General features: G+C 67.1%; 121 protein-coding genes, 1 tRNA gene, 1 pseudogene and 2 riboswitches (2 of these 125 cut by a window edge). Of the genes and pseudogenes, 65 read left to right on the top strand and 58 right to left on the bottom strand.

Annotated features, from left to right (window positions below; genetic code table 11):
* Positions 1-826, top strand: the 3' portion of a protein-coding gene (locus tag ASE75_RS16150; protein ID WP_082445424.1) for a helix-turn-helix domain-containing protein. 20 nt of this gene lie to the left of the window's left edge; the window shows 826 of its 846 coding nt (coding positions 21-846); its start codon lies off the left edge, out of view; it ends in the stop codon at positions 824-826.
* Between the two features lie 95 nt (positions 827-921).
* Here the strand turns inward: ASE75_RS16150 and ASE75_RS12065 are convergent.
* A pseudogene (locus ASE75_RS12065) lies at positions 922-1,782 on the bottom strand (YifB family Mg chelatase-like AAA ATPase); the annotation flags it as partial.
* 223 nt (positions 1,783-2,005) lie between these two features.
* On the opposite strand from ASE75_RS12065, the gene ASE75_RS12060 reads away from it, so the two are divergent.
* The 8 genes from ASE75_RS12060 (at position 2,006) to dapE (ending at position 7,414) form a co-directional block, all read left to right on the top strand.
* A complete protein-coding gene (locus ASE75_RS12060; protein ID WP_156340431.1) occupies positions 2,006-2,305 on the top strand; it encodes a hypothetical protein in 300 nt (99 codons plus the stop codon).
* A gap of 87 nt (positions 2,306-2,392) precedes the next feature.
* Entirely contained in the window at positions 2,393-2,527 is a 135-nt protein-coding gene (rpmH, locus tag ASE75_RS12055) for a 50S ribosomal protein L34 (RefSeq protein ID WP_031393806.1), read from the top strand.
* 23 nt (positions 2,528-2,550) lie between these two features.
* Entirely contained in the window at positions 2,551-2,931 is a 381-nt protein-coding gene (gene rnpA, locus ASE75_RS12050) for a ribonuclease P protein component (RefSeq protein ID WP_200922357.1), read from the top strand.
* Positions 2,932-2,963: 32 nt separating this feature from the next.
* The gene (gene yidD, locus ASE75_RS12045) at positions 2,964-3,176 is read left to right on the top strand and encodes a membrane protein insertion efficiency factor YidD (RefSeq protein WP_055933920.1); all 213 of its coding nucleotides are present in this window, start codon (positions 2,964-2,966) and stop codon (positions 3,174-3,176) included.
* A 24-nt stretch (positions 3,177-3,200) separates the two neighbouring features.
* Entirely contained in the window at positions 3,201-4,904 is a 1,704-nt protein-coding gene (gene yidC, locus ASE75_RS12040) for a membrane protein insertase YidC (RefSeq protein ID WP_055933848.1), read from the top strand.
* Entirely contained in the window at positions 4,901-5,572 is a 672-nt protein-coding gene (gene yihA, locus ASE75_RS12035; protein ID WP_055933846.1) for a ribosome biogenesis GTP-binding protein YihA/YsxC, read from the top strand. Before yidC ends, yihA begins: the two co-directional genes overlap by 4 nt.
* A 55-nt stretch (positions 5,573-5,627) precedes the next feature.
* The gene (locus ASE75_RS12030; protein WP_055933844.1) at positions 5,628-6,290 is read left to right on the top strand and encodes a glutathione S-transferase family protein; all 663 of its coding nucleotides are present in this window, start codon (positions 5,628-5,630) and stop codon (positions 6,288-6,290) included.
* Entirely contained in the window at positions 6,254-7,414 is a 1,161-nt protein-coding gene (gene dapE / locus ASE75_RS12025) for a succinyl-diaminopimelate desuccinylase (protein ID WP_055933841.1), read from the top strand. Before ASE75_RS12030 ends, dapE begins: the two co-directional genes overlap by 37 nt.
* 9 nt (positions 7,415-7,423) lie before the next feature.
* On the opposite strand, the gene ASE75_RS12020 is transcribed toward dapE, so the two are convergent.
* On the bottom strand, positions 7,424-8,038 hold the full coding sequence (locus ASE75_RS12020) for a Smr/MutS family protein (protein ID WP_055933840.1): 615 nt from the start codon (positions 8,036-8,038) through the stop codon (positions 7,424-7,426).
* A complete protein-coding gene (gene mltA / locus ASE75_RS12015) occupies positions 8,013-9,083 on the bottom strand; it encodes a murein transglycosylase A (protein WP_235512707.1) in 1,071 nt (356 codons plus the stop codon). The genes ASE75_RS12020 and mltA overlap by 26 nt, the downstream gene beginning before the upstream one ends.
* Here mltA and ASE75_RS16055 point away from each other — a divergent pair.
* A complete protein-coding gene (locus ASE75_RS16055) occupies positions 9,082-9,207 on the top strand; it encodes a hypothetical protein (protein ID WP_268796044.1) in 126 nt (41 codons plus the stop codon). The two genes, mltA and ASE75_RS16055, sit on opposite strands and share 2 nt — an antisense overlap.
* Positions 9,208-9,328: 121 nt before the next feature.
* On the opposite strand, the gene ASE75_RS12010 is transcribed toward ASE75_RS16055, so the two are convergent.
* Complete coding sequence (locus ASE75_RS12010; RefSeq protein WP_156340429.1) at positions 9,329-9,976, bottom strand: Tim44/TimA family putative adaptor protein; 648 nt, start codon at positions 9,974-9,976, stop codon at positions 9,329-9,331.
* A gap of 175 nt (positions 9,977-10,151) precedes the next feature.
* Here ASE75_RS12010 and secB point away from each other — a divergent pair, with 175 nt between their 5' ends.
* Genes secB through trpS form a run of 3 tightly spaced genes read left to right on the top strand, consistent with a single transcriptional unit; the run spans position 10,152 to position 13,268 of the window.
* Complete coding sequence (secB, locus tag ASE75_RS12005; RefSeq protein ID WP_055933917.1) at positions 10,152-10,661, top strand: protein-export chaperone SecB; 510 nt, start codon at positions 10,152-10,154, stop codon at positions 10,659-10,661.
* A gap of 28 nt (positions 10,662-10,689) precedes the next feature.
* On the top strand, positions 10,690-12,255 hold the full coding sequence (gene murJ / locus ASE75_RS12000; RefSeq protein WP_055933836.1) for a murein biosynthesis integral membrane protein MurJ: 1,566 nt from the start codon (positions 10,690-10,692) through the stop codon (positions 12,253-12,255).
* 8 nt (positions 12,256-12,263) lie between these two features.
* A complete protein-coding gene (gene trpS / locus ASE75_RS11995; RefSeq protein WP_055933833.1) occupies positions 12,264-13,268 on the top strand; it encodes a tryptophan--tRNA ligase in 1,005 nt (334 codons plus the stop codon).
* Positions 13,269-13,307: 39 nt separating this feature from the next.
* On the opposite strand, the gene dnaA is transcribed toward trpS, so the two are convergent.
* The 3 genes from dnaA to mutM all read right to left on the bottom strand — a co-directional run bounded on the left by dnaA (position 13,308) and on the right by mutM (position 16,330).
* Positions 13,308-14,717: a chromosomal replication initiator protein DnaA gene (gene dnaA / locus ASE75_RS11990; protein ID WP_055933831.1), complete on the bottom strand. Its 1,410-nt coding sequence runs from the start codon at positions 14,715-14,717 to the stop codon at positions 13,308-13,310.
* A 437-nt stretch (positions 14,718-15,154) separates the two neighbouring features.
* A complete protein-coding gene (rpsT, locus tag ASE75_RS11985) occupies positions 15,155-15,418 on the bottom strand; it encodes a 30S ribosomal protein S20 (protein WP_055933829.1) in 264 nt (87 codons plus the stop codon).
* A gap of 96 nt (positions 15,419-15,514) precedes the next feature.
* Positions 15,515-16,330 (bottom strand): bifunctional DNA-formamidopyrimidine glycosylase/DNA-(apurinic or apyrimidinic site) lyase, encoded by an 816-nt coding sequence (gene mutM, locus ASE75_RS11980; RefSeq protein ID WP_055933827.1) that lies wholly within the window; start codon positions 16,328-16,330, stop codon positions 15,515-15,517.
* A 55-nt stretch (positions 16,331-16,385) separates the two neighbouring features.
* On the opposite strand from mutM, the gene ASE75_RS11975 reads away from it, so the two are divergent.
* The 8 genes from ASE75_RS11975 to ASE75_RS11940 all read left to right on the top strand — a co-directional run bounded on the left by ASE75_RS11975 (position 16,386) and on the right by ASE75_RS11940 (position 23,075).
* A complete protein-coding gene (locus tag ASE75_RS11975) occupies positions 16,386-17,153 on the top strand; it encodes a class I SAM-dependent methyltransferase (protein ID WP_055933825.1) in 768 nt (255 codons plus the stop codon).
* Positions 17,154-17,160: 7 nt separating this feature from the next.
* Positions 17,161-18,696 carry a 2-polyprenylphenol 6-hydroxylase gene (gene ubiB, locus ASE75_RS11970; protein ID WP_055933823.1) on the top strand — a complete coding sequence of 512 codons (1,536 nt, stop codon included), beginning with the start codon at positions 17,161-17,163 and terminating at the stop codon, positions 18,694-18,696.
* Between the two features lie 22 nt (positions 18,697-18,718).
* A complete protein-coding gene (locus ASE75_RS11965; RefSeq protein WP_055933820.1) occupies positions 18,719-19,825 on the top strand; it encodes a hypothetical protein in 1,107 nt (368 codons plus the stop codon).
* A complete protein-coding gene (coaBC, locus tag ASE75_RS11960; protein WP_055933819.1) occupies positions 19,822-20,997 on the top strand; it encodes a bifunctional phosphopantothenoylcysteine decarboxylase/phosphopantothenate--cysteine ligase CoaBC in 1,176 nt (391 codons plus the stop codon). Before ASE75_RS11965 ends, coaBC begins: the two co-directional genes overlap by 4 nt.
* Position 20,998: 1 nt before the next feature.
* Positions 20,999-21,442, top strand: a complete 444-nt coding sequence (dut, locus tag ASE75_RS11955; RefSeq protein ID WP_055933817.1) for a dUTP diphosphatase — start codon at positions 20,999-21,001, stop codon at positions 21,440-21,442.
* Positions 21,442-21,864, top strand: a complete 423-nt coding sequence (locus ASE75_RS11950) for a hypothetical protein (RefSeq protein WP_055933815.1) — start codon at positions 21,442-21,444, stop codon at positions 21,862-21,864. Before dut ends, ASE75_RS11950 begins: the two co-directional genes overlap by 1 nt.
* Positions 21,861-22,637 carry a HesA/MoeB/ThiF family protein gene (locus ASE75_RS11945; protein WP_235512700.1) on the top strand — a complete coding sequence of 259 codons (777 nt, stop codon included), beginning with the start codon at positions 21,861-21,863 and terminating at the stop codon, positions 22,635-22,637. The genes ASE75_RS11950 and ASE75_RS11945 overlap by 4 nt, the downstream gene beginning before the upstream one ends.
* Positions 22,638-22,727: 90 nt before the next feature.
* A complete protein-coding gene (locus ASE75_RS11940; protein WP_055933811.1) occupies positions 22,728-23,075 on the top strand; it encodes a hypothetical protein in 348 nt (115 codons plus the stop codon).
* On the opposite strand, the gene ASE75_RS11935 is transcribed toward ASE75_RS11940, so the two are convergent.
* Positions 23,060-24,058, bottom strand: a complete 999-nt coding sequence (locus ASE75_RS11935) for an SDR family NAD(P)-dependent oxidoreductase (RefSeq protein ID WP_055933809.1) — start codon at positions 24,056-24,058, stop codon at positions 23,060-23,062. The two genes, ASE75_RS11940 and ASE75_RS11935, sit on opposite strands and share 16 nt — an antisense overlap.
* A gap of 28 nt (positions 24,059-24,086) precedes the next feature.
* A complete protein-coding gene (gene galU / locus ASE75_RS11930) occupies positions 24,087-24,959 on the bottom strand; it encodes a UTP--glucose-1-phosphate uridylyltransferase GalU (RefSeq protein ID WP_055933806.1) in 873 nt (290 codons plus the stop codon).
* Between the two features lie 115 nt (positions 24,960-25,074).
* Between galU and wecB the strand changes: the two genes are divergently transcribed.
* From wecB to ASE75_RS11905, 6 genes are all read left to right on the top strand, one after another.
* A complete protein-coding gene (wecB, locus tag ASE75_RS11925; RefSeq protein WP_055933804.1) occupies positions 25,075-26,232 on the top strand; it encodes a non-hydrolyzing UDP-N-acetylglucosamine 2-epimerase in 1,158 nt (385 codons plus the stop codon).
* Positions 26,216-27,514 carry a UDP-N-acetyl-D-mannosamine dehydrogenase gene (gene wecC, locus ASE75_RS11920; RefSeq protein ID WP_055933802.1) on the top strand — a complete coding sequence of 433 codons (1,299 nt, stop codon included), beginning with the start codon at positions 26,216-26,218 and terminating at the stop codon, positions 27,512-27,514. Before wecB ends, wecC begins: the two co-directional genes overlap by 17 nt.
* A gap of 75 nt (positions 27,515-27,589) precedes the next feature.
* Positions 27,590-28,348, top strand: a complete 759-nt coding sequence (locus tag ASE75_RS11915) for a metallophosphoesterase family protein (protein ID WP_055933801.1) — start codon at positions 27,590-27,592, stop codon at positions 28,346-28,348.
* Between the two features lie 190 nt (positions 28,349-28,538).
* Positions 28,539-28,784, top strand: coding sequence for a hypothetical protein (locus tag ASE75_RS11910; protein WP_055933799.1), 246 nt, complete (start codon positions 28,539-28,541; stop codon positions 28,782-28,784).
* Between the two features lie 346 nt (positions 28,785-29,130).
* Positions 29,131-29,445 carry a hypothetical protein gene (locus ASE75_RS15540; RefSeq protein ID WP_156340427.1) on the top strand — a complete coding sequence of 105 codons (315 nt, stop codon included), beginning with the start codon at positions 29,131-29,133 and terminating at the stop codon, positions 29,443-29,445.
* A gap of 14 nt (positions 29,446-29,459) precedes the next feature.
* A complete protein-coding gene (locus ASE75_RS11905; protein ID WP_156340425.1) occupies positions 29,460-29,825 on the top strand; it encodes a hypothetical protein in 366 nt (121 codons plus the stop codon).
* Positions 29,826-30,126: 301 nt separating this feature from the next.
* On the opposite strand, the gene ASE75_RS11900 is transcribed toward ASE75_RS11905, so the two are convergent.
* The gene (locus ASE75_RS11900) at positions 30,127-30,693 is read right to left on the bottom strand and encodes an FKBP-type peptidyl-prolyl cis-trans isomerase (RefSeq protein ID WP_055933795.1); all 567 of its coding nucleotides are present in this window, start codon (positions 30,691-30,693) and stop codon (positions 30,127-30,129) included.
* Between the two features lie 112 nt (positions 30,694-30,805).
* Positions 30,806-31,012, bottom strand: coding sequence for a 30S ribosomal protein S21 (gene rpsU, locus ASE75_RS11895; protein WP_017978269.1), 207 nt, complete (start codon positions 31,010-31,012; stop codon positions 30,806-30,808).
* A 245-nt stretch (positions 31,013-31,257) separates the two neighbouring features.
* On the opposite strand from rpsU, the gene cysS reads away from it, so the two are divergent.
* Positions 31,258-32,688, top strand: a complete 1,431-nt coding sequence (gene cysS, locus ASE75_RS11890) for a cysteine--tRNA ligase (protein WP_235512698.1) — start codon at positions 31,258-31,260, stop codon at positions 32,686-32,688.
* Entirely contained in the window at positions 32,685-33,623 is a 939-nt protein-coding gene (locus tag ASE75_RS11885) for a D-2-hydroxyacid dehydrogenase (RefSeq protein ID WP_055933789.1), read from the top strand. The genes cysS and ASE75_RS11885 overlap by 4 nt, the downstream gene beginning before the upstream one ends.
* Positions 33,624-33,637: 14 nt before the next feature.
* Here the strand turns inward: ASE75_RS11885 and ASE75_RS11880 are convergent, their stop codons facing one another.
* On the bottom strand, positions 33,638-34,648 hold the full coding sequence (locus tag ASE75_RS11880; RefSeq protein WP_055933787.1) for a M48 family metallopeptidase: 1,011 nt from the start codon (positions 34,646-34,648) through the stop codon (positions 33,638-33,640).
* Positions 34,649-34,775: 127 nt separating this feature from the next.
* On the opposite strand from ASE75_RS11880, the gene rfbC reads away from it, so the two are divergent.
* The 4 genes from rfbC to rfbA are packed head-to-tail and all read left to right on the top strand — an operon-like array spanning position 34,776 to position 38,210.
* Positions 34,776-35,369, top strand: coding sequence for a dTDP-4-dehydrorhamnose 3,5-epimerase (gene rfbC / locus ASE75_RS11875; protein ID WP_055933785.1), 594 nt, complete (start codon positions 34,776-34,778; stop codon positions 35,367-35,369).
* A gap of 20 nt (positions 35,370-35,389) precedes the next feature.
* Positions 35,390-36,445, top strand: a complete 1,056-nt coding sequence (rfbB, locus tag ASE75_RS11870; protein ID WP_055933783.1) for a dTDP-glucose 4,6-dehydratase — start codon at positions 35,390-35,392, stop codon at positions 36,443-36,445.
* Entirely contained in the window at positions 36,442-37,344 is a 903-nt protein-coding gene (gene rfbD / locus ASE75_RS11865; protein ID WP_055933780.1) for a dTDP-4-dehydrorhamnose reductase, read from the top strand. Before rfbB ends, rfbD begins: the two co-directional genes overlap by 4 nt.
* Positions 37,341-38,210 (top strand): glucose-1-phosphate thymidylyltransferase RfbA, encoded by an 870-nt coding sequence (gene rfbA, locus ASE75_RS11860; protein ID WP_055933778.1) that lies wholly within the window; start codon positions 37,341-37,343, stop codon positions 38,208-38,210. The genes rfbD and rfbA overlap by 4 nt, the downstream gene beginning before the upstream one ends.
* Positions 38,211-38,293: 83 nt before the next feature.
* Here the strand turns inward: rfbA and ASE75_RS15535 are convergent, their stop codons facing one another.
* Positions 38,294-38,578 carry a hypothetical protein gene (locus tag ASE75_RS15535; protein ID WP_162233732.1) on the bottom strand — a complete coding sequence of 95 codons (285 nt, stop codon included), beginning with the start codon at positions 38,576-38,578 and terminating at the stop codon, positions 38,294-38,296.
* Between the two features lie 35 nt (positions 38,579-38,613).
* Between ASE75_RS15535 and ASE75_RS11855 the strand changes: the two genes are divergently transcribed.
* The gene (locus tag ASE75_RS11855; RefSeq protein WP_055933776.1) at positions 38,614-39,984 is read left to right on the top strand and encodes a class II 3-deoxy-7-phosphoheptulonate synthase; all 1,371 of its coding nucleotides are present in this window, start codon (positions 38,614-38,616) and stop codon (positions 39,982-39,984) included.
* A gap of 49 nt (positions 39,985-40,033) precedes the next feature.
* On the opposite strand, the gene ASE75_RS11850 is transcribed toward ASE75_RS11855, so the two are convergent.
* Entirely contained in the window at positions 40,034-41,122 is a 1,089-nt protein-coding gene (locus tag ASE75_RS11850) for a mechanosensitive ion channel family protein (protein ID WP_055933774.1), read from the bottom strand.
* A gap of 111 nt (positions 41,123-41,233) precedes the next feature.
* On the opposite strand from ASE75_RS11850, the gene ASE75_RS11845 reads away from it, so the two are divergent.
* Positions 41,234-41,308, top strand: a tRNA-Glu gene (locus ASE75_RS11845).
* 105 nt (positions 41,309-41,413) lie between these two features.
* Here the strand turns inward: ASE75_RS11845 and ASE75_RS11840 are convergent.
* Genes ASE75_RS11840 through ASE75_RS11830 form a run of 3 tightly spaced genes read right to left on the bottom strand, consistent with a single transcriptional unit; the run spans position 41,414 to position 44,873 of the window.
* Positions 41,414-42,961 carry a methyl-accepting chemotaxis protein gene (locus ASE75_RS11840; RefSeq protein ID WP_055933772.1) on the bottom strand — a complete coding sequence of 516 codons (1,548 nt, stop codon included), beginning with the start codon at positions 42,959-42,961 and terminating at the stop codon, positions 41,414-41,416.
* On the bottom strand, positions 42,961-43,281 hold the full coding sequence (locus ASE75_RS11835) for a hypothetical protein (protein WP_162233731.1): 321 nt from the start codon (positions 43,279-43,281) through the stop codon (positions 42,961-42,963). The genes ASE75_RS11840 and ASE75_RS11835 overlap by 1 nt, the downstream gene beginning before the upstream one ends.
* A 59-nt stretch (positions 43,282-43,340) precedes the next feature.
* Complete coding sequence (locus ASE75_RS11830) at positions 43,341-44,873, bottom strand: aminoacyl--tRNA ligase-related protein (RefSeq protein ID WP_055933768.1); 1,533 nt, start codon at positions 44,871-44,873, stop codon at positions 43,341-43,343.
* A 92-nt stretch (positions 44,874-44,965) separates the two neighbouring features.
* Here ASE75_RS11830 and ASE75_RS11825 point away from each other — a divergent pair, with 92 nt between their 5' ends.
* Entirely contained in the window at positions 44,966-45,877 is a 912-nt protein-coding gene (locus ASE75_RS11825; protein WP_055933766.1) for a DMT family transporter, read from the top strand.
* Position 45,878: 1 nt separating this feature from the next.
* On the opposite strand, the gene ASE75_RS11820 is transcribed toward ASE75_RS11825, so the two are convergent.
* The 6 genes from ASE75_RS11820 to ASE75_RS11795 all read right to left on the bottom strand — a co-directional run bounded on the left by ASE75_RS11820 (position 45,879) and on the right by ASE75_RS11795 (position 52,080).
* Positions 45,879-46,397 carry a CcdC protein domain-containing protein gene (locus ASE75_RS11820; RefSeq protein ID WP_055933764.1) on the bottom strand — a complete coding sequence of 173 codons (519 nt, stop codon included), beginning with the start codon at positions 46,395-46,397 and terminating at the stop codon, positions 45,879-45,881.
* A gap of 54 nt (positions 46,398-46,451) precedes the next feature.
* A complete protein-coding gene (gene gcvPB, locus ASE75_RS11815) occupies positions 46,452-48,026 on the bottom strand; it encodes an aminomethyl-transferring glycine dehydrogenase subunit GcvPB (RefSeq protein WP_055933762.1) in 1,575 nt (524 codons plus the stop codon).
* Positions 48,023-49,378 carry an aminomethyl-transferring glycine dehydrogenase subunit GcvPA gene (gene gcvPA, locus ASE75_RS11810; RefSeq protein ID WP_055933915.1) on the bottom strand — a complete coding sequence of 452 codons (1,356 nt, stop codon included), beginning with the start codon at positions 49,376-49,378 and terminating at the stop codon, positions 48,023-48,025. The genes gcvPB and gcvPA overlap by 4 nt, the downstream gene beginning before the upstream one ends.
* A 91-nt stretch (positions 49,379-49,469) precedes the next feature.
* Positions 49,470-49,841, bottom strand: coding sequence for a glycine cleavage system protein GcvH (gene gcvH, locus ASE75_RS11805; RefSeq protein WP_055933759.1), 372 nt, complete (start codon positions 49,839-49,841; stop codon positions 49,470-49,472).
* Positions 49,841-51,079 (bottom strand): glycine cleavage system aminomethyltransferase GcvT, encoded by a 1,239-nt coding sequence (gene gcvT, locus ASE75_RS11800; protein ID WP_055933757.1) that lies wholly within the window; start codon positions 51,077-51,079, stop codon positions 49,841-49,843. The genes gcvH and gcvT overlap by 1 nt, the downstream gene beginning before the upstream one ends.
* A gap of 60 nt (positions 51,080-51,139) precedes the next feature.
* Positions 51,140-51,252: riboswitch (glycine riboswitch) on the bottom strand.
* Positions 51,253-51,340: riboswitch (glycine riboswitch) on the bottom strand.
* Positions 51,341-51,480: 140 nt separating this feature from the next.
* Positions 51,481-52,080: a hypothetical protein gene (locus ASE75_RS11795; protein ID WP_055933755.1), complete on the bottom strand. Its 600-nt coding sequence runs from the start codon at positions 52,078-52,080 to the stop codon at positions 51,481-51,483.
* A gap of 173 nt (positions 52,081-52,253) precedes the next feature.
* Between ASE75_RS11795 and ispH the strand changes: the two genes are divergently transcribed.
* Genes ispH through rnhA form a run of 3 tightly spaced genes read left to right on the top strand, consistent with a single transcriptional unit; the run spans position 52,254 to position 54,609 of the window.
* Positions 52,254-53,210 (top strand): 4-hydroxy-3-methylbut-2-enyl diphosphate reductase, encoded by a 957-nt coding sequence (gene ispH / locus ASE75_RS11790; RefSeq protein ID WP_082463950.1) that lies wholly within the window; start codon positions 52,254-52,256, stop codon positions 53,208-53,210.
* Complete coding sequence (gene thrB / locus ASE75_RS11785; protein WP_055933751.1) at positions 53,210-54,160, top strand: homoserine kinase; 951 nt, start codon at positions 53,210-53,212, stop codon at positions 54,158-54,160. Before ispH ends, thrB begins: the two co-directional genes overlap by 1 nt.
* Before the next feature lie 8 nt (positions 54,161-54,168).
* Complete coding sequence (rnhA, locus tag ASE75_RS11780) at positions 54,169-54,609, top strand: ribonuclease HI (RefSeq protein ID WP_443025339.1); 441 nt, start codon at positions 54,169-54,171, stop codon at positions 54,607-54,609.
* 134 nt (positions 54,610-54,743) lie between these two features.
* Here rnhA and ASE75_RS11775 read toward each other — a convergent pair whose 3' ends face one another.
* Genes ASE75_RS11775 through ASE75_RS11765 form a run of 3 tightly spaced genes read right to left on the bottom strand, consistent with a single transcriptional unit; the run spans position 54,744 to position 56,983 of the window.
* Entirely contained in the window at positions 54,744-54,923 is a 180-nt protein-coding gene (locus ASE75_RS11775; protein WP_055933747.1) for a YegP family protein, read from the bottom strand.
* 21 nt (positions 54,924-54,944) lie between these two features.
* Positions 54,945-56,030: an NAD(P)/FAD-dependent oxidoreductase gene (locus ASE75_RS11770; protein ID WP_055933744.1), complete on the bottom strand. Its 1,086-nt coding sequence runs from the start codon at positions 56,028-56,030 to the stop codon at positions 54,945-54,947.
* The gene (locus ASE75_RS11765; protein WP_055933742.1) at positions 56,027-56,983 is read right to left on the bottom strand and encodes an alpha/beta fold hydrolase; all 957 of its coding nucleotides are present in this window, start codon (positions 56,981-56,983) and stop codon (positions 56,027-56,029) included. Before ASE75_RS11765 ends, ASE75_RS11770 begins: the two co-directional genes overlap by 4 nt.
* A gap of 50 nt (positions 56,984-57,033) precedes the next feature.
* Here ASE75_RS11765 and ASE75_RS11760 point away from each other — a divergent pair, with 50 nt between their 5' ends.
* Genes ASE75_RS11760 through ASE75_RS15775 form a run of 8 tightly spaced genes read left to right on the top strand, consistent with a single transcriptional unit; the run spans position 57,034 to position 64,624 of the window.
* Positions 57,034-57,504 (top strand): A24 family peptidase, encoded by a 471-nt coding sequence (locus ASE75_RS11760; protein WP_055933739.1) that lies wholly within the window; start codon positions 57,034-57,036, stop codon positions 57,502-57,504.
* Between the two features lie 48 nt (positions 57,505-57,552).
* Complete coding sequence (gene cpaB / locus ASE75_RS11755) at positions 57,553-58,617, top strand: Flp pilus assembly protein CpaB (RefSeq protein ID WP_055933737.1); 1,065 nt, start codon at positions 57,553-57,555, stop codon at positions 58,615-58,617.
* A 1-nt stretch (position 58,618) separates the two neighbouring features.
* Positions 58,619-60,175 carry a type II and III secretion system protein family protein gene (locus ASE75_RS11750; RefSeq protein WP_055933735.1) on the top strand — a complete coding sequence of 519 codons (1,557 nt, stop codon included), beginning with the start codon at positions 58,619-58,621 and terminating at the stop codon, positions 60,173-60,175.
* A 34-nt stretch (positions 60,176-60,209) separates the two neighbouring features.
* Positions 60,210-60,869 (top strand): CpaD family pilus assembly protein, encoded by a 660-nt coding sequence (locus ASE75_RS11745; RefSeq protein WP_200922356.1) that lies wholly within the window; start codon positions 60,210-60,212, stop codon positions 60,867-60,869.
* Positions 60,869-62,158 (top strand): AAA family ATPase, encoded by a 1,290-nt coding sequence (locus ASE75_RS11740; RefSeq protein ID WP_055933733.1) that lies wholly within the window; start codon positions 60,869-60,871, stop codon positions 62,156-62,158. The genes ASE75_RS11745 and ASE75_RS11740 overlap by 1 nt, the downstream gene beginning before the upstream one ends.
* A 39-nt stretch (positions 62,159-62,197) precedes the next feature.
* Positions 62,198-63,169: a type II secretion system F family protein gene (locus ASE75_RS11735; RefSeq protein WP_055933730.1), complete on the top strand. Its 972-nt coding sequence runs from the start codon at positions 62,198-62,200 to the stop codon at positions 63,167-63,169.
* Between the two features lie 16 nt (positions 63,170-63,185).
* Complete coding sequence (locus ASE75_RS11730) at positions 63,186-64,184, top strand: type II secretion system F family protein (protein ID WP_055933727.1); 999 nt, start codon at positions 63,186-63,188, stop codon at positions 64,182-64,184.
* A 53-nt stretch (positions 64,185-64,237) separates the two neighbouring features.
* Positions 64,238-64,624 (top strand): hypothetical protein, encoded by a 387-nt coding sequence (locus ASE75_RS15775; protein WP_055933725.1) that lies wholly within the window; start codon positions 64,238-64,240, stop codon positions 64,622-64,624.
* Positions 64,625-64,663: 39 nt separating this feature from the next.
* Here ASE75_RS15775 and ppdK read toward each other — a convergent pair whose 3' ends face one another.
* The 3 genes from ppdK to ASE75_RS11710 form a co-directional block, all read right to left on the bottom strand.
* Positions 64,664-67,330 carry a pyruvate, phosphate dikinase gene (gene ppdK / locus ASE75_RS11720; protein ID WP_055933723.1) on the bottom strand — a complete coding sequence of 889 codons (2,667 nt, stop codon included), beginning with the start codon at positions 67,328-67,330 and terminating at the stop codon, positions 64,664-64,666.
* Between the two features lie 84 nt (positions 67,331-67,414).
* Positions 67,415-69,538 (bottom strand): glycine--tRNA ligase subunit beta, encoded by a 2,124-nt coding sequence (gene glyS, locus ASE75_RS11715; protein WP_055933910.1) that lies wholly within the window; start codon positions 69,536-69,538, stop codon positions 67,415-67,417.
* Positions 69,535-70,401, bottom strand: a complete 867-nt coding sequence (locus tag ASE75_RS11710; RefSeq protein WP_055933721.1) for a glycine--tRNA ligase subunit alpha — start codon at positions 70,399-70,401, stop codon at positions 69,535-69,537. The genes glyS and ASE75_RS11710 overlap by 4 nt, the downstream gene beginning before the upstream one ends.
* A gap of 230 nt (positions 70,402-70,631) precedes the next feature.
* On the opposite strand from ASE75_RS11710, the gene ASE75_RS11705 reads away from it, so the two are divergent.
* From ASE75_RS11705 to ASE75_RS11670, 8 genes are all read left to right on the top strand, one after another.
* The gene (locus ASE75_RS11705) at positions 70,632-70,835 is read left to right on the top strand and encodes a helix-turn-helix transcriptional regulator (protein WP_055933719.1); all 204 of its coding nucleotides are present in this window, start codon (positions 70,632-70,634) and stop codon (positions 70,833-70,835) included.
* Positions 70,813-71,268, top strand: coding sequence for a hypothetical protein (locus ASE75_RS11700; RefSeq protein WP_156340421.1), 456 nt, complete (start codon positions 70,813-70,815; stop codon positions 71,266-71,268). Before ASE75_RS11705 ends, ASE75_RS11700 begins: the two co-directional genes overlap by 23 nt.
* On the top strand, positions 71,265-71,453 hold the full coding sequence (locus ASE75_RS11695; protein WP_055933715.1) for a hypothetical protein: 189 nt from the start codon (positions 71,265-71,267) through the stop codon (positions 71,451-71,453). Before ASE75_RS11700 ends, ASE75_RS11695 begins: the two co-directional genes overlap by 4 nt.
* A complete protein-coding gene (locus ASE75_RS11690) occupies positions 71,450-71,893 on the top strand; it encodes a hypothetical protein (RefSeq protein ID WP_055933712.1) in 444 nt (147 codons plus the stop codon). The genes ASE75_RS11695 and ASE75_RS11690 overlap by 4 nt, the downstream gene beginning before the upstream one ends.
* A gap of 26 nt (positions 71,894-71,919) precedes the next feature.
* On the top strand, positions 71,920-72,843 hold the full coding sequence (locus ASE75_RS11685) for a TraB/GumN family protein (protein WP_055933711.1): 924 nt from the start codon (positions 71,920-71,922) through the stop codon (positions 72,841-72,843).
* A 145-nt stretch (positions 72,844-72,988) separates the two neighbouring features.
* A complete protein-coding gene (locus ASE75_RS11680) occupies positions 72,989-73,696 on the top strand; it encodes a 50S ribosomal protein L25/general stress protein Ctc (protein WP_055933709.1) in 708 nt (235 codons plus the stop codon).
* 299 nt (positions 73,697-73,995) lie between these two features.
* On the top strand, positions 73,996-74,571 hold the full coding sequence (pth, locus tag ASE75_RS11675; protein ID WP_055933907.1) for an aminoacyl-tRNA hydrolase: 576 nt from the start codon (positions 73,996-73,998) through the stop codon (positions 74,569-74,571).
* Positions 74,568-75,173: a TIGR02466 family protein gene (locus tag ASE75_RS11670; protein WP_055933707.1), complete on the top strand. Its 606-nt coding sequence runs from the start codon at positions 74,568-74,570 to the stop codon at positions 75,171-75,173. Before pth ends, ASE75_RS11670 begins: the two co-directional genes overlap by 4 nt.
* Here the strand turns inward: ASE75_RS11670 and ASE75_RS11665 are convergent.
* The gene (locus ASE75_RS11665) at positions 75,157-75,570 is read right to left on the bottom strand and encodes a hypothetical protein (protein ID WP_055933705.1); all 414 of its coding nucleotides are present in this window, start codon (positions 75,568-75,570) and stop codon (positions 75,157-75,159) included. The genes ASE75_RS11670 and ASE75_RS11665 overlap by 17 nt on opposite strands.
* 60 nt (positions 75,571-75,630) lie before the next feature.
* A complete protein-coding gene (locus ASE75_RS11660; RefSeq protein ID WP_156340419.1) occupies positions 75,631-76,245 on the bottom strand; it encodes a phosphatase PAP2 family protein in 615 nt (204 codons plus the stop codon).
* 178 nt (positions 76,246-76,423) lie between these two features.
* On the opposite strand from ASE75_RS11660, the gene ychF reads away from it, so the two are divergent.
* The 3 genes from ychF (at position 76,424) to ASE75_RS11645 (ending at position 79,402) form a co-directional block, all read left to right on the top strand.
* A complete protein-coding gene (ychF, locus tag ASE75_RS11655) occupies positions 76,424-77,524 on the top strand; it encodes a redox-regulated ATPase YchF (protein ID WP_055933702.1) in 1,101 nt (366 codons plus the stop codon).
* Between the two features lie 155 nt (positions 77,525-77,679).
* Positions 77,680-78,942, top strand: coding sequence for an alkaline phosphatase family protein (locus tag ASE75_RS11650; protein WP_055933700.1), 1,263 nt, complete (start codon positions 77,680-77,682; stop codon positions 78,940-78,942).
* A gap of 13 nt (positions 78,943-78,955) precedes the next feature.
* On the top strand, positions 78,956-79,402 hold the full coding sequence (locus ASE75_RS11645; RefSeq protein WP_055933699.1) for a MaoC family dehydratase: 447 nt from the start codon (positions 78,956-78,958) through the stop codon (positions 79,400-79,402).
* 57 nt (positions 79,403-79,459) lie between these two features.
* On the opposite strand, the gene ASE75_RS11640 is transcribed toward ASE75_RS11645, so the two are convergent.
* The 5 genes from ASE75_RS11640 to petA form a co-directional block, all read right to left on the bottom strand.
* Positions 79,460-80,014, bottom strand: a complete 555-nt coding sequence (locus tag ASE75_RS11640) for a hypothetical protein (RefSeq protein ID WP_055933697.1) — start codon at positions 80,012-80,014, stop codon at positions 79,460-79,462.
* 120 nt (positions 80,015-80,134) lie between these two features.
* Positions 80,135-80,671: an adenine phosphoribosyltransferase gene (locus tag ASE75_RS11635; protein ID WP_055933695.1), complete on the bottom strand. Its 537-nt coding sequence runs from the start codon at positions 80,669-80,671 to the stop codon at positions 80,135-80,137.
* Between the two features lie 381 nt (positions 80,672-81,052).
* On the bottom strand, positions 81,053-81,895 hold the full coding sequence (locus ASE75_RS11630) for a cytochrome c1 (protein ID WP_055933692.1): 843 nt from the start codon (positions 81,893-81,895) through the stop codon (positions 81,053-81,055).
* Positions 81,896-81,923: 28 nt separating this feature from the next.
* A complete protein-coding gene (locus tag ASE75_RS11625) occupies positions 81,924-83,207 on the bottom strand; it encodes a cytochrome b (protein ID WP_055933690.1) in 1,284 nt (427 codons plus the stop codon).
* A 10-nt stretch (positions 83,208-83,217) separates the two neighbouring features.
* Complete coding sequence (gene petA / locus ASE75_RS11620; protein ID WP_443025343.1) at positions 83,218-83,796, bottom strand: ubiquinol-cytochrome c reductase iron-sulfur subunit; 579 nt, start codon at positions 83,794-83,796, stop codon at positions 83,218-83,220.
* Between the two features lie 187 nt (positions 83,797-83,983).
* Between petA and ASE75_RS11615 the strand changes: the two genes are divergently transcribed.
* Genes ASE75_RS11615 through ASE75_RS11605 form a run of 3 tightly spaced genes read left to right on the top strand, consistent with a single transcriptional unit; the run spans position 83,984 to position 85,909 of the window.
* Complete coding sequence (locus ASE75_RS11615) at positions 83,984-84,451, top strand: tRNA (cytidine(34)-2'-O)-methyltransferase (protein ID WP_055933686.1); 468 nt, start codon at positions 83,984-83,986, stop codon at positions 84,449-84,451.
* 11 nt (positions 84,452-84,462) lie between these two features.
* Positions 84,463-85,308, top strand: coding sequence for an oxygen-dependent coproporphyrinogen oxidase (gene hemF / locus ASE75_RS11610; RefSeq protein ID WP_055933684.1), 846 nt, complete (start codon positions 84,463-84,465; stop codon positions 85,306-85,308).
* Between the two features lie 4 nt (positions 85,309-85,312).
* Positions 85,313-85,909: a GNAT family N-acetyltransferase gene (locus ASE75_RS11605; protein WP_055933681.1), complete on the top strand. Its 597-nt coding sequence runs from the start codon at positions 85,313-85,315 to the stop codon at positions 85,907-85,909.
* On the opposite strand, the gene ASE75_RS15525 is transcribed toward ASE75_RS11605, so the two are convergent.
* Positions 85,885-86,619: a hypothetical protein gene (locus tag ASE75_RS15525; RefSeq protein WP_055933678.1), complete on the bottom strand. Its 735-nt coding sequence runs from the start codon at positions 86,617-86,619 to the stop codon at positions 85,885-85,887. The two genes, ASE75_RS11605 and ASE75_RS15525, sit on opposite strands and share 25 nt — an antisense overlap.
* Complete coding sequence (locus ASE75_RS15520; protein WP_055933675.1) at positions 86,616-87,458, bottom strand: hypothetical protein; 843 nt, start codon at positions 87,456-87,458, stop codon at positions 86,616-86,618. The genes ASE75_RS15525 and ASE75_RS15520 overlap by 4 nt, the downstream gene beginning before the upstream one ends.
* A gap of 119 nt (positions 87,459-87,577) precedes the next feature.
* On the opposite strand from ASE75_RS15520, the gene lipB reads away from it, so the two are divergent.
* The 3 genes from lipB to ASE75_RS11580 all read left to right on the top strand — a co-directional run bounded on the left by lipB (position 87,578) and on the right by ASE75_RS11580 (position 89,601).
* Complete coding sequence (gene lipB / locus ASE75_RS11590) at positions 87,578-88,240, top strand: lipoyl(octanoyl) transferase LipB (protein WP_055933905.1); 663 nt, start codon at positions 87,578-87,580, stop codon at positions 88,238-88,240.
* Positions 88,241-88,331: 91 nt separating this feature from the next.
* Positions 88,332-88,598, top strand: a complete 267-nt coding sequence (locus tag ASE75_RS11585; protein WP_055933672.1) for a hypothetical protein — start codon at positions 88,332-88,334, stop codon at positions 88,596-88,598.
* Positions 88,599-88,893: 295 nt separating this feature from the next.
* Positions 88,894-89,601: a hypothetical protein gene (locus ASE75_RS11580; protein ID WP_055933670.1), complete on the top strand. Its 708-nt coding sequence runs from the start codon at positions 88,894-88,896 to the stop codon at positions 89,599-89,601.
* A gap of 45 nt (positions 89,602-89,646) precedes the next feature.
* Here the strand turns inward: ASE75_RS11580 and queE are convergent, their stop codons facing one another.
* The 7 genes from queE to parE all read right to left on the bottom strand — a co-directional run bounded on the left by queE (position 89,647) and on the right by parE (position 97,730).
* Positions 89,647-90,279: a 7-carboxy-7-deazaguanine synthase gene (queE, locus tag ASE75_RS11575; protein WP_055933667.1), complete on the bottom strand. Its 633-nt coding sequence runs from the start codon at positions 90,277-90,279 to the stop codon at positions 89,647-89,649.
* 8 nt (positions 90,280-90,287) lie between these two features.
* A complete protein-coding gene (gene queC, locus ASE75_RS11570) occupies positions 90,288-90,983 on the bottom strand; it encodes a 7-cyano-7-deazaguanine synthase QueC (protein WP_082463946.1) in 696 nt (231 codons plus the stop codon).
* Between the two features lie 174 nt (positions 90,984-91,157).
* Complete coding sequence (gene hslO, locus ASE75_RS11565; RefSeq protein WP_055933664.1) at positions 91,158-92,075, bottom strand: Hsp33 family molecular chaperone HslO; 918 nt, start codon at positions 92,073-92,075, stop codon at positions 91,158-91,160.
* 31 nt (positions 92,076-92,106) lie between these two features.
* Positions 92,107-93,024, bottom strand: a complete 918-nt coding sequence (gene argF / locus ASE75_RS11560) for an ornithine carbamoyltransferase (RefSeq protein WP_055933661.1) — start codon at positions 93,022-93,024, stop codon at positions 92,107-92,109.
* Positions 93,025-93,215: 191 nt separating this feature from the next.
* Positions 93,216-94,406, bottom strand: a complete 1,191-nt coding sequence (locus tag ASE75_RS11555; RefSeq protein ID WP_055933658.1) for an aspartate aminotransferase family protein — start codon at positions 94,404-94,406, stop codon at positions 93,216-93,218.
* A gap of 82 nt (positions 94,407-94,488) precedes the next feature.
* Complete coding sequence (locus tag ASE75_RS11550; protein ID WP_055933656.1) at positions 94,489-95,655, bottom strand: hypothetical protein; 1,167 nt, start codon at positions 95,653-95,655, stop codon at positions 94,489-94,491.
* Between the two features lie 80 nt (positions 95,656-95,735).
* Entirely contained in the window at positions 95,736-97,730 is a 1,995-nt protein-coding gene (gene parE / locus ASE75_RS11545) for a DNA topoisomerase IV subunit B (RefSeq protein ID WP_055933654.1), read from the bottom strand.
* Positions 97,731-97,934: 204 nt separating this feature from the next.
* Here parE and ASE75_RS11540 point away from each other — a divergent pair, with 204 nt between their 5' ends.
* The gene (locus ASE75_RS11540) at positions 97,935-98,777 is read left to right on the top strand and encodes an outer membrane protein (protein WP_055933651.1); all 843 of its coding nucleotides are present in this window, start codon (positions 97,935-97,937) and stop codon (positions 98,775-98,777) included.
* Positions 98,778-98,815: 38 nt separating this feature from the next.
* Here ASE75_RS11540 and ASE75_RS11535 read toward each other — a convergent pair whose 3' ends face one another.
* From ASE75_RS11535 to gspD, 13 genes are all read right to left on the bottom strand, one after another.
* Entirely contained in the window at positions 98,816-100,474 is a 1,659-nt protein-coding gene (locus ASE75_RS11535) for a pilus assembly protein TadG-related protein (RefSeq protein ID WP_055933648.1), read from the bottom strand.
* Positions 100,471-100,890, bottom strand: coding sequence for a TadE/TadG family type IV pilus assembly protein (locus tag ASE75_RS11530; protein ID WP_162233730.1), 420 nt, complete (start codon positions 100,888-100,890; stop codon positions 100,471-100,473). Before ASE75_RS11530 ends, ASE75_RS11535 begins: the two co-directional genes overlap by 4 nt.
* Positions 100,891-101,310: 420 nt before the next feature.
* Positions 101,311-102,027 carry a type II secretion system protein N gene (gspN, locus tag ASE75_RS11525; protein ID WP_055933642.1) on the bottom strand — a complete coding sequence of 239 codons (717 nt, stop codon included), beginning with the start codon at positions 102,025-102,027 and terminating at the stop codon, positions 101,311-101,313.
* Positions 102,024-102,500, bottom strand: coding sequence for a type II secretion system protein GspM (gene gspM, locus ASE75_RS11520; RefSeq protein WP_055933639.1), 477 nt, complete (start codon positions 102,498-102,500; stop codon positions 102,024-102,026). The genes gspN and gspM overlap by 4 nt, the downstream gene beginning before the upstream one ends.
* Positions 102,497-103,579 carry a type II secretion system protein GspL gene (gene gspL, locus ASE75_RS11515; RefSeq protein WP_055933901.1) on the bottom strand — a complete coding sequence of 361 codons (1,083 nt, stop codon included), beginning with the start codon at positions 103,577-103,579 and terminating at the stop codon, positions 102,497-102,499. The genes gspM and gspL overlap by 4 nt, the downstream gene beginning before the upstream one ends.
* Positions 103,576-104,562 (bottom strand): type II secretion system minor pseudopilin GspK, encoded by a 987-nt coding sequence (gspK, locus tag ASE75_RS11510; protein WP_055933636.1) that lies wholly within the window; start codon positions 104,560-104,562, stop codon positions 103,576-103,578. The genes gspL and gspK overlap by 4 nt, the downstream gene beginning before the upstream one ends.
* Positions 104,552-105,295, bottom strand: a complete 744-nt coding sequence (gene gspJ, locus ASE75_RS11505; protein WP_235512690.1) for a type II secretion system minor pseudopilin GspJ — start codon at positions 105,293-105,295, stop codon at positions 104,552-104,554. The genes gspK and gspJ overlap by 11 nt, the downstream gene beginning before the upstream one ends.
* A gap of 110 nt (positions 105,296-105,405) precedes the next feature.
* Positions 105,406-105,783 carry a type II secretion system minor pseudopilin GspI gene (gene gspI, locus ASE75_RS11500; RefSeq protein WP_055933630.1) on the bottom strand — a complete coding sequence of 126 codons (378 nt, stop codon included), beginning with the start codon at positions 105,781-105,783 and terminating at the stop codon, positions 105,406-105,408.
* Entirely contained in the window at positions 105,776-106,228 is a 453-nt protein-coding gene (locus ASE75_RS15945) for a GspH/FimT family pseudopilin (protein WP_268796043.1), read from the bottom strand. The genes gspI and ASE75_RS15945 overlap by 8 nt, the downstream gene beginning before the upstream one ends.
* 172 nt (positions 106,229-106,400) lie before the next feature.
* A complete protein-coding gene (gspG, locus tag ASE75_RS11490) occupies positions 106,401-106,844 on the bottom strand; it encodes a type II secretion system major pseudopilin GspG (protein ID WP_082463941.1) in 444 nt (147 codons plus the stop codon).
* A gap of 8 nt (positions 106,845-106,852) precedes the next feature.
* Entirely contained in the window at positions 106,853-108,076 is a 1,224-nt protein-coding gene (gene gspF, locus ASE75_RS11485; RefSeq protein ID WP_055933627.1) for a type II secretion system inner membrane protein GspF, read from the bottom strand.
* Positions 108,077-108,330: 254 nt separating this feature from the next.
* Positions 108,331-109,824 (bottom strand): type II secretion system ATPase GspE, encoded by a 1,494-nt coding sequence (gene gspE / locus ASE75_RS11480; RefSeq protein ID WP_200922363.1) that lies wholly within the window; start codon positions 109,822-109,824, stop codon positions 108,331-108,333.
* 143 nt (positions 109,825-109,967) lie between these two features.
* On the bottom strand, positions 109,968-110,223 hold the final stretch of the coding sequence (gene gspD / locus ASE75_RS11475; protein ID WP_055933624.1) for a type II secretion system secretin GspD. The gene runs 1,958 nt beyond the window's last position; the window shows 256 of its 2,214 coding nt (coding positions 1,959-2,214); its start codon lies off the right edge, out of view — the gene reads right to left on this strand; the stop codon is at positions 109,968-109,970.

Here is a 110,223-nt window from a genome sequence, read left to right as displayed (position 1 = left end):
TAATCCACATGCCTGGGAATCTCTAGGCCAATGGGTTAAACGGATTGGCCAGCAATACGGATACCCCTCCGTCGAGAGTTTTATGGAACAGTACGGTTTTCATAACCTTACTAGTGCCGATCTTTTCTACAGCCCCTCAGAAGACGCATTGAACGTTATATCTCGCAATACTGGTTACACCCCCCTTCTACTATCGCGTCGAACGTGTACTTTTTTCGGTAATCTGCGGAATTTAGATACAGTTCATAGTTGTAAATTGGAGTACGTGCGTCGTCACGTAGTGACTGACTTAGACGCCCCTTCACTTTTTAAGCGACGTGACATGCCACTGGTCTTTACCAAGCCGCATTTGCACAAAAAGACTGCTATCCGATTTGGAAAAGGCGCGGCTCGCGAGCTGACTAAGCTCTGCGCCAGTCGGCCCGCCACGAGCATTGTCTTTAGCAATTTACCACAACTAGTCTTTTCGAAACGAGAGACCATAGATATTTGCGCGATTATAATTGATAGCGGTTGCGAGTTGTTCGATATGCAGAGCCTGCTCAGAGTATCCAATAGGTTAGAACTAGACTTTATCTGCATTTTTGAGATGTTGAGATGGCACATTCATCAAAGAGCAAGCCGTGCAGCAAAACCGTCAAGATTGCGGGGGCGTCAACCAAGCCTATCATTTTCCGAAGCAGCCGATGCCTGTCGACGATTCGAAAACGGCGAGAAGGTCATCGATATAGCGGACAGGTACGGCGTAGCTCGATCGACCGTCTATCAATACCTAAAAGCTCGCTCGATTGTGAACCTTCACGCTAAACTGCATCCTCTCATCTGAACCAGAAACGACCGCTAGCTCTCCCACATCGAATGGTTTATTGCCCGAGTGCAATTGCTTGATCCCCACTGCAACCGGCAGTGCATCAGTGCAAATCCCAGCGCCGGGTGTACACCGCCGCCGGTCAGCGCGGCCATCGACGCCGAATGATGCGGCGACCGGAACGGGCGCGTCCGGGTCAGCCGACCGTTTGCCAGCGTCCCCGCCACCGACTGCACCATCGACACCTCCAGCGCCTCGGCCGCGTCGAGCGGCGGCAGGATGCCGGGCAGGCACGACGCCATCAGCGACTTGCCCGACCCCGGTGGCCCGACCATCAGCAGATTGTGACCGCCAGCGGCTGCGATCTCCAGCGCGCGCTTGGCGACCTCCTGCCCGCGCACCTGGCGCAGGTCGGGGCCGTGGACCGGATCTTCGGCCTGGCCCGGCGCGGGCGGCGACAACAGCCCCTGCCCCTTGAAATGGCTGATGAGCGCCAGCAGGTCGGGCGCGGCCAGCACCTCGACCGATCCGGCCCAGGCGGCCTCCGACCCCTGCGCCGCCGGGCAGACCAATCCCTTGCCCACCTCCGACGCATGCAGCGCGGCCAGCAGGACGCCCGGCGACGGCGCGATCCGCGCGTCCAGCCCCAGTTCGCCGACGACGACATAATCGGCCAGCGCCTCGACATCGACGACCCCCATCGCGCCAAGCAGGGCGAGTGCAATCGGCAGGTCGAAATGCGATCCCTCCTTGGGCAGGTCGGCGGGCGACAGGTTCACCGCGATTCGCTTGGGCGGCAGCGACAGGCCCATCGCGGCGATCGCGCCGCGCACCCGTTCGCGGCTTTCGCCCACTGCCTTGTCACCCAGCCCGACGACGTTGAACGCCGGCAGGCCCGGTATCAGCTGCACCTGCACCTCGACGGCGCGCGCCTCCAGCCCGAGATACGCCACCGTCGACACGATCGTCGCCATTCATCTGCCCCCTGGCGTGCCCAGCCGTCATTCCGGCGTCACGACCTGTTCATACCGGCTTTCGCATGCCAGGGAACGGCCAAGCAGGGGGTGCCTTGCAATAACAATACACCGGAGCCACATCCGCCTCATGGCCCCCGCCCCAGCGACAGTCCCCGCAGCAGTCCCCGCCCCGCTCCGGCAGCGGGGTCGACACCCCGCTGCGCGACACCCGGCGAAGCGCGTGGCCATGCTGGCCAGCGGCGTGGTCCTCATCATCGCGGCGGGGCTTGCCCTGCCATTGCCGGTGCCGGCCGGCGCATTCCTGTTCGCCGGCGGCATGGTGCTGATCCTGCGCAACTCGGTCCGGGCGCGCATCCGCTGGGCGCGGGCGAAGCGACGTTGGCCGCGCGCCGGCAACCTGGTCGACCGGACGATGCGCCGGCAAAGCGCGCTGCGCCGTCAGCAGCGCGGCAAGGCCCGGCGCATCGACACGGGGCGCACCGACGCCACGGCGCGCACCGACGAAAGGTCCATGCGTTGACTTGTGTGACCGATTTGCGTAAGCGCCCACCCATCAAGGCCGTCCCCGTGGCGGCCCTTTTCAATTCAGACGACCAGGGAATAAACGATGAAGCGGACCTTTCAGCCGAGCAATCTGGTGCGTGCGCGCCGTCACGGCTTCCGCGCGCGGATGGCAACGGTCGGCGGTCGCGCCGTGATCCACGCCCGCCGTGCACGCGGTCGCAAGAAGCTGTCGGCCTAATCGCGTCCGGCGGCAACGCCGGCATGGCGACCGATATCGACGGTGCCGACACCTCGGCACCGTCATCCAAAGCCCGCATCGTCACACTGACCCGTCGCCCCGATTTTCTCGCGGCGAATGCGGGAAAGCGTGCGCCGATGCCGGGCTTCGTGCTGTTGATGCGTCGCCGCGAGGACAGTGATCCGACGATTCGCGTCGGCTACACGGTCACCAAGAAGGTCGGCAATTCGGTCGTGCGCAACCGGATGAAACGCCGGCTGCGCGAGCTGGCGCGCGAATTTTTGCCGATCCAGGGCCTGCACGGTGCCGATTACGTGCTGATCGGGCGCAACGGCGGCATCGAGCGCGACTATGCGTTGCTGCGCACCGAAATCGGCAAGGCGCTGGCCAAGGTGGCCCGATGACGGTCGACGGCCCGCAGGACGCGCCAAAAGGCGTGGCATCGCGGGTCCTTATCCTCGTCGCCAGGGGTTGGCAGCGGGGTCCGTCGGCGATCCTGCCACCCACCTGTCGCTATCATCCTTCGTGTTCCGCCTATGCAATCGAGGCGCTGGGGCGCTATGGCGCGATCAAAGGGGGCTGGCTGTCGCTCAAACGGATCGCGCGCTGCGGTCCGTGGGGCGGCTATGGCTGCGATCCCGTGCCGTGAGGCCAAACCAACTGGGGCATTACCGTGACTGATGATCGTCGCAATTTCGTGCTGTTCGCGGTCGTCGCGGCGCTGATCCTGTTCGGCTGGCCGCTGATCCAGAATCGATTCTTCCCGACCGCCAACGCGCCGGTCACCAAGATCGAGGGCGGCCAGACCAAGGTCGTGCCAAAGCCCGGTGCCGATCCCACCGCCGACAGCCCGTCGGCGATCCGCGACCGCAAGGTCGTGCTGGCCGAATCGCCGCGCATCCGCATCCAGACCCCGACGCTGCAGGGTTCGATCAACCTGAAGGGTGCGCGGATCGACGATCTGGTGCTGGTCAAATATGACGAGACGATCGCAAAAAACTCCGCCCCGATCCGCCTGCTGTCGCCGGCCGGTGCCGAGGGCGCGTATTTCGCCGGCTTCGGCTGGCGTGCCGAGGGGCTGGCCCCGCCCGCCGCCGACGCGGTCTGGACCGCGTCCGCCCCCGTGCTGTCGCCCGGCAAGCCGGTGACGCTGGACGCCGCCAACGCGTCCGGCCAGCGGTTCCGGATCGAACTGGCGATCGACGACGGCTACATGTTCTCGGTCAAGCAGACCGTGCTGAACGCCGGCACCGGTCCGGTCGCCGTCGCGCCGTACGGCTATGTCAGCCGCAACGGCGTGTCGAAGGATCCGGACAGCTGGACGATCCACACCGGGCCGATGTCGGTCAACAACGGTGCCGCGCATTACGGCCCCAACTTCAAGGACGTGGCGACCAGCCCGGAGACGTTCACGACGACCGGCGGCTGGCTCGGCTTCACCGACAAATACTGGCTGACCGCGCTGATCCCGGACCAGAAGGCGACCTTTGCCGGTCAGTTCCGCAATGGCGCGAACGACCTGTATCAGGCCGACTACACCGTCAATCCGCGCATGTTGCCGCAAGGGCGCAGCCTGTCGCAGACGACGCGCTTCTTCGCCGGGGCCAAGGAAGTGTCGCTGCTCGACCGCTATACCGACAAGGAGGGCGTGTCGAAGCTCGACTATGCGATCGACTGGGGCTGGTTCCGGATCGTCGAAAAGCCGATCTTCTACTATCTCGACTGGCTGTTCCGCCTCGTCAGCAACTTCGGCGTCGCGATCATCCTGCTGACGCTGACCATCCGCCTCATCATGTTTCCGATCGCGCAGCGCCAGTTCGCGTCGATGGCGGCGATGCGCGCGGTGCAGCCCAAGATGAAGGCGTTGCAGGAACGCTACAAGGACGACAAGGTCCGGATGCAGCAGGAAGTGATGGCGCTGTACAAGGCGGAGAAGGTCAACCCGCTGGCCGGTTGCGCGCCGACGCTGTTGCAGGTGCCGATCTTCTACGCGCTGTACAAGGTGCTGATGCTGACGATCGAAATGCGCCACCAGCCGTTCGTCGCGTGGATCAAGGATCTGTCCGCGCCCGATCCGCTGACGCCGCTGAACCTGTTCGGGCTGCTCGCCTTCACGCCGCCGCACTTCATCGCGATCGGTGTCGTGCCGATCATCCTGGGCATCAGCATGTACTTCCAGTTCAAGCTGAACCCGCAGCCGATGGACGACACGCAGAAGCAGGTCTTCGCCCTGCTGCCGTGGGTGCTGATGTTCGTGATGGCCCCGTTCGCGGTCGGCCTTCAGGTCTACTGGATCACCACCAACTGCGTGACGATCCTCCAGCAGAAGCTGTTGTATGCGCGGCATCCCCAACTCAAGACGGCCGCACCCAAATGACCGACGACTATATCCCTGAGGATGACGGCCTGATCGGCTTCACGCCCGAGGCGATCGAACTGGCGCGCAAGACGTTCGCGGGGCCGGTCGCCTTCCTGAAGTCCGCGCCGGCGCTGGAGCATATTCCCGAGGCGATCGTGCCGGAGGTGGCGTTCGCCGGCCGGTCGAACGTCGGCAAGTCGTCGTTGCTGAACGCGCTGACCAACCGCAACGGCCTTGCCCGCACGTCGAACACGCCGGGCCGGACGCAGGAGCTGAACTTCTTCGACGTCGGCAATCCGCTGGCCTTCCGGCTGGTCGACATGCCGGGCTATGGCTTTGCGAAAGCGCCCAAGGACATGGTCCGCAAGTGGAAGTTCCTGGTGAACGACTTCCTGCGCGGCCGCGACACGCTGAAGCGCGCACTGGTGCTCATCGATTCGCGGCACGGCATCAAGGATGTCGACCGCGAGATCCTGGAGATGCTCGACAAGGCGGCGGTCAGCTATCGCATCGTCCTGACCAAGGCCGACAAGATCAAGGCCAGCGAGTTGGCCGCCGTGACCGAGGCCACCGAGAACGAGGCCCGCAAGCGCCCCGCCGCGCATCCGCACATCCTGGCGACGTCGAGCGAGGGCGGCCTGGGCATCCCCGAACTGCGCGCGGCGGTGATCGAGGCGATCGGCTGATTCCGTCTGCGTAGGGCGGTTGCGAGGGCGTCATGCCCTCGCTACGCAGGCGGCCATGAAACTCATCATCGGCAACAAGGCCTATTCGTCCTGGTCGCTTCGCGGCTGGCTGGCCGCCAAGCAATCCGGCCTGCCCTTCGAGGAAGTCGTCGTGCCGATGTACGACGCCGACTGGGACAAGCGCCGGCAGGGCGACGAGTTCGCACCGTCGTCGGGCAAGGTGCCGATCCTGTGGGACGGTGAGGCGGTCGTCTGGGACAGCCTGGCCATCGTCGAATACCTGGCCGACAAGGTTGGTCGCGATCGCTTCTGGCCCAAGGACGAGGCCGCGCGGGCGATGGCCCGGTCAATGGCCGCCGAAATGCATTCCAGCTTCGCCGCGCTGCGCCGCAAGCACAGCATGAACGTCCGCCAGATCTTTCCCGCCGTCACGCCCGACGACGACGTGGTCGCCGACCTTAACCGCGTCATGGAATTGTGGGCGCAGGCGCGCGCGCGGTTCGGCGGCAGCGGTGATTTCCTGTTTGGTCGGTTCGGCGCGGCGGACATCATGTTCGCCCCCGTCGTGACCCGGCTCGTCACCTATCAGCTGCCGGTCGCGCGCTTTGCCACCGGCTATATGCAGGCGGTCCTGCATCACCCCTTCATGCAGGACTGGATCGCCGCCGCACAGGAAGAGGAATGGGTGATCGAACGATTCGAGCTGCCGGCCCAGTGACCGTCCCGCTCGATCCCGTTGCCCTGACCGCCGCGCTGATCGGCGCGGACAGCGTGACGCCCGCGCGCGGTATGGTGTTCGACGTGCTGGAATCCGCGCTCGCGCCCCACGGTTTTGCGATCGACCGGTTCGTCGTCGGCGACGCGCCTGACGGGCCGGTCGAGAACATGATCGCGCTGCGCGGGCGTGGCGGCCCGCATTTCGCCTTTGCCGGCCATCTCGACGTCGTGCCGCCGGGAGACGGCTGGACCGGCGGTCCGTGGGACGGCGCGGTCCGGGGCGGTCTGCTCTACGGGCGCGGCGCGGTCGACATGAAGGGGGCGATCGCCGCCTTTGCCGCCGCCGCGTCGCGCGTATCTTCTGTCGGTACGGTCAGCCTGCTCATCACCGGTGATGAGGAGGGTCCGGCGACCTATGGCACGGTCGCGCTGATCGAACGGATGCGCGCACGCGGCCTGACGCCCGACCTCTGCCTGGTCGGCGAGCCGACCTCGGCGCAGCGGCTGGGCGATACGATCAAGATCGGCCGGCGCGGGTCGGTCAATATCTGGATCACGGTGCCGGGGCGGCAAGGCCATGTCGCCTATCCGCATCTGGCCGACAATCCGATCCCCAAGCTCGTCGCCGTTCTGGCCGCGATCGACGCCGTGGTGCTCGACACCGGCAACGCCTGGTTCCAGCCGTCGAACATCGAGGTGACCGATATCAGCGTCGGCAACCCCGCGACCAACGTCATCCCGGCGCAGGCCTCGGCGCGGCTGAGCATCCGCTTCAACGACGAGCATGGCGGCGACGGGCTGATCGCGCGGATCACCGATCTGGTCCACGCCCATGCGCCCGCCGCCACCATCACCGCGCGCGTGTCGGGCGAGGCGTTCCTGACACAGCCCGGGCCTTTGTCGACGCTGGTGGCAGAGGCAATCACACGGCGCACGGGCCTCGTCCCCGACCTGTCGACCACCGGCGGCACATCAGACGCACGGTTCCTGTCGAAATTGTGCCCCGTGGTCGAATTCGGCCTGCTCAACGCGACGATGCACAAGATCGACGAGGCCGTGGCGGTCGACGACCTGACAACGCTGACCGATATCTACGCCGACATCATCACCCGAGCGACGGCCTAAGTCCGAAGCCTATCCGCGCGGCCGCCGCAGGACGATGTACAACGCCCCTGCCCCGCCGTGGCGCGGATGCGCCCCGCGCACCGCCGCGATCTGATCGGCGTGGCGGGACGACCCGATCCAGTCGGCGATCGCCGCGCGGATCGCCCCGCGCGCATGCGGGCGCTCACTTTCGGGCCGTGGCGGCTTGCCCGTCACCAGCAGCAGGACGCGGGCACCGGACTGGATCGCCCGCGCCAGCCCAACGTCCAGCAGGGCATGCGCCGACACCAGCGTATGCCCGTGCAGGTCGAGCGTCGCGTCCGGCTGCACCGCCCCGCGCACGATCCGCCGGTCCCATCCGCCATCCAGCGTCGTTCCAGGCCCCACAGGACGCGATTTGGCGGGCGGCGGCACCGATGCGGGTCCCAGCGGCACAACGACGCCCTTGGGCATCCTGGCGGCCTTGGCGGCCTTTGCCGTCCTGACCGGCGGCACGACCGGCCCCGGCGAGGGCGTCGCCCGGACCGCGGCCGGCGTCACTCGCACGGCGACCGGCTTCACGGGCACCGGGCGCATCGGCCGGACGCTGGCCTTGACCCGCGCCCACAATGCCGCTTCTTCAGGGTGAAGGGATCGTCCCGCCAACGCCGCGCTCCCCGTTCAGACGCGCTACGGTCCCCACCGGCAGCAGCAGGAACGCGGTACCGCGCGCGGCCATGCCGCCCGCCGTTGCCCGCGCCAGATCCCCTGCTCCCCAGAAGGTATCGAAGCGATTGGCCCCCTTGATCGCGCCGCCGGTATCCTGAACCACCCACAGGCCGGTCGCGTCGGACCGGTCGAGCGAGAGATAAACAGGCACGCCCAGCGGCAGGAACTTCGGATCGGCCGCCGCGGTGACCCGCCCGGTCACCGGCTGGCCCAGCGCACCCAGCGCCCCGCCGTCCAGCTCGCGGAAGAACACGAAGCTCTTGTTCTCACGCATGATCGCCTGCCCCTCGGTCGGGTGGGCACGCAGCCAGGCCACGATCCCCTGCATCGACGACTGGCCGGGTGCCAGCAGCCCGCGCGTCTTCATCAGTGCGCCGATACCGGTATAGGCGCGGCCGTTCTGCGTGTCGTAGCCGATCCGCATGATCCCGCCGTCGGGCAACCGCAGTCGGCCCGATCCCTGGATCTGCAGGAAGAACACCTCGATCGGGTCGGCCGCCCAGGCGATGATCGGCGCGCGTTCCGCCAGTTGGCCGTCCTCGATCGCGGTACGGTCGTAATAGGGAACGAAATTACGCCCCTCGACCCGGCCGCGAATCTTCTTGCCCTTCAGATCGTCCGAAAACGCGCCGAGGTCGACATCGACCAGGTCGCGCGGACGGCCGTAGATCGGCACGTCATAACCGGGCCGGCGCGTGCGCGAGCCGAGGATTTCCGGTTCGTAATAGCCGGTCGCGAACGCCCGCCCATCGCCGACCTGAACCGCCTCGAACCACTGGCTCAGGAAACGCCGGGCTTCCGCCGGACGCGCACGGGCCGCGTCGCACGACGGCTGCCAGTCGCTGCCCTGCGTCAGGCCCGACTGATCGGTCCGGCGGATCAGTGCGGGACAGGTCAGCGCGAAAGCCCGAACGGCCGCCTCCGCCTGCGCATCCGTGATCGGCAGCGATGCGACCGGTGGCCCCGGACGGACGCCCGCCATGGCCGCTGTCACGGCCCCTGGCACGACCAGCGCCGGGGCCGGCGCGATGGGGACGGACGGAACGATCCGCACCGGGGCCGGTTCGCCCGGAACCGGCCTGTCCGTGCCGACCGAGGGCCGATAGGCGGAGGTCGGTACGGGCTGGTTACCCGCATAACCTTGTGGCACGCCGGGGCGATCCCCGCCACCAACACAGGCGCTCAGGGCCAGCGAAGCCGCGACGACGCCCGCAATCCGCCGCCCGCTCACGCTTCGTCGGTATCCGCGAGCGTCCAGTTGGGATCGTTGCTCTTCAACGTCCGTGCAAAGGTCCAGACGTCATGGGTTTCGACCGCATCGGTCATCGACCCGGCAATGACCGTTCCTTCGGCATCGCGCGTGATCGCCGCGATGTCCGCATCGAACCGCATCGTGATCCGCGCCTCACGACCCGAAACCGTCGCATCGACGATCGTCGCCTTCTCGATCGTGACCAGCCGGTTGTCGAGGACATGGCCAGCGTCACGGCGAGCGGCGATCGCCTCACCGAAGGCCCGGGCGACGTCCGGCGTGGCCAGTTCGGCCAGTCCCGCTTCGTCATCGCGCCAATACGCCTCCAGCGTCATGCGATACGCCGCCTTGGCACCCTCGACAAACTGACCGACATCGAAGCCGGGTTCGCCGGCGACGATCGCCCGCAGGCCCTGTTCGGCGCGTGCCTCGATCGGGCGCGCCGCAATCTCGCGCGGCTCCACGGCCGCCGCATCGGACGGGCGTTTTGCAAGAACCACCGCCGGACGATCCTCGGCCGGCTTTGGCAGGGGCTGTTCATGCCCGGTGCGCTTGCCGAGGACGGCGTACAATCTGAGTGCAAGAAACCCTGCAACCATCGCGAGAAGAATGACGTAGAACACCGGGCCTCCGATCCAGATACGTTACATAGGCCCGATACGCCGCCGATTCAAATGGTCGGGTTGCTGACCCCGCGACGTTGAAACGGTGCGCCCGCGCTGCTAGGCGCGTCGCCAATCTCCATCAACGCACGAACCCGCTGCCGGTTCTGCGGCCACGCACATGAAGGATCCGACCATGGACGAGCAGGACAATCTGTCGATCACCGGTAACGCCCCCCTGGAAAACGGCGAGGACACGATGCCCGCCGCCGGCCTGATCTCGCAGTACATCAAGGATCTGTCATTCGAGAATCCGAACGCCCCGGCGATTTTCCAGAACCCGGCAGCGCCCGCGATCGACGTGCAGTTCAACATCGGCGCGGCACAGGTCGGCGAGGAGGTGCACGAAGTAACCCTGAAGATCGAGGTCCGCGCCGATGCCGAGGGGCAGACCGCGTTCATCGTCGATCTGGCCTATGCCGGCCTGTTCGGCCTGCGCAATATTCCCGGCGAGCATGTCCAGCCGTTCCTGCTGGGCGAGGCCCCCCGCCTGCTGTTCCCGTTCGCCCGCCGCGTGCTGGCCGACGCGGTTCGCGACGGCGGCTTCCCGCCGCTGATGCTGGAGCCGATTGATTTCGCCGCGCTGTACCTGCAGCAGTCGGAGAACCAGCCGCAGCCGACCGTCAGCGGCTTCGGCCAGGCCTGATCGCCCTTTAGCCTGATCGTCCTTTAGAATGAATCTTGCCAAGGCCCTGGGATCGGTCGGCGGGCTGACGCTCGCCAGCCGCATCCTGGGGCTGGTGCGCGACTCGCTGTTCGCGCGCTATGTCGGCGCAGGGTTCGCATCGGACGCGTACCAGATCGCGTTCCGCCTCCCCAACATGTTCCGCGCGCTGTTTGCGGAAGGCGCGTTTTCCGCCGCGTTCATCCCGATGTTCAACAAGAAGGTCGGCGACAAGGACGGGCGCGGCCTGAGCGACGGCATCGCCTTTGCCGAGGACGCGCTGTCGGTCCTGCTGCCGGTGCTGATCGGCATGACGGTCCTGCTGGAACTGGCGGCGTGGCCGGCGACATGGCTGCTGACCGGCGGGTTTCGCGAAGCGACCAGCGAACAGTTCGACTTCGCGGTCGGCCTTGCCCGGCTCACCTTCCCTTATCTGCTGCTCATCAGCCTTGTCTCGCTGCTGGGTGGCATCCTCAATTCGCTGCACCGGTTCTGGATCGCGGCGGCGGCCCCCATTCTGCTGAACGCGACGCTCATCGCCGCGCTGCTGCTGTTCCACGACCACGAACCCCTGTTCACCGCGCGTAACCAGGCGATCGCGGTGACGGTTTCGGGCGCGTTGCAACTGCTCTGGCTGTGGGCGGCCTGTCGGCGGGCCGGCGTCCATCTGCGGTTGAAGCGACCGACACTGAACCCGGATGTGAGGCGGCTGGTGAAGCTGATCCTGCCCGCCGCCGCCGGCGCGGGCGCGGTGCAGATCAACCTCGTCATTTCGACGGCGCTGGCCGCCAAGCTGCTGCCGACGGGGTCGGTGTCGTACATCTATTACGCCGACCGGCTGAACCAGTTGCCGCTCGGGCTGATCGGCATCGGTCTCGGCACCGTCCTGCTTCCCACCATCTCGCGCCACCTTGGCCGCGGCGAGGAAGCGGAGGCGATGGCGACGCAGAATCGGGGTATGGAGCTGGCGTTGTTCCTGACCCTGCCCGCCACGGTCGCGCTGATCGTCTGCGGCGTGCCGATCGTCGCCGCGCTGTTCCAATATGGCAAGTTCACCGACGCAGCCGGCCTCTACACCGCGCAGGCGCTTGCCGCCTTCTCGGTCGGCCTGCCCGCCTATATCCTGGTCAAGGTGCTGACGCCGGGCTTCTACGCGCGGTCCGACACAAGGACGCCGATGCGGTTCGCGACGATCGCGATCGTCGTCAATCTGGTGCTCAACCTCGCGCTGATCGTGCCCCTGCGGCATATGGGGCCGCCGCTGGCGACCGCACTGGCCAGTTGCGTCAACGTCACGTTGCTCTACCGAACGCTGCGCCGGCGCGGCCAGTTCGTGCCCGATGCACAGCTGAAACGCCGCGCGTGGCGGTTGCTGGTCGCGGCGCTGGCGATGGGTGTGGTCATGTATTTCGTCAACGATCTCGTCCAGCCCTATGTCGCGGGGCCGGCGCTTACCCGTTGGCTGGCGATGCTGGTGCTGGTCGCCACCGGCGGCTTCGTCTACGCGGTCGCCTGTTTCCTCATCGGCGCGGTTCGTATCGCCGACATCAAGCTGCTCGTCCGTCGGGCCCGTTAGGATCTATCATGCGCGTCGTCTCCGGCATCCAGCCAACCGGCAATCTTCACCTCGGCAATTATCTCGGCGCCATCAAGCAGTGGGTCGCGATGCAGGATGCGATGGCGGCGGGCGACGACTGCCTGTTCTTCCTCGCCGATCTGCACGCGCTGACCGTCGCGATCGACCCGCGCGAACTGGCATCCAACACGATCGAGATGGCAGCCGCGCTCGTCGCGTCGGGGATAGACCCCGACCGCGCCATCCTGTTCAATCAGGCCCGCGTGCCCGCGCACAGCGAGCTGACCTGGATCCTGAACGGCACCGCGCGCATCGGCTGGCTGAACCGGATGACGCAGTTCAAGGACAAGGCCGGCAAGAACCGCGAAAGCGCGAGCATCGGGCTGTACGCCTATCCGGTGCTGATGGCCGCCGACGTGCTGGTCTACAACGCGTCGCATGTGCCGGTCGGCGACGACCAGAAACAGCATCTGGAACTGGCCCGCGACATCGCGACCAAGTTCAACACCGATTTCGGATCGGACGTCTTCGTCCTGCCCGAACCGCTGGTCAGCAAGGCCGCGCCGCGCGTCATGTCCCTGCGTGACGGCACCGCCAAGATGTCGAAGTCCGATCCCTCCGACGCCAGCCGCATCAACCTGACCGACAGCGACGATGCCATCGCGCAGAAGCTGAAAAAGGCGAAGTCCGACGCCGACGTCCTGCCCGACACCGCCGCCGGCCTTGCCGACCGGCCGGAGGCGCGCAACCTGGTGACGATCTATGCCGCGCTGGCGGGGACCAGCGTCGACGCGGTGCTGGCCGACCATGCGGGCAAGGGCTTCGGCGCGTTCAAGCCGGCGCTGGCCGATGTAGCGGTCGCGACGCTCGGGCCGATCCGCGAACGGATGACCGCGCTGCTCGACGACCGCGCGGCGATGGGAGCGATCCTGGAGAAGGGCGCGGCCAAGGCGCGGACACTGGCCGCACCGACGCTACGCGCGGCACAGGACGCGGTTGGCTTGCAGGTCTGAACCGTCAGCCGTCCCTGCCAACGCATGGGCGGAACCGGCTCAGCCTTCCAGTTCGCGCATCAGCACGCGGACCGCGCCGTCGATTTCACGGTCCTGATCGCGCAGTTCCTCGATCTTGCGCACCGCGTGGATGACGGTCGAATGATCGCGACCGCCGAATTTGCGGCCGATTTCCGGCAACGACCGCGTCGTCAGCCGCTTGGCGAGATACATCGCGATCTGGCGCGGGCGGGCGATGGCGCGCGACCGGCGGGCGGAAATCAGGTCGAGCGGCTTCAGTTCGAAATGCGCCGACACCAGTTTCTGGATCTCGTCGATCGTGACGCGGCGTTGCGCGCCGCGCAGAGAGTCACCCAGCGTCGCCTGCGCGAACCCGAGATCCACCCGCTCGCCGGACAATTGGGCATAGGCCACCAGCCGGTTGAGCGCGCCCTCAAGCTCGCGGATGCTGGCATGGATCCGGTTGGCAAGCAGGTCGAGAACGTCCTCGGGCACCTGCGCGTCGGGCAGGTCGACCATCTTGCGGTCGAGAATAGCCCGACGCAGCGCGGCCTCCGGCGACTTGATGTCGGCGACAAGGCCCGCGCCCATCCGCGACACAATTCGTGCCTCGACCCCGTCCAGTGCCTGTGGGCAGCGATCCGCGCTGATGACCAGCCGTTTGCCCGCCGCCATCACTTCGTTAACGGTGTGGAAAAACTCCTCCTGCGTCGAATCCTTGCCCGCGATGAACTGAAGATCATCGACCAGCAGCAGGTCGGCGCTGCGCAGACGCGACTTGAAGGTGAAGGTATCGCGATTGCGCATCGCCTGCACGAAATCGAACATGAAGCGTTCGGCCGACATCGCCAGCACGCGCGCACCCGGATTGGCGGCGATCACCGAATGGCCGATCGCATGCATCAGGTGAGTCTTGCCCAGCCCGGTGCCGCTGTGCAGGAACAGCGGGCTGAACCGCGGCGCGCCCGGCTCGGCCATCGCCCGCGCGGCGTTGAACGCGACCCGGTTCGACGAATCGACCACGAACCGCTCGAAGGTGAACCGGGCGTCAAGGACGGGCCGCTCGACCGCCGGCAGGACGACAGCCGCCGCGGGCTTTGGCGACGGCTCGACGACCGCCGGGGCAGGTGCCACGGGATCGACCGCCAGCACGGCCGGGGCCGGCCGCGCGGTGCGTGTCTCGATTGTGATGCTGCGCACCGCCGGCAGGATGGCCCGAAACTCCATCAGCAACCGGTCCGCGTAGTGATTGCGGACCCAGTTGGTCACGAACGCCGACGGCAGGGCGAGTCGAACGGTGTCGCCCGCTTCGCCATCGACCAGTTCGATCGGCTTGAGCCACTGTTCGAACACCCGGACGCCGGCGGATTCGCGCAGATTGGCGCGCACGCGGTCCCAGGCGCGCACGACGTCGCTCCCCTGTCCCGTTGCTGCCTGCCAATCACCCACGCACACGCCTCCTGTCGGCGAACGTCCATTCGTTCGCCGTCGTTACTTCAATCAGACACAAGTACTCCCGGGCCGTCCGATGAGGCGGCCGGCATTCCCCGGTTATGGATTTGACGCGCCGAGAGACCGGCGGCGTCCGATCGTTATGAAGCCTCAAACGATGCGATCAAGTGTACGACCCGTCAGAAATCTGAAATAAAGCGGATTGACACGCCGGGAGCCGCAGAAATGCGTCAACTATCTTACAAGTCACTGTAAAGACATGGCTTTTCTGAATATGTGCCGAAACGGACGAACTCGAATCAAGGACGAAACAGCAGGAATCCCGTGGCTTGGACGAACCATCGCATCCCCGGACACAGGTGATCGTCGCAGACACGAAAAAGTCCGCCGGACCTGGGGTCCGGCAGACTTTTTCGTTGCCAAAACGGCCGATATTACGCGAGGGCGCTGAGCGCCTTCGACAGGCGCGAGAACTTGCGCGATGCGGTGTTGCGGTGAAGGACACCCTTCGACACGCCACGCTGCAACTCCGGCTGAACCGCGGCCAGGGCCTCGGTCGCTGCTGCCTTGTCACCCGATGCCAGCGCCGCTTCGACCTTCTTGACGAAGGTGCGGATGCGACCGACCCGGTTACCGTTGACTACCGCACGCCGCTCGTTGCGACGGATACGCTTCTTCGCCTGGGGCGTATTCGCCATGAAGTCCTCGAAAAATCAGTGTCGATGGAAAAGGGGACGGCGGGAAGCCCGACGCCCTCTCGAAGGTTGGCCCCTTAAAGAAGACCGGACGTCAGGTCAACCGCGCTGACACGTCGGACACCAGAAGGTCGATCGCCCGCCTTCGGCCCGGCGCAATACGGTCGTGCCGCATCCGCACGCCTCTCCCTCCCGCCCGTAGACGCGCCATTGTTTCGAGAAATACCCCAGTTCGCCATCGGGCCGGGCATAATCGCGCAGCGTCGATCCACCGGCCGCGATCGCCGATGTCAGCACGGCGCGAATGGCATCGACCAACCGGGCAAGCCGCACCCGGCCGACCCGCCCGGCCGCGATCGACGGCGCGATCCCCGCCATGTTCAGCGCCTCGCAGACATAGATGTTGCCAAGACCGGCGACGATTCGCTGGTCGAGCAACAGCGCCTTGATCGGCGACACCCGCCCCTTGAACGCCGCCGCGAGGTGCGCGGGCGTGAGATCGGACCCAAGCGGTTCAGGCCCCATCGCCGCGAACGGCGGATACGCCGCCAGCGACTCGGTCGGCATCAGGTCGACGAAACCGAAACGCCGGGGGTCGTTCAGCGCGACGACCCGACCCGCGCCGGTTTCCAGCACGAGATGGTCGTGCTTGAGCATGTCGGACGGATCGACTCGCCAGCGGCCCGACATGCCAAGGTGAAAGATCATCGTGTCGCCGCGATCGGTGGCGATCATGCCGTATTTCGCCCGCCGCGACAGGCCGGTGACGGTCGCGCCGGTCAGCCGCTGACCCAGATCGACGGGAAAGGCGTGGCGCAGGTCGGCGCGGCGCGGCAGCACGCGGGCAAGCCGCTGCCCCTCCAGCACGGGAGCAAGGCCACGCACGGTGGTTTCGACTTCTGGTAATTCAGGCACGCAATGCAGCTAGGTTGCGTTTGCCCCTGCCACAAGGCGCGGCTAGAGCCGGTGCATGACCGACAGCACGAACGCCCATCCGACCGACGCCACCGCCGACACCGTTTCCTTCGGCTATGAACAGGTGGCGCCGGAAGAAAAAACTCGCCGGGTCGGCGACGTCTTCGCCTCCGTGGCGTCCCGCTACGACGTGATGAACGACGCCATGTCGGGCGGCATGCACCGGTTGTGGAAGGATCGCTTCGTCCGGCGGGTGAAACCGAAACTGGGCGAGCAGATTCTCGACATGGCCGGCGGCACGGGCGACATCGCCTTCCGCATGGAAAAATCGGGCGCGGCGATCACGGTCGCCGATATCAACCCGGCGATGCTGGAGGTGGGCATGGCCCGCGCGGCCGAGCGCGGGATCGACGGCCTCGTCTGGACCGAGGCGAATGCGGAGACGCTGACCTTCCCCGACCGGTTCTTCGACGCCTACACCATCGCCTTCGGCATCCGGAACGTGACCGACATCCCCAAGGCGTTGCGCGAGGCGAACCGCGTGCTGAAGCGTGGCGGCCGGTTCTTCTGCCTGGAATTCTCCACGACCCAGTGGCCGGGCTTTGCCGAAATCTACGACAGTTATTCGCACAAGATGGTGCCAAAGCTGGGCCAGCTGCTCGCGCAGGACGCCGACAGCTATCGCTATCTGGTCGAATCGATCCGCCGCTTCCCGACGATGCCCGCGTTCGAGGCGATGATCGCCGACGCCGGTTTCGTCCAGACCCGGGTCGAGCCGCTGCTCGGCGGGCTTGTCGCGATCCACAGCGGCTGGAAGATTTGACCCGCCCGTGACCACCTCCGTCGTTCACCTCTGGCGGCTCCTGAAATGGGGCCGGACCCTGGCGCGTCACGGCGCGCTGACGGGGATCGAGCGCGATCCCAACGCGCCCGCGCCGGTCCGTCGCCTCGCCCGGATCGCGCGGATCGGCGCACGCGTGCCGGCGGTCCCGCGCTATGCCGATGCGTTCCAGGCGATCGGCCCGGCCGCGATCAAGCTGGGGCAGACACTGGCCACCCGGCCCGATCTGGTCGGCGACGTGGCCGCACATGACCTGCTGCGATTGCAGGACGCGCTGCCCGCCGTGCCCTTCCCCGTCATCCGCACGGCCATGGAGGCGAGCTTCGGCCGTCCGCTCGCGGATCTGTACGCCAGTGTCGAGGAAACCCCGGTCGGGGCCGCGTCGATCGCGCAGGTCCACCGCGCCGTCACGACCGAGGGCCGGACAGTCGCGGTCAAGGTGCTGCGGCCGGGCGTGGAGGAGGACTTCCTCCGCGATCTCGACACCTATCAATGGGCCGCCGCCCAGCTTGAGGGTATCGGCGGCGAGGCCATGCGCCTGCGCCCGCGCCTGACGATCGAGACGTTCAAGCGCTGGACCACGCGCGAACTGAACCTGCGGCGCGAGGCGGCATCGGCGTCTGAACTCGCCGAAAACATGATGGCGGAATCGGATTTCGTCGTTCCCGCGATCGACTGGCAGCGGTCGACCGGCAAGGTGATGACGCTGGAATGGATCGACGGCATCAAGCTGTCGAACCGCGCCGCACTGGTCGCCGCCGGCCATGATACCGCCCGGCTGGCACAGACACTGGTCCGCGCGTTCCTGCGTCAGGCGATCGCCGACGGATTCTTCCACGCCGACATGCACCAGGGCAATCTGTTCGCGCTGCCGGGCGACAGGATCGCGGCGATTGATTTCGGCATCATGGGCCGGATCGACCGGCGGGCGCGGGTCTGGCTGGCCGAGATTCTCTACGGTCTCATCACCGGCAACTACAAGCGGGTCGCCGAAATCCATTTCGAGGCGGGCTATGTCCCGGCCTATCACGATGTTAACGAGTTCGCGACCGCCCTGCGCGCGGTCGGCGAACCGATGCGCGGCCTGCCGGTCAAGGACATGTCGATCGGCACGATGCTGGACAGCCTGTTCACCATCACCCGCGATTTCGACATGGCGACGCAGCCGCACCTGCTGCTCCTGCAAAAGACGATGGTGATGGTCGAGGGCGTGGCGACCAGCCTCGATCCCGACATCAACCTGTGGGACACCGCCCAGCCCTTCATCGAGGAATGGATCCGCAGCGAGCTGGGACCGGAGGCGGCGATCGCCGACCGGATCATCCTCGACGTCCGGACGCTGACCCGCCTGCCCGACCTCGTCCGCCGGATCGAGGCGCATTTCCCGCCGGCCGGTGGCGCGCCGCCAACACCGCCGCTGCGCGATATCCAGGTCGTCAGGCTTGGCGGCGGCTGGCGCTATGCGGCGGTCGCGGCGATGACCGCACTGGCCAGCATCGGGGCTACGGTCCTGCTGCTGCGATGAGCCAGCCCCAATGCCAGCGCCAATGATCGTACGGCCGCGCCCGCCGATCTGGCTTGCCGCGCCGACCCGCTATGCCGGCCTCTCACGCGGCGCGAGCCGGATCGTGCTGGTGAGCCTGCTGATGCTGGTGGTCGGACTGACCGTTCTGGCGCTGCGTGTTCCCGTGGCCGCTCCGCTGGCGGCCGATACTCCGACCGACATCGTCCTCTATCAGCAGATCGTCGATGGTGTCCGCCACGGCGGTGGATATTACCAGGTGGCGGCCGATGCGCTGCGTAGCGGGGGGTATCCGATGCGCCCGTTCGTCACCTTCCGCCTGCCCACGCTGGCGGTGGTGCAGGCCGCGCTGCCGATCTGGGCCTCCGCAACCTTGCTGTATGTCCTGGCCGCCGGCACCTTCATGGCGTGGAGCGGTTCGTTGCTGGCCGCCCTGCCCCGGCGGCCAGCGCGGGTGGCCGCACTGATGCTGCTGGTCGGCGGGATGATCGTGCATCTGCAACTGCCGCTGATGGGGTTTCACGAGGTCTGGGCCGGGCTGCTGATCGCCCTGTCGCTGGCGCTGCGACGGCGCGGATACTGGATCGAAGCAGTGGCCTTGGCGCTCGCCGCGATGCTGATCCGGGAGACGGCGGCGCTGTATGTCGTCGTGATGGCCGTGTTCGCGCTGGCCGACGGCGCGCGGCGCGAGGCGGCGGGATGGGGCGTGGCGCTGGTCGTGTTCGCCGGCGCGGTGGCCGCCCACGCCCATGCGGTGGCGCAGGTGGTCGGGCCGCTCGATCCGTCGTCGCCGGGCTGGAGCGCGCTGCTGGGGCCGGGCTTTGCCGTGCACACGATCGGGATCGCAAGCGCGCTGGCGGTGCTGCCGATGTGGCTGGCCGCGCCGCTGGTCGTCCTGGCGCTGGCGGGGTGGAGCGCGTGGGTCTCGCCGCTGGCGCACCGGACGCTGGCCGTGCTGCTGGCCTATGTCGCGCTGCTGGCGCTGTTCGCGCGGGCCGACACCTTCTATTGGGGTCTGATGATCGCCCCTCTGGTCCTGATCGGCCTCGCCTTCCTGCCCGACGCGCTGCGCGACCTGGCCGCCACCGCATTCGACACGCGACGGATCACCGTCACGCGGGTGACCCGGTGAAGCGGATCCTGCTCATCGTCGGCGGCGGCATCGCGGCATACAAGTCGGCCGAACTGATCCGCCTGCTGCGCAAGCGCGGCCACGCCGTCCGCTGCGTGCTGACCGAGGGCGGCAGCCATTTCGTCACGCCGATGACGCTGGCGGCGCTGAGCGAGGACAAGGTCTATACGACCCTGTGGGACCTGACCGACGAAGCCGAAATGGGGCACATCCAGCTCAGCCGCCAGGCCGACCTGATCGTCGTCTGCCCCGTCACCGCCGATCTGATGGCCCGCATGGCGGCCGGCGTCGCCGACGATCTGGCGACGACATTGCTGCTGGCGACCGACACGCCGGTACTGGCCGCGCCGGCGATGAACGTGCGGATGTGGACCCATGCCGCCACGGTGCGCAACGTGGCGCAACTGCGCGGCGACGGCATCACCGTGCTGGAACCCGACGAGGGCGCGATGGCCTGCGGCGAATATGGCCCCGGCCGCTTGCCCGAACCGGTCGCCATCGCCGAGGCGATCGACCGGGCGCTGGGGGTGTCCGATCGTCTTGCTGGCCGCCACGTCCTCGTGACCGCCGGCCCGACGCATGAGCCGATCGACCCGGTCCGCTATCTGGCCAACCGGTCGTCGGGCAAACAGGGGTTCGCGATTGCCGGCGCGCTGGCCGCGCTGGGTGCGCGCGTCACGCTGGTCGCAGGCCCGGTGATGCTGCCGACACCGGCCGGAGTCGACCGCGTCGACGTCGAAACCGCCCGCGAGATGGCGGGCGCGGTCGAGGCCGCCCTGCCCGCCGACGTCGCCGTCATGGTCGCCGCCGTCGCCGACTGGCACGTCGCGGTTGCGGTGCAAAAGGTGAAGAAGGGCGCGATGCCGCCGGTGCTGACGCTTGCCGAAAATCCCGATATCCTCGCGACGCTGGCCTCCGCCGCGAACCGCCCCCCGCTGGTCATCGGCTTTGCCGCCGAGACCGAGCGTGTGATCGAACACGCCGCGGCCAAGCGGCTTCGCAAGAAGGCCGACTGGATCGTCGCCAACGACGTGTCCGGCGACGTCATGGGCGGCGATGCCAACACCGTTCACATCGTCCGCGAAGGCGGCGTCGAAAGCTGGGAGCGACTGCCGAAGGCCACCGTCGCCACCCGCCTTGCCGACGCCATCGCCGACGCGCTGGAGACCTGAAATGCCCCCGATCCGTATCGCCCTGAAGCGCCTGCCGCATGGCGAAGGCCTGCCCCTGCCCGCCTATGCGACCGCCGGCGCGGCCGGGATGGACGTGGTGTCGGCGCTGGCCATCACGCTGCCCCCCGGCGGCCGCGCGGCGGTGGGGACCGGTTTCGCAATCGCCATTCCCGACGGGTATGAGGTTCAGGTCCGGCCACGCTCCGGCCTGGCGCTGACCCACGGCGTCACCTGCCTCAACACGCCGGGGACCATCGACAGCGACTATCGCGGCGAGGTGAAGGTCATTCTCGCCAACCTGGGGGACGTGCCGTTCGTGATCGCGCGCGGTGACCGGATCGCCCAGCTTGTCCCCGCCCCGGTCCAGCGCGCGACGCTGGACCTGGTCGAGACACTGGACGACACCGATCGCGGGCATGGCGGGTTCGGATCGACGGGACGATGATGGGATTGCTGCTTCTTCTCGCACAGGCCGCGCTGCCGGTGCTGCAGGCCGTGCCGGCGACGCCGCCAGCCATCGAGGCATTGCCGCCGGCGGACTGGTCGATGCTGAGCGACCTGCATTTTCGCCGGCGGCCACCAGCCGCGCCGGAAATGTCGCAGTTCGTCAAGGCCGAGGTTGCCGCCGGCCGTTGCGCCGCATCGCGCCAGAGCGACGGCCAGTTGATCCTGCGCATCGACCTGGCGGTACGCAGCTCGCCCGGCGGTCAGGTCCGGCGGATCGTACCCCGCGCGATAGACTGCCCGACCGTCGAACAGTTCGCCGCGGGACTCGTATCGCGGATGGCGCGCGACAATATCGACACCGGCGGCGCAATCGGCGAGCAATGGTATCGCGTCGGCATGACGTTCGCGTGGACCGAGTGAGCGGGGCAGCGCCCGCCGCCCTGTCCGACGCCGAACTGACCCGGTACGCCCGCCACATCGTCCTTCGCGAATTTGGCGGCGCGGGGCAGATGCGGCTGAAGGCGGCATCGGTCGCCGTCATCGGCGCTGGCGGCATCGGTTCTCCCGCGATCCAGTATCTGGCCGCCGCCGGAGTCGGCCACCTCGTCCTGATCGACGACGACCGGGTGGATATGTCCAACCTGCAACGCCAGACGATCTTTGCCACCGACGATGTCGGCCAGGACAAGGTCGCCGCCGCGGCCGCCGCCGTGCGCCGGATCAATCCGTTCGTCACCGTCATGACCCACGCGACCCGGATCGACGCCGGCAACGCGGCCGGGCTGATCGACGGCGCGGACGTCATCCTGGACGGCTGCGATAATTTCGCGACCCGGCTGGCTGTCGCCGATGCGGCGCTGGCAGCCGGGATTCCGCTGGTGTCGGCGGCGGTCGGACCGTTCGAGGGGCAACTTGCCACCTATCGCGGGTGGGAGGCGGGCAGCCCGTGCTATCGCTGCTTCGTCGGCAATGCCTCGGATCAGGCCGGCGCGACCTGTGCCGATGATGGCGTGCTCGGGCCGGTGACGGGCATCCTCGGCAGTCTGGCGGCGCTGGAAGTCCTGCGCGCCATTGCCCCGTTCGGTGAGGACAGCGCGGGCAAGCTATTGCTGCTCGATCTGCTTGCGCTGCGGTTCCGCACGATCCGCCTGCCCAAGGATCCCGGCTGCCCGGCCTGCGGCTCCCGCTCCTGACACCACCGCAGGCGCCGGTTCGTCGTCTCCTGTTCATCGACGCGTGCTAAGGCCCGCCGCTTCTTCTATACTTCGTTGAAAGATTTGCGCGTGCCCGACTGGACGCAGGACAAGATCGCCCTTTCCGTATGGACCGGCGTCGCGCCGGATGCGCTGCACGTCATCGGCGGGCTGGCCGTCATGCTCGTGGCCGCGATCCTGCTGCGACGTCCGCCCTGGCATTGGCTGCCGTGGCTCGCCGTGCTGGTCGTCGAGAGCGTCAACGAGGTTTACGACCTGCTCCAGACACATGATCCAAGCGATGAGGGAAACCTCCCCGCCTCGCTGCACGACATGTGGCTGACCATGCTCTGGCCGTCGGTGATCCTGATCGTCTTTCCGTGGTTCGTCCGCCGCCATGCCCGGCCGACACCGGACACGGATCAGACGCCGGTATAGGCGCGGTACCAGTCGACGAAGCGCGGGATACCGACCTCGATCGGCGTCGTCGGCGCATAGCCGAGGTCGGTGGCGATCGCGCTGATATCGGCATAGGTCGCGGGCACGTCGCCCGGCTGCATCGGCTGATAGTCCCGCGCCGCCTTGCGACCGCACGCCGCCTCGATCACGTCGATCAGCCGGCCGAGTTCCTCGGGCCGGTTGTTGCCGATATTGTACAGCGCGTGCGGTGACACGCTGCCGCCCGGCTTGACCGCCCGGTCGTCGGCCGGCGGGTGGTCGAGCGCGGCGACGATGCCGCTGACGATATCGTCGATATAGGTGAAGTCGCGCTGCATCCGGCCGTGGTTGAACACCTTAATCGGCCGCCCCTCCAGGATCGCGCTGGTGAACAGCCAAGCCGCCATGTCCGGCCGTCCCCAGGGGCCGTAGACCGTGAAGAAGCGCAGGCCCGTCTGCGGCAGGCGATAGAGATGCGCATAGGTTTCGCTCATCAGCTCGTCCGCCTTCTTGGTGGCGGCGTAGAGCGAGACGGGAAAGTCCACCCGGTCCTCGACCCGAAACGGCATCGACACATTGCCGCCATAGACCGACGAGGACGAGGCATAGACCATGTGCGCCACCCCCCGCGCCCGCGCCAGTTCCAGCATGTTGACGTGACCGGCGAGATTGGAGCGGACATAGGCGCGCGGATTCTCGATCGAATAGCGCACGCCGGCCTGCGCGCCGAGGTGGACGATCCGGTCGATCGCCACACCCTCGACCGCGCGGTCCAGCGCGACGTCATCGGCGAAGTCACAGGGCACGAAGGCGATCCGGTCGCCATGCGCCGCCGCAAGCGCGGCCAACCGGTCCCGCTTCAGTTGCGGACTGTAATAACCGTTCAGGTCGTCGATCCCGACGACCCGGTCCCCGCGTGCCGCCAGACGGTCGGCCAGATGATAGCCGATGAACCCCGCCATCCCCGTGACGAGGATGGTCAACGGCGTCCGCCCCGCGACGACGACCGCGTCATCGCCCGATCAACTCGCGGGCAAACGCCAGCACCGCCGGCCCGATGTCCTCGCGCTCCAGCGCCAGCGCGAGGTTGGCCTGGATATAGCCGGCCTTGTCGCCGCAATCGTACCGCTGCCCGTCGAAGGTGAAGCCGTGGAACGGTTGTTGCCCGATCAGTTGCGCCATCGCGTCGGTCAGCTGGATTTCGCCGCCGGCACCGGCCTCCTGCCCCTCCAGGATCCGCATGATCTCGGGCTGCAGGATGTAGCGGCCGGGGATCATCAGGTTGGACGGGGCCGTGCCCCTCGCCGGCTTTTCGATCAGCGCCGTCACCTCGACCAGGCGGCCATCGCGCGCACCAGGCGAGATGATCCCGTATTTGTCGGTTTCGCTGTCGGGCACCTCCAGCGCGCCGACGATGTTGCCGCCGACCTTTTCATACGCCTCGACCATCTGCTTCAGGAAACCGGGCGATCCGTTCATCAGTTCGTCGGGCAGCAGCACCGCGAACGGCTCGTCGCCGACGATCTCGCGCGCGCACCAGACGGCATGGCCAAGGCCAAGCGGCTCCTGCTGGCGGATATACACCGGCGACCCGGGCTTCTGACGGATGCCTTCGAGGATCGCGAGCGACTTGCCGCGCGCCTTCATGGTATCCTCAAGCTCGTAGGAAATGTCGAAATGATCTTCCAGCGCGCTCTTGTTGCGGCCGGTGACGAAGATGATCTGCTCGATTCCTGCCTCCAGCGCCTCCTCGACCGCATACTGGATCAGCGGCTTGTCGACGACGGTCAGCATTTCCTTCGGCATCGCCTTGGTGGCGGGCAGGAAGCGGGTGCCAAGGCCCGCGACGGGAAGAACGGCCTTGCGAAGGGGTTTGAATGACATTGGGTACCTCGAATTGCTCCATCGTCCCTAACGCTGCCGACGGGAGAGTTCAAACGACCTCCGATGGCTCCGGGCTTAGCGCACTCTTAAGCCTGGCCTGCTAGGGACCGGAGGCATGAACCCTGTCTTCCCCATAAACGCTCCACGTCCCGCGAAAATCCTCGTGGTGTTCGGCACCCGGCCGGAGGCGATCAAGCTGTTCCCCGTCATTGGAGCGCTCGCCGCGACCGACGGGCTGACGGTCAGGACGTGCGTCACCGCGCAGCATCGCGGCCTGCTGGATCAGGTGCTGGAGATCGCCGGGCTGGTGCCCGACCGCGACCTTGATATCATGGAGCCGGACCAGACGCTCGACCGGCTGACCGCGCGCCTGCTGACCGGGCTTGGCGCGGTGATGGATGCCGAGAAACCCGACCGGGTGATCGTGCAAGGCGACACCGCCACCGCGATGGCCGGCGCGCTCGCCGCCTATTACCGCAAGATCCCGGTTGCGCATGTCGAGGCGGGCCTGCGCTCGGGCGATATCTATCACCCCTGGCCCGAGGAGGTGAACCGGCGGATCGTCGCGCCGATCGCCGACCAGCATTTCGCGCCGACCGATACCGCCGCCGACGCGCTGCGCCGCGAGACGATCGACCCCGCGACGATCCACGTCACCGGCAACACGGTCATCGACGCGCTGCACTGGACCCGCGACCGGATCGCCGACGATCCCACGCTGGCGGCCGGGCTGGATGCCATCGCCGAACGGTTTGCCGGACGGCGGATCGTTCTGGTGACCACCCATCGTCGCGAGAACTTCGGCGGCGGCATGGCGGCGATCGCCCGCGCGATCGGCCGCATCGCCGACCGCGACGACATCGCCATCGTCTTTCCGGTGCATCCCAACCCCAATGTCGTCGCGGTGATGGATGCGATCCTGGCCGACCGCCCGAACGTGGCGAGGATCGCGCCGCTCGACTATCCGCATTTCGTCCGGGCGCTGGGGATGGCGCATCTGGTGCTGACCGATTCGGGCGGCGTGCAGGAGGAGGCCCCCGCGCTGGGCAAGCCCGTCCTAGTTATGCGCGAGACGACCGAACGGCCCGAGGGCATCGTCGCCGGCACCGCGCGGCTGGTCGGCACCGACGAGGACCGGATCGTTTCCGAAGTCTTCACGCTTCTCGACGACAACGCCGCCTATTCCGCGATGGCGCGCGCACACAACCCCTTTGGCGACGGCCATGCCGCCGCCCGGATTGCCAGGATAGTTGCTAATGGCTTCGGACACTGAATTGAACGTCGTCGTACTGGGGCTGGGCTATATCGGCCTGCCCACCGCCGCGGTCATCGCCCGCACCGGCGCGCAGGTGCTGGGCGTCGACGTGACCGAGTCGGTCGTCGATACCGTCAATTCGGGCAAGGTGCATATCGAGGAAGTCGATCTCGACGGGCTGGTGTCCGGCGTGGTCGCGCGCGGTACGCTGCGCGCCTCGACCGTAATCGCCCCCGCCGACGTCTTCGTCATCGCGGTGCCGACACCCTTCGATGCCGATCACGCGCCGAACATCGGCTATGTCCTGAAGGCCGCGACCAGCATCGCCACCGTGTTGAAGGCGGGCGACACGATCATCCTCGAGTCGACCTCGCCGGTCGGCACAACCGAGAAGGTCCGCGACCTGCTGGCGAGCCTGCGCCCCGACCTGCGCGTGCCCGGCAAGTCGGGGGAGCAGCCCGACATCGCCATCGCCTATTGCCCGGAGCGCGTACTGCCGGGCCGCATATTGGTCGAACTGATCGACAACGACCGGGTCATCGGCGGCATCACTCCGCGCTGCGCGCGCAAGGCGCTGAGCTTCTACAAACGGTTCGTGCGCGGGGCGTGCGTCACCACGACCGCACGTGCCGCCGAAATGACGAAACTGACCGAAAATGCCTTCCGCGACGTCAATATCGCCTTTGCCAACGAGCTCAGCCTGATCGCCGATACGATGGGCGTCGATGTGTGGGAGGTGATCCGCCTCGCCAACCGCCACCCGCGCGTCAACATCCTGTCCCCCGGCCCCGGCGTCGGCGGGCACTGCATCGCGGTCGACCCGTGGTTCCTCGTCCACGCCGCCCCCGACCAGACGCCGCTGATCCGCACCGCGCGCGAGGTGAACGACGGCAAGACCGATCATGTGATCGCGCAGGTTACGGCCATGATCGCCGCGTCGCCCGGCGTGCCGGTCGCGTGCCTTGGCCTGGCGTTCAAGGCCAATATCGACGACTTCCGCGAAAGCCCCGCGCTGAAGGTCGCGGCCGCGCTGGCCGCGCGGTTCGGCGAGCGGATCCGGATCGTCGAACCCTATGCCACGCAACTGCCGGCGGCATTCGACGGGAGCCGCGCGACCCTGATCGACGTCGACACCGCGATCGAGACGTGCGGGATCATGGTCGTTCTGGTGGACCACGACATTTTCCGGTCGATCCCGCTGGAGGAGCGCAGCGGCAAGCAGGTGCTCGACACACGCGGCATCTGGCCCGACCAGCCGCGTCATGCCGGGTCGACGCCGGCGATCCGTCTGGCGAGCTGACCCCACGGGCGACATTGCCGCGAGGGGGCGGCATCACTATGTGATCGCGTCCCCTACCATAACCGCAAGCCCGCCATGCTCTCCAAGCTGCTAGGGTCGCGCCGCCGTTCGCGGGCGCCGACCGCAACCATTCCCGACGGCCAACGCGTCTATGCGATCGGCGACGTCCATGGCTGCCTCGACCAGCTCGACCGGCTGCTGGCGGACATCGACCGAGATGATGCCGCCCGGCCGCCCGCCGACACGACCATCATCGTGCTGGGCGACCTGGTCGATCGCGGTCCGCACTCCGCCCAGGTCATTGCGCGGTTGCGCGCGCGCGCCGGTGGCAAGCCGGCGATGCGATTCCTGATGGGCAATCACGAGGAAGTGTTCCTGTCCGCCCTGACCGGGGATGCGAAGGCGCTGAAGTTTTTCTGCCGGATCGGCGGCCGTGAGACGATCATGAGCTATGGGCTGTCCGCCGATGCCTATGAGCAGTTGGACTATGCCGGCCTGCACGACTGGATGATGGCGCATGTGCCACTCGACGATCGCGTGTTCCTGTCGTCGTTCGAGGACATGATCGTCATCGGCGACTATGCCTTCGTCCATGCCGGCGTACGCCCCGGCGTTCCGCTGGCGGCCCAGACGACGACCGACCTGCGCTGGATTCGCGAACCGTTTCTCGATTTTCGCGGCACCCTGGAAAAACGAATCGTGCATGGGCACACGATCGTCCCGGACATCGTCGTCAGGCCGCACCGAATCGGCCTCGATACCGGGGCGTATACGGGGGGTGCCCTGAGCGCGATCGGGCTTTACGGTGACGCGATGTGGGAACTGAACGCCTAAACCTTGCGATCAACCGAGGCGATTGGATATTTTCCGTTCGTGGCGCGGATGCTATGGGCGTTCGTGGCGTGCATATGTTGCATTGCCACAACAGCGCAGGAACGTTCTTGTGCAACGTACGTTAGCTGGTTGCGATGACAGGGGTTTCATGTCATTGGGCGGCCGACGAGTTTATAAAAGGAATTCATTCATGCGTCTTGGCAAGTTTCTGATCGCTGCAGCAGCAGCTTCGATGGCAGTTGCTCCGGCCGTTGCCGCTCCGGCAACCTCGGCTGCAAGCCTGTCGGTTGCAAAGTCGGTTCGCGCCAGCGCGCCGACCGCAAAGAGCAACAAGGCTTCGGGCGGCGGCATCATCATCGCCATCCTCGCAGCAGCCGCTGTGGTTGCCGGCATCGTCATCGTCGCAGACAGCGACGACAACGCTGACAGCAACTAAGTCTAATCTGCCTCGGCAGATGGAGAATGGTGGTCTTCGGACCACCATTTTTTTACCTGTCGAAGATGGCTTCGCGGCACAGAATGACGATCCCGTAACAACAGGTCAGCCCGAAAAGCGTGATATCGTCCGCGGTAGTTTGCACGCCACGCTTGCCCGGCCTGCCGGTTGGCGATGCCGACGCGCTACGTCATGAAAAGCGATGCTGCGGATCGGCGAGAGGGCGTATGGCCTCGTCGATCGGATCGAGCAGACCTGTAACAGGCATTGCGAAAAGCCGATGCTATCGCTGGATGCGACCAACAGGATCTCCGACGGCCTCGGCACATCGACATAGCGGGCACGGATGTTCCTCTATCTCGTTGCAATGTGCCGCCTGTGTGATGCCAACAGGCCCCGTCTGCTGCCGATCCATCTCGTCATCGCCCTGAGCGCGCATGCCTATGCCAGCAGCAATTCGCAGGATCCGTTTCGGGCGATCGCGACAGGCCTCCGGTCGTTGGCAATCGCTGTCGGCACGGTAATTCTACCGCCGCAGCAGCACGGCCTGCCACGCCTGACGATCGCATCGGGCTTTGCCCAGACGATCGTGCCGATGGCGGTCGCCCGGTATTTTTCATGCGGACGAACAACTGCGGCAGTCGGTTCAGCGTCATTTTGATCCGCGACGATGGCATGTCGTTACCGGATGATGGCTATATCGTCATCTACCCGGCGGAGATTGGCATCGACCCCGCTAGTTATGATCCTGCCGTGCATGACCGACTCGCGCGGATGCTTGGCAGCGCGGACCGCATCGTCGTCTCCTGCGCCAAGGACTGGCGCGTCACCTGCGCCAGCGCGCTCAAGGGAGCGAACGTGCCGAGCGAAAGTTTCCGAGCAGATGGAGCTTGCCCCCTGGGGATCGCCGACCATGACGGCACGCCGGCGATTCTTGTCGCCGATGGCCTGCTTGGCCTGACCGAACAGTCGTTGAAGCAGGTGCGAATCGGTCGCGAAACCAAGACGTTCTGCGTGCTGCTCCACCGCAACGCCTTCTGACCCCATGCACAGCCGGCGTTGCCGCAAGGATGAAGGCGACACCCGTTCCCGGAATGGCAGAGGCTTACCCGATCGAAACCGGGTGACGCCGGCCTATCCGGTTCGACGCAGTCTGGACCGTTTCGTTCTTTGTCGTCGATCGCTTCGCCGCGCTCGCAATGATCGGAACTACGGCCGATGGTGGCGAAAAAGTCTGTAACATTGCACCTCTGGCGCGGAGGTGACATCGCGACATCATGGTCCACATACAGCAAAAAGGGGGCCGTAGCCCCCTTTCCCCGTCGATCGAGCAGGTAGGCCGTTACTGGCCGCCCGGCATCCCCGGCGGCATTGCGCCGGCCGGTCCACCAGGACCGCCCTGCTGCATCTGCATCTGGCGGACGGTGGCTTCGGGCAGGAAGTCGAGCAGGTCGACGTCGAACACCAGGGTCGAATTGGCCGGGATCGGCCCCTTGGCCTCCGCGCCATAGCCCAGCGACGGCTTGATCCAGAGGCGGTACTTCGCGCCCTTGGGCATCAGCTTCAACGCTTCGGAGAAACCGGGAACGACACCTGCGACCGGCATCGGCGTCGGCTGCTGCGACTTGTCGAAGGTCGTGCCGTCGAGCAGCTTGCCCTCATATGTAATGAGCGCGATGTCGGCATCGGTGGGCTTGGGCGCGCCGGGCTGGCCGGGCGCGATCACCTTGTACTGAAGGCCCGACGCCGTCGTGACGACACCCTTCGCACGCGCGTTGCGAGTCGCGAAATCGTCACCGGCGCGCGCAAGCGCAAAGGCCGCGACCAGTGCCAGCGCGATCCCGACCCAGAGGTAGACGAGATAGCTGCGTTTGACGGGGCGGATCGGGACAGCGGTCACGGTCGACATGGATGGCCTCGGTTCAGAAAGGCCGCACGCATACGACCGTGGGATGTCGGAAGGTTACAAAGGTTACACCGGGAGCAGGGGGTAGCCCGCCCTGCCCCGGTGTCGGCACGTCTTACCGTGCGCCGTCACGCTCGGCGCGCTTGCGCTCCAGCTTGCGGGCGCGGCGAACGGCGGCGGCGCGCTCACGCGCACGCTTCTCCGACGGCTTTTCGTAATGCCGGCGCAGCTTCATTTCGCGGTAGACGCCCTCGCGCTGCAGCTTCTTCTTGAGTGCGCGCAGCGCCTGGTCGACATTATTGTCGCGAACTACGATCTGCATAAACGGCCCAGTCTCCGAATCAAATGACTTTAGCGGCAGCGGACCCAAGCCCGCGCCGTGTGAAGGCTGCGCCTAGCAGCGACGCCTTCCGATGGCAAGGCGAACATGCGTCGACAAGCGCCGGACATCCGCACGTTCCATCGTTTCGAACCGATCCAATGGCACAGCCGGATGCCCCGACGCAACCGCCCTGCCGCCGCGAGGCCCCTTGGCGAGCGATGCAGCGGGCGGCTATGGCAGGCGGCATGACCGGTGCCCCCTTTGTCCTGCATGACAGCTACACCCGCGCAGCCCGCGCGTTCGAACCGATCGATCCGGCGAACGTCCGCGTCTATTCGTGCGGGCCGACCGTCTACAATTACGCGCATGTCGGCAACCTGCGCGCCTATGTCTTCACCGACACGCTGTCGCGCGTGCTGACGTGGAAGGGCTATCCCCTCACCCACATCATCAACATCACCGATGTCGGGCACCTGACGTCGGATGCGGATGCGGGCGACGACAAGATGGAAGCGGCGGCGCGCAGGTCCGGGCAGGATATCTGGGCAATTGCAAAACATTACACCGATGCCTTCAAGCAGAATCTGAATGACCTGAACATCCGCCCGCCAAGCAGATTCCCGCTGGCGACCGACCATGTGCCCGCCATGATCGCGTTCGGCGAGGCGATCGCCGAGAAGCACTGCTACCTCCTGGACAGCGGCCTGTATTTCGACACGTCGACGGTGCCCGATTACGGCCGGCTGGCGCGGTCGCGTGACGACGAGGGCGAGGGCCGGATCGACCCCGTCGCGGGCAAGCGCCACCCGCAGGATTTCGCGATCTGGCGTCGCTCCCCGCCCGGCGAGCAGCGCCAGATGGAATGGGACTCGCCGTGGGGCAAGGGCGCGCCGGGATGGCATCTGGAATGCTCGGTGATGGCGCGCCAGTATCTGGGGGACGCGTTCGACATCCACACCGGCGGCATCGACCACCGCGAGATCCACCACCCCAACGAAATCGCGCAGAACATGGCGCGCTGCGGATGCGAGGGGACCGGTGCGAACTTCTGGATGCATAACAACTTCCTGGTCGAACGAACTGGAAAGATGTCGAAATCCGGTGGCGGGTTCACGACCCTGCAGACGCTGGTCGATCGCGGATTCCATCCGCTGGCCTACCGGCTGATGTGCCTGCAGGCGCAGTATCGCAGCGAGCTTGAGTTTTCGTGGGAGAACCTGGCGGCGGCGACGACGCGGCTGAAGCGTATCGTGCAGACGGTCGAGGCGCTGCGCGCGCGCGACGACGGTGCGCGCAAGGGCGATGCGGCCGCCTATCGCGCCGCGCTGGACGCCGCGGTGTCCGACGATCTGGCGACACCACGCGCCCTGCCCGTGCTGGACGCGATGCTGGCGGACAAAAAGCTGTCGCCGCACGATCGGCTGGTCGCGCTTGACGATTTCGACGCGGTGCTGGGACTGAACCTTCAGGTGCTGACGCGCGCGGACCTGCGTGTGCGGCCGGCGAATGCGGTCATCGACGAGGCCGCGATCGAGGCGCGCCTCGCCGAGCGGCGGGATGCGCGGGCGGACAAGGACTTTGCACGGTCGGACCGACTGCGCGACGAACTGGCGGCGGCCGGCATCGAGGTGATGGATGGCGACCCGCTGGGCTGGGACTGGAGACTGCAACCATGAAGGCTGTTCTGCCCGCTATCGCCCGGCCGATGCTGGAGCCGCACCTGCCCGCCGATCTCGACGTGGCATGGTTCGCCCGGCCCGACGAGGCGAACGCGATGATCGCCGACGCGGACATTGCCTGGATCGACATGCAGCCGACCCGGCTGGTCGCCGACGCCCTTGGTCATGCCGGACCCGCGCTCAAATGGGTGTCGACGATCTATGCCGGGCTGGATGCGTTTCCGATTCCCGACCTGGCGGCACGCGGCGTGACGGTAACGAACGGAGCCGGGATCAACGCGGTCGCGGTCGCCGAATATGCAGTGATGGGGATGCTGGTCGCCGCAAAGCGGTTCGACCAGGTCGTCCGTGCGCAGGACCGGCAGGACTGGCTGAGCGATTCGCCGGGCAAGGTCGAGCTGTGCGACACGCGCGCGCTCGTGATCGGCCATGGCACGATCGGCCGGCTGATCGGCGACCGGCTGGCGGCGTTCGGCGTCGACGTGACCGGCGTCACCCGGTCGGGGCGCGACGGCACGCTGACTCCCGATGCGTGGCGGGCGCGGCTCGGTGAGTATGACTGGGTGATCCTTGCTGCGCCGTCGACCGAGGCGACGCGGGCGATGATCGGCGCGGATGAGCTGGCGGCGATGAAATCGTCCGCCTGGCTGGTCAATATCGCGCGCGGCAACATGATCGACGATACCGCGCTGATCGCGGCGCTGGCGAAGGGCGACATCGCCGGCGCGGTGCTCGACCCGACCGACCCCGAACCGCTGCCCGCCGGTCACCCGCTATGGTCCGCCCCCAACACCATCGTCACGATGCACCTGTCGGGCCGCAGCCAGACGACGATGTTTAAGCGGGGGGCAGCACTGTTCCTCGACAATCTGTCGGCGTTTCTGGCCGGGCGGCCGATGCGCAATGTCGCGGATCTCGCCGCCGGCTATTGATTATTGCAACGTGATTATTGCAACGGCTGGTCGCGCGTTGCGAGCACCGGCGGGTGATAGGGTCGGCCCGCGTCGGCGGGAATCCGCGCGATCTCGGCGTCGAGCGCCTGCGCCCGCGCCCTGGACGACGCATGGGTGCGGCTGCGGAAGATCCCGCCGTCGATGTCGCCGCCATGCGCGCGCCAGAACCGGGGCGCGCTGGCCGGGTCATAGCCGGCGTTGCGCAGCAGGTGCAGGCCAAGCAGGTCGGCGTCATCCTCGGTCCGGCGGAACAGGCGGCCGTTGCGCCCCAGTTCGGACAGGATGCCCCGGCTGACCTTCGCGGCGTCCAGCCGGGCGCGGTGGCGCAGGATATTGTGGGCCAGTTCATGCGCGACGATCACCGCCGTCTCGTCATCGCCGTAGCGTTCGAAGAAGCGCGAGCCGATCTGGACGATCCGGCCGTCCGCGCTGGCGGTCATGTCCGGGCCGACCAGCACCTCGAACGCCGACCGGCAGCCGGGCGAGGCTGGAACGGTCACGGCGATTCGTCGCCCGTCGCGCAGCAGCGTCAGCGCCAGCGGTTCACCGGGCGCGCGCGCGGCGATCTCGGTCACCACCGCATCGCGTGTCGCGCTGGATGGAACGGCGGTGCGATCGGCCAGCACCGCGCGGCCCGCGATCGCGACCAGCGTGTCGTTGGGACGGACGCCGGCGCGCGCGGCGGGTCCGCCGGGCACGACCGCCTCGACCGCCACAGGCCCGGCAAAGCCGAAGGTCCGGCGGACGGACTCCGCCTGCGCGGGATCATATTGATCGAACGCGTGGAGAACCCAGCCCGGCGTCGGCGACAGGTCGCGGCACAGGGCGGCATTGGCGGTCGTCAGCCGATAGGCGATCGTCGCCAGCCGCTGATCGACATCGCGCAGTGCCGCGAGCGGTGCGGTGTCCTGGGTCGCCCCGGCCGGCACGACGCCACCCATCATGGTCACCAGCGCCAGCAGCAGCACCCGACCCGATCGCGCAAGATTGTACGGAATATTCATAATCGGTTCCGATGCCGGGTAACTGTACGTTTTTAAGGCACGGACCACGGTACGCGCCGCACTTTTATATCGACGCCCGCGCGGCGCACGCGATATGGCACGTCCCGAATTACGGAGAATACACGCAATGTCGAGCGATACCGCCCCGGGCGCCGTCCAGTTGATCGTCCCCAAGCGCTTCGGCGACGCACGCGGCTGGTTCACCGAGGTGTACAGCGCGGCGGCGTTCGCCAAGCGCGGCATCACCTGCCAGTTCGTGCAGGACAATCACTCGCTGTCGCAGCCGAAATTCACGCTGCGCGGCATGCATTTCCAGACCCCGCCGCACGGCCAGGACAAGCTGGTCCGCTGCATCCGCGGCCGGATCTATGACGTCGCGGTCGACGTGCGGCGCGATTCGCCGACCTATGGCCAGTGGGTCGGCGCGGAACTGTCGGCGGAAAACGGCCACCAGCTGTTCGTGCCGGTCGGCTTCGCCCACGCGTTCCTGACGCTGGAGGAGGATTGCGAGGTTTCGTACAAGGTGTCGGGTCAGTATGCGCCGGAGTGCGACGGCGGCATCCGCTGGGACGATCCGGCGATCGGCATCGACTGGCCGATGCCAGAGGGCACGGTTCCCGAGACGTCGGACAAGGACAAGCTGCTGCCGCTGCTCGCCGATTTCGATTCGCCGTTCGAGTATAATGGCGTGCCGCTGTCGCCGCTGCCCGTTTCCGCCTGATCCAGAAGGACCTGATTTCCATGCGTATCTTCGTCACCGGCGGGGCCGGTTTCATCGGCTCGGCGCTCGTCCGTCACCTGATCGAGAACACCGAGCACGAGGTTCTGAACTTCGACAAGCTGACCTATGCCGGCACGCTGACCACGGTCGAGCGCGTCGCCGACAGCAACCGCTACACCTTCGTTCAGGGTGACATCTGCGACGCCGACGCGGTCGAGGCGGCGATCAATGCATTCAAGCCCGACATCGTCACGCATCTGGCCGCCGAAAGCCATGTCGACCGCTCGATCGACGGGCCGGGCGCATTCATCCAGACCAACATGGTTGGCACCTATGTGATGCTGGCCGCCGCGCGCAGCTATTGGCTGAGCCTGGATGACGAGGCGAAGGCGGCGTTCCGCTTCCACCATATCTCGACCGACGAGGTTTACGGGTCGCTTGGTGACACCGGCCTGTTCACCGAGGAAACGCCTTACGACCCGCGCTCGCCCTATTCGGCGTCGAAGGCGGGTTCCGACCATCTGGTCAGCGCGTGGGGCCATACGTTCGGCCTGCCGGTGCTCATCACCAACTGTTCCAACAATTACGGGCCGTATCACTTCCCCGAAAAGCTGATCCCACTGATGATCGTCAAGGCGCTCGCCGGGGCCGACCTGCCGGTCTACGGCAAGGGCGATCAGGTGCGCGACTGGCTGTATGTCGAGGATCACGTCCGCGCGTTGCAGGCAGTGTTCGAGAAGGGCGTCGCCGGCCGGACCTATAATGTCGGCGGCAACAACGAGAAGCAGAACCTGGAGGTCGTCCACACCGTCAGCGCGATCCTCGACCGTCTGCGCCCGCGTGCCGACGGCCAGTCCTATGCGACGCAGATCACCTATGTCGCCGACCGTCCGGGCCACGACAAGCGCTATGCGATCGACGCCAGCCGGATCAAGGACGAGCTTGGCTGGGAACCGGCCGAGACGTTCGAGAGCGGGATCGAGAAGACCGTCGCCTGGTATCTGGATAACGAGGCGTGGTGGCGGCCGATCGTTGACCAGCACAAGGCCGATCAGCGCCGGGGCCTGAACGCATGAAGACGATCCTCGTCACCGGCGGCAAGGGCCAGCTCGGCACCGAACTGACCCGCTATACCTGGCCCGAAGGCTATGGCGTGGTCGCGGTCGATATCGACGAACTGGATCTGCGCGACACCGCCGCCATCATGCGCGTGGTCGAGGCTGGGCATGACGGCCAGCCGTTTGCGGCCGTCATCAGCGCAGGCGCCTATACCGCGGTCGACAAGGCCGAGACCGACGTGGTCACGTCCTGGGCGGTCAACGCAATGGCTCCGGCGGCGTTCGGCGAGGCCTGTGCCAAGGCGGGCATCCCGCTGTTGCAGGTGTCGACCGACTATGTGTTCGACGGCGCGCGCGAGGGTGCGTGGGAGGTCGACGACGCGGTCGGGCCGCTGGGCGTGTACGGCGCGTCGAAGCTGGGCGGCGAACTGGCGGTGAAGACCGCTGGTTGCCGTTATGCCATCGTCCGCACCGCCTGGGTGGTCAGCGCACACGGTAACAATTTCGTGAAGACGATGCTGCGGGTCGGCGCGACCAACCCGACGTTGCGGGTGGTCGACGACCAGCATGGCAGCCCGACGGCGGCGGCCGACCTGGCCGACGCGCTGGCCAGGATCGCCGTGCGGATGATTGCAGATCCGGCCATCGCGTCGGGCACCTATCACTTCAGCAATGCCGGCGCGGTCACCTGGGCTGGTTTCGCACGCGAGATCTTTGCCCAGGCGTCGGGACGTGGTGGCCCCTCCCCCAGTGTCGACGGCATCGCGTCGAGCGAATACCCGACACCGGCGACCCGCCCGACCAACTCGCTGCTCAGCCACAGCGCGATCGAGCGCGACCACGGCATCGTGCCGCGCCGCTGGCAGGACGCGCTGAGCGACATCCTCGACGATCTCATCGGGAAGAAAAACGCATGAAGGGCATCATTCTGGCCGGAGGTTCCGGCACCCGGCTTCACCCGGCGACGCTGGCGGTGAACAAGCAGCTGCTGCCGGTCTATGACAAGCCGATGATCTATTATCCGCTGTCGGTGCTGATGCTGGCGGGCATCCGCGAAGTGCTCATCATCTCGTCGCCGGAGTTTCTGGGCAATTACCGCAACCTGTTCGGCGACGGGTCGGATTTCGGCATGCAGATCCAGTATGCCGAACAGCCCCGGCCCGAAGGTCTGGCGCAGGCGTTCACGATCGGCGCGGATTTCATCGGCGACGACCATGTCGCGCTGGTGCTGGGCGACAACATCTTCTTCGGCGCGCACCTGACCGAGCTGATGGCGAGCGCGACCGCGCGGACCGAGGGGGCGACCGTCTTCGCCTACCGCGTCGAGGATCCCGAGCGCTACGGCGTCGTCGATCTCGACGAGACCGGCCGCGCGCTGAGTCTTGAGGAAAAGCCGGCCAAGCCGAAGTCCAACTATGCGGTCACCGGCCTGTATTTCTACGACAACAAGGTCGTGCAATATGCCCGCGACCTGAAGCCGTCGGCGCGCGGTGAGCTGGAAATCACCGACCTCAACCGGATCTACATGGAGGCGGGCAACCTGTACGTCGAGCAGATGGGGCGTGGTTACGCCTGGCTCGACACCGGCACCCACGATTCGCTGCTGGAGGCGTCGGAGTTCGTGCGCACGATCCAGCATCGCCAGGGCATTCAGGTCGCCTGTCTTGAGGAAATCGCCTATCATCAGGGCTTTATTTCCGCCGACACCGCCCGCGCGGCGGGCGAGCGGTTCAAGAAGACCAATTACGGCAAGGCCATCCTGAACGCGGTCGACGGGCATTGATCACCGGCGTGTCGCGGATCCGACCATCTGTCCGCGACACGCCGATCTACCCGCCGTACCCAGTCTCGACCGCAAGGCGTCCTTCAGGTCCGGCGATTGTAGCTTTTGATGCCACGGCGACGTAATTTGTCAGCCTTGCGCTTGCGCGATGTCGCCACCCACACGATGCCGGCCATCAGCGTGATTCCACCGATGATGGCGAAGGCGAGCAGGGTGCGTGCTGGTAGATCCATGCGGCACGCCAATGCCGAAACGCACAAAGATTGACCAGTTTTTTTTGAACGTTGCTGGTCAATGGCGTAACCCGCAAGCCAGCCGATCACAGCCATCGCTTTTCTTTCGTTGCGTGGCCATGCGTTCTGACGCATGGGAATTGCCGGAAATCACGAACGGACTGAGAACAATGGCCACCAATTGGTCCCCAGACAGCTGGACCCGCCACGAGGCACGGCAGTTGCCGGTCTATCCCGACGCGGACGCGCTGGACGCCGCCACCGATCAGCTCGGCACCTATCCGCCGCTGGTGTTCGCAGGCGAGGCGCGCAGCCTGACCGCCGATCTGGCCGATGTCGCCGCCGGCAAGGCGTTCCTGTTGCAGGGCGGCGATTGCGCCGAGAGTTTCGCCGAACACAGCGCCAACAACATCCGCGATACCTTCCGCGTCATCCTGCAGATGGCGGTCGTGCTGACCTATGCGTCGAAGCTGCCGGTGGTGAAGCTGGGCCGGATGGCGGGCCAGTTCGCCAAGCCGCGCTCGACCAACATGGAGGAGATCGGCGGGGTCGAACTGCCGAGCTATCGCGGCGACATCGTCAACGACATCGCCTTCACGGATGCCGCGCGCCAGCCCGATCCGCAGCGGATGATCCGCGCCTATTCGCAAAGCGCGGCGACGCTGAACCTGTTGCGCGCGTTCGCCAGCGGCGGCTATGCCAATCTGCATCAGGTTCATCGCTGGACCCACGACTTCATGGGCCGCAGCCCGTGGTCAAAGAAATATGCCGAGACGGCCGACCGGATCGGTGAGGCACTGGAGTTCATGGCCGCGTGCGGGATCGACCCGGAAACGGTGCCGCAACTGTCGCAGACCAGCTTCTACACCAGCCATGAGGCGCTGCTGCTGCGCTACGAACAGGCGTTGACGCGTCAGGATTCGCTGACCGGCGGCTGGTACGACACCTCGGCGCATTTCCTGTGGATCGGCGACCGGACCCGGTTCGAGGGATCGGCGCATGTCGAGTTCCTGCGCGGGATCGGCAATCCGATCGGCATGAAATGCGGTCCGACCCTGGAGCCGGATGCGCTGCTGCGGATGCTCGACACGCTGAACCCGGACCGGATTCCGGGGCGGATGACGCTCATCACCCGCTATGGCCACGACAAGATCGAGGCGGGCCTGCCCAAGCTGGTGCGCGCGGTGATGCGCGAGGGCCATCCGGTCGTCTGGTCCTGCGACCCGATGCACGGTAACGTCATCAAGGCCGCCAATGGCTACAAGACGCGGCCGTTCGACCGGATCCTGGCCGAAGTACGCGGTTTCTTTGCCGTGCACCGCGCGGAGGGCAGCTTCGCCGGCGGCATCCACGCCGAAATGACCGGGCAGAATGTGACCGAATGCACCGGCGGCGCGATCGACGTGACCGAACAGAGCCTGGGCGATCGCTATCACACGCATTGCGATCCGCGCCTGAACGCCGGCCAGAGCCTGGAACTCGCGTTCCTGCTGGCGGAAATGCTCAACGTCGAAATGGCGGAGCGCAAGAAGGCGGCATGATGACCGGCGGGTGCCGATGCCGGATAATCGGCATCGGCACCCGTACCGCCTAGCGGTCCGGCGCGCGGACAGTGACCGGTTCCGCACCCGGGGCCGTTTCATAGCGTCGCCGCGGCAGAGCCTCCGGCATTTCGTCGCGGATATAGGCCAGCATCGCCTCGCGCACGTCGCAGCGCAGGTCGAAGGCGATGGCGGCGTCCTTGGCGGTGACCAGCGCCCGGACCTCTATCGCGTCGGCCTTCATGTCGGTCACCTGCAGGTTGAAGAAGCGTCTGTCCCAGCGCGGATTCGCGGTGACCACCGTTTCCAGATGCGCGCGCAGGCGCGCAATGTCGGCAGACGGATCAAGCTGCCAGAAAACGCTGCCAAGCAGTTGGCTGGTTTCGCGGGTCCAGTTCTGGAAGCTTTCCTCCAGAAACTTCGACACCGGGACCACCAGCCTGCGCTCGTCCCACAGCTTGATGACGACGAAGGTCAGGCGGATCTCCTCGATCCGCCCCCATTCGCCGGCGACGATGACGACGTCGTCCAGCCGGATCGGTTCGGTAAATGCCATCTGAACGCCGGCGATCAGATTTTTCAGCGCCGGCTGGGCAGCGGCACCGACGACAAGGCCGGCGATCCCGGCCGACGCCATCAGCGTGACGCCGATCGTACGAATACCCGGCACGCTGAGCAGCATCAGGCACAGCGTGATGAAGACGATGAAGAACGCACCGATCCGACCGAGAATCGTCGCGCGGGTCCGCTTGCGGCGGGCACGAAGATTGTCCTCGACGCTGATGTCCGCCTGCGATTCGACGACGTCCTGCACCGCGCGCAGGGCCGCCAGCGCCAGCCAGCCGAGCAACGCGGGCACGAGGAAGCCGAACACCTGACGCAACGCCGTGTCGCCCGCCGGCAGGAACCGCGCCGCCGCCCCGACCGCGACCGTGACCGTCACCCAGCGAAGCGGGCGGCGCACGCGGTCGAGCACCAGCCCGTCGACGCTGGTCCGGCTGCGCCGCGCGGCATGGTGGGCGATCCGCATCGCGACCGTGTGCAGCACCAGCGCGGCGATGACGGCCACGACGATCGCGACAAGCCCCGTGATCCAGCCATCGGCGGGATCGAGATTGAGGGAGTGGAACCATTGCATCCACAGGGAACCGGTCGGGACAACCGTGGTTCCCCGGGCGATCGGATGATGACCGCGTCTGGGGGCTTGACGCCTGGGCCGTCCCGCCGTATCCGGCCGCTTCTGCTACACGGCCCCTTCGTCTAGCGGTTAGGACGACGCCCTCTCACGGCGTAAGCACGAGTTCGATTCTCGTAGGGGTCACCAGCATTTCACCCATCGACGCCATGCCTGAACCGTCCCGGTCGATCGCCGGAACGTAGACGTCTGTCGTCGCAACATCGCAGGCGGTTGCTGCGGTCACGCGCCGGTTTAGGCGGCGGCGAGCTGTTGCAGGAACCGGTCGGTGGCGGCCTGCAGCGTGCCGGCGGCGGTCGACAGCCCGGTGGCCGCGCCGGACACCCGGCTGGACAGAATCTCGGTCTTGCCCGCGGCATCGGCCACCCGCGCGATCCGGTCGGTGATGTCGGTGGCCCCCGCCGCCGTTTCGAGCGCGGCGGTGTGGATCACGGCGGCGGTATCGCGCTGGCGATCCACCGCCACCCGGATCGCGTCGGCGGCCTCGGCCAGCGCGCCGATCATCGTGCCCACCCCGTGCAGCGACCCGCGCGCCACGTCGGCGCTGTCCCGCATCGACCCGGCGAGCGTGCGGATTTCCCCGGTCGCGCCCGCCGCCTGACCGGCAAGACTTTTCACCTCATGCGCGACCACGGTGAATCCGCGACCGACCTCGCCCGCGCGCGCCGCCTCGATCGTCGCGTTCAGCGCGAGCAGGCTGGTGCGCCCGGCGATGTCGCTGATCGAATCGGCAAAGCCGGCGATCGACGCGGTCCGTTCGCTCAACGCATGAACCGCCTGGTTCCCGGCCTCCGACAGATGACGGGTATCGCCGCTCAGCCTGGCCTGATGATCGACCGTGGCGGCGATCGCGGTGATCGACAGCGACAGATCCTCGATCCGGTGGGCAAGCATGGCCGCGCTCTCCGACGACTGGACGGCGGTGGCGGCGGTAGCGACAATCTCGGCACTGCCGCGCCGGGCAAGATCGGTCATCGTGCGCGCGGATTGCGCCAGATCGCCCGACGCCTGCCCGACGACCGCTACGGTCTGCGCGACCGAGGCACGAAAACTGTGGCTCAGCGCCAGCATGTCCGCGCGGCGACGCGTCTCCGCCGCCGCCTCCTGCGCCTTGCGACGGAGGCGTTCCGACGCGGCCCGCTCCTCGGCGGCGTGCAGGGCGACCATGGCCGCCTCGGCATCGTGCCTGCGCTTGTCTGATTCGATCGCCAGAGCCGCACTGTTGATGGTCGCGCGACGCTGGTCGATCATCAGGCCGCGCAGGCGGATGGTCAGGTAGGACAGCACGCCGCCTTGCAGGACGACCGCCACCGCATGAAAGACGACGCGGCCGATCGTGTTGCTGCCGGTGAAGGCCAGGTCCGAGGCCGCCCCGGCCAGCACGATATGATGCAGCGCGATGAGCGCGGATGCCAGCACCAGCGGTCGCCAGTCGCACAGCAGCGTCAAGGCCCCCAGTGCGACGAAGAAATACATGTGGCCATCCATCTGCCACGGATGGCCCGCCAGCAGCGAGACCAGCAACGCCGGATGAATCGCGGCGAGCGTTCCCGTCATCAACCGCGCCGTGTCGTCGTGACGCCGGCGCAGCGCCATGGCCGTCGGCCCGGCATTGGCGATCACCGCCACGACCAGCACCGCCGATACCGCCGATACCGCCGCAGACTGAATCACCAGTCCCAGCACCAGCAGCATCGCGGTCCAGAGCCATGACGCGACGACCAGGATATGGATACCACGCTGGCGCAGGGCCGCGAGTTCGGGAACCGTGGCGTCCCCCATCACGAGGCCGTCCCACAAAGCGGGGCCGAACCCGCGAGCGCCATGACTCCGTCGTCGTAAAGCGTGGGCGCGATGCGGGAACGTTCGCCGTAGACGACATAGCTGCCGTCGATCGGCCCGCGTCCGACAAGGGCGGCCCCGGCCGTCAGCGCGTGCGACAGGATGTGCGCCCTGCCCCGATCCGTCACCGGCACCAGCAGCATCCGGCCGACCGCCGGTGGGAACAGCCCAAGCACAAGCAGCCCGATCGCGACCAGCATCACCTGACCCGCCACCAGGGCCACACCATCCACACGCGACCCGAAAATCATTACATCCATTTAGGATGCAACGGTTAGCAAGGCGTAAACCAGCCGACCGCATGGGCGCGCTGGGACGATCAGTAGGCCCGGCCCACCAGCACGCGCTCCACCGCCGGTTCGCCGGTGAAGATGCAAGGCCCCTCGTCGCAACCGGTCTGGGCGACGGGCGCGTTGCGGATGGTCAGCTTCAACGCCTTCAACCGCTCGACCACAGTGTCCAGCGCCGCGCCGGTCGGCTTCGACCAGCGGATATCGACCCAGCCCGGATTGCGGATGCCCTCGGCGAAATGCGCGACGACGCCGGCCCAGTCATCGACCGGCGTGATGTTCGCGCGCAGCCGCTCGACCGACTGACTGTGCAGCGTGTCCTGGATCTCGGTCAGCGTCATGGCGATGTCGGCGACCAGCGTATCCTTCGGCAGGATTGCGCTGTCGAGTTTGCCACCCTCCTTGTACAGCCGGTCGCGGCGCAGCACCGACACGTTGCCGCCCGCCACGTCGCGGCCGCCGACCTCGACGATCACCGGCGCGCCCTTCTTGACCCAGCCCCAGCGCTTGGTCGCGGACTTGGCGGGCTTCAGGTCGAGCAGCGCGCGGACCGGCTCGCCCAGCGCAGCTTGTCCGGCCAGCGCCTTTTGCAGATCGCGGCAATAGGCGACGATGGCCTCGTCCTCGGGCTGGTCGCGCAACATCGGCACGATCACCACCTGCCACGGCGCGATCATCGGCGGCACGCGCAGGCCGTCGTCGTCGCCATGGACCATGATGACGCCACCGATCATCCGCGTCGACACGCCCCAGCTGGTCGTGTTCGCCAGCTCGAACTGGCCTTCACTGTTCTGGAACCGGATGTTCTGCGCGTTCGCGAAATTGGTGCCGAGGAAGTGCGAGGTGCCGGCTTGCAGCGCCTTGCCATCCTGCATCATCGCCTCGATGCTGTAGGTCGCGACCGCACCCGGGAAGCGCTCATTCTCCGGCTTCTCGCCGGCGATGACGTGCAGGCCCAGGCAATCCTCGGCGAACGAGCGATAAACCTCCAGCATCTTCAGCGTTTCCTCGCGCGCCTCTTGCGGCGTGGCATGGGCGGTGTGCCCCTCCTGCCAGAGGAACTCGCTGGTGCGCAGGAACATACGGGTCCGCATTTCCCAGCGGACGACGTTCGCCCACTGGTTGATGAGCACCGGCAGGTCGCGCCACGACTGGACCCAGCGCGCGAACGCCGCGCCGATCACGGTTTCCGACGTCGGCCGCACTACCAACGGCTCCTCCAGCTTGGCGTCGGGATCGGGGACCAGCTTGCCATACGCGTCGGCCTTCAGCCGGTGATGCGTGACGACCGCCATCTCCTTGGCGAAACCATCGACATGCTCGGCTTCCTTCTCGAAGTAGGACAGCGGGATGAACAGCGGGAAGTAACAGTTCTCATGCCCCGTCGCCTTGATCCGGTCGTCGAGCAGCCGCTGGATCCGCTCCCAGATACCATAGCCCCATGGGCGGATGACCATGCAGCCGCGCACGCCGGACTCCTCGGCCAGATCGGCCTCGGCGATGACGGATTGATACCAGGCGGAGAAGTCCGCTTCGCGGGTGACGGGGAGCGCATGTTTCATAGGGGCAGCGGATAGCGCGGCGCAGGCGCGGCGTCACCCCTTCGGCTGCGCCGGGGGTGTCGGACCCGCCACGCCCGCGCTACAGCCGCCCCATGCCCGCCCCCGCCTCCCATGACCGGATCCTGCCAGCGATCGCGCTACGCCTGCTGTCGGTGTTCTTCCTGGCGAGCATGGGTGCGCTCATCAAGCTGGCCGAGACGATGGGCGCGTCGCTGCCCGAGGTGCTGTTCTTCCGCCAGCTGGGCGCGTCGGTGCTGGTGACCGGCGTGATCCTGGCCGGGCCGGGTATCGCCACGATCCGCACGCTGCGGATCGGCGCGCATGTCCGCCGCGCGGTCGTCGGCCTGTCGAGCATGGCGTGCATGTTTTCCTCGCTCATGCTCCTGCCGCTGGCCGAGGCGACGACGTTGCAGTTCACGGTGCCGATCTTCGCGACGATCCTGGGCGCGGTGCTGCTGCGCGAGCCGACCGGCTGGCATCGCTGGGGCGCGGTGCTGGTCGGATTCGCAGGGGTACTGATCGTCGCGCAGCCGGGATCGGGCCAGTTTCCGCTGGTCGGCACCGTACTGGGGCTGATCGCCGCGTCGCTGGCCGCCCTGGTGTCGATCCTGCTGCGGCAGATCGGGCGGACCGAGAGCGCCACGACGACCGTGTTCTGGTTCTCCACCCTGTCGCTGCTGCCGCTCGGGATCGCCTACGCCTTCTCCCTGCAACCGCATCCGCCGCGGGTGTGGGCGGTCCTGTTCGGCATGGGGTTGCTTGGCGGGATGGGACAGATCGCGCTGACCGCCGCGCTGCGCCGGGGGCCGGTGTCGGTGGTCGTGCCGATGGACTATTCCAGCCTGATCTGGGCGACGCTGTACGGCTTTCTGCTGTTCGGCGCGGTGCCGGCGCAGGCGACCTGGCTGGGCGCGCCGGTGATCGTGGCCAGCGGGCTGTATATCGTCTGGCGCGAGCAGGCCCGACGTCGGGCCGAAACCGACGCCGCGATCGTTGGCGAATAGGTTACCGAAAGGTCGGCACCCCGATCATCGCCAGCATCCGCCGCGCGCGTAGATACATTTCCAGCCGCTGCATCGTGAACAGGCCAAGCGCGAGCGCGACCAGCATGTCGGTCATCGCCATCGCGTTCAGGTGCAGCGCGCTGGTCGTCGCCACCTCGCGCGCGCCGAAGCGAAGGACGACCAGCACCAGCAGGAACAGGATCGCGGCTGGCGACGACGTCTGGCTGAGACTGCGCGTCACCGGATCCACCGTGATCCGCATCAGCTTGCCGCGCTGCCACCCCAGCCCGGCCCCCAGCACCAGCGCGACGGTGCAGAACAGCCAGCCGAAACCGACCGGTGGAAACCGTACGAACAGATAGACGGCGACCGCCGCATACAGGGTGGGGAAGATCCACAGCCGCTCGACCTTCAACGGCCGGACCCGGCTCATCCGTTTCCAGCGGATCGCAAACACCACGGCGATGACCACGGCGCTGATCGCGTAGGTGATAAGTGTATCGGTCTGTCCCGGCTGCATGCGCGTCCCCCTGCCCCACCGTCTATCGTCGGGCAGGGGGATGGTCGTCCAGTGCTATTCCGCGGCAGCCGCCATCGGCGGTTCGCGATAGGCCAGTACGGGCTTGCGCGCCGCCAGCGTTTCATCCAGCCGGCTGCGCGGCGCGAAATGCGGCGCGGTCTTCAGCGCGGCGTCGCCCGCCTTGGCCCGTTCCGCCACCGACCGCAGCGCGCCGATGAACTGGTCCAGTGCCGCCTTGCTCTCGGTCTCGGTCGGCTCGACCAGCATCGCGCCGTGGACGACCAGCGGGAAATACATCGTCATTGGGTGGAAGCCCTCGTCGATCAGCCCCTTGGCGATGTCGATCGTCGAGAAGCCGGCGGCAAGGCCGTGGTCGCTGAAGATCGCCTCGTGCATGCACGGCCCGGACTCCGCGAACGGCGCGTCGAGCGTGGTTTCCAGACTGCGCAGGATGTAGTTGGCGTTCAGCACCGCGTCCTCGGCGACCTGGCGCAGACCGTCCGCGCCGTGGCTGAGGATATAGGTCAGCGCGCGGGTGAACATGCCCATCTGGCCGTGGAACGCGGTCATCCGCCCGAACGTGTCGGGATGATCGTCGCCGGCCGTTTCCTCCTCGATCAGCTGGAAATGGCCTTCCGCGTCGCGCGTGGTGAAGGGCAGCGGGCCGAAGGGGCTGAGCGCCTCCGACAGCACCACCGGGCCGGAGCCGGGGCCGCCGCCGCCATGCGGGGTAGAGAAGGTCTTGTGCAGGTTGATGTGCATCGCATCGACGCCAAGGTCGCCGGGGCGCACACGGCCGACGATCGCGTTGAAGTTCGCACCGTCGCAATAGACATAGCCGCCGACGGCGTGGACCGCGTCGGAAATCTCCTTCAGGTCGCGCTCGAACAACCCGCAGGTGTTGGGGTTGGTAATCATCACCGCCGCGACATCGGGACCAAGCCGGGCCTTCAGCGCGTCGGTGTCGATCCGCCCGGCCGCATTGGCGGGAATATCCTCGACCGTGAAGCCGGCGAACGCGGCGGTCGCCGGGTTGGTGCCGTGCGCGCTTTCAGGCACCAGCACGACCTTGCGATGCCCCTCGCCGCGCTTTTCCAGCGCCGCCTTGATGCACAACATGCCGCACAATTCGCCATGCGCGCCCGCCTTGGGACTCATCGCGACGCCGTGCATGCCGGTCAGTTTGATGAGCCAGACCGCCAGTTCGTTGATGACGCCAAGCGCCCCCTGCACCGTATCGACCGGCTGAAGCGGGTGGACGTCGGCGAAACCGGGCAGCCGCGCCATCTTCTCGTTCAGGCGCGGATTGTGCTTCATCGTGCACGAGCCGAGCGGAAACAGCCCCAGGTCGATCGCGTAATTCTGACGGCTGAGGCGGGTGTAATGCCGGACCGTTTCCGGCTCCGACAGGCCGGGAAGGCCGATCGGCGCGGTGCGGGCGAGGCAGCCTAGCCGCGACGCGCAACCGGTTGCACCGGCGATGTCCACACCCGTCGTGCTGGTATCGCCGATCTCAAAGATCAGCGCCTCCTCCAGCATCAGCGCCTTGTTGCCGGTGAAGCTTGCGGGAACCGCATCGGTATTCGATTCCGGGCGCTCGGGGCGCCAGCCGCTCTGGTTGATCGTCATGCCAGCACCTCGCCAAGCGCCGTCGCCAGCGCGTCCACATCCTCAGGAGTCGTCGTCTCGGTCACCGCGACGACCAGCCCGTTCGCCAGTGCGTCCTCGCCCGGATACAGCCGGCCGAGCGATACGCCGGCCAGGATGCCCTTGTCGGCCAGCGCCCGGACGATCGGCCGCGCCTCCTGCCCGAGATCCAGCGTGAATTCGTTGAAGAAGCTGTCGTTGACCAGCCGCACGCCCGGCACCTGCGCCAGACGGTCGGCGGCGGCGACCGCGCCGGCATGATTGACCTCGGCCAAGCGGCGCAGGCCCGCCTCACCCAGCAGGGTCATGTGCACCGAGAAGGCCAGCGCACACAGGCCGGAATTGGTGCAGATGTTCGACGTCGCCTTTTCGCGGCGGATATGCTGCTCACGCGTCGACAGCGTCAGCACGAAGCCGCGCCGGCCATCGGCATCGACCGTCTGGCCGCAGAAGCGCCCGGGCATCTGGCGGATATATTTGTCCTTGCAGCCCATCAGACCGACATACGGCCCGCCGAACTGAAGGCCGACGCCAAGCGACTGGCCCTCTCCGACGACGATGTCGGCGTCCATTTCGCCCGGCGACCGGATCGCCCCCAGCGCGACCGGCTCGGTCACGACCGCGATCAGCAGCGCCTTCTTCGCATGGGCGGCATCGGCCAGCGGCCTCAGATCGGCGGTGCGGCCGAGGATGTCGGGATATTGCACCACGACGCAGCTGGTTTCGTCGTCGATCGTCGCGATCAGCCGGTCGAGGTCGGTGCCGGCCTCCAGCGTCGGCGCGGCGGTGTCGAGCACGTCGCCGGTATATTTCGCCATGGTTTTTGCGACCGAGACGTAATGCGGGTGCAGGCCCGACGACAGGATCGCCTTGCCGCGCTTGGTGATGCGCCGGGCCATGCCGATCGCCTCCCAGCAGGCCGTCGACCCGTCATACATCGACGCATTGGCGACGTCGGTGCCCAGCAGCCGCGCGACCTGCGTCTGGAACTCGAACAGCATCTGCAGTGTGCCCTGCGCGATCTCGGGCTGGTACGGCGTGTAGGCGGTCAGGAACTCGCCGCGCTGGATCAGGTGATCGACGCTGGCGGGCACATGATGCTTGTACGCACCGCAGCCGAGGAAGAACGGGCCGTCGCCCGCCGTCATGTTCTGACGCGACAGGGCGGTCATGTGCCGCTCGACCGCCATTTCGGACGCGTGGTTCGGCAGGTCGCGGATTGGCCCGTCGAGCCGCGCGGCTTCGGGCACATCGACGAACAGGTCGTCGATCGACGATGCGCCGATCACCTTGCCGCTTTCGGCACCGACGACGAAGATGTCGCCGATCTTCAGCGTGCCCCGGTCGATCAGGACCGTCGGTTTGGGCGTCCGCTGGAGCGGCCCCTCCCCCAACCCCTCCCGCGAGCGGGAGGGGAGATTTACGTCAGAGTTTCGCGACGAAGCTCGCATAGGCGACTTCATCCATCAGCTCCTCAACTTCCGCCGGGTCGGTCAGCGTGATTTTGTAGAACCAGCCTTCCGCTTCCGGGTCGGAATTGACGAGGCTGGGTTCGTCGGCGAGCGCGGCGTTGCCCTCAATCACGGTGCCGGAGACGGGCGAATAGACGTCCGACGCGGCCTTGACCGATTCAACCACGGCGGCCTCATCACCCTTGGTCAGCTGCTTGCCCTCTTCGGGCACGTCGACGAACACGATGTCGCCCAGCTGGCCTTGCGCATATTCGCTGATGCCGACGGTGCCGACCTCGCCGTCGAGGTCGATCCATTCATGGTCTTCGGTAAAGTAACGGCTCATCACTTGCCTCCTGCGCGGACATAGCGGTGGGGAACGAACGGCATCGCGGTGACGGTCGCGGTATGGACCTTGCCGCGTTGCGCGATCTCGATACGGGTGCCGGGCCTGGACAGCGCCAGCGGGACATAGGCCATCGCGATCGGCGCGCCGAGCGTCGGCGCAAAGCCGCCGCTGGTCAGCGCACCGACCTGCGCGCCATCGGCGCCAATCACGCCCGCGCCCTCGCGCAGCGGCTGGCGTCCCTCGATCAGCAGGCCGACACGCTTTGTTTCAGGGCCAGCCTCGCGTTCGGCGAGGATGCGGGCGGCTCCGGCGAAATCGGCAGCCTCCCGACGGCGCTTCGACAGCGCGAAGCCGAGGTCGGCCATCACCGGCGTGATCGCAGGGGTCAGGTCGTGGCCGTAGAGCGGCAGCCCCGCCTCCAGCCGCAGCGAATCGCGCGCACCAAGGCCGATCGGCCGGACCGCGTCGTTCGTCATCAGCGCATCGGCGAAGGCGGTGACCTGGTCGGCGGGCACCGAAATCTCGTAGCCGTCCTCACCCGTGTAGCCCGACCGGCTGATCCACAGCGGCACGCCCGCCCATTCGAACGCGCCGGCGGTCATGAAGGTCAGCGCCTCGACGCCGGGCACCAGCGCGGACAGTACGTCGACCGCCTTCGGCCCCTGCAACGCGAGCAGCGCCTGATCGTCCATCATGTTGATGGTCACGTCGTCGCCCAGCACGTCAAGCAGATAGGACACGTCGTCGAACTTCGTCGCGCCGTTGACGACCATGTAATAGGCCGCACTGGTGTTGGCCTCGGCCGGGCCGGTCGCCCAGGGCGCATCGGCATCGAAATACTCGCCGGCGGTGCCGAACGGATGGTCCAGCGGCAGGCGCGTGACCATCAGGTCGTCGAGGATCCCGCCATCGTCGGCCAGCAGCAGCGAATAGCGCATCCGCCCTTCGCCCAGCCCCTTCACGTCGCCCGGCAACACCGTCTCGATCGCGGCGGCGACATCGGTGCCGGCGGTGGTCGTGGTCAGCAGCAGCTGGCCCATGTGGCTGACGTCGAACAGGCCGGCATGCTCGCGGGTCCACAGATGCTCGGCCATGATGCCGTCATACTGGATCGGCATGTGATAGCCGGCGAACTCGACCATGCGAGCGCCGCGATCGCGGTGCCAGGCATCGAGCGGCAGGGTGAGGATTTCCAGCGCCTCGGCGTCGGCGTCAAGGATGGTCTGGTCGCTCAAGGCGGGTCTCCGGATCAACAGGGGGCGCAATCACGGACGATAGCGGTCCGCAACGCGTTCGGCACCCCCTCTGTCACGGTACCTGAGAGCTTTCGCGGACTGCGCTTGTGCAGATCCGCTTACCCCTTCGGTGGTGGCCGCCACAGGAAGCCACGCTTTCCAGAGTGTCGAAGCGGCCCCACGCGGTCCGTTTGCCTGAGAGATTGCCGGGGCGGTTGCTCCTTCGGCGGCCCATTCAAGGGCCTCTCCCGCGTGGGTCCATGCCGGTCATGGGAACACAGCAAAGCAACGCTTTGCTGGGACCGCAGCCCGACATCGACGCGCCGACGTTTGGCGGCGCCCGTCGACCCTGTCAATCGGTCGTGGGTGGAAGAATATCCGATACAACCGATTGCCTGACCCTACCGCGTGACGTTGTACTGCAACTGGTCGCTGGTCAGCTGGAACCCGACCAGCGCCTCGAAACTGGCGCGCAGCACGGCCTGGCGCACGGCCGGCTGGGTCAGCGGATCGACCGCCGCATCGGTATCGCCGGCCTTGCGGCGGCGGGTCAGCTGTTCGCGCACGTCGGCGGGCAGCGTGGCGGCGGCGCGGGCGACATAGCTGGTCGCGGCACCCTTGGCCTCGGCCCGCGTCTCACCGGCGTCGAAATGGACGGTCACGCGGCCAATCCGCTTGGCGACGACCGCGCTGCCGCCACGCACGACGGTGATGAAATACGGGAGAACGACGTCGCGGGCGGCGTCGGCGCGAACGCGGCGGGCTCGGACGTCGAAGGTGACCGTCGTCGCGATCTGTTCGCCGCTGTCGTTGCAGGTCGAGCGCACGTTGGTCATCAACGCGGTCACGTCCAGCGCGGACGCATCGCGGCTGGTGACGGGATCGAACAGCGTGATATCGCCGGTTTCGGCGGGCACGCCCACCACCGGACAGGCCGAGCGCACCGCGGACACGCCACCGGTCGCATCAAGCTCGCCCTTGCTGGAGCAGCCCGCCAGCATGACGGCGACAGCGAGCGGAGCGGCGATATTCGATACTTTCACGGGGCGCGCACCTTCTTTGAACACACGAAAAAGGGCACGATGCGTATCGGATCTGCATCGGCCCCGGATCGGCGATAGCATAGGAACCGCCTTTCGCACGCGCAAGCAATCGCGTAGAGGCCCTGACCATCATGACCGCACCCGAAAAACCGGCATTAGAGCTGTTGATCGCCGCCCCACGGGGCTTTTGCGCCGGTGTCGACCGCGCCATCCGCATCGTCGAACTGGCGATCGAGAAGCACGGGGCACCGGTGTTCGTCCGGCACGAGATCGTCCACAACAAGTTCGTGGTCGACAGCCTGAAGGCCAAGGGCGCGGTGTTCGTCGAGGAACTGGACGAGGTGCCGGACGGCGCGCCTGTCGTGTTTTCCGCGCACGGCGTGCCCAAATCGGTGCCGGCCAACGCCGAAAGCCGTGGCCTCGACTATCTTGACGCCACCTGCCCGCTGGTGTCCAAGGTCCACCGGCAGGCCGAACGGCTGGTCATGGCCGGTCGCCACATCGTGTTCATCGGCCATGCCGGCCACCCGGAGGTCGTCGGCACCTTCGGTCAGGTGGCGGAGGGTACGATGACGCTTGTCGAAACGGTCGAGGACGTCGCGCGGCTGACCGTGCCGGATCCGACCAACGTCGCGTTCCTAACGCAGACAACGCTGTCGGTCGACGACACCGCCGACATCGTCGCCGCGCTCCAGGACAAATACCCGATGATGCAGCCGCCGCGCGGCGAGGACATCTGCTATGCCACGTCGAACCGGCAGGCGGCGGTCAAGGCGATCGCCGCGTCGTGCGACGCGATGCTGGTGATCGGCGCGCCCAATTCGTCCAACTCGGTCCGGCTGGTCGAAGTGGCCGAGCGCGAGGGGATTTCGGCCCGGCTGATCCAGCGCGCCGCCGACCTCGACTGGGCGTTCCTTGACGGTGTCGGCACACTGGGAATCACCGCCGGCGCTTCCGCGCCCGAACTGCTGGTCCGCGAACTCGTCGCCAAGCTGGGCGAACGCTATGCGGTCACCGAGCGCGAGGTCGAGACGACCGCCGAAACCGTCACCTTCAAGCTGCCGCGCGGCCTCGAAGCCGTCGCCTGATGGCCGTCTATACGCAGGTGCCGGCGGAATCGCTGGCGCGCTTCCTGGCGGGCTTCGACCACGGCGAGCTGGTGTCGGCCAAGGGCATCGCGGAAGGGGTGGAGAACAGCAACTATCTGGTCGACACCACGACCGGGCGGTTCATCCTGACGCTGTACGAAAAGCGCGTCGATGCGGGCGACCTGCCGTTCTTCATGGGGTTGCTCGACCATCTGGCGGCCGACGGCAACCCGGTACCGCGCTTCCTGCCCGATCGCGATGGCCGGGTGATCCACATGCTGGAGGGGCGGCCCGCCTGCCTGATCGAATTCCTGACCGGCGTGTCAGTGACCACGCCGACGCGCGGACAGGCGCTGGCCGCCGGGGCCGCCATGGGCGCGATGCACGCGAGCCTGGCAACGTTCGACGAAATGCGCCCGAACACGCTGGGACCGGATGATTGGCGGCCCCTGCTGGAGCGGTGCGGGCGCGATCTGGATGCGATCCAGCCCGGATTGTACGATCGCGTTTCGGCGGCGCTCGACGCGGTGCTGCTGGCCTGGCCGCGCGACCTGCCGACCAGCGTCGTCCATGCCGACCTGTTCCCCGACAACGTGCTGATGCTCGGCGACCGGGTGACCGGGCTGATCGACTTCTATTTCGCCTGCACCGACGTCCGCGCCTATGATCTGGCGGTGATGCACAGCGCGTGGTGCTTCGACGGTCGGGGCGAGCGGTACGACGCGGACGTCGGCGCCGCGCTGCTGGAGGGCTATGCCAGCCGGTTCGGATTGTCCGATGCCGAACGCGCCGCCCTGCCGGTGCTGGCGAGGGGCGCGTGCATCCGCTTCCTGCTGACGCGGGCGTGGGACTGGCTCAACACGCCGGCCGATGCGCTGGTGACGCGGAAGGACCCGCTGGCTTATCTCCGCCGGCTCGACACCTATGAAAGTGCAGACCTGTTCGCATGACGTCCGACATGACCGCCGTTGAAATCGCCACCGATGGCGCGTGCAAGGGCAATCCCGGCCCCGGCGGCTGGGGCGCGCTGATCCGTGCGGGCACGACCGAGAAGGAACTGTCCGGTGGCGAGGCGCAGACGACCAACAACCGCATGGAACTGATGGCGGCGATCAAGGCGCTGGAGGCGCTGACGCGGCCCTGCAAGGTCACGCTGTCGACCGACAGCCGCTATGTGATGGACGGCCTGACCAAGTGGATCATCGGCTGGCAGAAGAACGGGTGGAAAACCGCCGCGCGCCAGCCGGTCAAGAACGCCGAACTCTGGCAGGCGCTGCTCGCCGCCGCCAAGCCGCACACGATCAAATGGGTCTGGGTCAAGGGTCACGCCGGCCACCCGGACAACGAACGTTGCGACCGGCTGGCCAGCGCGGCGGCGATGGTCGCGGCGCGGGGTTGAGCATGACGACATCACGTTGATCCACCCGTCGTTGCGAATGTAGCAAAGCAATCCAGAGCCACAGGCAAGACGCTTTGGATTGCTTTGCTACATTCGCAACGACGGATCACGCTGATGTCATTACGCGCCGATAGCTATTCCGACGGTGTCTCGATTTCAGCACCGGGTCCGTTCTTCTTGATCGATTCGATCGCGTTCACGGCACCGGCGCGGCTGCTATAGCCCTCGGTCCAGAACATCAGTTCGCTGTTGTATTTGAACTTGGCGACATACTCGCCCTTCTTGTTCTGCTCGATCACGAACTTGTGCGCCATGGCTCAGCTCCTTGCGACGGATCAGCGCAGGCTAGGCCCGAAACGGCCCGGCGCATAGAGGCTTGGATCAAGCCCGTCCGGGACCGGCCCGCCAAGGATCAGCGCGGCGCAGAGCGCACCTGCCGCCGGCGCGGTCTGGATGCCGAAGCCGCCCTGCCCCGCGCACCAGAAGAACCCCGGCACGCGCGTATCGAAGCCGAACACCGGCAGGCGATCGGGTGCGAAACTGCGCAGGCCGGCCCAGCGGCGTTCGACCGCATCCACGCGCCAGTCGACGACGCCCTCGAACCGGTCGATGGCGATCGCGACGTCCAATTCCTCCGGGGCGGCATCGCACGGGTCGGTCGCCGTTTCGTCATGCGGGCTGAGCCATAGCCGGCCGCCGGGTTCGGGTTTGAAATAGAATCGGCCGGCGATGTCGGCGACGTGCGGCATCCCCGCCGGCGCGCCGGGATCGGTGCGGATCTGCGCGACGGTGCGGCGATAGGCGCGGATGCCGATCGGCGCGACACCGGCGCGGGCCGCCACCGTGTCGGCCCAGGCGCCGGCCGCGTTGACCAGCATCAGCGCCTGTATCGGCTCGCGGCCCGTGTCGATGGTCCAGCGGCCATCGGCGAACACCGCGCCGGCAAGACCGGCGTCGGTCATCACCACCGCGCCGGCCCGCCGCGCCGCCGCCAGCAGATGCGCGTGGAGCCCGCCCACGTCGATATAGGCGCAGCTCGGCTCCATCACGCCGAGCGTCCAGTCGGGCCGCAGACCCGGCACCAGACCAGCCGGATCGACCCGCTCCAGCGTCACGCCGCTGCCGGCGAAATCCGCCAGGAACGACTCGATCGCCGCCGCATCCTCCGCCCGGCCGATATGCAATGCGCCCAGCGAATCGAGGAACCCGCCATCGCGCAGCGCCGGGCCGGACGCGGTGGTCAACGGCTGGATTCCCGGCCCGCCATAGGTTTCCGACCAGAATGCGGCCGACCGCCCGGTCGAATGATAGCCCGGCTGCGACTCGGCCTCGATCAGGACGACGCTGGCGGCGTCGCCGATCGCCGCAGCGACGCTGGCTCCGGCAATTCCGGCACCGATGATGGCGATATCGACCGTCATGCGCGCGCCCGCGACTTGAGAAACCCGTCGATGACGATCAGCGCGCGGTCGCGTACGGCGTCGGTTTCACGCAAGATCTCGTGCGCCGTACCCGATTTGAAGCGGACCAGCGCCGCGTCGGGCAGTTGCCGGGCGATACGGATCGCAGTGTGGGCGTCGACCAGCCCATCGGCATCGGCGACCAGCATCAGCAGCGGTGTCGTCATCGTCGCGATGCGCGGATCCTCCGCCAGCGCCGCCGTCGCCGCAAAACTTTCCGCGACCCACGCCCAGCTTGGCGGACCAAGGCGGATCTCCGGCTTCTGCGTGTACCACCATTGCTCGTCGGCGTAGCGCGTCTTGTCGTGGGTCAGCAGGTTCTGCCGCGTCGCGATCGACGCAGGCCGTTCGTTGCCACCCCACGCCGCACGCTCCGGACGACCGATCCGCGCCATGAACCGCGCGATCTTCCCGCCCCACACCGCCCCGACCGGCGATTTCAGGCCGAGCATCGGCGCGACGAGGATGGCGGCGGCCGGGTCGATCGCGCCGTCGAGCAACGCGCGCAGGATCAGGAAACCACCCATCGAGTGCCCCAGCACGATGCGTGGCCCCTCCCGCCCGATCGACCAGTCGCGCCAGAACGCCGCCAGATCGTCGACGAACACGCCGAAGTCGTCGGCATGGCCGACGCGCGGATTGTCCGACAGGCGGCCGGACCCGCCCTGCCCGCGCCAGTCGAACGACGTCACGCTCCACCCGCGCGCGTGCAGATGCGCGAAGGTTTCCAGATACTTCTCGAACGTGTCGCCGCGCCCACCCTGGAACAGCAGGTGTCCGCGCGGGGTCGCGACCGGCCAGTCGAACCGGCGCAGCACCCAGCCATCGGGCGCCGCCCAATGGCCGATTCGGGCATCGTCCGGGATCCGGCGGCGAAAGTCGCCGGGATGCTGATGCTGACGCGGATGCTGCATTGCGATCGTCGTTACGATTTCGAAACCCGGTCCGTCTACGCATAAGACCCATGGGGTGGGAATTAACCGGATTTGCGCTGCCGCTGGCGCTGGGGCTTCTGCTGGTACTGGCAGGGGTGGAGGATATCCGTCACCGGGAGATCGCGCATTGGCAGAGCGGCGGCATAGCGCTGCTCGCGCCCTTGTGGTGGTGGCAGCAAGGGCTGTCGCCCTGGCCGGGCATGGCCGCGCAGGTCGCGCTGGGGATCGTGGCGCTGGCCCTGTTCGCGCTTGCCTACCGGTTCGGGATGATGGGCGGCGGCGACGTGAAGCTGATCGCGGCGCTGGCGCTGTGGTTTCCGCTCGACCGGTTCGTCCTCGTCCTGATGGTCATGTCAATCGCCGGCGGGGTCATCACCGCGCTGATGCTGGTCGACAAGCACCTGTCGAAACGCAGGGACATCGAGGTTCCGTACGGCGTGGCGATCGCGATCGCGGGGCTGTGCTGCCTCGGCGAACCGATTCTTAACCCATTTGCGTGATGATTAACGCCGGAACAACCGGACACCGCCCGAAAGGCACGACGAGTCATGGATAGTCGCAAGATCATGTTGCTGGTGGGGGCGCTCGTCGTCGCGGCGATCACCGCGTTCTTCGCGCGCACGCTGATCGCGGGCAGCGCCACGCCGCAGGCCGGCGCGGTCGTCATGGCCCCGCCGGTCATCGACGGCCCCGAAGTGCTGGTCGCGACGCGCGCCCTGCCGGTCGGCACCATCCTCGACCCGACCGCGCTGAAGTTTCAGCCCTGGCCCAAGGAACTGGTCGACGGCGCGTACTTCCTGAAGGAAAAGACCGACCTGAAATCGTTGCAGGGCACCGTCGTCCGCAACGCGATCACCGCCGGCCAGCCGATGACGCAGGGCGCGCTGGTGAAGCCCGGCGATCGTGGCTTCCTGGCCGCGGCGCTTGGGCCGGGCATGCGCGCCGTGACGTTCCCGGTATCCGCCCAGACCTCGGTCGCGGGCTTCGTGTTTCCCGGCGACCGGATCGACCTGGTCCTGACCCAGTCGGTGGCCGGCGGCGGCGACGGTCCGCCGCTGCGCGTGTCGGAGACGATCATGCGCAACGTGCGCGTGCTCGCCACCGACCAGCGCACCGACAATACGGTCGGCGAAGACGGCAAGACGCAGGTCAGGACCTTTTCGACCGTGACGGTCGAGGCGACGCCCAAGATCGCCGAGCAGATCGCGGTCGCACAGACCGTTGGCGCAATCTCGCTGTCGCTGCGCTCGATCGCCGACAACGCCTCCGAGCTTGAGGATGCGATCGCGTCCGGCGCGGTCAAGGTACCGGCGGGCGGCGATCCGCGCGCGGAAAAGGCGATGCTGGTCCAGCTGGCCAGCCAGCCCTCCTCGGGCAGCCCCAGCTTCGCAACCGGGGCCGACGTATCGCGGTTCCAGCGTCGCACCATCCCCGGCAAGGGGGCAAACGGCGGCGGCGGCTTCGTGTCGGGCGGCGGCATGTCCGCGCCCGCGCCGATGATGATGGGCGGCGGCGGACAGAGTGCGCCCAGCGTGGTGGTGGCGACCGGACCGGTCGTACGGGTCGCACGCGGCAACAGCGTGACCGTGGTTCCGGTCGGAGGGAAGAATTGACATGGCTATGACGCTACACCCCTCGCGCATCGCACTGGTCGCGGCGCTCGCGGTCGCCACGCTGGCGGCCACCGGCTCCAGCATCCCCGCGATCGCCCAGCGAGCCGGCACCGGGATGCCGGACGTGGTTCAGGTCAACACCGGCCGCGGCCGGCTGGTGACGCTGTCCTCGCCGATGAGCGACCTGTTCGTGGCGGACGAGACGATCGCCGACGTCCAGGTGCGCTCGCCGACGCTGCTCTACATCTTCGGCAAGAAGACCGGCGAGACGACGATCTCGGCCACCGGTCGGGGCGGCAGCGTCGTCTATGCCTCGACCGTTCGGGTCGGCAACAACATCAATTCGATCCAGCAGATGCTGGGGCTGGCCATGCCGGAGGCGCAGGTCGTCGCCACGCCGATGAACGGCCTCGTCCTCCTGACCGGCACCGTGGCCCAGCCCGAGGACGCGGCCGAGGCCGAACGGCTGGTGCAGGCGTTCGTCGGCGACCAGACCAAGGTGCTCAGCCGCCTGCGCACGGCCACGCCGCTGCAGGTCAACCTGCAGGTGCGGATCGTCGAGGTCAGCCGCAGCTTCGTCAAGAATATCGGCGTCAACCTGACGTCGGCCGACAGCACCAGCGGCTTCAAGTTCGGCGTCGGTCAGGGGCGCAACATCTTCACCCAATATACGCCGGGTGGCGCGCTTGGCGTCGGCAGCACGGGTTCGGCCGCCGCCACGCTGGTGACGAAAGCGGCCGGAACCTCGCTGTTCGGCGCAGGCAAGCTGCTTGGCCTCGACCTGCTCGGCGCGATCGACCTGGGCGAGACGATCGGACAGGTGTCCACACTGGCGAACCCGAACCTGACGGCGCTGTCGGGCGAAACCGCGACCTTCCTGGCGGGCGGCGAAATCCCGATCCCGATCAGCCAGGGACTTGGCGCGGTGTCGGTTGAGTACAAGCAATATGGCGTCAGCCTGGCCTATACGCCGACCGTGCTCAGCGACGGACGCATCTCGCTGCGCGTGAAGCCCGAGGTGTCGTCGCTGTCGTCCGCCGGTGCGGTCCAGCTCAACGGCACGACAATCCCGGCACTGACCACGCGGCGGGCGGAAACGACGATCGAGCTTGGCTCCGGCCAGAGCTTCATGATCGGCGGACTGCTGTCGAACAGCCACGACAATTCGACCGACAAGGCCCCCGGCCTCGGCGACCTGCCGATCCTGGGCGCGTTGTTCCGGTCGAACAGCTTCAAGCGCAGCGAAACCGAACTGGTCATCATCGTCACGCCGTATCTGGTGAAGCCGGTGAACAACGTCGCCGACATCGCCACGCCGATCGACGGCTATCGCGCCCCCACCGACCTTGGCCGCGTGCTGCTGGGTCAGAACGAGAGCGGGCGGACCGGCGCGCCCCGTCCGGTGCCGACGATGGGGCCGCCGGTGGCCCCGTATGATCCGACGGTCGGGGCCGCCGCGAGCGTCGGCGCAGTTCCCCGTGCCGATACGCGTAATCGCAACCCGCGCCCGCTGTCCCAGCCCAAGAAGGGCGCGCCCGCGCCCGGTTTCTCGAACTGAAGGCCCGGTCCCGATGTTTCAGGATATTCGCTCCATGACCCGCACACCCCTGTCGCGATCACGCCTTGCCGCCCTGCTCGTGCCGGCGTTGCTGCTTGGCGGCTGCATGGGCACCGAAAACCGGGGGCTGGAATCGGTCCACCAGCCGGTCGTCAGCCGCGCCGACTTCACGTTCGACGTCGCGACCGCGGGCGACACGCTGGCCCCGGGTGAAGCCGCCCGCCTGTCCGGCTGGTTCGACGCGGTCAAGGTCCGCTATGGCGACCGGATCACGATCGACGATCCGGTGAGTGACGGCACCCCGGATGCCAGGTCCGGCGTCCGCGGCGACGTGGCGCGGATCGCCGGCGCGCGCGGCCTGCTGCTGTCGGCCACCCCGGCGATCAGCGGGACGCCGGTCGCGCCGGGCACGGTCCGCGTGATCGTCAGCCGGATGCGTGCCGACGTGCCAGGCTGCCCCGACTGGAGCCGCGATACGTCGAACGAGTTCGAATCGAACACCTCGTCCAATCACGGCTGTGCGATCAACAGCAACCTCGCCGCTATGATCGCCAATCCCGAGGATCTGGTGCGCGGCCGGACCGGCACCGAGACCTTCGATCCCGCCGCGTCGACCAAGGCGATCGACATTTTTCGCAAGGCGGCACCAAGCGGTGCCGGCGGCCTGAAGGCCGAAAGCGCGGGAGGCAAGTGATGAACGCACCCTGGAAAGCCGGTAGCATCGGCACCCGCACCCCGTTCATGGCCTATGCCTGCGACGAGAATACTGCCGAGGTGCTGCGTCCGATCGTCGCCGAACTCGGTTGGACACCGGACAATGTCCACAAGGGCGGCCTGCGCAACGCGGTCCAGTCCCTGTCGGTCAGCGCCAGCCCGCAAATCCTGTTCGTCGACCTCGCCGAATCCGGCGATCCGCTGAACGACATCAACGCGCTGGCCGAGGTGTGCGAGCCGGGCACGGTCGTCATCGCCTGCGGTCAGGTGAACGACGTCCGGCTGTACCGCGACCTCGTGGCTAGCGGCATCCAGGACTATCTGCTGAAGCCGCTGTCGCCGGACATGGTGCGCGATGCCTTCAGCCACGCGCACGCCCTGCTCAACGCGCCCAAGGTCGTCGAATCCTCGACCGGGACGCCGCATTGCTCGGTCGCGGTGATCGGCACGCGCGGCGGCGTCGGCGCGTCGACGGTCGCCACCTCGCTCGCCTGGCTGCTGTCCGACAAGGAGGCGCGCACCACCGCCCTCCTCGATCTCGACGTCCATTTCGGGACGGGTGCGCTCGCGCTCGACCTGGAGCCGGGCCGCGGGCTGACCGACGCCATCGAGAACCCCAGCCGCATCGACGGGCTGTTCATCGAACGCGCGATGGTCCGCGCGTCGGACAAGCTGGCGGTCCTGTCCGCCGAAGCGCCGATCAATTCGCCGGTCCAGACCGACGGCACCGCCTTCGTCCATCTGCAGGAGGAAATGCGGGCGACGTTCGAATGTACCGTCATCGACCTGCCGCGGCCGATGCTGGTCCAGTATCCGCAACTGGTGACCGACGTGCAGGTCGCGGTGATCGCCACCGAACTGACGCTGGCGTCGGCGCGCGACACGATCCGCATCCTGTCGTGGCTGAAGTCGAACGCACCCCATGTTCAGGTCCACATCCTGGCCAACAAGGTGCATCCGGCCGCGCAGCTCGAAATCTCGCGCAAGGATTTCGAATCGTCGATCGAGCGCAAGGTCGACCTGCTCATGCCGTTCGACCAGAAACTCGCCGCGCAGGCCGCCAAGCTGGGCAAGCCGATCGCCGAGGCAGGCAAGGCGTCGAAAACGATCGCGCCGCTCGTCGATCTGGCGGGCCTGATCGCCGGGATGGCCGCCGACGTCGACAGCGGTGCCGTCGGCAAGGCGAACCCGCGCAAGGGCACGTCGCTGATAGGCCGTTTCGGTGGCCTGCGCGCGATCATGCAAAAGAAGGCGAAGACCGGCAAATGACCCGGATCCCGCCAGACGTGAAGGGGCGATAGCGCGGCCATGGACCTGTTGCCGATCATGATCGTGTCGGCCGGCGCCCTGGTGGTGCTGGGCCTGATCGCCTTTGCCTTTGCCGGCCCGTCGCCCGCGCGCGCGCAGTCGCGGCGGATCGCCGAGATGCGCCTGCGCCACGCGACCGTCGCCAGCCCGCTGGACGCGCACCTGCGCCGCATCACCTCGGCCCGCGCCACGAAGATGGATACGGCGGTCGGCCGCATCCTGCCCAACCCGGCACTGCTCGCCAAACGGCTGGCGATGACCGGCAAGACCTGGACGGTCGGCCAATATGGTTCGGCCTGTGCGATCATCTTCGTCGTCCTGCTGGCCCTGCTCTGGCTGAAGGGCGCGCCGATCTTCCTTGCCCTGTTCATGGGCCTGCTGCTGGGGCTGGGCATCCCGCACATGGTCGTCGGCTTCTTCATCAAGCGGCGCGTCGCCCAGTTCACCGCCAAGTTTCCGGACGCGATCGAGCTGCTGGTCCGGGGTCTTCGCTCCGGCCTGCCGATCACCGAGACGATCGGCGTGGTCGCCACGGAAGTGAACGGGCCGGTCGGCGAGGAATTCAAGTCGGTCAACGACAAGATGAAGATCGGCCGGACGATGGACGCCGCGCTTCAGGAAACCGCAGACCGGCTCGGCACGCCGGAGTTCCAGTTCTTCGTCATCACCATCGCCATCCAGCGCGAGACCGGCGGCAACCTGGCGGAAACGCTGGCCAACCTGGCCAACGTGCTGCGGATGCGCGGCCAGATGAAGCTGAAGATCAAGGCGATGTCGTCCGAATCCAAGGCATCGGCCTACATCATCGGGTCGCTGCCGTTCATCGTGTTCGGCATGATCTGGATGATCAACGGCACCTACATGCAGGGGTTCTTCCACGATCAGCGGCTGATGGTGGCGGGCATGGGCGGCATGCTGTGGATGGGCATCGGCGCTTTCATCATGGCCAAGATGATTAACTTCGAGATCTGACGGGGACGGCACGGACATGGGCGAGACGGGCGGACCGACGATCCTTGGGGTCGATGTATTGATGGTCGCGACCATCCTGTCGGGCCTGGCCGCCTTTGCGGTCGTGCTGGCGATCTATGCGGCGATGACCGTGCGCGATCCGATGACCAAGCGGGTCAAGGCGCTGAACGACCGGCGCGAGCAATTGAAGGCGGGCATCACCGCCTCGACCAAGCGCCGCGCCAAGCTGGTCCAGCGCAGCGACACCACCGACCGGATGCGCTCGATCCTGCAATCCATGAAGGTGTTGCAGGACGAACAGCTGAAGGTCGCGCAGATCAAGCTGATGCAGGCGGGGATCCGGTCGAAGGACTGGGCCGTCGCGGTCATCTTCGGCCGGCTGGTCCTGCCGATCGTGATCGGCGGGGCGATGCTGTACTGGGTGTACGGCACCGACGGGTTTGCCACCTGGACCCCGCTGAAGCGGTACGGGATGGTCGCGGTCACGTTTATCCTGTCGTACAAAGCGCCCGACCTGTTCCTGCAGAACAAGATCAAGAAACGCAGTGATGCGATCCGCAAAGGGCTGCCCGATGCGCTCGACCTGCTGGTCATCTGCGCCGAGGCCGGGCTGACCGTCGATGCCGCGTTCAACCGGGTCGCCCGCGAGCTGGGTCGCGGCTATCCCGAGCTTGGCGACGAGTTCACGCTCACCGCGATCGAACTGGGGTTCCTGACCGAGCGCCGCACCGCGTTCGAGAATCTGGCGATGCGGGTCCATCTGGACGCGGTGAAGGGCGTCGTGACGACGATGATCCAGACCGAGAAATACGGCACCCCGCTGGCATCCGCGCTGCGCGTGCTGTCGAACGAGTTCCGCAACGAACGCATGATGCGCGCCGAGGAAAAGGCCGCGCGTCTGCCGGCGATCATGACCGTGCCGCTGATCCTGTTCATCCTGCCGACCCTGTTCGTCGTCATCCTGGGACCGGCGGCGTGCTCGATCTCCGACGCGTTCATCAACGGCGGGATCTGAGGCAACCGTAAGCGCCCGTGATCGTTGTCCTTGCGTAACAGGAGGGATCGACGATGCTATTCACGACCACCACGCAATTCGTGGCACTGGCGCTGACTTTGGTGGCCGGCTGGATTTTCGGTTTGGCCAGCCATCCGGGCGGCAAGAAATGGAAGCAGCGCTATGCGTCCGAGCGTGACGCCCATGCCGGGGTGAAGAAGGATGCCGACGCGCGTGTGGCCGACGCCAACCGCCGGATCGCCGAACTCGAAAAGGACAACGCCCGGCTGGCCAAGGAAGCCAGGGAAGCGAGCGTTGCACCGGCACCCGTCGCCGCCGCGCCGGCCACGACCGACACCGTCGGCACGCGCCGCAACCGCGCGGCGTATGACCGCGACCGGACCACCACTGACGGCACACGCCCCGGCTGGTTCGACTTTGGCAGCACACGCCGCGCCTGACGCCGGTGGATCCCCGGAGCAATCCGGGGATCCACGCCGTTACCCCTTCGCCTTCAGCGCGGCCTGCGCCGCCGCCAGACGGGCGATGGGTACGCGGTACGGGCTGGCCGAGACGTAATCCAGCCCGACCGTTTCGCAGAAGGCGATGCTGGCCGGGTCGCCGCCATGTTCGCCGCAGATGCCCAGCTTGATCTGGGGCCGGGTCGCGCGCCCGCGATCGGCGGCGATCTGGATCAGTTCGCCGACACCCTCGACGTCGATGCTGACGAACGGATCCTTCGCGTAGATACCCTGTTCGACATAGACGCCCAGGAAGCGGGCGGCATCGTCGCGGCTGACGCCAAGCGTGGTCTGGGTCAGGTCATTGGTGCCGAACGAGAAGAATTCGCCATGTTCCGCAATCTCGCCCGCCTTCAGCGCGGCGCGCGGCAGCTCGATCATCGTGCCGACCAGATATTCGATCGTCGTGCCACGTTCGGCAAAGACGGTCCTGGCGGCGGCATCGACCACCGCCTTCATCAACTCCAGCTCGCGCGCGGTGCCGACAAGCGGGATCATCACCTCGGGGATCGGGGCCGCGCCGGATTTCGCCGCCACGTCGATCGCCGCCTCGAAGATCGCGCGCGCCTGTATCTCATAGATTTCGGGGTAGGTGACACCCAGGCGGCAGCCGCGATGGCCGAGCATCGGGTTGAACTCGTGCAGCTCGTTCGCGCGGCGCTTCAGCGTGTCGATGTCGATGCCGGCGGCCTGTGCCACCTCGGCGAAGTCGGCCTCCTCATGCGGCAGGAATTCGTGTAGCGGCGGATCGAGCAGGCGGATCGTCACCGGCAGGCCGGCCATCACCTCGAAAATCTCGGTGAAGTCCTTGCGCTGCGCCGGCAGTAGCCGGTCGAGCGCGACGCGGCGACCCGCTTCGTCACTGGCGAGGATCATCTGGCGCACGGCGGTAATCCGCTCGGCGTCGAAGAACATGTGCTCGGTGCGGCACAGCCCCACCCCTTCCGCGCCGAACTCGCGCGCGGTGCGGCAGTCGAGCGGGGTTTCGGCGTTGGCGCGCACCTTCAGCCGGCGGAACACGTCGGCCCATTCCATCAGCGTGCCGAAATCGCCCGCCAGCTCGGGCTGCACGGTCGCGACCGCGCCGACCATGACTTCGCCGGTGGTGCCGTCGATGGTGAGAAGCTCGCCCTCCTTCACCACACGGTCGCCAACGCGCATCGTCCGCGCCTTCACGTCGATCGACAGCATGCCCGCGCCCGAGACGCAGGGGCGCCCCATGCCGCGCGCGACGACGGCCGCGTGGCTGGTCATGCCGCCGCGCGCGGTCAGGATCCCCTTGGCCGCGTGCATGCCATGAATGTCTTCGGGGCTGGTTTCGGTGCGGACGAGGATGACGGCATCCCCCGCCGCCGCGCGCTTCTCGGCGGTGTCGGCGTCGAACACCACCGCGCCCGAGGCCGCGCCCGGCGACGCCGGCAGCCCCTTGGTCAGCACGTCGCGCGGTGCGTTCGGGTCGAGCGTCGGATGGAGCAACTGGTCGAGCGCGGACGGATCGACGCGCAGGATCGCCTCCTCGCGGGTAATCAGCCCCTCGTTCGCCATGTCGATCGCGATCCGCAGCGCGGCCTTGGCGGTGCGCTTGCCGCTACGCGTCTGGAGCATCCAGAGCTTGCCCTGCTGCACCGTGAATTCGATGTCCTGCATGTCGCGGTAATGCGTTTCGAGCAGGTCGAAGACGTTGGCAAGTTCGCCATACACCGCCGGCATCGCCTCCTCCATCGAGGCGGGCTTGGCCCCGGCCTCCTCGCGCGCGACCTTGGTCAGATATTGCGGGGTGCGGATGCCGGCGACAACGTCTTCCCCTTGCGCGTTGATGAGGAATTCGCCGTAATAGGCGCGGTCGCCCTTCGCCGGATCGCGGGTGAAGGCGACGCCGGTGGCCGAGGTATCGCCCATGTTGCCGAACACCATCGCCTGCACGTTGACGGCGGTGCCCCAGGTCGCTGGAATATCGTTCAGCCGGCGATAGACCTTCGCGCGTTCCGACTGCCACGACCCGAACACCGCGCCGACCGCGCCCCAGAGCTGGTCGTGGACGTCCTGCGGGAACGGCTTGTGCCACTGCGCCTCGACCAGCGCCTTGTACTCGGCGACCAGCGCGCGCAGATCGTCGGCGGTCAGTTCGGTGTCGAGATAGTAACCGCGATCTTCCTTCGCGATCTCCAGCGCTTCCTCGAAGCTGCCGTGATCCAGTTCGAGGACGACATCGGCATACATCTGGATGAAGCGGCGATAACTGTCCCAGGCGAACCGGTCGTCGCCCGATACCGCCGCCAGCCCCTCGACCGTCCGGTCGTTCAGGCCGAGATTCAGCACCGTGTCCATCATGCCGGGCATAGACACGCGCGCGCCCGAGCGGACCGACACGAGCAGCGGGTCCGACGCGTCGCCGAAGCGCTTGCCCGTGATCCCCTCGATATGGGTGATGCCGGTCTTCACCTCGTCCTGCACGGACTCGGGGAACTTCTGACCCTCGTCATAGTAGCGCGCGCACATCGGCGTGGCGATCGTGAAGCCCGGCGGCACCGGCAGGCCGATCGACGCCATTTCGGCCAGGTTCGCGCCCTTGCCGCCCAGCAGATTGCGGTCGCCCGCGCCCCCGTCCGAAACACCACCACCGAAACGATAGACATATTGGGTCATGGTCAATCCTGCTGCCAAGGGGTTGTTTTCGCTGGGGAGGCGGTATGCGAAGTTAGGGAAGTTGGTGTTCGTGACGGGTCTTGCTCAGCCCTCGATCTTCGAGAAATCGGCGACGCTGTGGACCGCGTCGCGGACGCGGGCGAGCAGGGCGAGACGGTGGGTCCGCTTTGCGTCGTCGGGATCGTTGACGGTCACGTCGTCGAAGAACGCGTCGATCGGCGCGCGCAAGGATGCGAGCGCGGCCATCGCACCGGCGAAATCCTCGGACGCGATCGCGGCACGGGCGCGGGGTTCGGCGGAGTCGAGCGCGGTCATGAGGGCAGCTTCCGCATTTTCCGGCGTGTAGGACAGCGGTTTCTGCGCATCCTCGCTGGTCGTCGCGGCAGGGCTTTTCTTCAGGATGTTCGCCGCGCGCTTGTACCCGGCTAGCAGGTTTCGGCCGTCCTCGGTCGTGACGAACGCCTGAAGCGCGTGGACGCGCGCGAGCAGGCGGACGAGATCGTCCTCACCACCAAGCGCGAACACCGCGTCGATCAGGTCATGGCGGACGCCAGCTTCGCGTTGCTGGACTTTGAGGCGTTCATCGAGAAAATCGAGAAACCAAGCCAGAGGTCCATCCGACAGCTTATACTGGATGCGCGCAATCTTGGTGAACGGACAGCGAACTCCCGACTTAAGAACTGTCGCGATCACACCCAGCATCGCCCGACGAAGCGCAAACGGATCTTTAGATCCTGTGGGATAGAGTTCGACTGAAAAGAACGAAAACAACGTATCCAGCTTGTCCGCGAGCGACACCGCCACCGTCACCGGATCGGTCGGGACATCATCCCCCTGCCCGACCGGCTTGTAATGGTCGCGGATCGCGGCGGCGACGCGGGGATCTTCGCCCTGGGCTGCGGCGTAGTAGCCGCCCATCAGGCCCTGAAGCTCGGGGAATTCGCCGACCATGCCGGTGACGAGGTCGGCCTTCGCCAGACGCGCGGCGCGCTCGGCGAGGGTGGCCAGGTCCGCGCGCTCGGCATCACCCGCACCACCCCGATCTTCGCCGGGGTGGTCAGTGGTAGCGGAGGAGGGACTTGAACCCCCGACGATCCCCTCCTCAACCAGCCAGCGGGCGAGTTTGGCCACGCGGTCGACCTTGTCGGCGACGGTGCCCAGCTTTTCGTGGAAGACGATCTTCGACAGCTTCTCCGCCTGTTCCTCCAGCGGGATCTTCAAGTCGGTGTCGTAGAAGAAGCGCGCGTCGCTCAGCCGCGCGGCGAGCACCTTGCGGTTGCCCTCGACGATCTTCGCGCCGCCATCGGTCGCGGCGATGTTGGCGGTGCAGACGAACGCGTTGGCCAGCGCGCCACCGGCATCGCGGCAGACGAAATATTTCTGGTTCACGCGCGCGGTCAGCTGGATCACCTCGGGCGGCACGCTCAGGAAATCGGGGTCGAAGCGCCCGAGCAGCGGCACCGGCCATTCGGTCAGCCCGGCATTCTCGGCGACCAGCCCCTCGTCCTCGACCAGCGTCAGCCCGGCTTCGGCGGCGAGTTCGCCCGCGCGGGTGCGGATGAGGCGGGCCCGCTCGTTCTGATCGACGATGACGTGCGCGGCGCGCAAGCGTTCGACATAGCTGGCGGCGTCGGTCAGCGTGACCGGGCCGTCGTGGTGGAAGCGGTGGCCGGCGGTGGTCGTGCCGCTGACGATGCCGGCGATCTCGATAGCAACCGGCGTGGTCCCGAGGATCGCGACGATCCCCTGCAACGGGCGGACCCAGCGCAGCGATTCGGTCGAGGTCGAGGCGTCGCCCCAGCGCATCGCCTTGGGCCACGGAAACGCGCGGATGATCGAAGGAATCGCGGCGGCGATGACGTCGGCGGTGGCGCGGCCGGGCTTTTGCGTGACGGCGAAGAACACGCCGTCGCGCTCGGTCAGTTGCTCGCGCGTCAGGCCGGTCTTGCGCAGGAAGCCGTCCAGCGCCTGTGGCGGCGCGGAGGCCTTCGGTCCCTTTACTTCCTCCGACACGGCCTGCGTCTGCTCGGGCAGGTCGTGCGCGATCAGGGCGAGGCGGCGCGGGCTGGCATAGGTCGTGATCGCCCCGGCGGTCAGGCCCGCCTTCGCCAGTTCGGTTGTGAACAGGCGGGCGAGATCCTCGCGCGCCTTGGCCTGCATCCGGGCGGGAATTTCCTCGGAGCGGAGTTCGAGCAGGAAGTCGGTCATGCGTTCCACCCCGGCGCGAAGGCTTGCCATTCGGGCGTGTTCTTTTCCATCCAGGCGCCGCACGCGCCCTTCGCCAGATCGCGGACGCGGCCCATATAGGCCTGCCGTTCCGCGACCGAGATGACGCCGCGCGCCTGGAGCAGATTGAAGACGTGGCTGGCCTTGATCGCCTGCTCATAGGCGGGGATCGGCAGTTTCGCGTTCAGGCTGTTCTCGCATTCGGCGACATGCTTGCGAAACTGGTCGAACAGGCTGTCGGTGTCGGCGACCTCGAAGTTCCAGGTCGACATCTCGACCTCGTTGGCGTGGAACACCTCGCCATAGGTCACGCCCGCGTCGTTATAGGCCAGGTCGTACACGCTGTCCTTGTTCTGGATATACATGGCGAGACGTTCGAGGCCGTAGGTCAGCTCGCCCGCGACCGGCTTCATGTCGTAGCCACCCATCTGCTGGAAATAGGTGAACTGCGTCACCTCCATCCCATCGCACCAGACCTCCCAGCCCAGCCCCCATGCGCCCAGCGTCGGCGATTCCCAGTCGTCCTCGACAAAGCGGATGTCGTGGACGCCGGTGTCGATGCCGATCGCCTTCAGCGAGCCGAGATACAGGTCCTGCAGGTCGGCCGGCGATGGCTTCAGGATGACCTGATACTGGTAATAATGCTGGAGCCGGTTGGGGTTCTCGCCATAGCGGCCGTCGGTCGGGCGGCGGCACGGCTGGACGAAGGCGGCGTTCCACGGCTTTGGCCCCAGCGCGCGCAGCGTCGTGGCGGTGTGGAACGTGCCGGCCCCCATCTCCATGTCATAGGGTTGCAGGATCAGGCAGCCCCGGTCGCTCCAATAGTCATGGAGGGTCAGGATCATCCGCTGAAAGGACATCGGGTTCGCAGAGGTCTGGGTCACGGACCGGGCTTTGGCGGATGGCCGGCGGGGGGTCAAGCATCGCCCGGCTCCGCTCCCGGTGTCAGCTTTGTCGTACAAAATGTCAGGGGTTGTTGACATGGTCGCGACTCAATGACATTTAGTCATGGTCACCTGACATTCGGTCAGGCGATGCTGACAGGGGGACACCAATCATGCTTAGGGGGGACGATATGAAAAATCGCCTCAAGGTGCTGCGGGCCGAACGCGACTGGAGCCAGGCCGAACTGGCCGGACGGCTCGACGTGTCGCGTCAGGCGGTCAACGCGATCGAGACGGGAAAATACGACCCCTCGCTGCCGCTGGCGTTCCGCATCGGCCGCCTGTTCGACCTGCCGATCGAGGAGGTGTTCGATGACAGCGAAAACCATGGTTGAGGGCAACTGGGGCGAGAAGCGGCTGGCGTCGCGGGTCGCGGCGCGCAAGCGGCGGTCGCTGTGGCTGGGCGCGGCGATCGTGATGTTCGCCGCCGGGCTGCCGTTCATGGCGGGCTTTGTCGACGGGTTTCGGGATGCACCCAAGACATCGGCACCGCCCTGGGTCGATGCCGTCTCGCTGATCGGCTGGATCGTCGTCGTGGCGCTGGCGATGGTGTGGAAGTGGCGCGACATGGACGAGGTCGAGCGCGGCCATGCGCTGCGCGCGATGGCGACGATCGGCCTTGTCGCGTTCCTGTATATGCCCATTCTGATGCTGGCCGAACCGTTCATCACCGTGCCGCACCCGGTCACGACCGGATGGCTGATCGCGGTCGCGGCCGGTGGCATTCCCTACACGGTACGCCGGCTGATCGACTGGAAACGGCGATGAGTGGCCGCGACCATGTCGCCGGCCGACGGCGGATCTTCGGCCTCGTCGTCCTGCTGCTGGTGGCGGCGCCGCGTGTGCCCCTGCCCTCACCGGTTTCGGTAGACTGGCCGGACGTCCGCGCGGCCGCATCCGCCATCCACCTGCCGCATCTGGCGGTAACGATCGCGATAGAGGTGACGCCATGACCGTGACGCCCGACGACCACGACCTCAGGGGACCAAGCGAACGCGCCAATCACCGCCTGCTGGCCATCTGCGGCGGGCTGGGCGGTGCGATCGGACTGGCGACGGCCATCGTGGCGATGCAGCAGCGCCATGGCCCGGACGGCGCGACCGTCTCGCTGCTGACCACGCCGTTGCCCGCCTGGCTGGCGGTCGTCATTGCCGTGCTGTGGGGTGTCGTCCTGCCGATGATTTCATGGCGCTGGCACCGCGTGGTCGACGAGCATGAACGCGAAGCGTATCGCGATGGAGCCGTCGCCGGATATTATGTGATCGGGATCGGCGCACCGGTGTGGTGGTTCCTGTGGCGCGGCGGCCTGCTCCCGCCGGTCGACGCCTTCTGGCTGTATGTCGCGGTCATGACGCTGAGCGGTGCCGTCTGGGCATGGCGGAAATATCGTTGATCTTCTACCTATCGAGGAAACTACGGATGAAAACGATCGTGAAATCGACGCTGACCACGCTGGCGCTGCTGCTCGCCCTGCCCGCCTGCGCCAAGGACGCGCCAAAGCCCGCCCCCACCCCGTCGCCCGCGCGCGCCGCCAATGACGCCGATCCGGCCTTGTGGGTAGTGAAGGACGCGGACACGACGATCTATCTGTTCGGCACCATCCATGTGCTGAAACCGGGCCTGACCTGGTTCGACGAGGCGGTGAAGACCGCGTTCGACCAGTCGGGCACGCTGGTGCTGGAAATGGTCCAGCCCGATCCGGCGGCGATGCAGAAGATCGTGATGGCCAGCGGCATGTCCCCCACCGGCCCGACGCTCACCGAGCAGCTGCCCGCCGACAAGCGCGCGGCCTATGCCAAGGCGCTGGCCGACATGGGCGCGCCCGCCACCGCGTTCGACCGGCTGCGGCCGTGGCTGGCGGCGGTGACGCTGTCGCTGGGGCCGATTCAGAAGCTGGGCTATGATCCGGCCAACGGCCCCGAGACGGTCCTGGCCGCCGCCGCCAAGGCCGCGAACAAGCCGGTGATCGGGCTGGAGACCGCCGAACAGCAGATCGGCTTCTTCAACGGCCTGTCCGACCCGGCGCAGATCGGCTTCCTGACGTCGACGCTCGACGAAATGCCCAAGGCGGGCGAGACGATGGCGACGATGGTCAAGGAGTGGGCCGACGGCGACCCCGACGCGCTGGCCCGCGAGATGAACGAAAGCCTGAAGGACACGCCCGAAGTCGGCAAGGTCCTGCTGACCGACCGCAACGCGCGCTGGGCCGACTGGGTCGATGCGCGGATGAAGCAGCCGGGCACGGTGTTCGTGGCGGTCGGCGCAGGGCATCTGGCCGGCGGCGACAGCGTGATCGCGCAGTTGGGCAAGCACGGGATCAAGGCCGAACGGGTCCAGTATTGAACTCTTAAGCTCCTCCCCGTGCCGGGGAGGAATTGACAGTCGATTGCTTTTCACCCCGCCATCCGCTATGCGCCCGCGCTTCCGTGCACATGGTCATCCCTGGAGGCGTGTGGGCGGAAAGACACACCAGTTTCGGAGTACTACCATGAGCGAACAACTGACGCTCGCAGCCGAGACGCGTGACCGGGTTGGCAAGGGAGCCTCCCGGGCGCTGCGTCGTGACGGCCGCGTGCCTGCCGTGATCTACGGGCAGAACAAGGAACCCGTTTCGATCCACCTCGAAGAAAAGGCGCTGATGAAGGCGCTGATGACCGGCCACTTCATGTCGTCGGTCGTGATGGTCAACGGCACGCGCACGCTGCCCAAGGACGTCACCTTCCACCCGGTCACCGACCGTCCGGTCCATGTCGACTTCCTGCGCATTTCGGCGCACTCGACCGTCACGGTCGCCGTGCCCGTCGTGTTCACCGACGAAGACGACGCGCCCGGTATCAAGCGGGATCGCGGCGTGCTGAACGTGGTCCGTCACGAAGTCGAGCTGGTCTGCGACGCATCGGAAATCCCGGCCGAGATCACCATCTCGCTGGCGGGCCGTGAGATCGGCGATTCGATCCACATCTCCGACGTGACGCTGCCCAAGGGTGTCGAGCCGTCGGTCGACGACCGCGACTTCACCATCGCGACGATCGTGCCGCCGACCGTGCCGACCGCCGAGGACGAGGCCCTTGAGGCCGAAGTCGCCGAGGCCCAGGCCCTTGAGCATGAGCTGGCCGAGGCCGGCGAACTGCCCGAGCCGGAAGCCAATGATGACGACAATCACGACGACAAGATCACGCCTCAGAAGAAGGACTGATCCTGACGACCGGGGTTCCCCCGGTGTCGTGATACCGGATGCGGGCGGGGTGGCGAAAACGCTGCCCCGCCCGTTTTCGTTTGGGGGGGCATCTCGCCCCTCCCCCGTTCGTGCTGAGTAGAGACTGAGTAGCACCGTCAGGTGCGTAGCGAAGGCGCGTATCGAAGCATCGGTATCGTGTACCACCCTGTCCTTCGATACGGCGTTTCGCTACGCCGCTGACGCGGCTACTCAACGCCTACGCAGGACGCACGGCAGGTCCGGGGAACGGCCGCGAATTTTTCATGGGAGCAACCGACGTGCAACTCTGGGCCGGTCTCGGCAATCCCGGCGCAAGCTATGCGATGCATCGCCACAATGTCGGGTTCATGGCCATGGACGCGATCGCCGCGCTCCACGATTTCGGGCCGGTGAAGAAGCAGTTTCAGGGCTGGACGCAGGAGGGTCGTCTGGGCAGCACCAGGATCCTGCTGTTGAAGCCCGCCACCTTCATGAACGACAGTGGCCGGTCGATCGGCGAGGCGCTGCGTTTCTACAAGCTGGATGTGGACGCGCTGACCGTGTTCCACGACGAACTCGACATCGCGCCCTTCCGCGTGAAGGTGAAGACCGGCGGCGGCACCGCGGGACATAACGGCCTGCGCTCGACCGACCAGCATCTCGGCCCCGATTTTCGCCGGGTGCGGATCGGCATCGGCCATCCCGGCCACAAGGACAGGGTGACGAACCATGTGCTGGGCAATTATGCCAAGTCCGAGATCGAGCCGCTCAGCGATCTGCTCGGCGCGATCGCGGCCGAGGCGCGCTGGCTGGCGGAGGGCGACGACGTCCGCTTCATGAACGACGTCGCGATGCGGATGCAGGAGACACCATGACCACGCGCAGTTTGTTCGCCACCCGGTTCTACGATGCAGCCCTGGGCGACACCGATCTGGTCGAGGAACTCGACGAGGCGTGCCGCGATCTGGCGACCGAGGATCATGCCGGACGCGCCTGGTCCAAGGCGCATGGCTATCGCGGTTACACCTCCTATGCCTCGCTGAACGATCTGCCCATGCGGATCCCGGCGTTCGCCGATCTGGTGAAACTGCTGAACAGGCATGTCGCGGCCTTCGCGAAGGACTGCGCGTTCGACCTGAACGGGCGCAAGCTGAAGCTCGACAGCCTGTGGGTCAATGTCATGAAGCCCGGCGGCACCCATTCGGGGCATATCCATCCGCACAGCGTCGTGTCGGGCACGCTCTATATCGCGGTACCCGACGGCTCGGGCGCGCTGAAGCTGGAGGATCCGCGCCTGCCGATGATGATGGCCGCGCCGACCCGCCGCGACGACGCGCCCGAGGAGTTGACGACCTTTGTCTACGCGCAGCCGCAGGTCGGCAGCGTGTTCCTGTGGGAAAGCTGGTTGCGGCATGAAGTGATGCCGAACGCGGCGAAGGACAAGCGGATCAGCATCAGCTTCAATTATCGGTGGTGACGGGCGCGCCGGAGATGGGGGCGCTGGCAGCCGCGTCGGGGGCGAGCAGCCACGCTTCGGCCTCGGCGCGCGATCCGAACACGGACCCGTCCTCGCGGACCGCGGCGATCCGTCGCGCCTGCATCCGCGGCAGCATCTGGGTGGTGTAGAGCGCCATGCGGCGGGCGCGGGTCGGGCCGTGGACGATCAGCTTCTGGAAGGCGGCGACCACCGGCTGGGACTGGATGGCGACATCGGACACGTCGATAAGCACCAGATGCTGACCCGGTGCCAAGCGCAGGCTGTCGACCGCCGCCTTCAACTCCGCCGAGAAGGGGGCGAGCATATCCTCGCTCCAGAATCCGGAAATCTGGACGTGCACGATGTGCCGCGCATGATCGGTGGTGATGGCGTACATCGCGGTCTCTCCTGCGCCCTGTCTACGTCGTGGCTGTTGTCGCCGGGTTATTGAGCAAGGTTAAGGTCGGGTCGACCCTTCCGGCACCGGTTTCACCGTGTCGATGCGGCGATCGACCGCATCGACCAGCATCGAGGCGAGCCGTTCGGCGACCAGCGCGATGACCGCGCCGACCACGAGATCGCTCAGGAAATGCTTCGCGCGCGGGATCTGGATCAGCGCGACGGCGGTGGCGGCACTGCGTACCGGCAGTGCGGCGGCCGGATAGTCGCGGGCCACGACCTGCGCGACCGCCACCGCCCCGGCGGTATGGCCCGAGGGGAAGGACGACATCGCATGGTCGGTGTCCTTGCCGGTATCACTGCGATAGCCCTGCTTCTCGGCGGTTGCCGGCCGCGTCCGGACGATCCCCGCCTTGATCGCCTGCTTGGTCCAAGTCGCGATCGCGTGCGCGGCCAGCATGCGAACCCCGACGCGGATCATCCGCCGGTCGCGCCGCACCACGCCGACCAGCCCCGTCGCGACCGACAATGCGATCATCGGTGGCTGATCGCCGATCTCGCTCAAGGCACCGGCCGCGCGGATCAGCGGGTTGTCCCGCGCCTCCATGGCCCTGGCAATCCGGCGGTCGGCGTGTTCGATGGGGCGGATGACAGACTGGATGGTGCTTGGCACTGGCGGCGTCCTTCGAAGAAACGATCTTGGCATGTCTGCCTGACCCAACAGTCGGCTACGCCCGACGGGTGCATGACCGCCCGTAAGGCTTGCGGTTCCCCGTCAGGAACGGCAAAGCGCCGATCAACCAGTTTTTCGCGCGCGCCCGTTGGCTGCGCCGTTCATTCGGAGTGACATCATGGGTTTCCGCTGCGGCATCGTCGGCCTGCCGAACGTGGGCAAGTCCACGCTTTTCAACGCGCTCACCCAGACGGCGGCGGCGCAAGCGGCGAACTATCCGTTCTGCACGATCGAGCCGAACGTCGGCAATGTCGCGGTGCCTGACGAGCGGCTGTACAAGCTGGCGGCCAGCGCCAATTCGGCCAAGATCATCGAGACGCAGCTGGCGTTCGTCGACATCGCCGGGCTGGTGCGTGGTGCCTCCAAGGGCGAGGGCCTTGGCAACCAGTTTCTGGGCAACATTCGTGAGGTCGACGCGATCGTCCACGTCCTGCGCTGTTTCGAGGATGGCGACATCACCCATGTCGAGGGCAAGGTCGACCCGGTCGCGGATGCCGAGACGGTCGAGACCGAACTGATGCTGTCCGACCTGGAGAGCCTGGAAAAGCGCGTCCCCAACTATGCCAAGAAGGGGATGCAGGGCGACAAGGAGGCCAAGATCGCCGCCTCCGTGCTCGGTCAGGCACTGGACCTGCTGCGCGAGGGCAAGCCCGCACGGCTGACCATGCCCAAGGACGAGGAGGAGCAGCGCGTCTTTTCGCAGGCGCAGCTGCTGACCGCCAAGCCGGTGCTCTACGTCTGCAACGTGGACGAGGCGAGCGCGGCCGAGGGTAACGACTTTTCCGCCCGCGTGTTCGAGAAAGCAAAGGCGGAGGGCGCGCAGGCCGTCGTCGTGTCGGCGGCGATCGAGGCCGAGATCGCGACGATGGACCCCGCCGACCGCACCGAGTTCCTCGCCGATCTGGGGCTGACCGAGACGGGCCTGACGCGGGTGATCCGCGCGGGCTACACGCTGCTCGACCTGCTGACCTTCTTCACGGTCGGGCCGAAGGAGGCACGCGCCTGGACCGTCCACAAAGGGGCGAAGGCCCCGCAGGCGGCGGGCGAAATCCATACCGATTTCGAGCGTGGCTTCATCCGCGCCGAAACGATCGCCTATGACGATTATGTCGCGCTGGGCGGCGAGAGCGGCGCGCGCGATGCGGGCAAGCTGCGGCAGGAGGGCAAGGACTATGTCGTCCATGACGGCGACGTGATGCTGTTCCGCTTCAACGTGTGAACCGGCTTTCCCTGTTATCCTGCGAACGCAGGAGGCCAGGGGGTGGGGTGTCGACACCCTCGCCATCGCGAAAATAACGGTGGGGCAGCAGCTCGGTCGTCACTGTGTCATGCACCGGCCGCGATAGGGCGCATGGCCATGAAGGATACGCTGTGATGAAATACTGGATGTCGGCCCTTGCTGCCCTGTCGCTCGCCGGCTGCGTGTCCGTATCGACGCCGCCTGCCCGCACGGTCGCGACCGCCGAGGCCCGCCCCCCGGTCACCATCCTCATCTCGATCGACGGGTTCCGCCCCGATTATCTGGATCGCGGCGTAACGCCCAATCTGGGCCGGCTGGCGGCGGGCGGGGTCAGCGCGGCGATGCGGCCGTCCTTCCCGTCGAAAACCTTTCCCAACCACTGGTCGCTCGTCACCGGGCTGGTCCCCGATCACCACGGGATCGTCGGCAACACGCTGGAAGATCCGCGCCGGCCGGGCGAGGTCTTCACGCTGGAGAGCGACGATCCGTTCTGGTGGAACGCCGCCGTCCCGATCTGGGTCGAGGCCGAGCGCGCCGGCATCCGCACCGCGACCGAGTTCTGGCCGGGCGCGAACGTCGCCTGGGGATCGACCGACACCAATCCGCGCCACAACATCCATGCCGGCGGCACCCGGCCCGACGACTGGCACCAGTTCAACCAGGCGGTGACCGCGACCCAGCGGGTCGATGCGGTCATTGACTGGCTGCGCCGACCGGCCGCCACCCGCCCGCGCTTCGTCACGCTGTATTTCGACACGGTCGACAGCGCTGGCCATGATGTCGGACCGCAGGGCGCGGAGACGACCGCCGCCGTCGCCGATGTCGACCGCGCGATCGGCCGGCTCGTCGCCGAGCTGGCCGGACTGGGTCAGCCCGCCAATCTGGTGATCGTCGCCGACCACGGCATGGCCGCGACGTCGAGCACGCGCGTCGTCCCGCTCGACACCATCGCCGACCCAGCCGATTACAGGGTGATCGAAAGCGGCCCCTATGCCACGCTGGCACCGGTCCCGGGGCATGAAGCAGCCCTTGCCCGTGCGCTGCTGCGGCCGCACGATCATCTGACCTGCTGGCCCAAGGCCGGCATCCCCGCCCGCTTCCGGTATGGCAGCAACCCGCGCGTGCCACCCTATCTGTGCCTCGCCGACGATGGCTGGCTGGCGTTGAAGACCGCGCCGACCAAGCCGTTTGCCGGCGGCAACCACGGGTACGACAACGCCGCGCCCGACATGGCCGCGCTGTTCATCGCCAATGGCCCGGCGTTCCTTGCCGGCCGCCGCATCGCCCCGTTCGACAATGTCGATGTCACGCCGCTGCTGCGCGACCTGATCGGCCTGCCGCCAGCGACCGGACTTGACGGCAGCGACGTAACCTTCAGACTTGTCCGCAAACCATAAGCGGAGAGCGGTCATGCAATATTTCGAGGATCTCGTCGTCGGCAGCAAACAGCGGTTCGGCAACCGCGCCGTCACCCGCGACGAAGTGATCGCCTTTGCCGAACAATATGATCCCCAGCCCTTTCACCTGTCCGACGAAGCGGCCGCCGCCACCCATTTCGGCCGGTTGTCGGCCAGCGGCTGGCATACCTGCGCAATGACGATGAGCATGATCGTCGAGAACCTGAAAGCCAACGCGCAGGCGGGCCTCGGGTCGCCGGGCATCGACGAGCTGAAGTGGCTGAAGCCCGTCTTTCCGGGCGACACGCTGCACGTCGAAAGCGAGATCATCGAGAAGCGGGTATCGGCCAGCCGACCGGAAATGGGCATCGTTCGCGGCCGGACGACCGTGTTCAATCAGGATGACGTCGCGGTGATGACGTTCATCGGCAACACACTGGTCGCGACCCGCCCGGCCTGACGTAAAAAAGGGCGCGCCGTTGCCGGCGCGCCCCTTGTAATCGTGCGGATCGAGCGATCAGTTGCGACGATCGCGGCGGTTCTCGCGACGCAGCCCGCGTCGATCTTCACGGCGCTCCTGCCGGAACTCCCGTCGATCGTCGCGACGCTCGGCACGGAACTGGTCCCGCGTGACCTGTCCATTGTTGAACGCCTGACGATCGCCACGACGATCCTGACGGAAGTCACGCCGGTCGTCGCGTCGATCCTGACGGAAGCCCTGCCAGTTGTTGCGAACTTGGCGTCGGTCCTGCCGCAGGTTCTGGCGGCTCTGCCAGTATTGCTGTTGCTGACCGTTCCAGCGATAGGGACGACGGTAGCGATCGTAGACGTACACGCCCGAGCCGGGATAATAATAGTCGCCGTTCCAGCCATAATAGGACTGCGCCAAACCGACGCCGCCGCCATAGCCGAGGCCGCCATAACCCAGACCGTTGCCGTAATAGGGATCGGCATAGCCACCACTGGCATAGCCGACATTCAGGCCGCTATAGCCATAGCCGTCCGTGCAGGCCGAAACGCCGAGGCCCAGGCCAATCGCCAGTGCGGCGACCTTGAGTGTCTTGAAAATCATGAGAACACGTCCCCGGTACAAAGAGGATGCCGGGCAAGGTACGCGCCCGACCGATAGTGTTCCAACGTGGACTCACCACGCTTGTTCCACAAACCCTGTTTTTCGGGCGATCCGCCGCGATCAGTGACCGGCAAAGGCGACCAGCGCGGACACCGCGATACCGTCTTCCGCCAGCGCCGCCGCGCCGCCGAGATCGGGCAGGTCGACCAGGAACTGCGCCTGCGTGACGGTCGCGCCCGCCTTGCGCAGCAGCCGCACCGCCGCCCGCGCGGTGCCACCGGTCGCGATCAGGTCATCAACCAGCAGGACGCGCGCACCCGGCGCACAGGCATCGGCATGGATTGCGATCCGGTCGGTGCCATATTCCAGCGCATAGTCCTCCGCGATCGTCGCGCCGGGCAGTTTTCCGTCCTTGCGGATCAGCAGCACGCCGGCCTTCAACGGCACCGCGAGTGCTGCGGCGAACAGGAACCCGCGCGCCTCGATCCCCGCAACCAGATCGACCGGGCCGTCGACCGCCGCCGCCATCCGCGCGATCGCGGTGGCAAGACCGGTCGGCGAGAGCATCAGCGTGGTAATGTCGCGGAACTGGATGCCGGGTTTGGGGAAATCCGGGATGGTGCGGATCAGCGCCTTCAGGTCGTCGTTGGCGGGCATTGCGGCGGCTCCGGTGGACTGGGATATCTTCGACTATCACGGTGCGTGCGTGCAATGAAGGCCCCGGCCCTGCGAGCCACCCTCACCCTTCGCCAGCCAAGCCGTCTTTCCCTATCCCGATGGGAGAAGGAGGGCGGCGCGTCGTACCGGAAGGGTAACCCCCTGTGGATGCTGGAAGTCATCCAAGGCAAAAAATGTGCCCTGTCGTCATGCCGGCGAACGCCGGGATCCGGAACCAGACCGGTCGTCGCCCGCCACGCTGGATCCCGGATCCAGTCCGGGATGACGGAAGAAGCGACTGGCAAGCCCCCACCCGCCAACAAAAAGGGGGCGGCGGAACCTGTCCCGCCGCCCCCCGTGCATTACGCCATGCCCGAACCTTCAATGCTCGATGTTACGCCACACATTCTGATAGGCGCCCCACGCCAGACCGATGAAGATCAGGATGAAGATCACCGCAGCAAGCCCGGCCGCATGGCGCGATTCCAGGTTCGGTTCGGCGGTCCACACCAGGAACGCCGACACGTCGGCGGCCATCTGCGCCTTCGTCGCGCGGGTGCCGTCGGTGTAGGTCACTTGGCCGTCCGAAGTGATCGGCGGCGGCATCGCGATGTTCAGGTTCGCGAAATACGGGTTGTAGTGGAGGCCTTCGGGCGTCTTGGCGTCCGGAAACTGCTTCAGCAGCGCCGCCGGCTGCGTCGTGTAGCCAGTCAGGAGCGAGTCGACATAAGCCGCACCGTCATGCCGCGCCTTGGTCATCAGCGACAGGTCGGGCGGCAGCGCGTTGTTGTTGGCCGCGCGGGCCGCGACCTCGTTCGCGAACGGCGACGGGAATCGGTCCGACGGGATGTTCTTGCGCGTCGCCGGCTCGCCCGTTTCCGGGTTGATCGACGGCTGTTCGATCACCCACTGGCTGGCGATCGCCTTCACCTCGGGTTCGGAATAGCCAATCTTTTCCAGGTCGCGGAACGACACCAGCCGGATCGAGTGGCAGGCGGCGCAGACTTCCTTGTAGACCTGAAACCCGCGCTGGACCTGACGCCGGTCGAACTTGCCGAATACGCCATTGCTGGCGATGTCCAGTTCCTTCGGGTGTTCATGGAACACGCTTTCGGCGGTCGCTTCGGGCGGATCGGTGATGACGCCGGACACGCTGCTGAACAGCGCCAGTCCGAGCACCAGCACGAATGCCGCGCCGACCAGGGATGCAATGAGACGGACCATTATATTCTTGCCCCTTTGTCGGCTCGGCTCACGCGAGCGCGGTCTGCGTCGGGCTGGTTCCGCCATGCTTGGCCAGGACCGCCTCGGTGATCGAGTTCGGCAACGGGCGCGTACGCTCCGAGCGCGAGATGATCGGCAGGATGATGAGGAAATGCGCGAAGTAATAGGCCGCGCACAGCTGGCTGAGGATCACATAGGTCGGCGTCGCCGCGGACCCGCCGCACCAGCCGAGGATGAGGATGTCGACCACCAGGATCCAGAAGGCGATCCGCGCCTTGGGCCGGTAGTTGTTCGACCGCACCGGCGAATTGTCGAGCCAGGGCAGGAAGAACAGCAGCAGGATCGACCCGAACATCGCCAGCACACCCCACAGCTTGGCGGGCAGGATGAAGTCGGCGGTGAAGGCGCGCAGGATCGCGTAGAACGGCCAGAAATACCATTCGGGCACGATGTGCGCGGGCGTCGAAAGCGGGTTGGCCGGAATATAATTGTCCGGGTGGCCCAGATAGTTCGGAGCGAAGAACAGCAGGATCGCAAACACCAGCATGAACACGCCGAGGCCGACACCGTCCTTGGCGGTGTAATAGGGGTGGAACGGGACGGTGTCCTGCTCGCCCTTCACGTCGACGCCGGTCGGGTTGTTCGACCCCGGGATGTGCAGCGCCCAGATGTGCAGGATGATGACGCCCGCGATCACGAACGGCAGCAGATAATGCAGCGAGAAGAAGCGGTTGAGCGCGGCATTGTCCGGCGCATATCCGCCCAGAAGCCAGATGCGGATGGTGTCGCCGACCAGCGGGATCGCCGAGAAGAAACCGGTGATGACCTGCGCGCCCCAGAAGCTCATCTGACCCCAGGGCAGGACATAGCCCATGAAGGCGGTGGCCATCATCAGCAGGAAGATCGTGACGCCGAGCAGCCAGACCATTTCGCGCGGGGCCTTGTACGACCCGTAATACAGCCCGCGAAAGATGTGGGTGTAGACGACGATGAAGAACATCGACGCGCCGTTCGCGTGCGCATACCGCAGGAACCAGCCGGCGTTGACGTCGCGCATGATGCCTTCGACCGAATCGAACGCGACCAGCCCGTTGGCGGCATAATGCATCGCCAGGACGATGCCGGTGATGATCTGGATGCCGAGCGCCGCGCCCGCGAGCACGCCGAAGTTCCAGAAATAATTGAGGTTGCGCGGCACCGGATAGCCGGCGCCGACCGCGTTGTAGACCAGCCGGGGGACGGGAAGTTTCTCGTCCAGCCACCGCATCAGCGGCTGCTTCGGCTCATAGTGTTTTGCCCAGGCAAAGCTCATGATCGTTCCCTCAGCCTACCGTGACGACGGTGTCGGAGTTGAAGCTGTAATCCGGCACTTGCAGGTTCGTCGGCGCGGGGCCTTTGCGAATGCGGGCGGCGGTGTCGTAGGCCGAGCCGTGGCACGGGCAGAAATAGCCGCCATACGGCCCCTTGTTCTCGCCCTCGCCGGCACCCAGCGGCACGCAGCCCAGATGGGTGCAGACGCCCAGCGTGATGAGCCAGTTCTTCTTGCCGGCCTTCGTACGCTCCTCCAGCGACTGCGGATCGCGCAGTTCGGACAGCGGCACCGCGTCGGCGGCGGCAATCTCGGCCGGGGTCAGGTTGCGGACGAACAGCGGCTGCTTGCGGAACGACGTCTTGATCGCCTGTCCGGGCAGGATCTTCGACAGGTCGATCTCGGTGGTGGATTGCGCCAGCACGTCGGCCGACGGGTTCATCTGATTGATGAGCGGCAGGACGATGGCGACCGCACCGACGCCGGCAAACGACACGGCGGCGATGTTGATGAAGTCGCGGCGACGCGGATCGTGCGGGTCCTGACCGGATGGTTCCGGCGCCTCTCCCGGCGGCAGGTCGTCGTGGTTCATCGCCATTCAGTCAGCCCTTGTATTCTTATGCCGGGAAGACCGCCTGGGTTTCGATCGTTTACCGATCGTGCGCCCCTCCCTCTCCTACCCGTCCATCCCCATGGCGGGCGCTTGAGTGATAGACGGCAGGATGCGCTTTTGCCAACTCCATTTTGCGTGGGGGCCATTCCCGCGCTAGTCGGACGCGATGCGCATCGCCCTGTACGAACCCGATATCGCCGGCAATGTCGGCACGATCCTGCGAACCGCCGCCTGTTTCGGCCTGGGCGTCGACCTGATCGAGCCGATGGGGTTTCCGTGGGGCGACCGGTCGATGGCCCGCGCCGGCATGGATTACGCGCGCGAGGTCGACATCGTCCGTCATGTCGACTGGGACGCCTTTCGCGCCGCCGCCCGGGGCCGCGTCGTGCTGGCCACGACGCGCGGCGCGACCGACCTGCCGCAGGTGCGGTTCGACGCCAGCGACATCCTGCTGTTCGGATCGGAAAGCAGCGGCGTGCCCGATCACGTCCACGACGCGGTTTACGTGCGCGTGCGGGTGCCGATGCGCGCGGGCTTTCGGTCGCTGAACGTCGCCGCGTCGGCCGCGATCATGGCGGCGGAAGGCCTGCGCCAGCATGGCTGGCCCCTCCCCCCAGCCGCTATCATCCGCTAAGGGCGCTATCCATGACGATACCGATGGACAGCCAGCAGGCCGCCGCCCGCACCTGGTTCGAGGCCTTGCGCGACCGGATCTGCGCCAGTTTCGAGACGATCGAGCGCGAGGCCGGCTCGGACGCCACCTTCACCTACACCCCCTGGGAGCGGATCGACCCGTCGGGCGCGGCGGGCGGCGGCGGCGTGCGCGGCGTGATGAAGGGCAAGGTGTTCGAGAAGGTCGGCGTCAACGTCTCCACGGTCGGCGGCACGTTCGAGGGCGAGTTCGCCAAGTCGATCCACGGCGCGGCCGAAGATCCCGGCTTCTTCGCCACCGGCATCAGCCTGGTCGCGCACATGGCCAATCCGCAGGTGCCGGCCGTCCACATGAACACGCGCTTCCTGGTCACGACGAAGCGCTGGTTTGGCGGCGGCGCGGACCTGAACCCGCCGCTGCCGATCGCGGAGGACACCGCCGACTTCCATGCGACGCTGAAAACCGCGTGCGACGCGCACGGCGCGGATTATTACGACCGGTTCAAGGCGTGGGCCGACGAGTATTTCTACATCCCCCATCGCAAGGTGCACCGCGGCGTCGGCGGCATCTTCTACGACCATCTGGAGGGGGATTTCGACGCCGACTTCGCCTTCACCCGCAGCGTCGGCGAGGCGTTTCTGGACACCTATCCGCGCATCGTCCGGCGGCGGATGGACGCGGCCTTCACCGACGCCGACCGCGCGGAAATGCTGCGCTGGCGCGGGCGCTATGCCGAGTTCAATCTGGTGCACGATCGTGGCACGCTGTTCGGGCTGAAGACCGGCGGCAATATCGACGCGATCCTGATGAGCCTGCCGCCGATGGCGAGTTGGGAGTGACGCGGTGGCGCTGATCCCGGTCGAGCCGCACGAACTGGCGACGATCGTCACCACGCTGGAGATGCGGAAGCGGCCACCGCTCAGACCGATGCCGGCCTCGCCGTTCCGGCTGGTCGCGTGGCCTGCGCCGGATCTGGTGCGCTATCGGCAGCTGTTCGCGCGGGTCGGCGGCCCCTGGCTGTGGTATTCGCGCCTCGCGATGGACGATGCGGCGCTGGCGGCGATCGTCCACGACCCCGGCATCGCGGTGTTCGCGGTGGTCGACCGCGCGGGGATCGAGGTCGGGATGCTCGAACTCGACACCCGTGATCCGCTACAGACCGAGCTGTCCTATTTCGGGCTGATTCCCGAACTGGCGGGCAAGGGGCATGGCCGCTGGCTGATGGCGGAGGCGATGGCGCGGGCCTGGGCACCCGGCGTCGCGCGGGTGTGGGTCCACACCTGTACGCTGGACCACCCGCACGCGCTAAACTTCTATCGCGCGCAAGGATTCGTCGCGGTGAAGCGGACGATCGAAACCTTTGCCGACCCGCGTGCACTGGGCCTGCTGCCGGTCGAGGCCGCGCCGCATATCCCCTATCTGGCGGATACCCGGCGATAGGCGGCGATACCGATCATGGTCAGCATCACCTGCGCCGCGCTCGCCACGGCCGCCGCCAGACTGCACAGCAGGGTGAAGACGACCGGGTTGGTCGCAACCGACGGCTCCTGCGCCAGCCGCGTCAGCAGTTGCGCCAGCTGCCCGCCAAGATAGCCGAACCCCATCAGCCCCATCAGCCCGAAACCCGACCCGCGCGTCCGCTGGATCGACGCGACGATCGCCCGCCACGCACCGATCGGCCGGTCCGCGACCAGGATCGGTCCGGCCAGGGCGACACGCCCGAGGATATACAGGCCCGGCAACAGGAACAGCGCCAGGCCCAGTTGCGACGGCAGACCGATCAGCAGCAGCACCAGCAGATAGCGTGGCGCCAGCGACAGGCCACGCAGGATCGCGCGACCGACGGTCGGCCGCTCCGGATCGAGATACAGCGCGAACAGCGCCAGCGCGCCGACGATCAGCACACCGTACGCGACGACCGTCGCCAGGCCATAGTCGTTGGCCCACGCGCTGAACGCCGCGCTCCACGCCTCGGCCTGCGCGGTACGGTCGGTCCCGGTCATCACCGGCAGCGGATAGGCCGGGACCAGCAGCGCGAGCGCCAGCGCCGGCAGGAACAGGAAGGTGCCGGCGATCCGGATCACCAGATCGCGCTCGGCACGAAACAGCGCCCAGGCGTCGGCCAGCGTCGTCGGCAGGTCGATCTTCATGCGGTCGGCATGGTCGGGGCCGAATCGCCCTCGCGGCTCCGCGTCGCGACATACAGCCGGGCGGTGAAGACATAGGCGAGCGCGGTGAATCCGGTCGATACCAGCGCCCCGACCGCCGACGCCAGGAACGTCGCCGTCGCGATACCGTCCGCGCCAAGGATCAGGCGGAAGATCAGGCCCGACACCGATTGTGCGGCCAGCGTCGCCACGATCAGCACGATGACGAACAGGATCGCGACACCGATCAGCTTCAGCGTCAGGCCGCGCGTCAGCACGATCGACCGGCGGATCGCCCCCAGCCCGCGCCGTTCGTTCAACACGACCGCGTTGGTCAGCATCAGCCGCGCGCCGACGATGAGCATCACGACGATCAGCGCCAGCGTGTAGAGCAGGATGAAGGTGCTCGTGCCCGCCGGCATACGCGGCATCATCGTCGGCGTGGCGGCCGACAACGCGGCAAGGCCGATCCCCGAAAAGGCGATCGCCACGATCATCGGCACCACCAGCAGCATGAACGCGATGACGATGGCCAGAGTCACGCCGATCGTCGGCAGCAACCGGGCGGTCGCCTGTGCACGGGCGCTGGCGGCGGTCGTTGCCGGATCGGTGGCGATGGCCAGGATGACCAGTTGCCCCCAGATCGTCAGGACCAGCGTCAGCAGCGCGATCGCGAAACTGACGAGCGCGAAACCGGCGGAGGTACTGGTGCCATAGGCGGTGTGCGCCGATCCGATGAGACTGGGCAGGAACGCGGTCACCAGCGCGACCGGCGCGATCATGCCGATCCGCCCGGCCATGACCTCGGTCGTGCTGTCCCAAACCCTGCTGATCGTCGTCATGTCGCACGCCCCCGGTCGGTTGTGGCTTCGTTATGGCCCCGCAGTCGCGCTCGATAGCCGATGCCTTGCCGCATTTCCATCGCTTGCAACCGCCGCCCGCGCAACGCACATCGGCGGGCGTGACCGATTTTCCCGACATCGAATGGCGCGTGACGCCCGGCCTGACCCCCTATGCCGACGCGCTGGCCGAAATGGAGGCGCGCGCCGCCGCCGTGGCGGACGGGACCGCGCGCGAACTGGTCTGGCTGCTGGAACATCCGCCGGTCTATACCGGCGGGACCAGCGCGGTCGCCACCGACCTGGTCGACCCGCGCTTTCCCGTCGTCGCGACCGGGCGCGGCGGCAAATACACTTATCACGGCCCGGGTCAGCGGATCGCCTATCTGGTGATCGACCTGGGCAAACGCGGGCGCGACGTGCGCCGGTTCGTCCATGCGGTGGAGGACTGGGTGATCGCCGCGCTGGCCGACCTTGGCGTGGCGGCGTTCGCGGTCCCCGGCCGGGTCGGCATCTGGACCGGCACCGGCCCCACCGAGGCGAAGGTCGGCGCGATCGGGGTGCGGGTGAAGCGGTGGGTGACGTTGCACGGATTCGCGGTCAACGTTGCCCCCGACCTGTCGCATTTCGGCGGTATAATCCCCTGTGGAATCGCCGAATATCCGGTCACAAGCCTGTCGGCGATGGGACTCGATGCCGGGTTGACAACGCTGGACACCGCACTGGAGCGTCGGTTTGGGGCCTTCCTCGATACTGTTTCTTCGCAGACTCAAAACTTAGCTTGAGGGCGATCCTATAGTCGATTAATGTCCCCTTTGATTTGGGTATTAACGCGCCGCCAAAGGCAACCAAATCCTTTTTCTGAGGGAGCTTCCAATGCGTGCAATTTCCAAGATGCTGACCGGCTCGATGATCGCCGCGGCCGCGCTGATGGTTTCGGCTTGCGGCCCGAAGGCCGAGACGACCGACAACACCATGATCACCGACATGAACACCACCGAGGGCATGGACACCATGACCGACAACATGACCGCCGTTGATGGCGCGATGAACGGTGGCATGATGGCCAACGACACCATGATGGCGAACGACACGATGATGTCGAACGACATGATGATGACCAACGCCGCCAACGCGATGTAATTGCAACGGCACCCCGGTTCACGGGGTGCTTTGCGATGGATAAGGGGCCGTCCGGGCGACCGGGCGGCCCTTTTGCCGTCCGGGCAACATCGCCGTCCCGCACCGCACGCGACCGACACCGTTACGCACCCGGTCAACGGATGCGACGGAATGGTTAAAAACCGTTTGGGCGAAGCCGCGAAACGCCGTAGTTTCCACTGCATGACGTCCACGCAGCGCCGCTTGCGTCGACGACCGGCGCCGATCTCGCGCGCCGATACCGGTTATGCGCGTGACTGCGCTTGGAGAGGACAGGATGACCAGTTTGCGTATCGCCTTGGGCTTGGGGTTCGCCGCCGCCGCGCTTTTGGCCAGCCCGGCTTCGGCCCAGTTCTTCATGCAGTCGCGCGACATGACGTCGAACGTCGTGGTCAAGGGTGACGAGCCGGGATCGGGCGTCGTCATGCCCGGCGCGACACCGGCCGAACAGCGCGCGGTCCTGATCTGGAACATGCGCGCCGCGCTGAACGTCGCTGCGCTGCAATGCCAGTTCGCGCCGACCCTGCTGACGGTCGACAATTACAACGCGATCCTGCGCGACCATGGCGACGAGATCCAGAAGGCGTTCGACACGATCAGCAAATATTATCTGCGGACGAACAAGACCAAGGCCGCCGGCCAGGCCGCGCTCGACCAGTTCGGCACGCGGACCTATTCCAGCTTTACGACGGTGGCGGCGCAATATGGCTTCTGCCAGACCGCGCATTCGATCGGCCGCGATGCGATCTTCACGCCGCGCGGCGAGTTTGGCGATCTTGCCGCCGCCCGCACGCGCGAACTGCGTAACAGCCTGGTGCCATGGGGCGAGCAGCGGTTTCCCCGCTATATCGGCCGCGACACGACCCCGGTGGTCATGCCCCGGCTGGACCCGATCTGCTGGAACAAGAAGAACGAATGGGTGACCAAGAAGTGCGGCGTGCAGAACTGGCCGCCTGCACCGGGCATCGGCGTCGCCACCCGCTGACCCGATCCCGTCCTCCCCGCCCGGACATTCGGGGCGGGGAATTTTTTATCGGATACCCAGCATCTTGTGGGTCTGCAGCGACAGCCGCCATTCGGGCCGGGCCATGACCAGCGCGACGGCCGCATCCTGATTGGCGGCGGCCTGCGGATCGTCGAGCGGCTGGGCAAGACGGTGGGTGAAATCCCACCGGGCCACGTCGTCCGGGTCGATTCCCGCTTGCGGCCATACCAGCTTCAGTTCGTCGCCACGCCGCTGCACGACCGTGCTGCCCGCCTTCGGACTGACGCAGATCCAGTCGATGCGGGGATGCACCGGCACCGTGCCGTTGGTTTCGATCGCGATGAAGAACCCCGCCTCGTGAAGCGCATCGACCACCGCGTCATCGACCTGGAGCATCGGCTCGCCGCCGGTCAGCACCACGAACCGGTCGGTCGTGCCATCACCCCAGAACCCGGCAACCGCCGCCGCCAGCGCCGCCGCATCGGCAAAGCGCGCGCCGCCGACCCCGTCGATCCCGACGAAATCGGTATCGCAGAAGCGGCAGACCGCCGTTGCCCGGTCCTGTTCGCGACCCGACCACAGGTTGCACCCGGCAAAACGGACGAACACGGCCCGGCGACCGGCATTGGCCCCCTCCCCCTGCAGGGTCAGGAACATCTCCTTGACGGCATAGCTCATGCGGATCGCTATTCCGGCTTCGTCGCATAGACCGTCGGATCGGCGATCCCGGCCTCGTCGAATCCCTTCGCCCGCAGGCGGCAACTGTCGCACAGGCCGCAATGCGTGCCCGCCGGGCTGGGATCGTAGCACGACCAACTCAGCCCCAGGTCGAGGCCAAGGCGCGTGCCCTCGCGCACGATATCGGCCTTGGTCATGGTTTGCAGCGGCGCGTGGATACGAAACGGCTGCCCATCCTCGACCCCGGCCTTGGTCGCCAGCGCGGCCAGCGCCTCGAAGCCGGCGATGAACTCGGGCCGGCAATCGGGATAGCCCGAATAATCGAGCGCGTTGACGCCGATATACAGGTCGCGCGCACCGGCGGCCTCGGCCCACGCCAGCGCAAGGCTGAGGAAGACGGTGTTGCGCGCGGGTACATAGGTGACCGGGATCCCCGGCCCCACGCCGTCCTTCGGCACGGCGATATCGTCGGTCAGCGCCGATCCGCCGAACGCCGACAGATCCATCGGCAGGACGACGTGCCGCACGGCACCCAGGAGGTGCGCGATCCGGCGGGCGGCGGCCAGCTCGACCTGATGGCGCTGATGATAGTCGATCGACAGCGCGAGCAGCGGCCGGCCCTCCTCGCGCGCCAGCGCCGCCGATACCATCGAATCCAGCCCGCCCGAAACGAGCGCGACCGCGGGGGTCTTGTCCAGTGTCATGATTGCGCCGCGCGTAGGCGCATGCGCGGGCGCGTGCAAGTTGGATGAAAAAAAAGGGCCGCCCAAGGGCAGCCCAGTGGCCTTGCGGCCAAAATCGAGGGAGTAACGTGCCAAAGTCCAGGCACCCGGTCACCCTGCACCGCGCGGGTTAGGATCGCGTTAACGCCGCCACGCTCAGTCGGGTGCGACTCCATCGGTGACCGGCACCGGAAAGATGCGCGCGCAGAACTTGCAGTCGACCTGGATGATACCGTCCGCGTCCGCCATCTCGCGCTGCTGGTCGATGGGAAACTTGCCGAGCACGCCGGCGATGTGTTCAGGCGTGCAGCGGCATCCACGCGCCATGCCTTGCGACGACAGGGCGCGCACGTCGCTTTCCTCGTTGAACAGCCGCCAGACGATCGTTTCCAGCGACAATGCGGGATCGGCCAGCTCGTCGGTGCCGATCGTCTGGCCCAGTGCGGCGACACGCTCCCACTCCGGGTGGTCGAGCTTGGTGTGCAGCCGCGCGCGTCCGTCCTCGCCCTCGGGCAGATGCTGGAGGAACAGGCCGCCCGACACCATCGTACCGTCGGGCTGGCGGATCATGCCGACCCGGACCAGGCTGGGGATCTGTTCGGACTGCACGAAATAGCTTTCGGCGGCCTGCGCCAACGTTTCGCCGTCGAGCGGCACGATCCCCTGATAGCGTTCGGCGGTCGACGCCATGTCGAACGTGATCGCCAGATACCCCTGACCGAACAGCGCGAACAGCGTCGGCTGCTCGGGCGCCTCGGCCAGCTTGTCGGCGTCGTAATCGACATAGCCGCGCAGCTCGCCACCGCGATAATCGCACACCAGAAGCCGGACGACGCCCTCGTCGGTGCGCGTCTGCATCGTCAGCTGGCCGCTGGCATCCTTCAGCGTCGACCCGATCAGCGCGGCCAGCGTCAGCGCCTCCGCCAGCAGCGATTCGATCGCCGGCGGATAGGCATGGCCCGACAGAATGGTGTCGAGCACCGGACCCAGTCGCACGATCCGCCCCCGCGCGCTGAGGCTGGGGATCGTGAAACCGAGCGCGCGGTCGGTGTCGGTGGTGGTTGGATCGGTCATTGTAACCCAGATAAGGTCTGGCCGTGCGCGATCAACCGATCTGGCCAAAGCACCACCGCAGCACCGATTTCTGCGCGTGCAGCCGGTTCTCGGCCTCGGCCCAGATCAGCGACTGCGGACCGTCGATGACTTCGGCCGTCACCTCCTCGCCACGATGCGCGGGCAGGCAGTGGAGGAACTTCGCGTCGGGCTTCGCCATCGCCATCAGCGCGGAATCGACCTGATAGGGCGTCAGCGCGGCAAGCTTCGTTTCCGCCTGCGTCTGCCCCATCGAGATCCAGGTATCGGTGACGACGATGTCCGCGCCCTCGACCGCCTCCTGGGGGCTGGCGACGACGCGCGCGCGGCCCTTGCCCAGCGCGACATCGGCGTCGGTCGGCTGATACCCCTGCGGACAGGCGGCGACGACGTCGAACTGCATCAGGCCCGCCGCCTCGACGATCGAGGCGAGGACGTTGTTGCCGTCGCCCAGCCACGCGACCTTCAGGCCGGGCAGCGCCTTGCCGCTTTCGATCACGGTCAGCAGGTCGGCCATGATCTGGCAGGGATGCGACGCGTCGGTCAGGCCGTTGATGACCGGCACGCTGGCGTAATGCGCCATCTCCTCGACCTTGGCGTGATCGTCGGTGCGGATCATGATCGCGTCGACATAGGTGGACAGGACGCGCGCGGTGTCGGCGACGCTTTCGCCGCGGCCAAGCTGCATCGAGCCTGCGTCCATCACGATCGAGGTGCCGCCAAGCTGGCGGATCGCCATGTCGAACGACACGCGCGTCCGGGTCGAATTCTTCTCGAAGATCATCGCGAGCGTATGGCCGGCCAGCGGCGCGTCGGCATCCGCGCGGCCCCTGGGGAAACCGGCGCGGGCGGCCTTGCGGTCGATCGCATCGGCCAGCATCGCGGCGATGCCGTCAGGGCCGGCGTCGGTCAGGTTCAGGAAATGGCGCATTCTTCTTGCTCCTCCCCGATATTCCACCCCGTTCGTCCTGAGCAGCTGCTGAGCGTAGTCGAAGCGGCGTATCGAAGAACAGGACATGGTGTCCCAACTCTCCTTCGATACGGGCCTTCGACTATGCTCAGTCCCTACTCAGGACGAACGGTGGCGCAAGATGAGGCATCGTTAACTATCTGTATTATTGCTCAATCATCACTCGCCGGCACATACACCCGCGCGCCATCGCTCAACCGCTCGATGAAGTCGGCAATATGGCTTTCGTCGATGATGAGCGGCGGCAGGATGCGGACGACGTTCTCGCCCGCCGCCACCGTCAGCAACCCATGATTGTCGCGCAGATGCGCCACGAACCGGCGGCTGTCGCTTTTCAGCTTCAGGCCCATCATCAGGCCCTTGCCGCGCACTTCCTCGAACAGATGATCGAAATTGGGCATCATCTGCTCAAGGCTGGCGCGCAGGCGATCGCCCATCGCCGTGACGTGCGCCAGGAAGCCGTCCTCCATCAGCACGTCGAGCACCGCCTCGCCCGCCGCCATGCCCAGCGGGTTGCCGCCATAGGTCGACCCGTGGGTGCCGATGACCATGCCCTTGGCCGCCTCGGCGGTGGCAAGGCACGCGCCCAGCGGGAAGCCGCCGCCGATCCCCTTGGCGGCCGCCATGATGTCGGGGACGATGCCGTAATGCTCATGCGCGAACAGCGTGCCGGTACGGCCATAGCCCGCCTGCACCTCGTCCAGCACCAGCATCAGGCCGTGATCGTCGCAGGCCTTGCGCAGACCCTTCAGGAACTCCGGCGTCGCGACCGAAACGCCGCCCTCGCCCTGAATCGGTTCGACCAGAAAGCCCGCCGTATTCTCGTCGATCAGCGCCAGCGCGGCGTCGAGATCGTTGAACGCGCAATATTTGAACCCGGGGAGCAACGGCCCGAAGCCGTCGCGCATCTTGGGCTGGTTCGTCGCGCTGATCGTCCCCAGCGTGCGGCCGTGGAACGCGTTGTTGAAGGTAATCAGGTCATGGCGCTGTTCGTTGCCATTGGCGAAGTGATAGCGCCGCGCGGTCTTGATCGCGCACTCGACGGCCTCCGCGCCCGAATTGGTGAAGAACACCGTGTCGGCAAAGGTCGCGTCGATCAGCCGCTGCGCGAAATGTTCGCCCTGCGGGCTGCCGTACAGGTTCGAGACGTGCATCAGCGTTGCGGCCTGGTCGGCGATCGCCTTCACCAGCTTGGGATGACCGTGGCCCAGCGCGTTGACCGCGATGCCGCTGGCAAAATCGAGATAGCGTTCGCCCTGCTCGCCAATCAGCCACGCGCCCTCGCCTCGCACCGGCCGCACCCCGCAGCGGGGATAGACGGGCATCAGGGGGGTGATGGTCACGACGGCGACTCCTTTTGAAACAGCAAGGGCGGCCCCGTTCGGGCCGCCCGAACCGCCTGATACCGGGCGGGTGGGGGAAGCGTCAACCAGCGGCGGTGTCGACAGTCAGATCGGTGATCTCGATATGCGGTACCGATTCGCGCGAAGGAATGCGGCTGCCAAGGACCGCCAGCACATCGTAGACCAGCGAATAGCGTTCGATCCGACGCAGCCCCGGGTCGGACGCCGCCAGTGCCAGCGGGCGATACACGCGGCCGGCAAGCGACTCCTTCACCTTCCCGATCCATCCGCCGCCGGCATTGGCGGATTGCCGCACGATGTCGATGTCGCGAACCGACCCGTCCGGCGCGACCCAGAAGGCGACGTCGACCCACTGTGGTGCGTCATCACCCTGCATTGCCATGACGGTCTGCGCGCTGGCGCCGCGCTCGCCAAGGTCGATCGGCGGGGCGTGGATCAGCACGGCCGTCGTTGCGCGTGCGGCTGGCGCAACGGTCGCCATGTCGGCCCGTGCCGCCGCCTGCGCCTTTTCATCCGACACACCGGATGCCGCCCGTGACGACAAAGTCACCGCCGCATCCCGGAATCCCGCCTGCGCCGGATCGGTCGTCGCCTGGACCCGCGCGATTGCCTTGCGGGCGCGATCCCTGAACGCCGGGTTCACGCCGGCGATCGCGGTGAACAGCACGGCGTTGCGAAGCAGCGCATGGCCCTCCACCTGCGGCAACCCAGCGGCGCGGGCCTGCCGGGCGACCCTGTTGTAGATGTCCTCGGCCGCCTCGAACCGCGCCTGCTTGGCAAAGGCGTCACCGACCGACAGGCGCTGCATCAGCACGCGCGGGTCGTCCGCCGGCAAACCGCTTTTCAGCGCATCCAGCGTGTCGATCGTGTTGATCCGTGCCGCCGTCGCCGCGCCGTTCAGGCCGGCAAGCCGCGCATTGGCCCGGAGCAGGTCGGATACGTCGACCGGCAGGTCCTTTGCATATTTCGCGTTGCGCCGCCGCGCCGCCAGCAGGGTGCGGCGCGATTCGGCATAGTCACCGGTCAGAAACTGATTTTCCGCATGGGCCAGCGAGGCGTCGATGTCCTCCCTGGGCGGACATTTGCGGGCGATACACGCGGCCAATGCACGCTCGGTATCGCTCAGCCGACGGCCGACCACGACGATCGTCTTGTCCTCCGGCACCGACGCGGCTTGCGGTGCCGGGGCGGCAACCGCCTGAAGCATCGCGATGACGGACAGGATCATGGGGCAGCACCTTTCGATGAAAACCGGGACGATTCCACCACTTGCATCGCCGCTTTATCATGCCGCCCGCACCCGCCGCGTCAAGCGTCGATCGCGGCCTCGTCCATCCGGGCCGCATTTTCCTGAATGAAGGCAAAACGGTGTGCGGGGTTGGTGCCCATCAACCGGTCGACCAGATCCTTGACCCCGGCCCGCTCCTCATATTCCTGCGGCAACGTCACGCGCAGCATCCCGCGCGTGCGCGGGTCCATCGTGGTTTCGCGCAATTGCTGCGGGTTCATCTCGCCCAGCCCCTTGAAGCGCGCGACCTCGACCTTCTTGCCCTTGAACGCCGTCCGTTCGATCTCGGCCCGGTGCGCATCGTCGCGGGCGTAGAGCGACTTCGCGCCGACCGTCAGCCGGTAGAGCGGCGGCTGCGCCAGATACAGATGCCCGCGCCGCACCAGCTCGGGCATTTCCTGAAAGAAGAACGTCATCAGCAGCGTCGCGATATGCGCGCCGTCGACATCGGCGTCGGTCATGATAACGATCCGGTCGTAGCGCAGCGCATCCGGCTGGCAGTCCTTGCGCGTCCCGCAACCCAGCGCCTGGATCAGGTCGGCGATCTCCTGATTGGCGAAGATCTTGGCGCTGGTGGCGCTCGCCACGTTCAGGATCTTGCCGCGGATCGGCAGGATCGCCTGCGTCTTGCGGTCGCGCGCCTGCTTGGCCGAACCACCAGCCGAATCGCCCTCGACGATGAACAGTTCGGTGCCGGCGGGGTCGTCGGCCGAACAGTCGGTCAGCTTGCCCGGCAGGCGCAGTTTGCGCGCGCTGGTCGCGGTCTTGCGCTTGACCTCGCGCTCGGACTTCCGCCGCAACCGCTCGTCCATCCGGTCGAGGACATAGCCGAGCAGCGCCTTGCCCCGCTCCATATTATGGCTGAGGAACAGGTCGAAATGATCGCGCACCGCGCGCTCGACCATGCCGGCCGCTTCGGGCGACGTCAGCCGGTCCTTCGTCTGGCTCTGGAACTGCGGATCGCGGATGAACACCGACAGCATCAATTCGCTGCCGACCATCACGTCGTCGGCATTGATGTCCTTCGCCTTCTTCTGCCCGACCAGATCGGCAAACGCGCGGATGCCGCGCACCAGCGCCTGGCGCAGGCCCTGTTCGTGGGTGCCGCCATCGGGCGTCGGGATGGTGTTGCAATACCAGCTGTAGCTGCCGTCGCTCCACAACGGCCAGGCAACCGCCCATTCGACGCGGCCCATGCCCTGCCCTTCCGGCCCGGTCGGAAAGTCCTGCTGCCCGACGAAAACGTCATTGGTCGCACATTCGCGCCCGCCAAGCTGTTCGCGCAGGTGATCGGCGAGGCCACCGGGAAACTGGAATACCGCCTCCGCCGGGGTATCGTCGCCGATCAGGTCGGGCGCGCATTTCCAGCGGATCTCGACGCCGGCGAACAGATACGCCTTGGACCGCGCCAGTTTGTACAGCCGCGCCGGCTTAAAGCTCAGCTCGGGGCCGAAGATCTCGGTGTCGGGCGTGAACGCGACCGAGGTGCCGCGCCGGTTGGGGGTGCCGCCCAGATTCTCGATCGGCCCCAGCGTCACCCCGCGCGCAAAACGCTGGCGGTACAGCTTGCGGTCGCGCGCGACCTCCACCACCGTATCGCTCGACAGCGCGTTGACGACGCTGATGCCGACGCCGTGCAGCCCGCCGCTGGTGGCATAGGCTTTCCCTGCGAACTTGCCGCCCGAGTGGAGCGTCGACAGGATGACCTCCAGTGCCGACTTGTCGGGAAACTTCGGATGCGGATCGACCGGGATACCGCGCCCGTTGTCGACGACGGTCAGCCGGTTGCCCGGTTCCAGCGTGATCTCGATCCGCGAGGCGTGGCCCGCCACCGCCTCGTCCATCGCATTGTCGATGACCTCGGCCGCCAGATGATGCAGCGCGCGTTCGTCGGTGCCGCCGACATACATGCCGGGGCGACGACGGACGGGTTCCAGACCCTCCAGCACCTCGATCGACGATGCGGTATAGTCGGACTGGGCTTGCGCCTTTGCGGCAAAGAGATCGTCGGCCATGGTTTGTACCATAGACGTTCGCGGTCCTCCCTGCATGGCAAATCGCACATGCGGCGGGGCAAATCGCATCGCCCCCGGCAGGCCGACCGTTGCCGATTTACAACGCTCCAGATTAGATTGTCCGCGATCCGTCGCATTGGGGATCCGGTTTAACGCTTTCACCGTTACTGGCGCACCGACATTTTCAAGTTTCCGGGAGAAACCATGCGCAATCATCTGCTCGCCAGTGCCGCCGGCATTGCCGCCCTCGTCGCCTTCGCCGCCCCCGCCGCCGCCCAGGACATGGTCGAGGACGCTCCGTTCTCCGGCGTGTATGTCGGCGGTTCGTTCGGCTTCGACGCGCAGCCGAACGATGTCGGCGAGACGATCGAGTTCGATCGCAACCTTGACGGCGTGTTCCGCGACACCGTTCGCACCGGCACCGGCGCCAATGCGTTCGCACCCGGTTTCTGCAACGGCGCCGCCCGCAGCAGCGCGAACCTGAACTGCCGCAACGATCGCGACGACATGTCCTATTCGGCCCGCGTCGGTGCGGATCACCAGTCTGGCAACATCGTCGTCGGCGTGATCGGCGAGTTCGGCAAGTCGGAGATCACCGACAGCGTCACCGCGTTCAGCTCGACGCCGGCCTTCTACACGATGACCCGCTCGCTGGATTGGGAAGCCTCGATCCGTGGCCGCGCCGGTTTCGCCGCGAACAAGACCCTGTTCTTCGGTTCGTTCGGTGCCGGCTATGCCCGCATCAAGAACGACTTCACCACGTCGAACACCGCCAACGTGTTCAGCAGCACCGGCGACGACAATCGCTGGGGCATCAACGCCGGCGGCGGCATCGAGCAGAAGATCGGCAAGAACTTCTCGATCGGCGTCGAGTATCTGTACCACCAGTATCAGGACGACGACTACCGCGTCCGCGCCGGCGGCAATGCCGGTACGCCGTTCACCAACGCCACCAATGGCGGCACGACGGCTGGCACCGACTTCCGTCGCAACTTCGATTACTTCCGCTGGCACAGCGTCCGCGGCACGGCCTCGTTCCGCTTCTGATCCGACGGCAGGACCGCCCGCTCATCCGGAGCGGGCGGTCAGCCTACCAGTGACGCCGTGCCACAGCGCATGCCGTAGACACGCAGGTCCGCCTCGCCGTAGCGAACGCCGACCGCCCCCGTCACCGCACCGATCACCGTATCGAGCAGCGGCGCGACGATCGCCAGTTGTGACCCGACTGCCCTGAGCAGCGGATCCAGAGGGATCGGCAGTCCCAGCACCCGTATCTTCAACTGCAATCTGTCGGTCAGCGATACAGCCGTGCCAGCCAGCGGCGAACTGCTCGACACCGTCCGCGTCCGCCCCGCCGCGATGTCGGATTCGCTGAACCGCAGCGATTGCCACGGCTCGGCCGCACCCACCGAAACCTCCGCCCGGCCATCGACATCAATCAGCAACGTATCGACCAGCCGCGCATCATGCAGCGTGACCGGCGCGGCGAAGTTCGACAGGTTGGTCGCATCGACACTGGCGATCGCCGACGTGGCGGCATTGACCCGCCCCTCCAGCGTCACGCCGCGGCTCGATGCACTGGAACAGTCGATCGCGGTCAGCCGCCCCTCCGCCGCCGCCATTTCGACGAACAGCGGCACCCGGATGCCGACCAGCGTGCCGATGCCGGGCAGGCCCGCGTCAAGCAGGCGCACCTCCAGATAGATCCGCGCCTGCGCCGTCCGCAGAATCGGCGTACCGGTGTCGGTGACGGTCAGCCACGGGGAGCGTTGCATCCGGTCGCCGATCGCGATCGTCAGCCTGGTACTCGCCAGCCCCGCGATACCCGCCCCCAGATCCAGCGCCACCTGTCGCTTGCCCGATGCGATCTGCAACGCGCTGGTCAGGAACGCCATGGTGTCGACCCGCGCCAGCCCCTGACCGCCACTGCTCTGCCGGCCCAGACTGCCCGCGTCGATCAGCGCGTCGAGCGACAGCGACTGGCTGCCGACCTGGACGGACAGTTTGCGCAGGGCCGCCGCCGCCGCGCCCTTGCCATCGGCGTCCAGCACCGACGCCAGCGCCCCCAGGATCTGCGGCGTCGTCACGGTGGCGGCCAGGGTATCGGAATAGGTCGCGGCATCCAGCGACGCCGTGGTGCGCAGCGCGTCGAGATAGCGGAACAGGTCGACATCGACCCCGGCCAGCGCGTTGTAGTCCATGACCGACAACGACACGCTGCTGCCGGTCAACCCGCTCAGCAGCGCGTTGACGATGCCGCCGTCAAGCGAGGCGAGGCGACTGCCGATCGAGAAGCCCGCCAGCCGTTCGCGCGCGGCCACCGCGTTGCGGGCGATCGGGATGCTGGTCTTGCCAAGAATTCGTGCAAAGAAGGTCGGCGCCCGGCTTTCCAGCCGGACCCGCACCGCATCCCGGCCGCTGGACGACGCGGCAAACCGTGCCTCGGGCGCGCGGGCCGGATCGGCGGCATAGGTGCCGGTGGTGGCGATGATGGTGATCGCGTCGGCCCAGCCGGACCCGGTGACGGTGGCCTCCGCCGCCGCCTGCGCGCGGTCCGGATCGGCGGCGGCGGCGAGTGCGGCCGCATCCGCCACGCCCTGCAGGCGGCGGGTGGTCAGCGATGCCGATCCGATGTCGATCGCGAACGCGCCCATCGCGATCAGCAACGGCAGGCCGGCGGCCACCACGATCGACACGTTGCCGTCGCGATTCGGGAACAGCCCCGCGGCCCGGCGGCGCGTCACGAGATGCCACCGGTCCGGACGACCGCCTTCCGTTCGATCACCGGGTCCGGCATCGGTAACAGGCGGGACCGGAAGATCGCGGTATTGCCGGCGTCGTAACGCACCGACACGGTCACGAAGCCGGCACCCTCGGTCGTCGTGGTCGTCACGCGGCTGGCAGTCAGTTCGGGCAGGGTCGCCAGTTCGGCGAGGACGCTGGCGCTGGCGATGGTCCGGCGCTCGGTCGCGTTCAGGCCGCCAAGCGTCGCCCGGACCGCGTCGTTGGCCAGCGCCTGTACGCTGTGCGCCAGCAGGAAATACTGACCGTACAGCAATATCCCGAACAGGATTCCGAGCAGCACCGGCAGCGCGAGCGCAAATTCCACCAGCGACGAACCCCGCCGCGACCGGACCATTGCCGTGAGTTTTGCCACCATCATAAAACCCCTCGCGTCGGTTTTATGCAATCCGGGTTTATGAAAGGTGAATCCCCAATACCTGTTCAGCATTCATTCGATGAACAACCAGTTCTAGTCTTCAATAGACCCCTCTCTTTGCTTTACAAGAAACATTGGTTCATTTTGGTTATTATAATATTTCGACGGAATATCCATTATGGATGCTGTCTCTGCGAGATATTGTTGTGACGGATTGACGGTAGGCGACGACCACCCGCGATGCGCCCGGCGCGCGCTCCACAGGCAAGATCGGCACCGTCATGGGGACCGTTCTCGGGCGGAGATTGCGACGCTGCCACGCCGCGTCGGGGATCGGGCACGCCACGCACGCCGCATCCCGTATCGAAGGACGCTGCCATCGCCGCCGCCTGAGCGGCCGGCAATGGTCCCGAAAAGGTGTTAGAACCGACCCTCGATCGACAGGCGATATCCGCCATTGCCCGCGACGAGTCCGGCCGCCTCCAGTCGCTGCGCGGCCAGTGGATCGGCGGCGGCCAGTGTCAGGTCGGCACGGTAGCGACCATTGCCCTCGATCCGCACCGTAACGCCCTCACCGCCGGCCTGACTGGTCAGCGGCAGCAGCAGGGCGGTGCCGTCACAACGGATCGTGCCGACCAGCGCGGTCGGCACGACGATTCCCGCGACCGACCCGGCCAGCGTCGCGCGCACGCGGCCCTCGGCGCGATCGCACTGGCCGTCACGAAACCGCACCGACACCTGGTCCAGATCCAGCGTCGTGACCGGCACTGGCGCGAACAGCCCGCCGGTCGCGATACTGGCGGTCATGTCCTCCAGCCCGACGCTGTGGCGGCTGACGACCGCGCTGCCGCTGACCGGGGATGCGCCATCGCGCGACAGGACCAGCCGCGCCTCGCCCACCACGAGCGCCAGCGGGGACAGCCGCGCCGACACGTCCCCGATCGTCAGGTCGCCGACCCGCGCCTCGGCCAGTGTCGCGCCCCAGATCGTGCCGGATACGCGGCGCGCGACCAGACCGCTGTCCGCCACGTCGAACCAGCCCAGCACCAGCCGCATCGGCAGGAACACGACGAGCGCGATCGCCAGCATCGCGCCGAACAGCACGCCCGGCCCGGTCCGCAGGCGAAACCGCCTCATGCTGCCCGCGCCTTCAGGGTCAGGCTGACGCCGACCGTCCGGTCGCCATTGTCCTTGATCGCCGCCGAATCGATCAGGATCCCGCCGCGCTCCAGTTGCGCGAGCCAGCCCGACAGCGCCGCCGGCCGCGCCGACTGGATCGTCACCCGCACCCGGTCGGGCGCATCCTGATCGAGACTGGCCAGCGTGAAGCCGGCCGCGTCGGCACGCGCGCGGACCGTGTCGGCCAGCGACCCGGCGAGCGGCGGGGTGCGGCGTTGCTGGATATCGCGCAGCGTCGCCACCGCCGCCCGCGTGCTCCCCAGCCGCTCGACCGCGCCGGCATGGCGCTCGCGCGCGTCGGCCAGCCCGTCGCGCACCGGGCGGACGACCAGACCCCACAGGACCGTCACCGCCGCCAGCGCCAGCATGACCAGGATCAGCCGCCGCTCGCGCAGCGATCGCCCCGCGAACCAGGCCCGCAGCGGCGTCATCGGTTGCGCACCGTGAATTCTCCCGAAACGCGCCCGCCGGCGGACTGGAACACGCCCGCCTGCACGACGAACCCGGCCTGCTCGATCCGCCGTTTCAGGTCGGTCACCACCGCCTCGCGGTCGGCGGCCAGCGTCACGCGCAGTTCTCCGCTCGGCTCGAAATTGAGGGCAGTGACTTCGGTGCCCGGCGTCGCCTCGACCGCGCGGTACAGCGCGGCGGCGGTCGCGCTGAAACCGATGCCGGGGCCACGGACCCGCGACAGCCGTTCGGTCAGCTGGCGGGTGGCGTCGGTCACCGTTTCGCCGCGCGGCAGGCCCTGACGCGCCAGCACGTCGGTCTCCGCCTCGATCGCGTCGGCGGCAAAGCTGTAGCGGGCGATGCGCGCCAGATCGATCGCCAGCGTCAGCGCAAGGATCGCCATTCCCATCACGGCCAGCCGCCGCACCAGCCGCCAGTCGATGCCGATCCGGCGACGCTTCGCGAACAGCCCCTGTCGCAGGTCGATCGGTGCGCGGGCCGCCACCGCCGTCAGTGCCGCGGCCAGATCGTCGCGCGACATCGTCTCGGGTACCACGCCGCCGGTGACCAGCCCGGTCAGCCGTGCCTCGTCGGCGAACCCGCTGCTCGTCCCGCGCACCACGCCCTGCCCGCAAAGATCGGCGCGGACATAGCCCTCGGCGGGTTGCGGCAGCAGCATCGGCGCGGGCACGACCGCGACCGGGTCGACGCCCACACCGCTGAGTTGCAGCATCCACCCCTGCATCGTCGCCAGCGCGACGACGCCGATCGCGCGCTCACCCTCACCCGTTTCGTCACCGACCGCGACGTGCAGTTCGGACACGGGCGCGGCGCTGGCCTCGGCCACGACGATGCGCGCCGCCGCAATCGCCTGCGCTGGCGAGCGGACCGGCAGTTTCGCCCAGTGAAGCGTCACCGCATCGGCCGGCGCGACCGCCACCACCGGCGCATCCAGTGCAGGCACGCCCTCCCCCTCGTCGCCGGGGCCAGCAGCGCCGTGACGAAGCCAGCGGAAACCCGCGTCGTCATGGGGCAGGAACAGGAAAATGGTGTCGGTCACGATGCCTCGCCCCATTGCCGCGAGACGAGCTGCGCGGGAAGCCTTCTTGCGTCGATCAGCGCATTTTCCTGCACCGCGCTGTCGCCCAGGCTGACGTCGATGGTCATTGCAAACCAGGTCGAGGTCGTGATTGTCTGCCGCACGACATCACCGGGCTGCACCGACGCCAGCGCCGGCTGTGCCCAGAAGCGGCCGGCATCGGCATAGCCCTGCTCGGGCCGCGCCAGCAGCGCCTGCCGCGCCATTGCGACGGTCATCGTATCGGGGGCCAGCATCGCCAGCAGCGGGGCCTGTTCGGGCGACAGGGTGTTGATGTTGATCGTGGGCATCTCGGCGAGCGGCAGGGCGCAGATCCATGGCCGCAGCGTGGCGTACAGGTCGGATGTCACCCCGGACACCGCGCGCAGTTCGCTGGGGTCCGCCATCAGCGTACCCGATGTGCGATAGCCGATGGTCTGCGACAGATAACGCGCATCCTCCGCACCGCTCGCCTGCTGGTCCTGATCGCTGTCGATCCAGTCGGCCGCGCCGGCCGCAACCTGTTCGGCAACCTGCGCGGGTACGTCGAGCAACCGCATCAGCCGCGCGAACTGCGCCCGCGCCTCCCCCCGGCTGGCATATTGGCCCGGCGTGTTCGGCACTACCGTCACCAGCGCGTTCAGGTTGAAACAGTTGCCGCCATCGCGCACCCGCGCCACTGCGACGCCGCCGCCGGGCAATGGCAGGCCGAACGGCCGCCCGCTCCATCCGCCGGCCAGCGTGACCCGGTCGGGCGCCTGCCCCAGCAGGTCGTCGACCTTCTTGGTCGCCAGCACCTCCGCCGCCATCGCATAGCTGCGCGCCTGCTCGGTCCCGGCCGCGTTGCCCGCCAGCCGCGTCGACAACCGCAGTTTCTCCAGCGCGCCGGCCGCCAGTACCGCGATCACCGCGACCAGCAGCAACACGGTGAGCAGCGCGGCCCCGCGCTCGCGTTCAGGGGACATCGGGCGCACCCGACGGCGGCAGGACCGGGGCATAGCCGGTGCCGACGAGGAACATCTGGCGGAACTGCGTCCCGTCGGTCCGGATCACCCGCATCTCGACCGCATCGGGCAGCGCGCGCCCGCCCGCCCCGTCCCAGCGATCCGCCCAGGCCCCTTGCTGGCGATACCGCAATGTCACTTGCCGCACGCCACTTAACAGCACCGCCGGCGGCAGCGCGGTCGACCCGTCGACCATCGGCCAGGCCACCCGCTCCAGCCGGTCACCGGCGAAGCGATAGGCGACTTTCTGCAACGTCGATCGCGGGGCGGCGTCGATGTTGCTCCACCCGTCGCGCACCAGCGCCAGCATCGTCGCCGCCGCCGACCCGTTCTCGCCGGTAAATGCCGGGCGCAGGGTGCCGCCCTCGTCCCGCGCCGGCCGGTCGCGCGCCTGCGCCAGATCGGCGGACAGGATCGACACGGTCCGCGTCAGCCCGGCAATGTCATCCAGCTTTTGCCCCGTCACCCCCTGCGCCCGCACGCTGAACGACAGGATCGCAACGCCCGCCGCCGCCAGCATCCCGAAGATCATCAGCGACACCATCACCTCGACCAGCGTGAAGCCGTGTTCGGCGGAGCGCCGAACGGGCGTGAAGCCGTGTTCGGCGGAGCGCCGAACGGGCGTGAAGCCGTGTTCGGCGGAGCGCCGAACGCACTTACTGTTCCCCGGCGAAGGCCGGGGCCCAGCTGCCAAGGTTTCCGTAACGAAGGACAGCCCCAGACCGGCGATGTCTGCCCAACCGGCCCCCGGCCTCCGCCGGGGAACAGTAAGGCGAAAACCCAGGCGATCACGCCTCCCCCCCATCACCGCGCCACCACCGGCCGGTTCGGCCCGCGCACCATCGCCAGCCGCCCCAGCACCGCGCCGCGCGCGTCGGTGACCGCGACGTCGATGCGGACGATCCGAATGTCGCCGGTCGGCGTCACGCTGCGCGTCCAGCGCCATGGCCGACCACCGTTCGCCTCGATCCCGCGCGTCACGCCGGTCGGTGGAGCCTGTGCGCCCGTGACCGCGTCGATCGCGACGTTGCGCGCGACCATCTGTGCCAGGAACGTCGAATCCAGCGTCGCCGCGCCGCGAATCGTCGCGCCCTCCAGCCGGACGAGCGCCATCGCCGCCAGCGCGAACACCGCCAGCGCGACCATGATCTCGATCAGGGTGAAGCCGCGCGTGTCAGCCATCGACGCGCACGCTGCCATCCGCCTCGACATGCACGACGGCTGCGGTGCCCCGGTCGCGCGTGAGGCGCAGGTCGACCGGCGCATCGGCCAGCCCGGTGCTGTCGAAGGTGATCCGCGTCCGCCCGGTCGGATCGACGATGTCCGCGCGCGTGCCCTCCGCCCAGCGCTCGACCCGCAACGGCTTGTCGCTGATCGGCACCCAGACCCGCGCCTGACGCCGGTCGAAGCCATAGCCGCCGGCGGTCACCCAGACGCTGACGGGCCGCCCCTCGACCAGCGCCATGTCATGCGCCGCCCGCGTCCGCGCCGCGAACCGGTACGCCTCGTCCGCCAGCCGCCCGCGCGGATCGGGCATCGCCAGCACCACCGCCGCCGATGCCAGCCCGATGATCGTCACCACGATCATCAGCTCGACCAAAGTGAAGCCGTGTTCAGCTTGCCGCACGTCAGGTCCGGATCCGGCCAATCGGCCGTTCCCCGGCGAAGGCCGGGGCCCAGTTACCAAGGCGTCAGTGGTGAAAGGCCGAGCTTCCTTACAGACGCCGACCCGACTGGACCCCGGCCTTCGCCGGGAAACGACGGGATCGGCCAGCGCCCGGATCGAAGGGTCGGCCGGCCTACTGCCAGTTGCCGATATCGGCATTGATCCCCTCGCCCCCGTCCTTGCCGTCCGCGCCCAGCGTCCAGATGTCGGCGGCCCCGTGCGTGCCGGGCGAGGCATAGAGATACGGCTTGCCCCACGGATCGTTCGGCAGCTTCTTGATATAGCCGCCCGCCTGATAGCGCGACGGATCGGCCAGCCCGGCGGGGGCGGCGGTCAGCGCGGCCAGTCCCTGCGACGTCGTCGGGTAATTGGTGTTCTGCAACTTGTAGAGCTCCAGCCCCTGTTCGATTGTCGCGATGTCGGCCTTCGCCTTTTCGGTCCGCGCGCGGTCGCCCGACGGCAGCACGTTCAGCGCGACGATCGTCGCCAGCAGGCCGATGATGACGATCACCACCATCAGCTCCACAAGCGTGAAGCCGCCCTCTTGACGACGGCGCTTTTTCGGTTCGGTACGCATAGAAACCCTCATTGTCCGGCCAGCGTGTTGAGCTGGAGGATCGGCAGCAGGATGGATAGCACGATGGTGGCGACGATGCCGCCCATCACGACGATGATCGCCGGTTCCAGCAGCGACAGCGCGGTCGCGGTGAACCGGTCGAATTCGCGTTCGAGATAATCGGCGGCACGTTCCAGCATCTCGTCCAGTCGCCCCGCCGCCTCGCCGCTTGCAGCGAGATACGTCAGCAGCGGCGGAAAGACGCCCGCGCGCCGCATCGCCGCCGACAGCGACCCGCCACCCCGGATCGCCTCGACGATCTGGTCGGATGCCAGCCGCAGCCGCCGATTGTGGATCGTGCCGCCGGTCAGGACCAGCCCGTCGAGTAGCGGCAGCCGGCTGGCCACCATCGTGCCCAGGGTCCGCGCCATCCGCGCCGCATGGAGATCACGCAGCAACCGCCCGAGCAGCGGAATCCGCAACAGCCACCCGTCGAAGGAAAGCCGCGCGCCCGGATCCTTCAGCACCCGCCAGCCGATGAACCCGGCCAGCCCGACCGCCAGCAGCATCGCCCACCACCAGCCGACCAACAGGTCCGATACCCAGATCACCATCCGCGTCAGTACCGGCAATTGCTGACCCACCGTGTCGAACTGTTCGACCACCTGCGGCACGACGAACATCATCAGCGCCGCGACGACCCCCAGCGCCACCAGCGCGAGGATCGCCGGATAGGCGAGCGCGGTGATGAGCTTGCCACGAATCTCCGCCTGCCGTTCCAGCAGCGCGGCCAGCCGGTCGAGGATCGTCGGCAGCGTGCCCGAACTCTCGCCCGCCGCGACCATCGCGCGGTATAATGGCGGGAAACTTTTCGGTTCACGCGCCATCGCATCGGCCAGCCGCCGGCCCTCGACCACGCCGGCGTGCACCGTGGTCACGATCGTGCGAATATTGTCCTGCTCGGTCTGCTTGGTGATCGTCCGCAAGGACTCCTCCAGCGGCGAGACGCGGTTGAGCGTCGCGAGCTGGCGGGTGAACAGGGTCAGATGCTTGACCGACATCTTCGGCGTGCCCAGCGTCAGCCCGAACAGCGGCCGGCCCTTTGTCACCGGCGGCGCGCCGGGGTCGATCCGCACGACATACAATCGCCGCGCGTCGAGTGAAGCCCGCGCCGCGTCGATGCTGGCGGCGGCGACGTGGCCGCGCCGCTCCTGCCCCCTGGTGTCGATAGCGACGTAATCGAAATCAGCCATGGGGTAATGCCCACACACCCGTCGCCGTTCCCCGGCGCAGGCCGGGGTCCAGTCGGGAGACCACCAGTAACGAAAGGCCGCCCCGTATCACGCGCGCCTGGCAACTGGACCCCGGCCTTCGCCGGGGAACGCGCCGTCTCGTTCCCCCGCGCAGGCGGGGGTTCAACCCCGGTCTACCCAAGGCGCAACCGTTCGCCCCGACCGACCCCGCCGGCCTGGACCCCCGCCTGCGCGGGGAAACAGGATGGGCCGGATCATACATCCGCAACCACCGGCACCGCCACGTCGGTCGCATCGCGCCTGGACACGCGCACCGCCTCCTCCGGCGTCGTCACCCCGTCCGCCACCAGCACCCGTGCGGCATCGGCCAGCCTTGGCGACGCCCGGAACGCATGGTCGGTGATCGCCGCCTCGTCGCCGCCCTCGTTGATGAGCCGGCGGATCGTTTCGTCGGCGCGAACGCCCTCATACACGCCGACACGCCCGCGAAAGCCGGTCTGGCTGCACGCCTCGCACCCGACCGCCTCGTACACCGTGTCCTCCGAGCCGAAACCGAGCAGCCCGGCGACGGTATCGCCAGCACGCACCGGCCGCCGGCAGTCGGGGCACAGCCGCCGCACCAGCCGCTGGGCGATGACGGCGCGCAGGGTCGAAGCGATCAGGAACGGCTCGACCTTCATGTCGCGCATGCGGGTGATCGCGCCGACCGCGTCGTTGGTGTGGACCGTCGACAGCACCAGATGCCCAGTCAGCGACGCCTGCACCGCGATCTCCGCCGTCTCGCGATCGCGGATTTCGCCGACCATCACCACGTCCGGATCCTGACGCAGGATGGCGCGCAGGCCGGCCGCGAAGGTCAGCCCGACCTTCGCATTCACCTGCGTCTGCCCGACCCCGTCGACCGCATATTCGACCGGATCCTCGACCGTCAGGATATTGCGGCTGCCGTCGTTCAGCAGGCGCAGCGCCGCGTACAACGTGGTCGTCTTGCCCGATCCCGTCGGCCCGGTGACCAGGATGATGCCGTTCGGCTCGCTGAGCGATTCCCGCAGCAGCGCGTACATCCCCGGCGCCATGCCCAGCGCCGCCAGGTCGATCCCGGCATTGTCCTTGTCCAGAATACGCAGCACCACCCGCTCGCCCGCGCGCGCCGGCAGCGTGGACACGCGCACGTCGAGCAGCTTGCCGCCCAGCGTCAGGCCCATCCGGCCGTCCTGCGGCACGCGCCGTTCGGCGATGTCCAGTCGGGCCATCACCTTGATCCGGCTGACCACCACCGGCGCGACATGCGCGGGCATCCTGAGCGTTTCGCGGAGCACGCCGTCGATTCGCATGCGGACGACCAGCCCGCTTTCATACGGCTCGATATGAATGTCCGACACGCCGTTGCGGGCGGCATCGGCGATGATCCCGTTGATGAGGCGGATCGCCGGCGCGTCGTCGGCGGTGTCGAGCAGATCCTCGGCCGTCGGCATGTCGCTCGCCAGCAGGTCCAGATTGTCGCCCATGCCGACCGCCGCCATCGCGGTTGCCTGACCATCCATCGCATAGGTATCCGACAGCATCCGGTCGAACTCCGCCGCCGCCACCACCTCGACATCGAACGGCCGACCCAGATAACGCCGCAACTCCAGCAGCGCCTTGGGGTCCGCCCCGTCGCGCAGGCCGATCGTCAGATGCGTGTCGGCATCCGAATGGCGCACGACCACGCCAAAGGTCCGCGCGAACAGATACGGCACCGCGACCATCGGCAACGCCACCGGCACGGCGTCGACAGTCGGCACGACCAGCGTCTCGTCGCCATGCGACAGCCCCGCGCTTTCCAGCGTCATGCCGGCCAGCGTTTCCTGCTCCAGCTCGGCCCCGGTGCGGACGATCCTGTCCTGGTCGGTCATCGCCGCCCCTTGCGCGGCGGCACCGCCGGCTTGGCCACCGGCACGGCGATGCGCGGATCGTCGATGTTGCCCGGCACCGGGGCGGACGGGATCGGGGCGGCCGCGCCCATGTAATCGCGCACCAGCTGGTCGATCGACGGTTCCTCGCCGCTGTGCTGCAACCCCTGCTGCAACCGCAGATAGCCGTAACGCTGCTCGGTCACCCGCCGCGTATCCTCGGCCGTGCGCAGGATCGTCGGGCGGATGAAGATC

Source organism: Sphingomonas sp. Leaf17, from assembly GCF_001421505.1.
In the GTDB taxonomy this organism is placed as follows: Bacteria; Pseudomonadota; Alphaproteobacteria; order Sphingomonadales; family Sphingomonadaceae; genus Sphingomonas.
The sequence above is the reverse complement of the archived record's forward strand: the minus strand, read 5'-3'. Positions and strand labels throughout refer to the sequence as shown.

Excerpts from the sequence above, each read along its gene's own strand:
- murJ (WP_055933836.1), top strand. The coding sequence starts at position 10,690 with ATGAATCTTGCCAAGGCCCTGGGATCGGTCGGCGGGCTGACGCTCGCC.
- ASE75_RS11645 (WP_055933699.1), top strand. The coding sequence starts at position 78,956 with ATGCAATATTTCGAGGATCTCGTCGTCGGCAGCAAACAGCGGTTCGGC.
- ASE75_RS11770 (WP_055933744.1), bottom strand. The coding sequence starts at position 56,030 with ATGACGGTCGATATCGCCATCATCGGTGCCGGAATTGCCGGAGCCAGC.
- ASE75_RS11685 (WP_055933711.1), top strand. The coding sequence starts at position 71,920 with ATGAAAACGATCGTGAAATCGACGCTGACCACGCTGGCGCTGCTGCTC.
- ASE75_RS11550 (WP_055933656.1), bottom strand. The coding sequence starts at position 95,655 with ATGATCCTGTCCGTCATCGCGATGCTTCAGGCGGTTGCCGCCCCGGCA.
- ASE75_RS11580 (WP_055933670.1), top strand. The coding sequence starts at position 88,894 with ATGACCAGTTTGCGTATCGCCTTGGGCTTGGGGTTCGCCGCCGCCGCG.
- rnhA (WP_443025339.1), top strand. The coding sequence starts at position 54,169 with ATGACCGCCGTTGAAATCGCCACCGATGGCGCGTGCAAGGGCAATCCC.
- ASE75_RS11750 (WP_055933735.1), top strand. The coding sequence starts at position 58,619 with ATGGCTATGACGCTACACCCCTCGCGCATCGCACTGGTCGCGGCGCTC.
- ASE75_RS12030 (WP_055933844.1), top strand. The coding sequence starts at position 5,628 with ATGAAACTCATCATCGGCAACAAGGCCTATTCGTCCTGGTCGCTTCGC.
- ispH (WP_082463950.1), top strand. The coding sequence starts at position 52,254 with ATGACCGCACCCGAAAAACCGGCATTAGAGCTGTTGATCGCCGCCCCA.
- ASE75_RS16055 (WP_268796044.1), top strand. The coding sequence starts at position 9,082 with ATGGCCGCTGTCACGGCCCCTGGCACGACCAGCGCCGGGGCCGGCGCG.
- ASE75_RS15520 (WP_055933675.1), bottom strand. The coding sequence starts at position 87,458 with ATGACGACGATCAGCAGGGTTTGGGACAGCACGACCGAGGTCATGGCC.
- ASE75_RS11740 (WP_055933733.1), top strand. The coding sequence starts at position 60,869 with ATGAACGCACCCTGGAAAGCCGGTAGCATCGGCACCCGCACCCCGTTC.
- ASE75_RS11670 (WP_055933707.1), top strand. The coding sequence starts at position 74,568 with ATGACCACGCGCAGTTTGTTCGCCACCCGGTTCTACGATGCAGCCCTG.
- rpmH (WP_031393806.1), top strand. The coding sequence starts at position 2,393 with ATGAAGCGGACCTTTCAGCCGAGCAATCTGGTGCGTGCGCGCCGTCAC.
- ASE75_RS11765 (WP_055933742.1), bottom strand. The coding sequence starts at position 56,983 with ATGCAGCATCCGCGTCAGCATCAGCATCCCGGCGACTTTCGCCGCCGG.
- ppdK (WP_055933723.1), bottom strand. The coding sequence starts at position 67,330 with ATGACCCAATATGTCTATCGTTTCGGTGGTGGTGTTTCGGACGGGGGC.
- dapE (WP_055933841.1), top strand. The coding sequence starts at position 6,254 with ATGGGTGATCGAACGATTCGAGCTGCCGGCCCAGTGACCGTCCCGCTC.
- ASE75_RS11760 (WP_055933739.1), top strand. The coding sequence starts at position 57,034 with ATGGGGTGGGAATTAACCGGATTTGCGCTGCCGCTGGCGCTGGGGCTT.
- ASE75_RS11745 (WP_200922356.1), top strand. The coding sequence starts at position 60,210 with ATGACCCGCACACCCCTGTCGCGATCACGCCTTGCCGCCCTGCTCGTG.
- ASE75_RS11705 (WP_055933719.1), top strand. The coding sequence starts at position 70,632 with ATGAAAAATCGCCTCAAGGTGCTGCGGGCCGAACGCGACTGGAGCCAG.
- ASE75_RS11665 (WP_055933705.1), bottom strand. The coding sequence starts at position 75,570 with ATGTACGCCATCACCACCGATCATGCGCGGCACATCGTGCACGTCCAG.
- ASE75_RS11910 (WP_055933799.1), top strand. The coding sequence starts at position 28,539 with ATGCGTCTTGGCAAGTTTCTGATCGCTGCAGCAGCAGCTTCGATGGCA.
- ychF (WP_055933702.1), top strand. The coding sequence starts at position 76,424 with ATGGGTTTCCGCTGCGGCATCGTCGGCCTGCCGAACGTGGGCAAGTCC.
- ASE75_RS11730 (WP_055933727.1), top strand. The coding sequence starts at position 63,186 with ATGGGCGAGACGGGCGGACCGACGATCCTTGGGGTCGATGTATTGATG.
- ASE75_RS11700 (WP_156340421.1), top strand. The coding sequence starts at position 70,813 with ATGACAGCGAAAACCATGGTTGAGGGCAACTGGGGCGAGAAGCGGCTG.
- rpsU (WP_017978269.1), bottom strand. The coding sequence starts at position 31,012 with ATGCAGATCGTAGTTCGCGACAATAATGTCGACCAGGCGCTGCGCGCA.
- mltA (WP_235512707.1), bottom strand. The coding sequence starts at position 9,083 with ATGGCGGGCGTCCGTCCGGGGCCACCGGTCGCATCGCTGCCGATCACG.
- cpaB (WP_055933737.1), top strand. The coding sequence starts at position 57,553 with ATGGATAGTCGCAAGATCATGTTGCTGGTGGGGGCGCTCGTCGTCGCG.
- ASE75_RS11635 (WP_055933695.1), bottom strand. The coding sequence starts at position 80,671 with ATGCCCGCCAACGACGACCTGAAGGCGCTGATCCGCACCATCCCGGAT.
- ASE75_RS11710 (WP_055933721.1), bottom strand. The coding sequence starts at position 70,401 with ATGATCCTGACCCTCCATGACTATTGGAGCGACCGGGGCTGCCTGATC.
- ASE75_RS11690 (WP_055933712.1), top strand. The coding sequence starts at position 71,450 with ATGACCGTGACGCCCGACGACCACGACCTCAGGGGACCAAGCGAACGC.
- thrB (WP_055933751.1), top strand. The coding sequence starts at position 53,210 with ATGGCCGTCTATACGCAGGTGCCGGCGGAATCGCTGGCGCGCTTCCTG.
- ASE75_RS11735 (WP_055933730.1), top strand. The coding sequence starts at position 62,198 with ATGGACCTGTTGCCGATCATGATCGTGTCGGCCGGCGCCCTGGTGGTG.
- ASE75_RS11835 (WP_162233731.1), bottom strand. The coding sequence starts at position 43,281 with ATGGATGTAATGATTTTCGGGTCGCGTGTGGATGGTGTGGCCCTGGTG.
- ASE75_RS11885 (WP_055933789.1), top strand. The coding sequence starts at position 32,685 with ATGAAGGCTGTTCTGCCCGCTATCGCCCGGCCGATGCTGGAGCCGCAC.
- hemF (WP_055933684.1), top strand. The coding sequence starts at position 84,463 with ATGACGATACCGATGGACAGCCAGCAGGCCGCCGCCCGCACCTGGTTC.
- ASE75_RS11975 (WP_055933825.1), top strand. The coding sequence starts at position 16,386 with ATGACCGACAGCACGAACGCCCATCCGACCGACGCCACCGCCGACACC.
- ASE75_RS11900 (WP_055933795.1), bottom strand. The coding sequence starts at position 30,693 with ATGTCGACCGTGACCGCTGTCCCGATCCGCCCCGTCAAACGCAGCTAT.
- ASE75_RS11855 (WP_055933776.1), top strand. The coding sequence starts at position 38,614 with ATGGCCACCAATTGGTCCCCAGACAGCTGGACCCGCCACGAGGCACGG.
- yihA (WP_055933846.1), top strand. The coding sequence starts at position 4,901 with ATGACCGACGACTATATCCCTGAGGATGACGGCCTGATCGGCTTCACG.
- secB (WP_055933917.1), top strand. The coding sequence starts at position 10,152 with ATGGACGAGCAGGACAATCTGTCGATCACCGGTAACGCCCCCCTGGAA.
- ASE75_RS11585 (WP_055933672.1), top strand. The coding sequence starts at position 88,332 with ATGCGTGCAATTTCCAAGATGCTGACCGGCTCGATGATCGCCGCGGCC.
- galU (WP_055933806.1), bottom strand. The coding sequence starts at position 24,959 with ATGTCATTCAAACCCCTTCGCAAGGCCGTTCTTCCCGTCGCGGGCCTT.
- gspK (WP_055933636.1), bottom strand. The coding sequence starts at position 104,562 with ATGTCCCCTGAACGCGAGCGCGGGGCCGCGCTGCTCACCGTGTTGCTG.
- ASE75_RS15540 (WP_156340427.1), top strand. The coding sequence starts at position 29,131 with ATGTTCCTCTATCTCGTTGCAATGTGCCGCCTGTGTGATGCCAACAGG.
- cysS (WP_235512698.1), top strand. The coding sequence starts at position 31,258 with ATGACCGGTGCCCCCTTTGTCCTGCATGACAGCTACACCCGCGCAGCC.
- ASE75_RS11880 (WP_055933787.1), bottom strand. The coding sequence starts at position 34,648 with ATGAATATTCCGTACAATCTTGCGCGATCGGGTCGGGTGCTGCTGCTG.
- ASE75_RS11530 (WP_162233730.1), bottom strand. The coding sequence starts at position 100,890 with ATGGTGGCAAAACTCACGGCAATGGTCCGGTCGCGGCGGGGTTCGTCG.
- dut (WP_055933817.1), top strand. The coding sequence starts at position 20,999 with ATGCCCCCGATCCGTATCGCCCTGAAGCGCCTGCCGCATGGCGAAGGC.
- gspI (WP_055933630.1), bottom strand. The coding sequence starts at position 105,783 with ATGGCTGACACGCGCGGCTTCACCCTGATCGAGATCATGGTCGCGCTG.
- gspM (WP_055933639.1), bottom strand. The coding sequence starts at position 102,500 with ATGACGCCGCTGCGGGCCTGGTTCGCGGGGCGATCGCTGCGCGAGCGG.
- gspE (WP_200922363.1), bottom strand. The coding sequence starts at position 109,824 with ATGGTCGCGGTGCCGTATCTGTTCGCGCGGACCTTTGGCGTGGTCGTG.
- gspG (WP_082463941.1), bottom strand. The coding sequence starts at position 106,844 with ATGCGTACCGAACCGAAAAAGCGCCGTCGTCAAGAGGGCGGCTTCACG.
- hslO (WP_055933664.1), bottom strand. The coding sequence starts at position 92,075 with ATGACCGATCCAACCACCACCGACACCGACCGCGCGCTCGGTTTCACG.
- ASE75_RS11630 (WP_055933692.1), bottom strand. The coding sequence starts at position 81,895 with ATGGTCCGTCTCATTGCATCCCTGGTCGGCGCGGCATTCGTGCTGGTG.
- rnpA (WP_200922357.1), top strand. The coding sequence starts at position 2,551 with ATGGCGACCGATATCGACGGTGCCGACACCTCGGCACCGTCATCCAAA.
- argF (WP_055933661.1), bottom strand. The coding sequence starts at position 93,024 with ATGCGCCATTTCCTGAACCTGACCGACGCCGGCCCTGACGGCATCGCC.
- ASE75_RS11825 (WP_055933766.1), top strand. The coding sequence starts at position 44,966 with ATGCCCGCCCCCGCCTCCCATGACCGGATCCTGCCAGCGATCGCGCTA.
- ASE75_RS11540 (WP_055933651.1), top strand. The coding sequence starts at position 97,935 with ATGCGCAATCATCTGCTCGCCAGTGCCGCCGGCATTGCCGCCCTCGTC.
- glyS (WP_055933910.1), bottom strand. The coding sequence starts at position 69,538 with ATGACCGACTTCCTGCTCGAACTCCGCTCCGAGGAAATTCCCGCCCGG.
- gspF (WP_055933627.1), bottom strand. The coding sequence starts at position 108,076 with ATGGCTGATTTCGATTACGTCGCTATCGACACCAGGGGGCAGGAGCGG.
- ASE75_RS11905 (WP_156340425.1), top strand. The coding sequence starts at position 29,460 with ATGTCGTTACCGGATGATGGCTATATCGTCATCTACCCGGCGGAGATT.
- ASE75_RS11650 (WP_055933700.1), top strand. The coding sequence starts at position 77,680 with ATGAAATACTGGATGTCGGCCCTTGCTGCCCTGTCGCTCGCCGGCTGC.
- ASE75_RS11840 (WP_055933772.1), bottom strand. The coding sequence starts at position 42,961 with ATGGGGGACGCCACGGTTCCCGAACTCGCGGCCCTGCGCCAGCGTGGT.
- ASE75_RS15525 (WP_055933678.1), bottom strand. The coding sequence starts at position 86,619 with ATGAAGATCGACCTGCCGACGACGCTGGCCGACGCCTGGGCGCTGTTT.
- ASE75_RS11950 (WP_055933815.1), top strand. The coding sequence starts at position 21,442 with ATGGGATTGCTGCTTCTTCTCGCACAGGCCGCGCTGCCGGTGCTGCAG.
- ASE75_RS11775 (WP_055933747.1), bottom strand. The coding sequence starts at position 54,923 with ATGGCGCACAAGTTCGTGATCGAGCAGAACAAGAAGGGCGAGTATGTC.
- gcvH (WP_055933759.1), bottom strand. The coding sequence starts at position 49,841 with ATGAGCCGTTACTTTACCGAAGACCATGAATGGATCGACCTCGACGGC.
- ASE75_RS11965 (WP_055933820.1), top strand. The coding sequence starts at position 18,719 with ATGATCGTACGGCCGCGCCCGCCGATCTGGCTTGCCGCGCCGACCCGC.
- ASE75_RS11915 (WP_055933801.1), top strand. The coding sequence starts at position 27,590 with ATGCTCTCCAAGCTGCTAGGGTCGCGCCGCCGTTCGCGGGCGCCGACC.
- ASE75_RS11640 (WP_055933697.1), bottom strand. The coding sequence starts at position 80,014 with ATGATTTTCAAGACACTCAAGGTCGCCGCACTGGCGATTGGCCTGGGC.
- rfbC (WP_055933785.1), top strand. The coding sequence starts at position 34,776 with ATGTCGAGCGATACCGCCCCGGGCGCCGTCCAGTTGATCGTCCCCAAG.
- queC (WP_082463946.1), bottom strand. The coding sequence starts at position 90,983 with ATGACACTGGACAAGACCCCCGCGGTCGCGCTCGTTTCGGGCGGGCTG.
- rfbD (WP_055933780.1), top strand. The coding sequence starts at position 36,442 with ATGAAGACGATCCTCGTCACCGGCGGCAAGGGCCAGCTCGGCACCGAA.
- petA (WP_443025343.1), bottom strand. The coding sequence starts at position 83,796 with ATGAACCACGACGACCTGCCGCCGGGAGAGGCGCCGGAACCATCCGGT.
- wecC (WP_055933802.1), top strand. The coding sequence starts at position 26,216 with ATGGCTTCGGACACTGAATTGAACGTCGTCGTACTGGGGCTGGGCTAT.
- ASE75_RS11615 (WP_055933686.1), top strand. The coding sequence starts at position 83,984 with ATGCGCATCGCCCTGTACGAACCCGATATCGCCGGCAATGTCGGCACG.
- ASE75_RS11625 (WP_055933690.1), bottom strand. The coding sequence starts at position 83,207 with ATGAGCTTTGCCTGGGCAAAACACTATGAGCCGAAGCAGCCGCTGATG.
- parE (WP_055933654.1), bottom strand. The coding sequence starts at position 97,730 with ATGGCCGACGATCTCTTTGCCGCAAAGGCGCAAGCCCAGTCCGACTAT.
- ASE75_RS11795 (WP_055933755.1), bottom strand. The coding sequence starts at position 52,080 with ATGCTGGCGGGCTGCTCCAGCAAGGGCGAGCTTGATGCGACCGGTGGC.
- ASE75_RS15775 (WP_055933725.1), top strand. The coding sequence starts at position 64,238 with ATGCTATTCACGACCACCACGCAATTCGTGGCACTGGCGCTGACTTTG.
- ASE75_RS11680 (WP_055933709.1), top strand. The coding sequence starts at position 72,989 with ATGAGCGAACAACTGACGCTCGCAGCCGAGACGCGTGACCGGGTTGGC.
- ASE75_RS11695 (WP_055933715.1), top strand. The coding sequence starts at position 71,265 with ATGAGTGGCCGCGACCATGTCGCCGGCCGACGGCGGATCTTCGGCCTC.
- queE (WP_055933667.1), bottom strand. The coding sequence starts at position 90,279 with ATGAGCTATGCCGTCAAGGAGATGTTCCTGACCCTGCAGGGGGAGGGG.
- rfbA (WP_055933778.1), top strand. The coding sequence starts at position 37,341 with ATGAAGGGCATCATTCTGGCCGGAGGTTCCGGCACCCGGCTTCACCCG.
- ASE75_RS15535 (WP_162233732.1), bottom strand. The coding sequence starts at position 38,578 with ATGCGTCAGAACGCATGGCCACGCAACGAAAGAAAAGCGATGGCTGTG.
- rpsT (WP_055933829.1), bottom strand. The coding sequence starts at position 15,418 with ATGGCGAATACGCCCCAGGCGAAGAAGCGTATCCGTCGCAACGAGCGG.
- ASE75_RS11820 (WP_055933764.1), bottom strand. The coding sequence starts at position 46,397 with ATGCAGCCGGGACAGACCGATACACTTATCACCTACGCGATCAGCGCC.
- rfbB (WP_055933783.1), top strand. The coding sequence starts at position 35,390 with ATGCGTATCTTCGTCACCGGCGGGGCCGGTTTCATCGGCTCGGCGCTC.
- gspN (WP_055933642.1), bottom strand. The coding sequence starts at position 102,027 with ATGAGGCGGTTTCGCCTGCGGACCGGGCCGGGCGTGCTGTTCGGCGCG.
- gcvPB (WP_055933762.1), bottom strand. The coding sequence starts at position 48,026 with ATGACGATCAACCAGAGCGGCTGGCGCCCCGAGCGCCCGGAATCGAAT.
- wecB (WP_055933804.1), top strand. The coding sequence starts at position 25,075 with ATGAACCCTGTCTTCCCCATAAACGCTCCACGTCCCGCGAAAATCCTC.
- ASE75_RS11850 (WP_055933774.1), bottom strand. The coding sequence starts at position 41,122 with ATGCAATGGTTCCACTCCCTCAATCTCGATCCCGCCGATGGCTGGATC.
- ASE75_RS11830 (WP_055933768.1), bottom strand. The coding sequence starts at position 44,873 with ATGAAACATGCGCTCCCCGTCACCCGCGAAGCGGACTTCTCCGCCTGG.
- trpS (WP_055933833.1), top strand. The coding sequence starts at position 12,264 with ATGCGCGTCGTCTCCGGCATCCAGCCAACCGGCAATCTTCACCTCGGC.